This is a genomic window from Ruegeria sp. EL01, from assembly GCF_900313035.1.
Taxonomy (GTDB): domain Bacteria; phylum Pseudomonadota; class Alphaproteobacteria; order Rhodobacterales; family Rhodobacteraceae; genus Ruegeria.
On sequence record NZ_OMPS01000048.1, the window covers coordinates 339,192 to 438,175 of the forward strand.

The following is a 98,984-nucleotide window of genomic DNA, read 5'->3' on the forward strand; positions in this document are numbered from 1 at the left end:
GAAACAGGCGGGCGTATCGTTCAAGCTCCGGCACTTCGGTATGACGACGTACCGGAGCTGGCGCAGGCGTCAATCGCGGTTGAAGATGTCCCTAATATTGCAGGCGACATGGAGCAGCAAAAAGCACTGTTTCACCTGCACAATCTGGTTCTGGCCGAAGGGCGCGCCTTGTTGATGACCGGGCGTTTGGCGCCAAATCTGTGGCAATTGCCTCTGGCAGATTTGCAAAGCCGGGTCGAAGGTGCCCATCATGTCGCACTGGACCCGCCCGATGACGCCTTGTTGGGGGCGGTGCTGGCGAAACTGTTCCTGGACAGACAGTTGAACCCCGCCCCAGACGTGATCTCTTATTTGGTCAAACACATGGATCGGCGCTTTGAAACTGCCGCTGATATGGTGGCGCAGTTGGATCAGCTGGCGCTGTCCGAGAAACGCGACATCACCCGCGCGCTGGCGGTTCGGGTTCTGAATTCAAATATTAATTCGGTTGATCCCGATGATTGACCCGCAGGCGTCGATTTCGCATCCTGCGCCCGCAACACTTGGAAAAGACATGGATCAGACTGTCGATACCGACATCCCGGATTGGGGACCTTTCGGAAAACCTTTGTTCGATGACCCGGGAACCCGAGCCTTGTCGAGGGTTGGGGTTGTCGATGTGGGGTCGAACTCGGTCCGTATGGTGATCTTTGACGGCGCGGCGCGATCGCCCGCCTATTTCTACAATGAAAAAGTGATGTGCGAACTGGGCGCGGGCCTGTCGGAAACCGGCTGTCTCAACCCGCGCGGACGAGAACGCGCACTGGCTGCATTGCGGCGGTTTCAGCAGCTTGCACAGGATCTGGATCTGCCGGGTTTGCATGTCGTAGCCACTGCCGCCGTACGCGAAGCCAAAGATGGCCCAGATTTCTGCGAACAGGTTCAGGGCGAAACCGGGCTGCATGTTGGTGTCATCGATGGTCAGGAAGAGGCGCGCCTGTCAGCACAAGGCGTGCTTTTGGGCTGGCCCGGCGCATATGGCCTGATTTGCGATATTGGCGGTTCTTCGATGGAACTGGCTGAAATCGGCGATGGTCAGGTTGGTCGGCGGGTAACTTCTGCCCTTGGTCCGCTGAAGTTGCGCGATATCAAGGGCGGACGACGCGCGCGCAAGGCGCATATCAAAAGCACGATGGAAGAGCTGCGCGACCAGATGGGTCCACAGCGAGATAGGCTGTTTCTCGTTGGCGGCAGTTGGCGGGCCTTTGCCCGACTGGACATGTTGCGGCGAGGATACCCGCTGAACGTTCTTCATGAATACCGCATGACCACCAAACAAGTGCGTGAAACGATCAAATTCATCGAAAAGAATGACCGTGACAAGCTGCGCAGCCAGGCCGGTGTTTCCAGCTCGCGCATGGCGCTGATCCCCTATGCGATGGATGTGCTGGCCCGGCTGATAAGGACGTTCAAACCCAAAGATATCGCAATCTCAAGCTACGGAATTCGCGAAGGACTGTTGTACGAGCAGATGTCGCAAGAACAGCGCGATCGTGATCCCTTGATCGAAGCCAGCCGGTTTTCCGAATCCAAAGACGCCCGCCTGCCCGGATTTGGCCGTCATCTGTATGATTTCGTAACACCCCTGTTCAAATCCGCCCCGCCGACACGCATTCGGTTGATCAAGGCGGCCTGCCTACTGCATGACGTCAGCTGGCGTGCGCATCCGGACTATCGCGCCGAGGTCTGTTTCGACAATGTCACCCGCGCAAATCTGGGCGGTCTGAAACATTCGGAACGGGTTTTCATTGGTCTCGCCCTGCAACACAGGTATCGCAACAAGCGCGAAGGCAACCGGTTTGCCCCGCTGTACGAGCTTTTGGACGAGAAGGACCAGAAACAGGCCGAGATATTGGGCAAAGCGATGCGTTTTGGGGCAATGCTTTGGATGCATAGCGACGCCAATATGGGCCGCTTGCGGTTCTACCCGAAGAAGCGAGAGCTTGAGCTGTTTCTGCCCAAAGCCGCCGAACCGCTGTTCAATGAGGTTGCCGAGGCACGGCTGAACTCTCTGGCGAACGCGCTGAAATCCGATGCGCGTGTCATCGTAAAGGGCTGACCCGGACGACAATCAGATGTCGGTTGCACCTTCGGATTCTTCTTCCGGTTCAACATCTTCCGGTGGGTCCAGCGTCGGTTTCTTTCGGATGATGATATCGCCATTCGGCAATACCTCAGGCGTTTCATAAACGCTCCAGTCCTGGATCTCACCAGCCAACTCGGCCAAAGCCGGGCCCATTTCTTCAAAGAATGACTGCATTGCGGGGCCGAAGTCGTCAGCCAGCCCCAGTAACTCATCCAGCGCCGGTTCCATTTCCTTGCGCAGACCTTCAAAAAACAGCTCGGCCCCCTGTTCCATCAGGGATTTGCCATTATCCTCTTGCGCAACAGCCGGCGCACCCAAGGCACCAACTATCGAACTAATCATCAGAATCCGTTTCATGAGTTAAATATAGGCGACCCAATGCATGCTTGAAAGGTCACAGCTCGATATCCAGCGTGACGGGGAAATGATCCGAGGCGGTCAGCAAGGAATCGCGCAGGTCGGGCGAGGTCCAGCAGGCCGTATCGCGAAACGGGTGCCAGATGCGCCAAGCGGGTCGGCGGGCCCGCAGATCTTCGCTGATCATGATGTAGTCCAGCAAGGCTTCGAGGAATGTGCCCTCGTTTGGGCGGGCAAACCGGGCCGTGGACAGGACAGAACCGGGCCGTGGTCCATGGGCAGTGGCCGCATGCGGATCATACAAACCGGCCTGCAACAGTATTTCCACCGAGGAGCGCCCGAACAAATGCTCAAACTCATCCAGGCCGGGCCCGTCATTCAGATCGCCCAGTAATATCACCGGCTCGTCCGCGCCGATGTGCGTTTCGACCCGCCGGGACAGCCAGATCGCCTGCGCCAACTGCTTGCGGCGGTTGGCAATCGAGATGCGGATCGCTTCATCTCGCGAGTCCGCCCCGTGCGGCGCTTTGGATTTCAGATGTGCACCGATCAGCCGAAACTCGGCACCTGCATGCGTCCGCACCGCCAGTTCCATTGGTGGCTTTGAGAACTGAATCACGTCCTCGGTCGCGTCAATGTCCAAATCGATCCGAAAATCGCCATCAAATCGCGGCGCGCGCGTCGACGCCACATCCCCTTTTGGATCATGGCGTGCGGTCAATACATCGCGATCATAGAGCAACGCCAATTCCTGATGGGTGTCATTGGCAAACCCCATAAGCGCATTGGACGTCCTCAGGCCAAACGCCTCGGCAAATTGCTGCAGAGCGCGAACTGTATTCTGGGTCTTGCCGGTGTTCGGCGCTTCGACGATCAGGATGGCATCGGCATCAATTGCCGTCAGGACTTTGGCGATGGCCTCAACCTGTTGCGCCTTGGTAACGTCGTGGCGGCCCGACCAGCTGTCATCGACAATCAGATTGTCTTTTCGGTCAAACAGGTTGGCAAACCACTCGATATTATAGGTCGCCAGTCGCATGTGATCAGGCCCGCACGCCTTTGATTTCGTCCCAGGCGCGGTTGATATCGATCATCTTCTTTTCGGCCAGGCGAATGGCTTCTTCTGGAACACCCCGCGCCATCATCGCGTCGGGATGCGTTTCGCGAACCAACTGGCGCCAGATTTTGCGAATATCAGACACCGGCATGTCGCGCGGCACGCCAAGGACCGTGTAAGGATCATTCGGCGCGTCAGGCACGAATCGAGCCCGCAGAGCCATGAACTGGGCGTCGGTCTGACCAAAGATGTGGCTGACGTCTTCCAAGAACTCATTCTCGTTGGGGTGGTAGAACCCATCGGCCATGGCGATGTGAAACAGGCCCTCCATCAAGTCACACAAAGCGGTGCTGTCCTCAGAGAACATCCGTGCAATTCTTTGAGCGTAATCCTGATACCCGGCGACATCCGTGCGCGCCATATTGAAGACGCGCGCTGCGCCCTCTTCGTCCTCCCGCGCGATCTGGAAGACGTCGCGAAAAGCGGTCACCTCGTCCCGAGTCACTTGCCCGTCTGCCTTGGCCATCTTGGCGCCCAAAGCGATTACGGCAATCGTGAAGGCCACGGACCGTTCGGGCGGCGTACGCAGCTTCTCAAAAACAGCGGTCAGACTTTCGCCCTGAGCAAGCGCGCTGAGCGCATCGGATATTCTGAGCCAGATCGACATGGTCGTACCCTAGCGCCACAAAACCGGACTGTCAGGTGCGACAGATCACTCAGGTAAAAGAATTTTCTGCATCAACACAAGATCCAGCCGGTGTCCCCATTTAAACCCCACTTCGGGCATATGACCAACTTCGGCAAAACCCAATGCGGCGTGAAAGGCCACAGCCGCAGGGTTCGCTGCAGATATCGCGGCAATCAACACATGCACGCCTTCTGTCTGTGCTGCCTTCTGCAATTTTGCCATCAACAGACGACCCAGCCCGCTGCCGCGCCCGCCGGGCGCAAGCTGTATCGAGTGTTCGCGGCATTGCGTGTATCCCGGACCGGAACGGAACGGGCCATAGGTGGCAAAGCCAACCACTTCACCCTCATGCTCGGCCACAAGGAAACCGGGGCCGCGGGCCTTGATATCGGCGACGATACTTTCAGCACAGCGTTCATTCGTTGTGAACGTCACCAGCGTGTCGCGAATAATCGCGTTGGTGATCGTGGCTATAGCGGCAGCATCCTTTACCCGTGCCCGACGGATGTTCATTCCAACACACGCATCCCATGTGGTGTCTCGATTTCGGCATGCAAGGCGGCTGGGCCGGGTTCGAAAACCACATCTGTTAACTCACCCAAATGTTGAGCCAACGTCAGCGCATCGGGATGACTGACCACCAACCGGTTCAATCGGCAGCCGCTTTCGTTCAACATTTGGGCTGGATGCAGATCGCCTTGCCATTGGATAAGCGCGGGAAACAGATTGTTATACGGCAAACGGCCATCGGGTGGCACGGCCATCCGCCAGCGTAATGCCCCGCGGGTCAAATCAATCGGCTGACCAACACCCTCTGGAAACGCGGACAAGGCGGCCTCAATGTCTGGTACGCGGCAAATCCAGTTGGTCAGGCGGGGCGGACCTGCAAACCGGTCCAGATCGAACCATCTTGTGCGTTGCGGGTGGCGCGCATTTGGATCAATGGCGATCGCCTCGAGGTAAAGCCCGTCCTTCAGACCCAAAAGCTGGTTATGCGTTCCAAACTTCTCGTGCTTGCCGCCTGCTTGCAGTTTGACCCCAAGGGCATCCTCGACATGGGCTGTCGCCTCTTCCAGAGTGGCCCCGGCCACCGCGATATGATCCAGTTTCATAGCACCTCCCAAACACGTTCAGCCTACCTTTGAACCAAATGGGCGCAAGCCAAAGCTGCGCCCATTTTTTTCACTATTGAATGCGAGGTTCGAAGTTCGCAGAACCCTCTCACAGCGAGGGCGTCCCCTGTCCCTTCCTTAGTCGCATGCCTCAGCAATCAGGCGCAGTATGTCCTGCGCAGCCTCTGGGATATTGGTGCCTGGGCCAAAGATTGCCTTGACTCCATGGTCATAGAGAAACTGGTAATCCTGCTGTGGGATAACGCCGCCACAGATCACGATAATATCGCCTGCTCCGGCTTTCTTGAGCTCTTCCACCAGCTGTGGCGCCAAGGTTTTGTGCCCCGCCGCCTGTGAAGAAATGCCAACAACATGCACATCATTGTCGACAGCATCTTGTGCTGCTTCGGCTGGCGTTTGGAACAGCGGCCCCACATCGACGTCAAAACCGATATCGGCAAAGGCCGTGGCGATCACTTTCGCGCCACGATCATGCCCGTCCTGCCCCATCTTGACGACCAGAAGGCGGGGACGACGACCTTCCGTTTCCGCAAATTCCTCGATGGATTTCTGGATCGCGGCAAAACCTTCGTCGCCTTCATACGCAGCCCCGTAGACCCCGGCCAGTGTCTTGACCTCGGCGCGGTGGCGGCCGAATTCCTTTTCCATTGCCATGCTGATCTCTCCTACGGATGCGCGGGCGCGGGCGGCTTCAACCGCTGCGGCCAGAAGGTTACCGCCCTCGCGGGCAGTGGTGGTCAGGGCGTCCAATGCTGACTGGCACGCGACTTCGTCCCGCGTCGCGCGGATGCGTTCCAGCCGTGCAATCTGCGCTTGGCGCACGGCGACGTTGTCGACATCCAGAATGTCGATCGGGTCTTCCTGTTTCTTGCGGTACTTGTTGACGCCAACAACCACCTCTTCCCCGCGATCGATCATCGCTTGACGGCGCGCGGCGCTTTCCTCAATCCGCAGTTTGGGCATGCCACTGGCGACGGCTTTGGTCATGCCGCCCATCTCCTCGACCTCTTGCATCAGCGCCCATGCCTTCTCGACCAACTCATTGGTCAAGCTTTCGATGTAGTAAGAGCCCGCCAATGGATCGACCACATCCGTCACCCCTGTTTCTTCCTGCAGCACCAGTTGCGTGTTGCGCGCGATGCGGGCCGAGAAATCGGTGGGCAGGGCAATCGCTTCGTCCAGAGCGTTTGTATGCAGTGACTGCGTGCCACCCAAAACCGCGCTCATCGCCTCATAAGCGGTGCGGATGACGTTGTTATAAGGGTCTTGTTCCTGCAGAGACACGCCCGAGGTCTGGCAATGAGTCCGCAGCATTTTGGACCGCTCGGACTTCGCGCCGAATTCGGTCATCACCCGGTGCCACAACGTCCGAGCTGCGCGCAGCTTGGCAATCTCCATGAAAAAATTCATGCCAATGGCAAAGAAAAACGACAGCCGACCCGCGAATTTGTCGACATCCATCCCGGCCTCAGTCGCGGCGCGGACGTATTCGCGCCCGTCGGCCAGCGTATAGGCCAGCTCCTGCACCAGGTTCGCCCCGGCCTCCTGCATGTGATAGCCAGAGATTGAGATCGAATTGAACTTGGGCATATCGTTCGAGGTGTATTCGATAATGTCCGAGATGATCCTCATCGAGGGTTCAGGCGGGTAGATATATGTGTTGCGCACCATGAACTCTTTCAGAATGTCATTCTGAATGGTGCCCGCCAGCAGCGACTTGTCATGCCCCTGCTCCTCACCTGCAACGATGAAGCTGGCCAGAATCGGGACCACCGCACCGTTCATCGTCATCGAGACCGAGACCTTGTCCAGCGGGATGCCGTCGAACAGGATTTTCATATCCTCAACCGAGTCGATGGCCACGCCTGCTTTACCGACATCACCAACAACGCGCGGGTGATCGCTGTCATAGCCCCGGTGGGTGGCCAGATCGAAGGCTACAGAGACCCCCTGCTGACCGGCCGCAAGGTTGCGGCGGTAGAACGCGTTTGATTCCTCGGCCGTTGAAAATCCGGCATATTGCCGGATGGTCCACGGACGGCCCGCATACATCGTCGCCTTCACGCCACGCGTGAACGGCCCGAACCCGGGCATGGACCCCATATGTGGCAGATCAGCGGTGTCTTCCTGCGTGTAGAGCGGCTTGACCTCGATACCTTCCAGAGTTTCCTTGGTCAGGTCGTCCAACGGTCGTCCGCGCAGTTCTTTCTCGGCCAGCGCGCGCCAGTCGTTTGTGTCAGTCATTGAGTTATCCTCTCGTCATTTCGGATCGCGCAGGACTAAACCTGTGCGTAAATGTGTTAGGGGCCGCCGGTTCGGATGCGGCCAAGCGCGACATTTTGAATGTTCGGTGCATTTCGCCGGTCGCATTCGGGCGCACAGGGGCTATATTCAACAGAACAGGAGGCCCTATGACTCGAACGCTTGTCCTTGTTTTTTCGGCACTATTCCCTTTGGTCGCACTGGCCGCTGACGGCGCCGCGCCAGTTGATGATGCGTTTGTCCGCCCGGTTGGCGACAGCGAGTTGGACGATTTTCTTTGGACCCATCGTCCGATCATCGTTTTTGCTGACACCCCGGCAGACCCAAGGTTCCAACAGCAAATCGACATGCTGACAGAGGGCGAAGATGTGATGCGGGACCGTGATGTCGTGGTTCTGACCGATACCGACCCGTCGGCCCGTTCCGCAATCCGGTCCAAGCTGCGCCCGCGTGGGTTCCAGATGGTTTTCGTCGACAAGGATGGTGTCGTGAAACTGCGCAAGCCCGCACCGTGGAGCGTGCGGGAAATCGGGCGTTCCATCGATAAAACGCCCCTGCGCGAACGGGAAATCCGTGACCGGCGTGGCGGGAATTGAGCCGCGCCGCGCTTGTAAAACCTGTTGGATTCACCTATATTTAGAACACGCAGGGCATTGTGTCCTGCGAGCAAACAAGGAAAGGACAACTGGATGGAAAAAGATCCCAACATTCCGTTTACTCCGATCCCTGTGACAGGTCGGACCGGACCCCGGCCGGGTTACTGAGTTTTTTGGCCAGCCTTTCGGCTGCTGGCTGACCTTTATCCGCATATTCCTTGATCAGACGAAGCGCGAATTGCCCCATGGCAAATGCGCTTTTTCGCGTTTCAAAATAGTCGCGATACATCAGGATGCGCCGTTCCTGTGCCATGTCAGGACTGCGAAATACATCGCCGCGCATATCTTCGGCCTGCGCCGCTATTGATTTGATCAGACTGTAGTAGGCAACCACCGCATCAATGGTGATGCGCGGCAGAACCTCGATTTCATCAACAAGAGAATCATAGACAAAATCGTGATGCTCACGCGGGATCAGGGGAATGAAATCCAGGTCCGCGGTCATCCGTGCGACCATCGCCTCGGCCTCGTCTTCAGCCTTACCGCGATCCCACAGAACCTGTAGCGTGTTCCCGATCTCGGCATAGAGCGCTTTGTGATAGTCCCGCAGCTTTTCCGCCTTATCCCGGGATTTCCCCAGTTCGCCGAAAATCGCAGTTGTTAACCAACCTGTGGTGATCACAAAGCCTGCAATGATCGCTGCCCAGATGCGTTCATCAAAATCAGTTCGCACGGCCATAATCGCCAGCCCGCTGCCGAAGATAACCAGCAGTGGAAGGGCAATATTCAGGATGAATTGCACAAATACGCGGCGTGCCACATGGGCATCCTCGGACACCCAAAAGGCAATCACGAGGACGGTGCAGGCGGCTACTGCCAGCAAAAGCCAGTTATTTGTGAGAAACTCGGTCATCAGCCGATTATTCGAACTCCATAATCACATCATCAACAGCCAGACTGTCACCCGAACCTGCGTTGATCTTGGTCACAACGCCTTTCTTTTCGGCACGCAGGATGTTTTCCATCTTCATCGCCTCGACCGTGCACAGCGCCTGACCTTCCTGAATTTCCTCGCCAACCTCGACGTTGATCTTCACGATCAGGCCGGGCATCGGGCAAAGCAGCATTTTTGACGTATCGGGCGGTAGTTTATCGGGCATCATGCGGGCCAGTTCCGCCTGACGTGGGGTGCGCACATGCACCTTAAGATCAGCGCCGCGATTGCGAATGCGAAATCCACCGGACACTTTGCCAACCTTCAGAATCAATGGGCTGTCGTCGACGTCCAGAACCGCCAACTGGTTCCCCGGCGTCCAGTCTGATGCCACTCGCAGCACGCCACCATCCGAGAATGCCACAGTCGAACCGTTTTGATCAGCCTCGATGGTGACCTCGAATTCCCGATCTTGCAACGTGACGACCCAATCAGTGCCAACCTTGCGCTCGTGGTTGTCCATTCGGCCCGAGACGCGGGCACGTCGAATTTCTGCAACGCGATGCATCGCTGCACAGGAGGCTGCGATACGGCGCAGGTCAGCTTCGGGCAGTTCAACACCCTCGAATCCATCAGGGTATTCTTCGGCGATGAAAGCAGTTGTCATGTCGCCACTGATGAAAATGGGGTGATCCATGACTGCCGAAAGGAACGGCAAGTTGTGCCCAATGCCTTCAACTTCGAAACTGTCCAGCGCCACGCGCATGGCCTCGATCGCCTGATCCCGGGTCGGCGCCCAGGTACACAGTTTGGCGATCATCGGGTCGTAGTACATGCTGATCTCGCCGCCTTCATAGACGCCGGTGTCATTGCGCACGGCGGCCGCGCCTTCCGGTGCTTCCCCCTGCCACTTACCATTGATCAACATCGGACCAGCGGCAGTTTCCTGCGGCGGGCGATAACGGGTCAGACGACCGATTGATGGCAGGAAACCACGATACGGATCTTCGGCATACAGCCGGTTTTCGATGGCCCAGCCCGTCAGGGTGACATCATCCTGTGTGATCGACAAAGGCTCACCAGCAGCGACGCGGATCATCTGTTCAACCAGATCGACCCCGGTGATCAGCTCGGTTACGGGGTGTTCCACCTGCAGGCGGGTGTTCATTTCGAGGAAATAGAAATTCTTGTCGCCATCGACGATGAATTCGACCGTGCCCGCGCTGGCATAGCCCACCGCCTTGGCCAGGGCGACCGATTGCTCGCCCATGGCGCGACGGGTCGCTTCATCCAGGAAGGGGGATGGTGCTTCTTCCACCACTTTCTGATTCCGGCGCTGGATCGAACATTCGCGCTCGCCCAAATAGACACCGTTGCCATGACTGTCGCAGAGAACCTGAATTTCGATGTGGCGCGGCTGCGTCACGAATTTCTCGATGAAAATCCGGTCGTCGCCAAAAGAGTTCGCGGCCTCATTCTTCGACGACTGGAACCCTTCGCGCGCCTCTTCGTCGTTCCAGGCAATCCGCATGCCCTTACCGCCACCTCCGGCACTGGCTTTGATCATCACCGGATAACCGACTTCATTGGAGATCTTCACGGCGTCATCCGCATCTTCGATCAGCCCCATATACCCGGGCACGGTCGAGACGTCGGCTTCCTGCGCGATTTTTTTTGACGTGATCTTGTCGCCCATCGCCTCGATTGCGCCTTTCGGGGGGCCCACAAAGGCAACACCTTCGGCCTCAAGCGCTTCGGCGAATTTGGCGTTTTCCGACAGGAAACCGTAGCCCGGGTGGACCGCCTGCGCACCGCTTTGACGGATCGCATCCATGACCTTGTCGATCACAATGTAGGATTGGTTGGCCGGGGCCGGACCTATATGCACAGCCTCATCCGCCATCTCAACATGCAGAGCCTGACGGTCCGCATCCGAATAGATGGCGATCGTGCCGATGCCCATCTTACGCGCGGTCTTGATAACGCGGCAGGCGATCTCGCCCCGGTTGGCGATCAGGATCTTGTTGAACATGTTACGTCCTTTGTCTTGAAGGTCTGAAAACGCAAAAACGCCGCCACAGGGCTTTGACCCCGTAGCGGCGTGTTGCGCGTTATGTGTTGGGGCGCTGCAGGCCCCAAAGAATGTGTTTTAGTTACAGTAGTTCTGTGTCTTGCAATACAGCACGTTGCCGGCTGCACCGACCGCAGCGCCGAATAGCGGGTCGGCGCTAAGGACTGCGGCCCCAACTGCGCCAGCGCCGCCGCCCAGCAACGCCTGTTCGCCAGTGGTGTCGCCGCAGGCCGCAAGGCCCGCACAGGTCGCCAATGCAAAGAAAATCTGTGGGATTCGCATGTTGTCTGCCCTTCTGATGTTTTTAACTGCTTTGGGTGCAGTTGCCGGGACAAGGGCCTCACAGGCAATAAACGATGCTGTTGATTGAAGTTTTGCGCAGATTTTTGCCGCTTTTTGCCCAAACCATGAGCAAAGAAAAACGCGGGCAGGATGATGTGGAAACCACAAGCCTGCCCGCGGAAGGAAGGGGTACGGAATAGTAGGTGCATGTGCGGCGCAGGCAAAATAGAGCCACACGGCTGCATCAGAATGCACGGCACAATCAGGGCCGCAAGCAAAGTATTGTTTCCTGTCAGGATTCCGGCTGGTTTCTGCCCATTCGGCGAAACACCGCGCAAATTCGTGCCGAGCGGAGGCACACGATAATCTGAACACGGGACATCAAGATACCTTTCTGTGCCGCAGCAAAACCTGTAGCTTGACTGGTCCCAGCGTGCCTGCAGTTGCAACGCCATACCCCGATCCCGCCCCTCAAGGGGCGGAATTTCGTCCTTATGGGCCGGAAGATCTGGCGTCGGGGCGCACATACTCAGGACACCTCGCCAAAGAGGTCGGGAAAAGACGCTCGGGCGACATTCAGATCGATCATCAGCAACGCATCATAGCTTGCCGGATCAAACGGATCTTCTGCCGGGATAACCTCGCGTTCGAACAGCCAACTGATCCGACCCGCGTCCAGATTTCCGCGTTCAAAGGGCTGATCCCCGAAATGCGCCCATAGCGCTTCCATGAAAGCAGCATCCGCACGCCGATCCGCCGGTTTACGGTCGCGGAATCTCTCACGCTTGGTCAGCGGAGTGACACCTTTTGGGTTGGCCCGGCGAATGGTGAACTGAAAGTCCGTACCCGTCAGGCGGCCAGGAAATCCGCGATGTTTCAGCATTTCGGCCCCTCGATCGCGTTGGTCTTCATCAGGTTGGAAATTTTGCATCCGTAAAAGGATGGAATCATGTTGCGCACCTCCAAAGCCGCACGGTTGGTCTGAGACGTTCTGAGATCATGAAAACAATGGTTCATGGTCAGAGTCCCTCCCAGATACACTGGGACTGCTCCAGCCGGTAGGCTTCGAAAAACTGCGTTGCATCCGGGGCGGCATCCCCGAATTCAATTGGGCGGTCAGATAGCGAAACAACGACCCGGGCAGGGTCCAACTGGTGCTGGGCCACATAGGCGATAGCTAATGTCTGACACAGGTGTTCCATGTCTTTTGTAGCCACATCATAGCCGATCCGCCCCACAGAGGATCCGATCTTTGGCGCAATAAAACGGAACCGCACCCACAACTCGCCGGGGTTATTGTCCAGAAGAACATCGCTCAGGTGAACTGGCTGACCCGAGGGCACCGGCAACAATGCCTCTGTCTCGGCAAAAACCGGGGTGCCAAAAATGAAAATTATCAGACCAATGGCGCGATCCCGGGCCCGCCAGCGGCAGGCTCCTCCTTCCGGGATCGCGCGCGCAGTGCTGTTGGCCTGCGCGGTTCTATGTCTGATGAGCTGGATCATTCAACTATTTGGCGGTTTTTGTCAAACACGCCTGATTTCAGGCACCTTCCATGCATTTCGCCACACCTTTCCGAGGGTTAAAGCGGAATATTGTCGTGCTTTTTCCACGGGTTTTTCAACTGTTTGCCTCGCAAACTCGCAAACGCCTTGGAAACGCGGCGGCGGGTCGAATGCGGCATGATCACCTCATCAATAAAGCCACGCTCGGCCGCGACAAACGGGTTGGCAAACCTGTCTTCGTAGTCCTGCGTATGCTGGGCGATCTTGTCCGCGTCACTAAGGTCTGCGCGGTGAATGATCTCGGTTGCGCCTTTGGCGCCCATCACCGCGATCTCGGCCGTGGGCCACGCGTAGTTGAAATCGCCGCGCAGATGTTTGGACGCCATAACGTCATAGGCCCCACCGTATGCTTTGCGAGTGATCACAGTCACCTTTGGTACCGTTGCTTCACCATAGGCAAACAGCAACTTGGCGCCATGTTTGATGACCCCGCCGTACTCCTGACTTGTGCCGGGCAGGAACCCGGGAACATCGACTAAGGTCAGGATCGGAATCTCGAAGCAATCACAGAAACGAACGAACCGTGCCGCCTTGCGTGAACTGTCGATGTCCAGACACCCGGCCAGAACCATCGGCTGGTTGGCAACAACACCCACGGTTTGACCCTCCAGACGGATGAAACCGGTGATGATATTCTTGGCAAAATCTTCCTGAATTTCGTAGAAATCACCCTCATCCGCCACTTTGGTGATCAGTTCCTTCATGTCGTACGGCGTGTTGGCGTTGTCAGGGATCAACGTGTCCAGAGAGCTTTCGATCCGACCCGGTTCGTCAAAGAACGGGCGAACGGGCGGCTTCTCGCGATTGTTAAGCGGCAGGAAATCGACAAGGCGTCGTACTTCTGCCAACGCCTCGACATCGTTTTCAAACGCGCCATCCGCGACTGAAGATTTCTTGGTGTGGGTCGACGCGCCCCCCAGTTCCTCGGCCGTGACAACTTCGTTCGTGACGGTTTTCACGACCTCCGGGCCAGTCACAAACATGTAGGACGTATCTTTGACCATGAAGATAAAGTCTGTCATCGCCGGGCTGTAGACAGCACCACCGGCACAGGGGCCCATGATCACGCTGATCTGCGGCACCACGCCCGAGGCCATGATATTACGCTGGAACACTTCGGCGTAGCCCGCCAAAGACGCCACCCCTTCCTGGATTCGCGCCCCGCCCGAGTCGTTAATGCCGATCACTGGTGCGCCATTTTGCACCGCCATATCCATGATCTTGCAAATCTTCTGCGCGTGGGTTTCCGACAGCGATCCGCCGAAAACAGTGAAATCCTGGCTGAACACATAAACCATCCGACCGTTGATCGTGCCCCAACCTGTGACGACCCCGTCACCCGCAGGTTTTTGTTTTTCCATTCCGAAATCGGTGCAACGGTGGCTAACGAACATGTCGAGCTCTTCAAAGCTGCCTTCGTCCAGCAGCAATTCGACACGCTCACGCGCTGTCAATTTTCCGCGCGCATGCTGCGCATCAATCCGCCGTTGTCCGCCACCCAGCCGGGCTTCGTTGCGGCGGTCTTCAAGCTCGGAAAGGATGTCTTTCATGGCGATAATCCCCTGTAAAATCTGAGCGGACCCTATATGTTTCGACGCCTCTGCCAAAGAGGTTTTCGGCAAATTTGCAAAGTTTTGGCAACCATAAATTGCCAAAGTGTAAATTTGCTAAGTTTCGAATTGAAGCGGGCAGACGTCTGGCAATCCGGATTTCCGTGACTATACATGTGAACCATGCAGTTCAGTTCGTCTGCGGTTCGCCGCACGCCGCCTTCAATTACAACGCTTGTCTTACTCTCGGGGCTGTCAGCCCTGAGTATGAATCTGTTTCTGCCAAGCCTGCCCAACATGGCTCTGCATTTCGAAACCGATTACAAGGTCATGCAGCTGTCCATTGCCTTGTACCTGTTGGTTAATGCTGTTCTGCAAATCCTGATCGGTCCGATCGCCGACAAAGCCGGGCGCAGACCAGTGTTGCTGTGGGGGCTGAGCTTGTTTCTGCTGGCAACCCTTGGCTGCATCTATGCGCCAAGCGCCGAGGTCTTTCTGGCGTTCCGAATGTGCCAGGCGGTGGTAGTGGTCGGAATGGTCCTGAGCCGTGCGGCCGTTCGCGACCTTTATGATCAAGACCAAGCCGCATCCATGATCGGTTATGTCACAATGGGAATGGCCGTGGTTCCGATGATCGGCCCTGCCATTGGAGGATTGCTTGAAGAAAGCTTTGGTTGGAGGGCCAACTTCTGGCTGCCCTTTGCGGTTGGCGCCCTGACCCTGGCCCTGACCTACACGGATTTCGGCGAAACCTCGGCCAAAAGCGGCAAGACGCTGCTACAGCAATTCCGGGAATATCCCGAGCTGCTGACGTCTCCGCGGTTCTGGGGTTATTCATTGTCATCGGCGTTTTCATCAGGTGCGTTTTTTGCCTATCTCGGCGGGGCACCCTTCATTGGCACCGAACTGTTCGGGATGAGCGCTGCCGAAGTCGGCATTTATTTTGGCGCGCCGGCGGTCGGCTATTTTATCGGCAATTTCATAAGCGGGCGATACTCTGTACGCTTTGGCGTGAATCGCATGGTTCTCTGGGGATGCTGGCTCAACGCCTTAGGCGTGGCACTTTCCGCCGTTTTATTTCTGGCCGGATTGGGAACCGCGCTTAGCTTCTTTGGCTTTATGACATTCGTCGGCGTTGGCAACGGGATGACCATCCCAAATGCAACCTCAGGCGCGTTGTCAGTGCGCCCACATCTGGCAGCAACAGCCTCAGGCCTCAGTGGCGCAATCATGCTGGGTGGCGGCGCAGGTCTAAGCGCACTTGCCGGTGCCGTTTTGACAAAAGAAACCGGAGCGATGCCACTATTGTGGCTCATGCTTACGACGGCCGTTCTGGCCATTGCAGCCATCAGTGTTGTTATCTGGCGCGAACGGCAATTGGGGCTCTAACGCAGCTTGCCCTCAGGGGTTTGCAAAGTTAGCTTGCAATTTAAGGAAAGTTGCAAAGGCACCTCATGGGCACCCAGAAACTCTATGCTGGCGCGAAACTACGCGAAATGCGCACACGCCTGACCCTCACACAACGTGAGTTTGCGTCAAAACTTGGCGTCTCACTGCCCTACCTGAACCAGATGGAAAACAACAACCGACCGATATCAACCACGGTTGTTCTGGCACTGGCGCAGGAATTCGGGATGGACGTCACCGAACTCAGCACAGGTGACAGCGAGCGTCTGGTCTCGGATATGCGCGAAGCGCTGGCGGACCCGGTTTTTGCGGATGCCCTTCCCCCATTGGCGGATCTGCGTTTGACCGCCTCAAATGCTCCGGCACTTGCGCGGGCCTTTATCGAATTGCACAGAACATATCGCCAGACCCATGAACGCCTTGCATCACTGGACGAGGCATTGGGTCGGGAAGATGCCCGTATTCAGGCCAGCCCATGGGAGGAGGTGCGCGATTTCTTCCACTATTGCGACAACTACATCGATGCGATGGATCGCGCTGCTGAGCTGTTTGCAAACCGTGCCGATGGTCCCGGTGGCATCCGTCAGGCTGCACTGAACAGCCTGTCCGAACGTGGAATACAGGTCATCTTTTCAGACATTGGGTCCTTGCGTAGCTACGACACCGAAAGCAGGATTTTGCGCCTGTCGTCCCGCGCCGAGCCACAAACCCAAGTGTTTCAACTGCTGCTTCAGGTCGCTTTGATCAGTCAGGACAAGCTGCTTGAGGCAACATTGGACTTTGCCAAGTTTCAAAGTGAAGAGGCACGATCTATCGCCAAGATCGGTTTGGCGAACTACTTTGCAGGGGCGTCCCTGATGCCCTACGCCGCCTTTCTGGCCGCAGCCCAAGAAGACCGTCACGATCTGGAATTGCTCAGCAATCGGTTCGGCGCTTCAATCGAACAAGTGGCCCATCGCCTGTCCACCTTGCAAAGACCGGGCGCCAAAGGCATTCCGTTCTTCTTCGTTCGGGTCGATCAGGCGGGAACCATCACCAAACGACACTCGGCCACGCGTCTGCAATTTGCACGTTTTGGCGGGGCTTGCCCATTGTGGAACGTACATCGCGCTTTCGAAACACCCGGTCACTTCCTGCTGCAACTTGCGGAAACCCCGGACGGGGTGCGCTATATCTCCCTGGCACGAGACGTGTCAAAATCGGGTGGGTCTTTCGGTGCGCCTGTGCGCCGATATGCCATCGCCTTGGGATGCGAAGTACGGCACGCCCAGGCGTTGGTCTATGCCGACAACCTCGATATCAACAAAGCCAGCGCCTATGAACCAATTGGCATTTCCTGCCGTATTTGCGAGCGGCAGAACTGTCACCAGCGCTCGGTTCCACCGCTCGAACGACGCTTGACGATCGACATGCATACCCGCGGCACACTTCCCTACGAAGTCACCTGATCTTCATCTGGCCCTACATATCCAGAGGGAGGCGCGGTTTGCCACGACGGGGGCAGAGCCCCCGCCCCTTTTGTCAGGCTCTCGCCAAGATCCCCCAAATCTCGTCCTTGAGGGCCGCCCGCTTTTTGCGCAACTCGACCTCTGCCAGCTCCTCCATCGGCTCGACATGTGTTTCAGCCCTGTGCACGACGCGGTTGACCTCGTGATACTCGTCTGCCAGCCGGGCAAAATGTGCGTCCGACTGCTTGAGTTGGCTCATCAGTTCTGTCTTGTCGGGAAATTCTTCGGCCAGTTCATGCGGGGTGTGAGACATACCTGAGCGCTCCTTGATCTATCGTTGCAATCCACTGCTAAAGGTGTTGTCGACATACCTCTTTGACCCCGATCAAGTTGCGTAGAAAAACCGGTGACATTTAGCGGGCTGCCTTGCGCCACCCTGCTGCTGCGGCTTCGGCCTCAGAGCAAAACCATCGCTCTTCTCTGCTCAAGCTGATCCGGGTTTTCGAATAGTGTTTCTGCCCCGGCGCGTGATAGATACGTTCGCCAGCAGATGAGATGTTGCCCTTGATCCGGCAAGGCCCGGACAATTGCGCAGTACCAGACGCCCGGTGCACCCACGGCTGAACATGCGCGCTGTGCAATCCTGCACGCTCTGACGCCGCAAGGGCCTCCTCTGGCGCATAATCCGTCGAGTACTTACGATAAGCAAAGGCTAACCCGTGGCGCACAAGCTCACGCCCAACGTCCCGTCCTATGACCCGACACCGCGCAACCACGCGGCCATATCGATCCCGATCCAGTGGAGTGCACTGAGCAGATTTTCCATGAAACCGTCGACGCACTTCTTGGGTCACCAAATTCCCACAGACCCAGGCTGTGTCGTCGTTCGTTTCGCAGTTCTGACCCAGCTCCGGCGCGTCTATGCCATGCAATCGTACTCGAACATCGCCCACATACCATGTGTCGGCATCGATAACATTCACAGGCCCTTCAACCAGATCAGCCGCGATAGCCAGAGACGGGGCGAACAAAACGAAAGCCAAACAAAACCTTAACATGCCCCCGATATGCGCCCGGATACCGGCACGTTCAACAGGGGCTGTTCACAAGGGTTAACGCTGTGCGGCCGCCCACCCCGGATGGATCCAGGGACGATCATTGGCTTTGGGCAAAGGACCCTTGCCCAACAGAGAATCGGACATTTTCTCACCAACCATGATGGACGGTGCATTCAGGTTGCCATTGGTGATCTGAGGGAAAATCGAACTGTCCGCGACCCGCAGACCCTCCACACCAACAACACGGCCTTGCGGATCGACAACAGTGTTCTTGTCATCTGCGCGCCCCATCCGGCAGGTGCCACAAGGGTGATAAGCGCTTTCGGCGTGCTCGGCGATAAAGTCATTCAACTCTTTATCCGTCTGTACACCAACGCCCGGTTGAATTTCCTTGCCAGCATAAGGCTTGAAAGCCTCCTGCCCAAAGATCTCGCGGGTCAGGCGGATACAGTTTCGGAAATCTTCCCAGTCTTCCTCGTGGCTCATGTAGTTAAACCGGATGACCGGGGCATCTTCGGGCCGCGCTGAACGCAACGTGACCGCACCGCGCGAAGGTGAGCGCATCGGGCCGACATGGGCCTGGAACCCATGCCCTTCTGCGGCAACCTGGCCATCATAGCGCACTGCGATAGGCAGAAAGTGATACTGGATGTCAGGATATTCTACGCCCGGCTTCGATCGGATGAACGCCGCGCTTTCGAACTGGTTCGACGCGCCAAGCCCCGTCTTGGTGAACAACCATTGCGCCCCGATCAGTCCTTTGCTGAACAGGTTCCAATGCTTATAGAGCGTGATTGGCTGCAACGAGGCCTGCTGGATGTAAAGCTCCAAATGGTCTTGAAGATTGGCACCAACGCCCGGGCGATCCGCAACAACATCGATCCCGTGCTCGGCCAGATGCGCTGCCGGGCCAATCCCGGACAACATCAACAGCTTCGGGGAGTTGATTGAAGAGGATGCAAGAACCACCTCGCGGCGCGCGCGGATGATTTCCTTTTGGCCACCACGGATCAGTTCGACCCCGGTTGCGCGCCCGTCGTCCAGGACCACGCGCGTTGCCAACCCCCGCACCAGATCGCAGTTCTCGCGCTTGAGCGCCGGTTTCAGATAGGCATTTGCCGCAGACCAGCGCCGTCCCTTCCAGACGGTCTGCTCCATCGGGCCAAAGCCCTCCTGCTTTTCACCGTTGTAGTCACCGGTGACCTCGTATCCCGCCTGCTGCCCTGCATCGACAAAGGCCTGAAACAACGGGTTTTGCCGGGGACCGCGCGACACATGCAGCGGGCCATCGGTTCCGCGCCAAGTCGGGTCCCCTCCATGGCCACCGTCGTGCCATGTCTCCATACGTTTGTAGTAGGGCAAGACGTCAGCATAAGACCACCCGTCGGCCCCCATCTCCGCCCATGTGTCGAAATCTCGGGCATGGCCGCGCACATAGACCATCCCGTTGATCGACGATGACCCACCGATCACCTTTCCCCGCGGGCACGCCAGCCGACGGTTGTTCAGATGCGGTTCCGGCTCGGAATGGTAGCCCCAGTCATAGCGTGACATGTTCATTGGATAGCTCAAGGCTGCAGGCATCTGAATGAATGGTCCGATATCCGAGCCTCCATGCTCGATAACCAAAACCGACGCGCCTGCTTCGCTTAGGCGATAAGCCATCGCGCAACCCGCGGACCCGGCGCCCACGATGACGAAATCTGCTTCCATTCTTACGACTCCTTGTACCGCCGAAACATGTCGGAACGCCTTCGGCGAGAGTATTTTTGAAAAGATGAAGAGGTTACTCCCCGCGCGGGAAGCGGGCATTTTCCTCGACGATATTCAGGTCCATGTGATTGCGCATGTAGCGTTCGGACGCTTTTTGCAGTGGCTGGTAATCCCACGGGTAATAGCCGCCCTGCCGCAGCGCCCCGTACACGACCCAGCGGCGGGCCTGGCTGGCGCGTACGTCAGCGTCAAACCGATCCAGATCCCATCGGGCCTCGGACTTCGCGCGCAAGGTGGTCAAAGTGCCCGAATGTTCCGGACTGTCAGCGAGATTTATCATTTCGTTCGGGTCTTCGTCCAAATCGAACAGCTGGTCGGGGTCCAGATCGCACCGATTGTACTTCCATTTTCCGTAACGCAAGGACACCAAGGGGGCGTACGAAGCTTCGGCCGCATATTCCATGGCAACAGGGGCGGCGCGTTCAATCCCCTTTACCAACGGGACCAGGTCTTCGCCATCCGTCCAAGGCGCGATTTCCGCCATGTCGACACCGGCAAGTGAACCCAACGTAGGGGTGACATCGATGGTTGATACCGGGGTATCGATCCGACCAGGCGGCAGGTCCGGCGCAGAGATCATCAACGGCACCCTTGCCGAGCCCTCATAGAAGGTCATTTTGAACCACAAGCCCCGCTCGCCCAGCATGTCGCCGTGATCGGAAACAAACAGAATGGTTGCGTCTTGCCGGGTCGTTTCCAACACGTCCAGGATCTCGCCAATCTTGTCATCGAGATAGGAAATATTGGCAAAATAAGCGCGACGAGACTTCCGGATGTCTTCTTCGGTGATGTCGAAGCTTCGCCAATCGTTGGCGTCGAAAATCCGCTGCGAATGAGCATCCTGATTATCATAGCCAAGATCCGCGACCTCGGGCAGTAGGTGCTCGCAGTCTTCGTACAGGTCCCAGTACTTCCGCCGCGCCACATAAGGATCATGCGGGTGCGTGAAACTGACGGTAAGGCACCAGGGTCGGTCATCCTTGCCGCGTGCCAGATCGTAAAGCTTGGCCTTCGCGTTGTAGGCGACCTCGTCATCGTATTCCATTTGGTTCGAGATTTCGGCGACACCTGCGCCGGTCACCGAGCCCATATTGTGATACCACCAATCGATCCGCTCGCCGGGTTTGCGATAGTCCGGGGTCCAGCCGAAATCGGCCGGGTAGATATCGGTCGTCAGGCGGTCTTCGAACCCATGCATCTGGTCCGGCCCGACGAAATGCATCTTGCCCGACAGGCAGGTGTAATAGCCTGCGCGACGCAAATGGTGGGCATAGGTTGGAATGTCACTGCGGAACTCGGCCGCATTGTCATAAACCCCTGTGCGCGACGGCAACTGACCCGACATAAAACTGGCCCGCCCCGGCGCGCACAGCGGCGATGCGGTGTACGCATTGGTAAAGCGGGTCGATCGCTGCGCCAGTTTCTTCAGGTTCGGTGCATGCAGCCAGTCTGCGGGACCGTCCGGAAAGAGGGTACCGTTCAACTGATCCACCATCAGGATCAGAATGTTTGGCTTTGTCATTTTTCGGCCTCGAGCAAAGTGTTGAGGACACGCAGCGCGTGGTTTACCGCCAGTTGCGGTTCTTTCGGAGCGCTAAGGGCGGCGCGAATGTACAAGCCATCAATCAACGCGATCATGTTCTCGGCCGCCTCGACGGGATCCTCCATGAGGGGGCGCAAAGCATAGATCAGGTTGGATCTGATACGCGCCTGATAGATCTGCCACAGGCGCAATGCATCGTCATTGGTTTGCGCCAGAACATAGAAGGTCATCCAGGCTGCAATCGCATCGGGGGTGAAACAAGATGGTGCGAAACAAGCCCGGATGATGGCTTGGGCCCTTTGATCCGGCGCGGCCTCTTTTAACTCGCTGCGGGCTTCCTGGGCAAAATCTGCCAGAATCTGTCGCATCGCCGCCAGAAATATCTGATCTTTTCCGCCGAAGTAGTGATGTGCCAGCGCGCTTGACATACCGGCGCGTTTGGCAATCTGACTGACAGTTACATCAAGGGATTTTTTCACGCCCAGTTCAGCGATCGTCGCACGAACGATCGCGTTACGGCGAATTGGCTCCATTCCGACTTTTGGCATCGCTACCCCCTGAACACGCGCTATAGGGGCGAACGCTATGCGGTTTTTATTGACTCGTCAATCAATAACGACCTGCACTATGCCACGCTATAGCTTTGGCGCAATAGTTGGGGGCGTCAAGTCTTGTCGGTTCAGTACCGCCTCGCGCCAGGAAATAAAGCTGACCGCAGCAAGGATCAGTGTTCCGCCGGAAATCACCCAGATATCGACACCTTCGTGAAACACTGCAGCGCCCAGCGCCGTCGCCCAGATAAGCTGAAGAAACGTAACGGGTTGCGTGACGGCCACAGGGGCTGCCTGCAGGGCAAGTGTCATGAAGTAGTGACCGGCTGTTGCAAAACTGGCGACCAAAAACAGCACTCCCAGATCGCGCAGGCTGGGCGGGCTCCAAACGGCGATGGCAAACGGGATCAAAGCGATGGTCACCCAAATCGACAAATGTGCCACAACAACAGAAGGTGGGATGTCCCGCACCAGTAACTTGGCCAACAGATATGATCCACCCAAAGCCAGCGCTGTTCCCAGCATGGCAAGGTGACCTGCCGACACCTCTCGGAAACCGGGGCGCAGGACGATCAGAACCCCGACCAAAGCGACCACAATCGCGGCGATGCGACGGATGGCCAGTTTCTCTCCCAAAAACAGCGCCGCGCCAAGGGTGACATAGACGGGCGTCATGTAGTTCATGGCCGTGACCTCGGCCAATGGGATTTTGGTCATGGCAAAAAACCATAACATCACGGCCGCCGCGTGGATAACGCCGCGAAGTCCGAACAGTGTTAGATGTCGGGTCGTCAGATGCGTTTTCATGATCAGGCGCAGCGCAGGCAACACGAAAACCAGCCCCAGGACATAGCGCAGAAAGGCCGCCTGAATGGGATCCATTGTGGTTCCAAGGGATTTCACAAGCGCTGTCATTACGACAAAAGACAGTCCGGCGGTGAACATCCAGAACATCGCCGCAATCGGGCGCGATGAGGCAGCAAGTGTTGTCATGGCCATGGTTGAACACGGAAATCTGCGCAGGAACAACCCTTCACATGACAACAAGTTTCAAAGCGATACCCAGCATGACGACGCCGATCACGACATCCAGAACCTGCCAGGCACGCGGCCGCGCGAAAACAGGTGTCAAAACAGCCGCTCCGTAGCCCAGAGAGAAGAAGAAGACAAAGCTGGACAGCACCGCGCCAATTGCGAACCCCAGCCGGTCGTCGTACTGCGCCGAAATCGACCCAATCAGGACAACTGTATCCAGATAAACATGTGGATTCAGCCAGGTGAAGGCCAAGACGGTCAGCAATACGGTGCGAAGACTGGTACGGTGACCTTCGCCAACCTTCATGACCGACCCGCCCTGCCAGGCGGACCAGAAGCTGCGCAAGCCGTACCATAGCAAGAAAGTTGCGCCGCCATAGCGCATCACGGTTTCAAACCAGGGTACCGTCTGTGACAGAGTGCCAAAACCAGCCACGCCAGCGCCGATCAGGATCGAGTCAGACACAGCGCAGGTCAGACACAGCACGAATACATGCTCACGCCGCAGACCTTGTCGCAGGACAAATGCGTTTTGCGCACCAATGGCAAGGATCAAGCTGAAGCCAAGTGCAAACCCGGCGACCAGAGATGTGGACATGAAACCTCCTGTGTTCGAGGCATTTGACTAAAGCCTGCCCAACGATCTATCAAATTAAAGATGCTTACCTGAAATAAGTTTGGCTAATGTTACTCGACCCACACCATCTTTCTGCTCTGTCCGCGATTTTGCGCTACGGCAGTTTTGACGCGGCAGCGTCGGAACTGGCTGTCACTCCTTCGGCGATTTCCCAACGGATCAAAGCTTTGGAAGATCGTGTCGGCGCATCACTGATCAACCGAGGATTGCCCTGCACCGGAACACCGGCAGGGTTGCGCATCGCAGGATACGCCGAAGATATTGGCCTGCTCGAAGCGCAGTTATCGCGTGAATTGGCCCTGGAGCAGGGGGCAGGCCCCGCCCGCGTCAGGATCGCTGTGCCAGCTGACAGTCTGGCGACGTGGTTCATTGACGCGATGTCCCAAACCCGGGATATGATGTTTGACCTGATTGTCGACGATCAGGACCATTCTGCAGATTGGTTGCGACGTGGTGAAGTGAGCGCGGCCGTCACTGTCGGTGGCCAGACCGTTTCCGGTTGCGACGCTGTGGCGCTTGGCGCAATGCGATATCTGCCCACGGCCAGCCCCGGTTTTGTAAACACATGGTTCAGAAACGGCGTCACTGCCAAAACGCTAAATCAGGCACCAAGCCTGACATTCAATCGCAAGGATGGCCTTCAAAATGCATGGATTAAGGCTCAGACAGGTACTCGCCTCTCGCCTCCGACACATTTCATGCCGTCCTCGCACGCATTTGTCGAAGCCGGCATCGCCGGGCTGGGATGGGGCATGAACCCAGAAGAGCTGGTTCGCGCGCCGATCAAAGACGGACAATTGCGCTCGATCACCCCGAATGCACATCTGGATGTTATGTTGACATGGCAGGTTGGCCGCATTCTCGCTCCTGCGCTTATGCCACTTACGTGTGCCGTCCAGAATGCCGCGGCAAAAGTCCTGATCCCTCCGGTCAAGGCCGAACGATTCCGCTAAGAATGCTCCGGTTCTTTGGTTTCGGGAACAACAATGCGATAACATGCAACACTGGCCACCAAACTGGCCAAGACGATAAGATCAATCGCCAACGCAACTTCGTGTAGATGCGCGATACCGGCCAGTGCGGCCGAGATAACAACACCGGTCACGCGAACGATACTTTTGACTGCCGCTGCCCCCTGAACACGTTGGGCTTTGGGTGCGACATCCAGAAAATACAACTTGCGAGCACTGGTAATGCCCGTCACGGCGACCGTGACGACAAACAAAGCTATCGCATGCAAGTGCACGTCGTGGTCCAAGTGAAAATAGTGAAAGCCCAGCAAAATCGCACCCGTGACGGCCACCATGAGCGTTCCGGTCACCATGACCGCGCGATGAGATTTCATGTTCACGAGCTGCCACAACGGTGCGGAAACAAGGTATCCCGATGCTGAGGAGACGATTAACGCCGTCAGGCCCCGGGTTGACTCATGATGGGCTTCGGCGGCGATCAGAGCAAAAAACGGCACCGACAGAGAAACAAAGACCAGAGGTAAGCGCATAACCATGTATCGCCTGAACCAGGCGTGATCGAACATCCCCACGATGCCTTTGATGTTTGCAGAAAGGGACAGTTTCGGTGCCGGTTTTGACACTTGAGATTGCTGATCGCGTTGCCCAACCTCGGACATCGCCAGGATGGAAAGCGCCGACAGCATGAAAAAGGCGAAAGATACCGCGATAACAGTGGAATGTCGGGAAAACGGGGGATTTCCCTTGGTGATCTCATGGACCAACAAGGCAAGCCCGATGGCCCCCAAACCACCAACCCCCAGTTGCACATAACGCATGATCATCCGGGATTTCGACTGCACATGATCCCCAAGCAGGTCCGCATACATCAGGCCCTGACTCTCGTCAAACAGGCCAATCAGGAAAAACATCGATACAAAAGCCACGGCGATCAAAGGCACAACACCAGTCGCGGCAACGGCAATCGCCAGTATCAGACACACGCCAACCGCAACTTCGGTCAGCGCAATTCCGCGTTTCTTTTGCTGTTTTGCGGCAAGCATCTGGGCCAGAAAGACATCGGCTATCATACTGCCAACCATGCGCACAGACACCAACGCCCCGGCTATGAACATTGGAAGTTCGAACGACACCGCAAGAAACGGCAGCACGACCGAAGGGCTGCCCAAGGTCCAAGCAACCTGAGACAGGATACTCTGGCCAGTCAGAACCGGAACATTGCGTTTTGCGAGACTCGGGGGAACTTCTACCATCGGTATGACTTCAAGATCCGGCACGGCAGTTCTTTGGCCGCGTGCTCCTCTTCTCCGTTAGGTGCTGAACGTCAGACTATAGGGTTCTGTAGGTCCGGCCAATCATCGATCAGACCCAGTCACAAAAAAACCCGGCCATTCAGGCCGGGTTCTTATCATACCAAAAGTGACCGGGTCAGAGCTGTGCCATGACTTCGTCTGTTGCCTCAAAGTTAGTGGTGACGCGCTGAACGTCGTCATCATCTTCCAAGGCATCAACCAGCTTCATCAGGCGCTGCATGTCTTCCAGGCCCAGCTCGGTCGTGGTCATGGGTTTCCAGACCAGCTTGGTCGATTCCGTTTCGCCCAGCGCGGTCTCAAGCACGCTCGAGACGTCGTTCAGATCAGTATCTGCACACCAGATGATGTGACCATCATCCGAGCTTTCGACATCTTCGGCGCCCGCTTCGATTGCCGCCTCGAAAATCGTATCGGCATCCCCCGCTGACAGCGGATAGACGACCTCTCCCTTACGTTCGAACATGAAACCGACAGATCCGGTCTCACCCAGGTTGCCGCCGTTTTTGGAGAAGGTTGACCGTACCGTTGATGCGGTCCGGTTGCGATTGTCCGTCATCGTTTCGACAATCACGGCCACAGCGTTGGGGCCGTAACCTTCGTACCGGATTTCTTCGTACTCGTCGCCTTCGCCCGCAACCGATTTCTTGATCGCGCGGTCGATTACGTCCTTGGGGACTGAATTTGACTTGGCTTCTTTCACCGCCAAACGAAGACGCGGATTCTTTTCGGGATCGGGATCGCCCATCTTGGCGGCGACGGTGATCTCTTTCGACAGTTTGGAAAACAGCTTGGACCGCGCGGCGTCCTGACGCCCCTTGCGGTGCTGGATGTTGGCCCATTTGGAATGGCCGGCCATGGCATACTCCTGTCGCGTTCTGTAGTCCCGGGTCTATTACGCAAGGATGGGTGCGATTTCAATAGGAGCCGCACCCATTGCCAGCATGCACAATGCCCGCCGTAGCGGGTTTACATGTGTTCCGATCATCTACAGCGCGGGAATTAGGATCGTTTCGAACGCGACAACAAACGCAGGCCGCGTCGCAGCCGTGGGAAAATTCCCCTTCGCTTTGGCCAGTTTGTGCGGATAAGGTCCGCTCATGACGACAGATCAGATCATCCTTTTCGCGCTTTTCTTCACCGTCTTCGGCATGCTTCTTTGGGGCCGCTTTCGATACGACCTTGTTGCATTCTCGGCGTTGATGGTCGGCGTGGTGCTGGGCGTTGTGCCTGTCGATGATGCATTTGCAGGGTTCGGGCACCCGGCCACGATCATCGTTGCACTTGTCCTGGTGGTTTCAGCCGGGCTGGTCAGATCCGGTGCAGTGTTCCTGATCACCCGCACGCTGGTTGATGCCTCTCGTGGGCTTGGAGCACATATTGCCCTTATGGGTGGAATCGGAGCGGTGCTGTCGGCATTCATGAACAACGTGGCTGCGCTGGCCCTATTGATGCCCGTCGACATCCAGACCGCGCGCAAAGCAGGGCGGTCAGTGGGCCTGACGCTGATGCCGTTAAGCTTTGCCACCATTCTGGGCGGCATGGCGACACTGATCGGAACCCCGCCCAACATCATCATTGCCTCGATCCGAGCAGAGACGCTGGGTGAGCCGTTTCGCATGTTCGACTTCGCACCGGTCGGTGGCATAGCTGCAATCGCCGGGCTGGCCTTTGTCTCTCTGATCGGCTGGCGGCTGATCCCAAACCGGGGCCCGCAAACGGAAACCTCCGAAGTTCTGGCTGAATACATCGCGGAATTGACCCTGCCGCCAGACTCTCAGCATATCGGTAAGCGTGTCAGCGAACTTTATGAGACGGCTGAGAAATCTGACGTGGCGATCATCGGGCTGATCCGGGATGGTAAACGCCGCTATGGGCGGTCGACCCACGCAACGCTGAAAGAAGGCGACGCGCTTGTTCTTGAGGCGCGCCCCGAAGCGCTGGATGAATTTCGTGCGGCATTGAATCTGGACTTTTCAGATACGCGCCGACAGGAGTTGCTGACCGCCGATGGAGATGGGCTTGAGGTGATCGAGGTGGTGGTGCCGGAAAACGCCCGCATCGCTGGGCGCACGGCGCAGGGTCTGGGCCTTGCCTGGCGTCAGAGCACCGTGCTTATGGGCATGTCGCGACAGGGCCTTCGCATCACCGAGCAAGTCCGCAAGACCGAGGTTGAAGCCGGCGACATCCTGCTGTTGCTCTGCCCCCGTGATCGTGGCGCTGACGTTACAGATTGGCTGGGCTGTCTGCCGTTGGCGCAGCGCGGCCTGAACGTCACGGCCAACAACAAGGCTTGGCTTGCCATTGGGCTGTTCGCCGCCGCGGTGCTGGCGGCAAGCATCGGACTGATCTATCTGCCAGTTGCGTTGGGGCTGGTTGTGGTGGCCTATGTTCTGACCAAGATCATGCCCATCGCCGATCTATACAATCATATCGAATGGCCGGTCGTGGTTTTGCTGGGGTCCATGATCCCATTGGGCAGTGCGCTGGAGACATCCGGCGGGACCGAGCTTATTGCAAATGCTCTGATCCAGTTGACCGATGGTCTGCCGGCCTGGGCCATATTGACCGTGCTGATGGTTGTCACCATGACACTGTCAGATGTTTTGAATAATACGGCCACAGCAATCGTGGCAGCACCGGTGGGGATTCAAATGGCACGGGCTTTGGACGTGTCACCTGATCCGTTCCTGATGACGGTCGCAGTGGCGGCCTCGGCAGCGTTCCTGACACCCATCGGGCATAAGAATAACACGCTCGTGCTGGGTCCTGGCGGATATCGGTTCGGGGATTATTGGCGTATGGGACTGCCCTTGGAAATTCTGATCATCTCGGTGTCGGTCCCTGCCATCCTTGTGTTCTGGCCGCTCTGAAGGATAAAGGCAGCGCATGAAACGCTTTTTGATCTTACAACTGCGCCCGGAAACAGATGCCTCGGATGCCGAGTATGCCGCGATCCTGGATAAAACCGGATTGCTGCCAGACCAAACCCATCGCATTCGTCTGGATTGCGAGGATCTGCCCGATGGGTTGGATGTCACTGACTATGCGGGCGTCATTGTCGGCGGCGGTCCCGGATGCGTCAGCGATGATCTGGCGACAAAATCGCATTTGGATGCAAAGATCGAAAACACCATCATGAACTTGATGCCGCAGATCACACGGCACGATCATCCTTTCATGGGCTGCTGCTATGGGCTGGGTATTCTGGCAGCGCATTTGGGCGGAGAGGTCAGCAAGGATCAATTCGGTGAACCTGTCGGCCCGTCGACTTGCCGACTGACCGATGACGGAACGGCTGATCCGTTGACCGCAGGGCTGGCACCGGAATTCGACGCCTTTGTGGGCCATAAAGAGGCTGTTCAGGGCCTACCCGACGGATGCGTACATCTGTTGGCGTCAGATCCCTGCCCTATACAAATGATCCGCTGGGGGCAGAACGTTTATGCCACCCAATTCCACCCCGAAGCAGACGCTGGAGACTTTGAACAGCGCATCAATATCTACAAACATCATGGCTACTTCCCACCCGAGGATGCTCAACTTCTGATCGATACCTGCAAGGCGGCGGATGTCACCCAACCCGGCGAAATCCTGCGTCGCTTTGCCGAGCGTTACGCCTGACCCAACGGAGCGGTTGCCGGTTGGGTCCCTGCTCGACTAGGTTGATCTGACACGACTTTGGGAGGGGTTGTTCTTGGATCTACTTATAAGCGTCGGCCTGCCGATTTCCCTGGCCATCATCATGTTGTCGCTGGGCATCGGACTAGAGATCGCGGATTTCCGGCGGGTCATCAGCCGTCGTTACCCCTTTGCAATCGGTGCGCTGTGTCAGGTCGTACTGCTGCCCGTCGTTGCATTTGCGACCGTCAAACTGTTTGGCCTTCCGCCCGAAATCGCAGTGGGGTTTATGCTACTCAGCTTTTGTCCCGGCGGTGTGACCAGCAACATCCTGTCCAAACTTGCCAAGGCGGATGTGGCTTTGTCAGTCAGCCTGACAGCCGTGATCAGCCTGCTTTCGATCCTGACGGTTCCCATTCTTGCTGCGTGGTCCATCAGCCACTTCATGGGCGAAGACGCACCAGACGTCTCGATCAGCGGGCTAGCGATTGCGATGTTCCTGATCACCACCCTGCCTGTGGCCGTCGGTGTGAGCGTTCGTCATTTTGCAACGGCCTTCGCCCAGAGGATCGATGCCCCACTGTCAAAACTGGCCGCCGCGCTGTTCGTTTTGATCGTCCTTGCTGCGCTGGCTGGGAACTGGCGGCTTTTTGTCGATAACCTCGGCATCATGGGCGCTGGATTGATTTCACTGAATGTCGCCCTGCTGTTGATCGGATTGGGACTGGCACGTGCCGCAAATCTGTCGTGGAACGAAAGCAAGACGATCTCAATCGAAACGGGCATTCAGAACTCGACTTTGGGCATTACGCTGGCTGCATTGATCACCGGAACAGAAAGCGGATTCAGCCCGCTGGCCCTTCCCTCGGCTGTGTACGGGATAACAATGTACGCCGTGGCGATTCCGTTCCTCGCCTGGTTCCGCAACCGCTGAAAGGACATTTGATGAGCAATAATACGGCAGATGCAATTGTCGTCGGCGGAGGCTTGGCCGGGTTGGCGGCCGCAGCAGAATTGGGTGATCGGGGCAAAAAGGTGATCATCGTCGATCAGGAACCCGCACATTTCCTGGGCGGTCAAGCATTCTGGAGCCTGGGCGGGCTGTTCATGGTCGACACGCCCGAACAACGCAGAATGGGCATCAAGGACAGTCACAGCCTTGCCCTTCGGGATTGGATGGGCAGCGCACAGTTTGATCGGGATGAGGACAACTGGCCCCGTCGGTGGGCCGAAGCCTATGTTGAATTTGCAGCCGGCGAGATGCGGCCTTGGCTGCACGAGATGGGAATACGCTGGTTTCCGGTTGTTGGTTGGGCTGAACGTGGCGGATCGTACGCGACCGGCCATGGAAACTCGGTCCCGCGTTTCCACATCACCTGGGGCACCGGACCGGGAATTCTGGAGCATTTCATTCGCCGGGTGCAGGAACATGTCAGCGCGGGTTTGATCCAGCTGAAGTTCCGCCATCAGGTCAGCCACCTCATTATGCAGAACGGCACCGCCAAAGGGGTCTCGGGCGAAATACTTGCTGATGATGCCGCTGTGCGCGGGAAAAAGACCAACCGAGACGAAGTCGGAGAGTTCGAAGTGTACGCACCGTCCATCATCGTCACGTCAGGTGGGATTGGTGGCAATTTTGAAATGGTGCGCAAAAACTGGCCACGAAACCGTTTGGGCGCGCCACCCAAAGACATGGTGGCGGGCGTCCCCTTCCATGTGGATGGCCGAATGATCGCGATCAGTGAAAAAGCGGGCGGCCATGTGATCAATGGCGATCGCATGTGGCACTATACCGAAGGCGTGAAGAACTGGGATCCGATCTGGCCCGACCACGGCATCCGTATCTTGCCCGGGCCAAGTTCGATGTGGTTTGACGCAACCGGCAACCGGCTGGAACCGCCCTGCCTGCCGGGGTTTGATACACTCGGGACGCTACGGGAAATTCTCAAAACGGGCTATGAATACAGCTGGTTTGTCCTGACTCAGAAAGTGATCAGGAAAGAGTTCGCTTTGTCCGGATCGGAACAGAATCCAGACTTTACTTCGGGCAGTTGGAAAGAGGTCATCCGCCAGCGCATCCTTTCAGGCTCCAAAGCGACGGCCCCGGTCGAAGCCTTCAAGGAGAAGGGCGAAGACTTCGTGGTGGCAAACACGCTGACTGAGCTGGTCAGTAGCATGAACCAACTTGGCGGTGGCCTGATCGACGAAAGCCACTTGCGCGCCCAGATCGAGGCCAGGGATTCTCAGGTCGATAATCCCTTTTCCAAAGATGCGCAGATGATGGCGATCCTTGCGGCGCGAAACTACCGCGGGGACAAGCTGATCCGCACGGCAAAACCCCACAAGTTCCTGGATCCGTCCAACGGCCCTCTGATCGCGGTGAAACTGCATGTTCTGACGCGCAAGACGCTGGGCGGGCTGCAAACCAACCTCGATAGTCAGATGATCGGGGCTGACGGGAAGGTCGTGCCCGGCTTGTTCGCAGCGGGCGAAGTGGCCGGCTTCGGCGGAGGCGGGTATCATGGGTACAACGCGCTGGAGGGGACATTCCTGGGCGGCTGCATCTTCTCAGGCCGCAATGCTGGACGATCCCGGGCTGTTGCCTGACGACGTGCGATCACTGTTTGCGTGAAAACTTGACGACCGCTTCGCCATTGGCATCCAGCAGAGCCAGCGCATTTCCCTGAACCGCATACGTGGTGACACGTTGCAACCCTTTTAGAAACTGCCGTTCGACCGCATCCAGTGGCGGTGGGCAGGCCATGAGTGTCGCGGCCATGTTATCCGGGAACTCGATTCGATTGCCAGAAACCTCGGCCTGCCCGTTGAAACGATTGCACCCTCCGAAACCGGAAAACGCGCCGCCCGTCGTAAATGAAAGCTCGGGGTGGCGATCGGTTTCAATCGGTGCACCATTCAACACCACAGCGGTCCATTGCGTGTCCTCAAGCATCACTTCCCCCTGCGCCTGGACCTGCACCATGGTTAGATCGACCGAGCGTTCAGCCCCGTTTGTCAGCACGGGATAAGCGGTATCCGTAGTGAACAGAAGTTTTTCACCCTGTGTGATCGAAGCCCTCAGGACGTAACTGTGATTGTCCTGAACAAGCGCGTCATCATAGCTCAGCTCAAACCCAGCGGGCACGCCGCTCAGCGCATATCGTTGTGCGGCGAGAGTGACGGCAGGTGCGTCGGCCAGCGAAACGTCTTGAAGTTCAACAAACAAGGTCGCGTCTGGAGGAACGGCGATCCGCTCGCGGTAGGTGGCCGACCCTTCGACCGTTCCTGTAAAGGCCGCGCTGGCGAGCGTGGCCAAAATCGCGGCACTGCCCAGTATTGAATGACGGGTTCCGAGCATGTTCAAATCTCCTTAGGCAATCACATCCAAAAGATCGTGCCTGATTGAACATATACAAGACGTCCACCTGCCCAACGGCAGGTCTGCGCCGAACTTATAAAGGCCAGATCAGCGGGATCAGCAACGAAGCCAGCAACCCGACACTCAGGTTCAGCGGAATTCCAACCTTCATGAAATCGGTGAACCTATAGCCACCGGGCCCATAGACCATCATGTTGGTCTGGTATCCAATGGGCGTGGCGAACGAGGCGGACGCGGCCACCATGACCGCCACCACCAATGGTCGCGGATCAATGCCGACAGCCTGTGCCAAGCCGATTGCAATTGGCGTAAGCACGACGGCAACTGCATTATTGGAAACCAGTTCCGTCAAGACTGACGTCAGTATGTAAACGGCCCAGATGATCAGGAACGGCGGCAAGGTGCTCAGACCTGGTGCGATGGTTTCAACGATCAGCGACACAGCACCGGAACTGTCCAAGGCCGCACCAATTGCCAGCATCGAAAAGATGAGAGCAAGCAGGCGCCCCTCGACAAACGAAAAGGCCTCATCCGCGTCGATGCAACGGGTCAATAGAACCACGGCAACGGCCAATATCGACAGCAACAGGATCGGTGCAATGCCAAGTGCTGCCAAAGCGACAATCCCAAAAAGCGCGGCGATGGCAATGGGGGCATGGCTGCGCCGGAACGCCCGTGCCGAAGGCTGGGTCACGTCGACCATGTCCATATCGGCGGCCAGCTTTTGAATATCCGCAGGCGATCCTTCCAGCAGCAAAGTGTCCCCAACCCGGACAACCAGATCATCCAACTGACGACCAATGTTCTGATTGCGCCGATGAACGGCCAATACATAGACACCATATCGGCGTCGCAGTCGCATTGCGCCCAAAGTGCGCCCCACCATACGGCACCCGGGCGTTATCAGAACTTCGACTGTTTTGGTTTCCACCGCAGAAACCTGATCAACACGCTTCAGTTCCTTGTTGCTCTGAAGGCTTAGCAACTCGGTCATCTGGGTGCGCAACACCACCCGATCCCCCAATTGCAATGCAACACCTTTGAGGTTGCGCCGCAGGGATTCATCCCCCCGGATTACGTCGATCAGGCGCACGCCGGGGCGTTTGAACAGCTGCACGCCTGAGACCTCTCGGCCGATCAGGTTGCTTTCGGGTGGGATGACAGCCTCGGTGAAGAATTTCATCTTTGACCGGTCGCTGAGCATCGATGCCATGCTGTCACGCTCGGGCAGCAAGCGCGGCGCGATGAACCGCAGGTAAAACATGCCGTAAATCACCAAGGCGATGCCCAGCGGCGTGACCTCGAAGATCGTGAACGGCGTCATACCCTGTGACCGGGCGACACCGTCCACCAGCAGGTTGGTTGATGTGCCGATCAGTGTCAGGGTTCCCCCCAGAATGGCAGCATAGCTGAGCGGGATCAGCAGTTTTGAGGCCGGAACATTCAATGTGCGCGCGATTTGAATGAACACAGGGATCATCACAACCACAACCGGCGTGTTCGACACCACGGCCGAGGCCAGAATCACAAAGCCCATCAGCAAAGCGATGGCAATCTTTGGGGAAACCTGCGCCTGTCTCTGGGCCACCGATGTAAAAGCATCCAGCGCGCCAGTCCTCACCAATGCACCCATGATGATGAACATCGCGGCAATCGTCCAAGGGGCCGGATTGGAAAGAACGATCAACGCGTTTTGGTAGGGCAGGATCCCGGTCACCAGCATCAGGGCAACGCCACCGATGGCCACAACTTCGGTCGGATAGACCTCGCGCAGGAACATGATGAACATGCCCGCAACAATCGCAAGCGCCAGAATTGCGCTGCCTGTGTCTGTCAGTGAAAGGAATTGCATTCGTGGTATTCTATCTGAATCCTGGCCCAAGCGCCTGATCGACAGTTTCACGCATTGCGTGCAACAGGGCAAGTCCGACGTCGTTTTTAAGGGCCTGCCTGTTCCAGACGTCCACCTACACGCACCATGCGCACCGATTTGGCCTGGCCGGTGCGGTCATCTGTGTCTACGAACACTCCGCTTAGCGTTGCCTCGCCATTGGCCGGGGTAAACCGCGTCTTGGGCATGCCGGTGATAAACCGACGCAGGGGTTCCTGTTTGTCCATGCCGATCACTGAATCGTAGTCCCCGCACATACCGGCATCGGTCAGATACGCCGTTCCCTGGGGCAAAACCTGAGAGTCCGCCGTTGGGATATGCGTGTGGGTTCCCACCACAAGGCTGGCACGGCCGTCGCAATAATGGCCCATCGCCATTTTTTCCGAGGTCGCCTCGCAGTGCATATCAACGATTATCGCCTGCGCCTGCCCACCGCGCGGGTGGGACTTCAGGATCGGTTCAATGGCTGAAAACGGGTCATCGAAGGGCCGTTTCATGAACACCTGCCCCAGCACCTGTACCACCAACACCTTTCGGCCGCCGGGCGCAGTGAACAACCGATGCCCCCGTCCAGGCGCACCTTTGGCAAAGTTCACCGGGCGCACGATGCGTTGTTCTTTCTCGATGAATTGCAGCATGTCTTTTTGATCGAAGGCATGATCGCCCAGCGTCACGCAATCGGCCCCGGCATCCAGCAGCAACTTGGCGTGATCCCCGGTCAAGCCCATCCCGTTCGAGGCATTTTCACCGTTGACCACAACAAAATCCAAACGCCACTCGTCGCGAAGGCGCGGCAAGTGCGCTTGAATGGCCGCGCGCCCTGCGCGACCCATGACATCACCTAGAAACAAAATTCTCATATCCCGGGTCGTAGGTGCTGTGCGCGGCAATAACAAGGCGGAACCGTGCAATTTGCGAGCCTCGGCACGGTCTTGCAATCACATGCAAAGATGCCAACCTGAAACGCAGCAATTTCGTTCAAGGAGAATTTGATGAAACCCTTTGCCGTCGCCGCCATTGCCACCTTAGCTGCCTCGGGCGTCTGGGCTCAGACCAAGACCACGATGGCCAACCCGGCCGCCACGTTTTGCGTTGAAAACGATGGAGAGTATCAGATTCGAAAGAATTCAGATGGCAGCGAGTATGGCATCTGCATTCTGAAAGACGGCACCGAGGTCGATGCCTGGGACTACCTGCGCAGCCATTTCGAGAACCAATAAATTCAGAAAGTCAGCACGCGGCTTTCTGTGACGACCATGTTCAGCGGTTGGTCAGTTGGCTCAAGCGGTAGATTCTCGGCTTCTTGGTCATCAAAGGCAAAGCCAATGGCCAACGTGGGTCGCTTGGCGCGTAGGCCTTCCAGTGTGCGATCATAGAAACCGCCGCCATAACCTAACCTGCCACCCTGCGCATCAAAGGCAACCAGCGGTACGATCAGAATCTCCGGGTCGAAATAGTCATCAGTTTCAGGTACTTTCGCCCCGAACGGACCGTCCTTCAGAGCACCTTCGGGCGACCAGCGGGAAAACTTCAGCGGCTGTCCCGCCGCCTGGATTACCGGCACGCCAACCGAACCATAAGCTGACGCCTCGGCCATCGCAGCCAGCGGATCAATCTCAGTACGGATTGGCATGTATCCTGACAACGGCACGCCCCTGTATCCGGCCAGAACTTCGGACAGCCGTCCAGCTGCGCCCGCCGGGCGTGCGTCAAAAGCGCCTTTGCGACGGGCAAAGGCCGCCTTGCGCGCCGCGGCCTTGATTTCGGTCAGATCGGTCACAAAAGCACCATGCTGGCAAGTCCCAAAAAGATGAAGAATCCCATGACATCGGTGGTCGTGGTCACGAACGTTCCAGACGCGAGCGCCGGGTCGACACCCAAACGGTCCAGCACGACAGGTACTACCGTACCGGCAAAGCCTGCGATAATCATGTTCACGACCAAAGCCGATCCAATCACGACCCCCAGCAACGGAGAGCCGAACCAAAACATCCCGACGGTTCCCAAAACGATAGCAAAGCACAACCCGTTCAGCATACCAACCAACAACTCGCGTCGGATTACTCGCATGACGTTGGCACCAGTCAAGTCGCGCGTGGCCAAGGCGCGCACAGCAACTGTCAGGGATTGGGTGCCTGCATTCCCGCCCATTGACGCCACGATCGGCATCAAAATGGCGAGCGCGACCAGTTGATCAATCGCTGCCTCGAATTGCGAGATCACCAGCGACGCACAAATCGATGTACACAGGTTCACCGCCAGCCATGGCAAACGTCGCCGGCTCGTGGCCGCAACACTGTCAGACAGAGAGCTGTCGTTGCTGACACCAGCCAGGCGCAGGATGTCTTCCTCGTGCTCTTCATCCAAAACAACCATCGCGTCATCGATCGTGATAACACCGACGAGGCGGCCATCCGCATCCACCACCGGGGCCGAGATCAGATGGTACTGGTTGAAGGCATAGGCCACATCCTCTTCGTCCTGATCGACGGGGATGGTGTGGAATTCTTCTTCAGCGATATCATGTAGGGACACTTCGCGCCGTGTGGCCATCAGCATGCCCAAAGTCACCTGAGCGACAGGTTTTAGTCGCGGATCCACCAGAACGACATGATAAAACTGATCAGGCAAGTCGTCATTGGCACGCATGAAGTCGATGGCTTGCCCGACGGACCAATGCTCGGGTGCCATAACCACTTCGCGCTGCATAAGACGCCCGGCAGAGTTTTCGGGATAGGCCAGCGCCTGTTCTGCAGCAACCCGTTCGGAATCCTCAAGCGCATCCAGAATCGTCTCTTGCTGTGGTTCTTCAAGATCCTCCAGCAGGTCAACGACATCGTCGCTTTCCATATCTCGCACGGCTTCGGCCAGAACGTCCGGGTTCAGGACATTGATGATTTCTTCGCGAACGGCTTCATCCAGTTCTGACAGGATGTCCCCGTCAAATTCCTTGTCGTACAAACGGATCAATCGGGCCCGGTCGTATGGGTTGATCTGTTCAAGAAGGTCGGCGATGTCGGCCGGGTGCAACGGCTCCATCAGCTCGATCAGCTTGTCGCGGTCCTCCACGTCCAACGTGTACAGAATGGTCGCCACGGTCTTGCGATCCAGCGCATAGACGTCTTCGTCCCGGGGCTGATCAGATTTGGCCTCGTCAATGCCTGTCGTCATGCGCTGCCCCTCTTTCACGGCGATTGGCCCCTAAATAGAAGAAGCAGCTACCGGAAAACAATGACAATGCTCAGATTTACCCGCATCTTTCCCCTGCTTATGCTGCAGAGCGGTCCAAAACACGTGGAGATTAGGGCAAATGGCGCAAAAGATGCTTTTGAAAGGACGGGTTGTTAGTTTTCGCGGATCACCTTTTGATGGTGAGCCGACCGATGCAGCACGGCTTGACGAAGCGGTATTGATTAAGGACGGGCATATTGCGGAGATCGGGGCAGCTGACAGCCTGATCCGGGCGCACCCCGAGGCCGAGGTCAAAGACCATGGTGATCATCTCATCATGGCCGGTTTCGTCGATCCCCATGTGCACTTTCCGCAAACCGCCATGATCGCCAGTTGGGGCAAACGCCTGATCGACTGGCTGAACACATATACCTTTCCCGAAGAGATGAAATTCGGCGATATCGACTATGCTACCGAAGTTGCCAACCGCTACCTGGACCTGACGACGGCGCATGGCACGACGACGATGTGTAGCTTTTGCACAATTCATCCCGAAAGCGTTGATGCGTTCTTCAGTGCTGCACAACAGCGGGGACAACGCGTTGTAGCTGGCAAAACCTGCATGGATCGCAATGCACCTGACGGGCTGTGCGATACCGCGCAAACGGCCTATGACCAGTCTGCGGCACTGCTGGAGAAATGGCACGGCATTGACCGCCTGTCCTACGCGATCACGCCGCGTTTTTCGCCGACCTCCACTCCAGAACAGCTGGAAGCCATGGGTGCCCTTTGGGCAGAGCATCCGCATTGCCTGATGCAAACCCATCTGAGCGAACAGACCGATGAGATTGAATGGGTCAAGTCCTTGTTCCCCGATGCGCGCGATTACCTGGACACCTATGAGAAGTTCGGTCTTTTAGGTCAGAACGGCGTTTACGGCCACGTTATCCATTTGGAGGACCGCGAACGCCATCGACTGCGCGAGATGGACGCCGCGCTGGTCCATTGTCCGACATCGAACACGTTCATCGGTTCTGGCCTCTTTGACATGAACGGGCTGATGTCCGAGGGTCACAGGATTGGTCTGGCCACTGACACCGGCGGCGGATCGAGCTTTTCGATGTTACGTACAATGGCGTCTGCCTACGAAATCGGTCAGCTGCGAGGGCATCCGCTGCATCCGGCCCAACTGCTTTGGTTGGGAACAGTCGGTTCAGCCCGGGTTTTGCGGATGGACGCGCGTATCGGCAATATCGCTCCGGGGATGGAGGCCGATCTGGTCGTGCTGGACCTCGCCTCGACCCCCGCCATTGCACAACGCGAAGCGCACGCCAATGACATTTGGGAAGCTGTTTTCCCGACCATCATGATGGGGGATGACCGGGCGATCTCCGAGGTTTGGATCGGTGGGCACAAGGCGGTTTAGCCGCGCAGCGCCTGCGCAAGGGCGTTTTGACGCTCGATGACCCTTGGCAGATCGACGGTTGTCAGATGTCCATCGCGAACAATCTGGCGCCCTTCGACAAACAAGTGCCGAACCTGCGTCGGCCCCGCCAAAAGTAAAGCGGCAGGATCCCAACTGCCGGAACTTTCGACGCAGCGCGTATCCCAAACGGCGATATCTGCACGTTTGCCGGGCATCAGGCGGCCGCAATCGGGGCGACCGAGCACATCTGCGCCACCTCGCGTCGCGATCTCAAGGGCTTCGCGGGCGGACATGGCATCCGCCCCGTTCGCGACGCGCTGCAACAGCATGGCCTGTCGCGCCTCAGCCATCAGGTTGCCGATGTCGTTGCTGGCAGATCCATCCACACCAAGACCGACCTGAACACCGTGATCCCGCATGACCCGCACCGGCGCGATACCTGACCCCAGGCGACAATTCGAACAAGGGCAGTGCGCCACACCAGTTCTGGTTCTGGCAAACAGATCAATTTCGGCTCCGTCCAGCTTGACGCAATGCGCGTGCCAGACATCCGAACCAGTCCACCCCAAATCTTCGGCATATTGGCCCGGGCGACATCCAAATTGAGCCTCAGAATAGGCGATGTCTTCATCATTCTCCGCCAGATGCGTGTGCAACATCACGCCTTTGTCCCGCGCCAGCAACGCCGTGTCGCGCATTAGATCGCGGCTGACCGAGAATGGCGAACAGGGTGCCAGCCCCACGCGGCACATGGACCCTTCACGAGGATCGTGAAACGCGTCCACGACACGGATCATATCCTCCAGAATATCACTTTCGGCTTCGACCAGACTGTCCGGTGGCAGGCCACCGTCGCTTTCCCCAATGCTCATCGCGCCGCGTGTGGGATGAAATCTAATGCCCAGCTCAGACGCGGCCGCAATGGTGTCCTCTAGCCGAGCCCCGTTTGGGTACAAATACAAATGATCCGAGCTGAGTGTGCAGCCGGACAGGGCCAGTTCCGCCAAACCAATCTGGGCCGACGTAAACATCTCATCCGGGCCGAACCGCGCCCAGATTGGATAGAGCGTCTGCAGCCAACCAAACAGAAGCGCATCCTGTCCCCCCGGAACGGCTCGCGTCAGCGTTTGATAAAGATGGTGGTGTGTATTCACCAGACCGGGTGTCACGACACAGCCCGACACATCGTGGGTCTCGCCACTGCTCGCCAGCCCGTGGCCGATCTGAGCGATCTGGCCTTGCTTTACCAAGATATCTGCACCGGACAGTTCGCGCCGCGTGTCATCCATCGTCACAATGGAATCGGCGTTTTTGATCAGAAACTCGGTCATATGGGCCCTCCTGCATATGCCCGTCTCATGCAAGGAGTGCGAAAGCTGGTGGAAAACGGGCGTAAGAACCAGCTTGGACTGATGTACCTGCCTGCGTGCGCTACGGCAACAAAATTCAATAGTGGCGCAAGATCTCCAGAGCGGCGGCGTGAATATCTGGATTGGCCGCCGCCAATGCCCGACCGCCATCATGTGCAGGGCCACCTTGCCAGTCCGTCACGATCCCGCCCGCCGCCTGAATGACCGCAATCGGCGCCTGGATGTCGTAGGCGTTCAAACCGGCCTCGATCACCAGATCTGCTTGACCCGCTGCAACCAGCGCATAGGCGTAACAATCCATTCCATATCGCGTTAGTTGAACCTGTTCGGCGACGGCGCGAAAGCCGGCCCTGTCTTGCGATGTGCCAACTTCCGGGAAAGTCGTAAACAACGTTGCTTGATCCAAAGCCCTGGTCGCACGCGTTTTCAGGGCGTTTGTGCCCAACGGACCAGTGACCTGCGCAACCTCTGACGTGCCAATAAAACGCTCGCCAATATAGGGCTGATCGATCACACCCAAAACAGGCCCGTCCTGAGCGCTAAGCGCGATCAACACACCCCAAGTCGGTGTGCCGCTGATAAACCCGCGCGTTCCATCAATCGGATCCAACACCCAGGTGCGTCCGCTGTTGCCTTCGGTATGGCCGAATTCTTCGCCCAGAACTCCGTCATTGGGGCAATGGCGGGACAGCACGCCTCGCATCGCCTTCTCTGCCGCCCGATCCGCAATTGTAACCGGATCAAAACCCTCGGCCAGTTTGTTGGATGTTTCGAGATTTCCTTGTCGAAAATACGGAAGGATGGCCGCGCGCGCTGCGTCGGCCATTTCCTCGGCAATTTCTATATCACTTAGCGGGGTCGTTCGCATGCAGCAGAGGTGCGATTAACGCCCCACATAGTCAAGAAGGATTTATCAGGCGACGTCGCTTAGGACGCGGGCCAGCTCGAACAGACGGCGACGCTGGTTTTCCGGGATCGCATAGTAAGAGCGCACCAAATCCAGAGCTTCTTTGTCACCCATCAGGTCCGCAGGAACAGATTTTTTGTCTGCCTCGTCCTTCTGGGCTTCTTCCAGGCCTTCGAAAAAGAAGCTGACCGGTACATCCAATGTCTCGGCAATGTCCCAAAGGCGAGACGCGCTGATTCGGTTGGCACCCGTTTCATATTTCTGAATTTGTTGAAACTTAATACCAACCTGCTGCGCCAACTGCTGTTGGGTCATCCCAATCAGCCAGCGGCGGTGCCGAACGCGCTTGCCCACATGGACATCGACGTGATGAGTCATTGGTATTCTCCTCTACTACACAAACATCTGAACGGGATTGCGCGACGTCCGTGATCGCATCATTAGCGTGCCGGTCTTAAGCACTCACTAATCCGGATCGTGCCTTCCCCCGAAAACAGCACTAGAGGTCTTTATTGCTGCTTTTTGATCTTTTTTCAAGCTGGTTGAGTCATCATCACGGTATAGTGGTTTATGGTTGTATCGTTTTGAGACACAATCACTTCAAATTGAGCTTGTCGTTGCCGACTCAGCTCGCCTATGCGTTCACTTTGCCGCAAGGGTTAACTTATTGACAATATTGACCCGGCGCGAGCGTATATGCGCAAAGCAACGAAAGGCTCTCTATGCTGGCATATCGCATTCAATCCAATGGGTCTGCGGCCCAACTGTGCCATGTGGACATTCCGGTCCCAAAGGCAGATCAGGTCAGGATTGCGATTAAGGCCTGCGGATTGAATTTTGCCGACCTGTTGATGCAAAAAGGCACATATCAGGATACGCCCCAGACTCCGTTCACGCTGGGTATGGAAATTGCCGGAGTGGTGGACGCTGTTGGTGCCGGGGTCTCACACCTGAAACGCGGCGACCGGGTCGCCATATACTCCGGTCAGGACGGGCTGGCAGAATACGGTTGCTTCGGTGCCGATCGTGCAATTCCGCTGCCCACTTCCACCAGTTTTGAGGCTGCCGCTGCCATTCAGATCGCTTATGGCACCAGCCATATCGCGCTGGATCACCGGGCCAGGTTGCAAGCGGGCGAGACGCTGCTTGTTACGGGCGCCGCCGGTGGTGTCGGCCTGACGGCCGTGGAAATCGGAAAACTCATGGGCGCCACGGTGATTGCGCAGGCACGCGGCGAAGACAAGCTGGCCGTTGCGCGCGCCGCCGGGGCAGATCACCTTATCGACGCCTCCGAAGACCTGCGCGACAGGGTCAGGGCTTTAGGTGGGGCGGATGTGGTTTATGACGCCATCGGTGGTGACGTGTTCAAAGCCGCCTTTCGCGCCACAAATCCCGAAGGACGTTTGCTGCCGATCGGATTTGCGGGCGGCGATGTCCCGCAAATCCCGGCCAATCACCTACTGGTCAAGAACCTGACGGTGATCGGTTTCTATATTGGTGGATATCTGAATTTTCGCCCTGAAATCGTGCGCGATAGCTTCGAAACCCTTTTCCGTTGGCACACCGAGGGCAGGATCAAGCCGCACATCAGCCACGTTCTGCCGTTGCAGGACGTAGCAGACGGAATGCTGCTGCTGAAAGAGCGCAAGTCCACGGGAAAGATTGTCGTCAAACCCTGAACGCGTCTATCCGACAACGGCCCTCAGAGGGCTGCCGCCCAGCATGCGGAAGTTTTGCCGAACCAAAGCGGCCAGCGCCTCGACCACTGGATCCCGACCGGCTTCACCCCCGTACAAGTTGATCATATGTGCGGGCAGTTCAGGCAAGACACCTCCTGTGTCTATCTGCTCCAGATGCGCGGTCTCGGTGCCATCCAGCATGGCATGAACCGCCAGATCCGCGCTGACCGTCGCTTCGATCGTTCGGTCGTTTTCAGTCTCGACGGAAAGTTCCCAAGGGATTCCGGCTGCATCCAGTGCGGAAATCACCTGCGGTCTGAACAGGCAGCGTCGCCCCAACGCCAATGGCAGCGGCCGTTTGCGCCAGGCTGACCCGCCCGGAGCACCGATCCAGCGCAGCGGCAATTCAGCAATCGTCTCAGCCCCGTCGGCAATCGAAGGTTCGGTCGTCAGGATCACGTCACATTCTCCGCGCTTGTACATATCCTTCAACTGCAGCGAATAAGACGACACCAGCTGCACCCTGACCCGTGGAAAATCCGCATTAAATCGCTGCAGAACACGCGGAATAGCCGGGTATACGATGTCATGCGGCACGCCGAGGACAACCTCACCTTCAAACGCCTGATCGGTCAACTTGGAAATCACCTCATCATTCAACGCAGTCATCCGACGGGCATAAGCCAACAACTGCTCTCCTGACGCGGTCAGGGCAATTGTTCGACCGCTACGATCCAACAATTCAAGGCCCAGCAGCTCCTCAAGACGTTTGAGTTGCATCGAAACCGCTGATTGCGTCAGGTGCAGGAACCCGGCTGCCCGGGTGACCCCGCCTTGGTCCGCGACGGCCACGAAAGATCGCAGCGTGGTTATGTCCAGATTTCGCATCTTCACGATTCCTTATGGGTTCCATCATAAATATTCGTTTTAAAAATATGTCATACTCCACCATATCAATCAAGGAAGTTGATGGAACCTGACAAACCCATCGCAAATCGCAGAAAGGACAATAACCATGACCCAAGTTGCAATTCATCGCCCGTGCAAGCCCACCACGCGATCTGTTCTTGGCATGATCACAAACGCAATGTCCCTGAAGCGCCAGCGACGCAGCTTAGCCGAGCTGGATGATCGCGCCCTGAAAGATATCGGAGTGACTCGGAGCGAAGCCGATATCGAAGTCGGCCGTTACATATGGGACGCACCGGAATTCTGGCGGAAATGACGAAAAATCAGCCTTGTAGTGCAATAATGGCGGTCCGCTGCGGTGGATTGCCATTTTTGTTGTGCGTTTTAGTCGGTTTTGTGCGGTAAACTCTTGAAACACAGCCTGTAGTTGCCGATATTTGCAGGGAAAGCGCTCTGCTTCGGCAGGGCGAACAAGATATATGTTTAGGGAGACCCTTTGATGGCACAATTCGACACGATCCGGACGGCATCCGGCGCGCGCGCCGCCGAGATCGACGAGGGCCTGCGCGCCCATATGAACAAAGTCTACGGCACAATGTCCGTAGGTATGCTGATCACGTTTGCTGTGGCCTGGGCCGTTGGATCCAGCCCGCAACTGCTGTCCGTGTTCCGCGACCCGGTCACGCTGAGCCCCAATATCTTGGGCTGGATCGTGATGTTTGCTCCGTTGGCAATGGTGTTCGGCTTTGGTGCCGCAATCAACCGCCTGTCGGCTGCCGGTGCGCAGTTGTTCTTCTATGTCTTCGCTGGGGTCATGGGCCTGTCGCTGAGCTGGATTTTCGTCGCCTTCACCGGGGTCTCGATCGCTCAGGTATTTCTGGTGACCTCCATCGCCTTCGCTGGCTTGTCTCTGTACGGCTATGTCACCAAGAAAGACCTGTCAGGTATGGGTACGTTCTTGATGATGGGCGTGATCGGTCTGGTCGTTGCCATGGTGATCAACATGTTCCTGCAATCGCCTGCGATCATGTTTGCAGTGTCCATTCTGGGTGTGCTGATCTTTGCCGCGCTGACCGCGTATGACACGCAAAAGATCAAGACCACATACCTGCAGATGGCCCATTCCGGTGATCAGGAATGGTTGGGCAAGGCCGCCATCATGGGCGCGCTGAACCTGTATCTGGACTTTATCAACATGTTCATGTTCCTGCTGCAGTTGTTCGGCAGCCGCGAGTAACGAACCGAAAAATACAATTGGCAAAGGGCGGGTCCGAACGACCCGCCCTTTTTCTTTTGCCTTGATAACGGTGCGCGGCTCCGACGTAACTCGACATCGATCGATGTCGAGGTTCTCCCAAAAAACAAAACCCCCACCGTCAAGGCGAGGGCTTCATTGGCCTTAGTTGGTTAAGGTTCAGCTACAGTTCAGAGGAACTGCAAAGCCTGAACTCCGCTCGGACGAGCCTTTGCGGAACACGTCACCAGCTGGCAGGCATCCTGTGAAACGCTCGGTCTGACTTCCAAAGGTGGCGCCGATCGAGTTGTCCACGGTTGTGGTATTGGTTGGCGTACGCAACACGCCGAATAGTGTGCCGTTTACGTTGACGGTGCTCAGGAACAGGTTGGTATCGCTGCCTGACAATTGAACTGCAGTGGTATCCGTGCGCCCGCCATTGTCGATAGCAACACCGGCCACTTTCGACGCATCAACCTGATCGGACAAAACAGACACGGTACGAAGTTCTGCCAATTCCGCAGGAATATTTGTTGCTGGCGGAACAAACGCCACTGCGCCCTGAACATCCGAGACCGTGCGCGGCTCGCCATCAATTCCAGTAAACCCAACACCTTCACGGTTGAAGAGATCTTCACAGCCTGAAAGTGACAGGACGGCTATTGTGGATAACAAGATTTTTTTCATGGCGGTCAACATTTTGTGGCGGTTTGCTCAACCGTATGTGCAGGCAGGTGCAAATTGCAAGCCACAGCGGAAACGATTGAGCCCGGCCCTGATGCGTCGCTGCAACGGCCCGATCCGTAAGATGCCCAGAAACCTGGGCACCAACCATTGCAAAACATGCAATGAAAAAGGGCCCTGCCAACGCAGAACCCCTTCAGATGTCCAATCGGAACGGCAGATTACTTAATCTTGCCTTCCTTGTACTCGACATGCTTGCGAACGACCGGATCGTATTTACGAACGGTCATTTTCTCAGTCATGGTGCGCGCGTTCTTCTTGGTCACGTAGAAGTGGCCCGTGCCCGCGGTCGAGTTCAGACGGATCTTGATTGTCGTCGGCTTCGCCATGGTTATCTCCTGCGTCCGAAAAGGCAGGGGCCTTTCGGTTGAATTCCTATGAGCGTGCGCTTTTACGCCCTGCACAGCGCATGTCAAGGCCAATCAGACCCGCTGCAGCCAGGATTCCTTGGCCCGCTTAGGTAGACAGGTTTGGTGCGCCCATATAGCTGTGAATCTGGTCCCGCTCGTTATCCGAGAGGCCCAGTGCGGTGGATAGCTGGTGCAGGTAAGAAGCCTCACTCTCGTTGTCCAATCGAATCGCTGCCAGTGAGGTCGCATATATCTGTGTCTTGAGCGGCGCCCCTGAATCCGCAGCCAGCCCCATGACATCAATTGGTGCGCTTAGCTGTTCCTGTACAAATGCGCGTTCTTCATCGCTGATATCGTCGCCCAACTCGCCCAGGATGGTTTCTTTTTCCTGTTCATCCAGTTCACCATCCGCCTTAGCGGCCTGAATCATAGCGCGGAGCATCAGCTTGGCCTGTTCCTCCATCGCCGCACCTGCCGGTGTACCTTGGAGAACCGTCTCCATCATGTTTGTTGTTTGCTGGCTTCCGGTTCTGGCCGCGCCCTGCATGGCGTTCAGCAGACCTCCCAGACCGGCTGCGCCTGCAGCGCCACCGCCCATTCCCATTTTGCCCATCATGTCCTGCAGACCAGAGGCGCCGCCCGGCATACCAAACTGTTCGGCCATTTTGCCCAACTGGTCCATTCCGAACCCGCCGCCTGACCCTTTCATCATATCCTGCAGGCCAGCCATGCCCCCCATCTGCTTGTACTTGTCCAACCCTTTGGCCGCAGCAAATCCTACGGCAACCGAGGCCAATGCTTTCATGAAACTCATAACTTTCCTCCCAGGCTCCACTTCCAATCTGTTGTCGAACTGTATCAGCGGATTGAACAATAGAATACTATGCAGGGAATTTGGCGATTGCCTCGGCGATGTCAGATGTGCGGCCGGGACTACTTTTGAAAGCAATTCGACAGCAATGTGTTGGTCGCTGCCGTCCTGCTTTTGTGGAAAATGAAGCCAAACATACGACAGCTTTATGTCGGGTTCTTGAGAGAACATGCGCGGAGGGCCTGTAAGCCGGATCTTGTTCCAGGGTTGCCCCCTTCGATGACCATTCCTCTAGGCCGCGCATTACTGCGTGGCTCAAGCTGCCAACCCGGTCCCTCTCGGCCAAGACGCGCTTAGCGGCGGTATCGGCTGACGCCGACCGGCCCGCGTGGGGACCCTATTTGGCATTGCTCCCGGTGGGGCTTGCCGTGCCACCGCTGTTGCCAGCGGCGCGGTGGGCTCTTACCCCACCGTTTCACCCTTACCTCGGACCGAAATCCGCGGCGGTCTGATTTCTGTGGCGCTTTCCGTCGGGTTTCCCCGCCCGGGCGTTACCCGGCACCGTTGCCTTGTGGAGTCCGGACTTTCCTCTCGGGCCCTCAAGCCCCAGCGGCCATCCGGCCCTCCGCGCGAGGGTTCAGGTATGACGAGACAGGACGCAGGTCAAGGGCAGATAGGGTGGGAAGGGGCCAGCCCCTTCTTGGCCTTTGGCCAATTCATCCCCGGGATATTTTGGGCCAGATGAAGGGTGGATCAGGTCGAGAGGGTCGTGTGACCGAGCGGCGAGAAATCTTCAGGTGTCAAAGGGCCATTGGACCATGGCCTGTATCTGAGTCGAACCGCAGCAAGCAGGGTGGCATCGTCCGCATCAGAGGTGAAACCTGCATCCCGGGCGCGCGCGCGGAACTCATCCATCGACGCAATCTCAGGGCTCTTGGCGTATCCGCGTCGTTGTGCCAGTCGTTGGTTTTCCAACCTTGGCCAATCGAATTTGGCACCAGGATCCGATTTGCGCCCGGGGGCCATATCGGAATGGCCGATTACGCCATCCGGGGCGATAGCCCATCGGTCCATGATCCTGGGCAGCAGACGCTCGAGCGCATCCATTTGAGGCTGTGCAAATGGGTGATCGCCTTTGTTATCCAGCTCGACCCCGATGGAACGCGAGTTTATGTCGTCCTTGCCGCGCCATTCGCCGGCACCTGCGTGCCAGGCACGATCTTCTTCGCGTACCATCTGCCAAACGGTTCCACATACGCCGATCAGATAATGTGCTGAAACCTGTGCTTCTGGATCACATAAACGATCCAGAGCCACCTCAGCGTTGTCCATAGCGGTGTAGTGGATGACGATGAGAGACGGCTGCAACCCATCCCGGCGCGGGCCGAAATTGGGTGATGGGTGCCAGATCGGCGTCTGCGGGTCAGTTGTTGACGGCACTGCGAAACGGGCTTGGGTCCCAGCTGCAGGCAAATCCATCACCATCCGGGTCCAGACCCTTGCGATCTCGCTGAGGGCCCCCGTTAGACAAAAATTCTATCTGAGCCTGATCGGATGACGGAAACTGCGCACAATTTCGCTGGGCTTTGGCCTGTAGATTGAACCCGGCCCGGCTGTACAGCTGGGCACCAACCGGGTTCGTCGTGCTAAGCGCGTATTGTACGATATTGGGCTGGCCACCGGTGCTGCGTTCAGGAACGGCTGTTGGCGCCACGACCTCATAGGTTTGGCGGTTCTGGTCGATTCGAGCGGCATCGGATTCGATACTGCGGCGCTCGGAAACTGCAGCAAAATCCTGTTCGTCGGAAATCCCGGTGTTGTTGGGTGCCGTGGTTACAACGGCGGTTGCGCCTCCTCCGCCAGACGTGTTGGCCAAAGCAGCCGCTGTCTGGTTGGCAATATCGGCATTGGAACCCGACGCTGCAGGAAAGGTTGAACCCGTACCTTGCGCGCCCAGGGTCTCCTGCGAGACATCCGCCGGGGCCAACAGAGGGTCGCCGACAGTCCCCTGCCCGGCCAGCTGAGCCTCACGCTGAGCCTGATACTGTGGCGTGTTGAAACCCGCACCGGTAACCGGTGCAACCGTGTTGCACGCAGCGATAAGTGCGATGGCGGGAATCAAGGGCAAAAAGCGCATGCAATGGCTCCGTATCTGTTGTCCTGGCGGCCCGAGGCTTACCACCATTTCCCGGGCTTGGCCACAAAACCAGCCGCGTTTTCCAGCGCATAGGCGGTGTTGAGCAGATCACCTTCATCCCAGGGACGTCCGATCAGTTGCAACCCCAATGGCAGGCCTTGCGAATCCAGGCCAGCCGGTACCGAAATACCCGGCAGCCCCGCCAGGTTAACCGTGACGGTGAAGACATCGTTCAAATACATTTGCACCGGATCAGCCTCGGTCATCTCACCCAAGCCGAATGAGGCTGATGGCGTCGCAGGCGTCAGGATGGCGTCGATGCCCTTGGCAAACACATCCTCAAAGTCTTTCTTGATCAGGTTCCGCACCTTCCGTGCGCGATTGTAGTAGGCATCATAGAATCCTGCCGACAGCACATAGGTTCCGATCATCACCCGGCGCTGAACTTCGTGGCCAAACCCTTCGGCGCGGGTCTTTTCATACATCTCGGTGATGCCGTCACCCTGCGCCAATTGTGCCCGGCGGCCATAGCGCACACCGTCATAGCGGGCGAGGTTCGAGGAGGCCTCGGCCGGGGCAATCACGTAATAGGCCGGCAGTGCGTATTTCGTGTGCGGCAGCGAGATATCGACCATCTCAGCGCCTGCATCTTTCAACATCGCAGCGCCATCGGCCCACAGCTTTTCGATCTCGGACGGCATTCCGTCCATACGGTATTCCTTGGGGATACCGATTTTCTTACCGCGGATGTCGCCGGTCAGCATCGCCTCGAAATTGGGGACGGCCAGTTCGGCACTGGTCGAATCCTTCGGATCGTGCCCGCACATGGTTTCAAGCATGATCGCCGCGTCGCGCACGTTTTTGGTCATTGGTCCGGCCTGATCCAGCGAGGAGGCAAACGCCACGATGCCCCAGCGCGAACAGCGGCCATAGGTCGGCTTGATGCCGGTGATGCCCACAAATGCTGCCGGTTGGCGGATTGATCCGCCAGTATCGGTGCCGGTCGCAGCCAGGCACAGATCTGCGGAAACGGCCGAGGCGGAACCGCCCGACGAGCCGCCCGGTGTTAGCTGCGCGTCATCGTTGCCACGCCGCCACGGGCTGACCGCGTTGCCATAGGCAGAGGTTTCGTTGGACGATCCCATGGCAAACTCATCCATGTTCAGCTTGCCCAGCATCACCGCACCGGCGTCAACCAGTTGCTGTGACACAGTGGATTCGTATTCCGGTTTGAACCCTTCCAGAATCTTTGAAGCGGCCTGAGACGGCACGCCCTTGGTGCAGAACAGATCCTTGACGCCGATCGGAAGGCCACACATCGACGGCGCGTCGCCGCCTTTGATACGGTCATCCGCCGCCTTGGCGCGTTCCAGCGCGATCTCGGGCGTCTTGTGGACAAAGGCGTTCAGCGCGTCGGCCTCATCAATCGCCTTCAGACAGGATTCGGTCAGCTCGACCGAGGTCACGTCGCCAGCGCGCAGCGCATCGCGGGCTTCGGCCAGACCCAGTTTATTCAGATCGCTCATGTCTTACTCCACCACTTTGGGGACTGCGAAAAATCCCTCGCGCGCGTCGGGGGCGTTGGCCAGAACCTTGTCCTGCTGGCCGCCGTCGGTGACCACATCTTCACGTCGTTTCAGGCGCATGGGCTCGACCGAGACCATCGGTTCAACCCCATCGACATCGACTTCGTTCAGTTGCTCGATGAACCCCAGGATCGTGTTGAATTCCGAGGCCAGCGCCGGCAGCGCGTCATCCTCGACCTTGATCCGGGCCAGTTTGGCCACCTTGGCGGCGGTGCTTTGGTCAATCGACATCGGCTTCCCTCATATACGTTAGGGGGCATTTACCCGTCTGGCGCACCAGTCGCAAGACCGCTGAGGGCCGCGTTTGCCCATGTGTCAGGCCACCTGTGGTTTCCTGCCATTCAATCCTGAATACCCGGTATGCAAAAAAGTAAACTAAATAGTTCACTTTATGTCTTGAAAACTGAACTGGACTGTTCATTTTCTATCATGTGACACAGCACAACAACGGAGACAGAAATGAAAACCTTCATCACAGCCGCCATCTTGTCTACCACCGTTCTTGCCGCACCGGCCATGGCCATGGGTGTCGACATGACCAACCTAACACGCAACCTGAGCTTCCCCACACCGTTGTCGGAGCCAGTCACCCAGGACAAAGTTAAGCCGGGCAACTAAGCTGCCCGTACCGGCCGGGTCAGTTCCCCCTTGTCTGACCCGGCATAGGTGCAATTGAGTGATGCACTTGCCGTATCTAGCCGCTACCATAGCTCCGAAAACCCTTATGAACTGCCCGCACAACGTGCAGTTCCAGCAAGCCAACGGAGCGATGAATGAGCGCGCGAAAGCAAGCGGTTCTGGACGCAATAGATGCGGCCAATGCAAAAGACCCCAACATCGACAACGACCAGCCCGAAGCTTTGCTTTATGGGTCAAGGATGAGCGCAGAACTGGATCGCTTGTTTCCGGACGCGTCTGATGAATTGCAGATCGCCGCACGTGGTCAGCATATCGAACGCTGGAAACTTGCCCGCAGCGAATACCCCGAAGGGCGTACGGGATATCTGGCTTGGCGCAAAGCCCAAGGGGTGCATCATGCCGATGTCGTCATATCGCTGATGATCCAAAACGGATACAGTGAGAGTCAGGCAGAAACAGCCGGACGGATGCTGCGCAAACAGGGCATCAAGCGCGACGCCGAGGTACAAGCGCTTGAGGATGTGATTTGCTTCGTCTTTCTCAAATGGTACTTCCAGCCCTTCGCCGCGAAACACTCGGCCGAGAAGATTCAGAGCATCGTTGAAAAGACGGCGCGCAAGATGTCAGCTGATGGTCGCACAAGGGTATTGAGTGAATTTGAACTGCCGCTCCAACTGGCTGCCGCATTTCAGGACTGACGGAAGCTGAGACAGAATTCATAATTTTATTAATGGACCGTTTACCAATCTCGTCTCCTATTGAGACTATCAAAATCATCGAATATTAGGTCTTACATGCCAAAAAAGCTCATTCACCTTGTCGGGTTGCTTAGCTGCCTGCTTGGGTGCCAAGAGGCGCCGTCCAGTCAGCCAAATGCAAAAATAATCGCCGTCGGCGATTCTTTGATGGCGTGGAATTCAACCTCGGGCTCCTCCATCCCGGATGTGGTTGAGAAGAACATCGGGTCAGCAGTCATCGACAGAACGGTGTCTGCTGCGTGGCTGCAAACGCAGTTCGACACCGATGGCCACCCCGAAACCGGCGTTCAGGCGCAATTTGTCGAAGGTGATTGGAAATGGGCAATCGTCAACGGTGGCGGCAATGATCTGATGCTGGGATGCGGCTGCGCACGATGCGACGCAGTTTTGGACAGAATGATATCAGCTGACGGGCAGTCCGGTCAGATTCCACAATTCCTGCGCCGGATTAGGGACGGTGGCACTCAGGTCATCTATGTCGGGTATCTGCGCAGCCCCAAACTGCTGACACCCATCGAGCATTGCAAAGCCGAAGGTGATGAGTTTGAGGCCCGTATTGCCCGGCTCGCACAACAAGAACAGGGTATTACGTTTGTCTCCAACCACGACGTCGCCCGCGCGGGCGATGCGTCGTACTTCTCATTTGACCTGATCCACCCCTCCCGAAAGTCCAGCCGCATCATTGGCGAGCGGGTCGCAAAAGTTATCAAAACCAAAGGTCTATGATCACGTATTCGATCCACGCGCGGGATATGCACCGCGAACATGCCGCCACATGACCCAGGCCGCGATTAAAAAGTCCGCATTTGCAACAGCGTTGATCGCTTCAGCCCGATAACCGACCGACAGGCGTTCACAATAGCCGTCGATTTCCTGCATCCAGCCCATGAATTTTTACATGGCGGATGATAGGCTGCTGCCAAAAGCAGGTATGGGAGGATTTTTTAATGAAAATTATTTGGTTGGGTCATGGCAGTTTCCGCATCGAAACCCAAGGCCAGGTGTTATTGATTGACCCGTGGCTGACTGGAAACCCAGTCCTGGACGAGGCGCAGCATGACGCCGTCACCGAAGGTGCTACTCATATCCTGCTGACACACACTCATTTCGACCATGTCGCCGACGTTTTGTCATTGGCCAAGCATCTTAGTGTGCCTGTTGTCGGGCAATACGACCTGATGGGGTACTGGAGCGAGGCCGAAGGGGTTGAAACGATTGGCTTCAACAAAGGTGGCACGGTAAACCTGAATGGCATCAAGGTGACAATGGTGCCTGCATCTCACAGTTCGACCTTCTCGACACCCGACGGGCTGCGCACAGGAGGCAGTGAGGTCGGGTTCATGATCGCGACCGAAGGACATATGATTTATGTTTCAGGCGATACCGACATCATGGCCGACATGGATTGGATGGGTGACTACTACAAACCCGATATCGGCATCTTGTCAGCCGGAGGTCACTTTACCATGGACATGAAAGCAACAGCTTACGCAGCCAAGCGGTATTTCAACTTCAAGACGCTCATTCCCTGCCATTACAAGACTTTTCCCATCCTCGAACAGTCAGCTCAGGACCTGATCGAGGGATTGCCGGGGGTGGACGTGATCGAGCCTCAGTTGATGCAGCCCATCACCCTTTGATTCAAGGAACTTGCCGGATCAATCCGGAAAGTCCTGCCTGCGCGCAGCAAAAAAGGCTTTCAAAAGTGCTGCAGCTTCCTCATCGGCGATGCCGTCATAAACCTCGGGAATATGGTGGGCTTGTTTGTGGGAAAAGACCCGTGCCCCGTGGGCAACGCCACCGGATTTCGGATCCGCTGCACCGTAATAGATACGCCGAATGCGCGCGGCGGCCAGCGCGGCGGCGCACATCGCGCAGGGCTCCAAAGTGACGTATAGGTCATGGTCAGGCAAGCGCTCGGACCCTGCCGCAGCGCATGCGGTGCGCAGCGCCAGAATCTCGGCATGCGCCGTTGGATCGTTCAATTCGCGCGTGCGATTTCCAGCCGCAGACACGATTTGACCATCTGGCGCCACGATGACCGCGCCGACAGGCACCTCACCACGATCAGCGGCGGCGCGTGCCTCTGCCAGTGCCTGGGTCATATGTGTTCGGAACATCATACCCCTGACTGCAACAGAAACCTGTCTTTCGCAAGCAGACCAGATGCGCTATGGCCCTCGCATGAGCAACACCCCTCCTCCCGGCGACCGGATCGCCAAAGTGCTGGCACGCGCTGGCGTCGCCTCGCGTCGTGAAGCCGAACGCATGATCGAAGCTGGCCGCGTCGCCGTCAATGGCAAGGCGATCGACAGCCCTGCCCTGAATGTCACTGCCAAGGATAAGATCACCGTTGATGGCAAACCGGTGTCAGAACCAGAACCCTCACGCCTTTGGCTGTATCACAAGCCCTCGGGGCTGGTGACCACAACGCGCGACGAAAAGGGCCGCGCAACGATCTTTGACAAGCTGCCCGAAGACATGCCGCGTGTCATGAGTGTCGGAAGGTTGGATTTGAACTCGGAAGGGTTATTGCTGCTGACCAATGATGGCGGCATCAAGCGCAAGCTGGAACTGCCGGCAACCGGATGGCTGCGCAAATACCGTGTCAGGGTGAATGGCCGCCCGAAGGACGAGGATTTTGCGCCTTTAAGAAAAGGCCTTGTCATCGAAGGAGAGCGATTTCAGCCGATGACTGTCACGCTGGATCGTCAACAAGGTGCCAACGCCTGGCTGACGATTGGGCTACGCGAAGGCAAGAACCGCGAGATCCGCCGCGCGATCGAAGATATCGGACTTACCGTAAACCGACTGCTGCGCGTCTCATACGGCCCATTTCAGTTGGGCGATCTGAAACCTGGCGCAGTTGAAGAAATCCGTCGCCGCGTGATGCGCGACCAGTTGGGTCTGGATGCCGAAGCCGAACCTGAGGGAACAGCCAAAAAAGCGCCTCGTCCACAAAGAAAACGGGCACCCGTCGGCAAGAAACTTCGCAAGTGATGCGGGTTTAGCAACCTTCCCCCTAGCGCCAAGCCCTCGCATCTACTAAATTTTCTGCGAATGCTGCTATTGGGGGGCGACATGTCCGGAACCGGAGTGCAAAAACTGGCCTATGCGGCCCTACTGGTGCTTTTGTTCGGCGTCTGTACCGGCGTCCTCGGAGGCTTGTAGCGCATGGCAAAACGGTACGGCGGAAAATTCAGCCCACAAGATGAGCCTTCGTCTGACGAGTCGCATCAGCGCGGGCAGTTCGACGGCGCGCAGGTTGAACCTGCGGGTGCGCGCGCAAATGCGCTGTTTGTTCCGGCAATACCCTTGGTGTTTTTGTCTCTGAACGACGGCGCCATTGGCATGACGATAGGGCTTGTGGCAGCAGGCTTGCTGACGGCCGCCGCGTTCTTGCTGCGCGAGGGGTTGCGGGCCGAGGCCGCCTTTAAGGCGCGCCGCACTGCAAGGCGACCCGCCTTCCCGCGCAAGATATTCTCCAGCGTTTTGACCGGGCTTGGCGCAGCGCTCGCATCCTACCGAAACGAGTTTCTGGATGCTGAGGCTGCATCGCAAGTCAGCCTTCTGGCCCCGATCCTGTTTGGTGCAGTCGCAACCGTTCTGCATTCGGTATCCTTTGGCCTGGACCCTATGAAAGACAAGGGGATGGAGGGTATTGATACCTTTCAACAGGACCGAGTGGCGCGTGTTGTTGAAGGCGCCGAAGCCCATCTGACCGAGATGACGGATGCGATCAAACGCGCTGGTGATCGTCGGATCGAAGCGCGGGTCGAACGGTTTCAGGACACCGCACGCGATCTGTTCCGCACAGTCGAGGAAGATCCCCGTGATCTGGCAGGTGCCCGCAAATATCTAACCGTCTACTTGCAAGGGGCTCGCGACGCGACAGTGAAATTTGCGGATGTCTTTGCCCGCACCCGGGATAAACAAGCACTGGAAGATTATTCAGCGTTATTGGACGATCTGGAACAGAATTTCACTGCGCGCACGCGCAAGATGCTATTGGATGACCGCAGTGATCTGACGGTTGAAATCGATGTGTTGCGCGAAAGGCTGCAGCGCGAAGGCGTCCGGTTGGACTGACCGGCCATTATCTGAGTAAGGAACATCCCCATGTCCGACGAGATCAAAAACAAGGCGGTTCAGGCAGAAACGCTGGTACAGGAAGTCACCGCAGTTGCGTTGCCCGAACCACAAGCCGAAATCATCTCGCTTGAAGATGCCGACGCGCCCGTCAGCGCTGAGATTCGCAGGCGGATGGACGAAATCGATATGGGGAACACCAACTCGATCGTCGCATTCGGCTCATCCGCGCAGTCCGAGCTGCAAGAGATCAGCCAGGCCATGCTCGCAGATGTGCGCAACAAGGACGTTGGGCCCGCAGGGGACAGCCTGCGCAACATCGTCACGACAATTCGCGGGTTTTCGGTCAGTGAGTTGGACGTGCGTCGCGAGCGCAGTTGGTGGGAGAGGTTGCTTGGCAAGGCTGCACCGTTTGCCAAATTCACCGCACAGTTCGAAGATGTTCAGGGTCAGATCGACCGGATCACGGATGACCTGCTGGGACACGAGCACACGCTGCTTAAAGACATCAAGTCGCTGGACCTGCTATACGGAAAAACCTTGGGGTTTTACGACGAGCTGGCCTTGTATATCGCGGCGGGTGAGGAAAAGCTGACCGAGCTGGACAGCCAGGACATCCCGGAAAAAGAAGCAGCAGTTCAGGCTGCGCCGGAAGAAGAGCAGGTGATGAAAGCGCAAGAGCTGCGCGACATGCGCGCCGCGCGCGACGATCTTGAGCGTCGGGTCCATGACCTGAAACTGACACGGCAGGTGACAATGCAATCGCTGCCCTCGATCCGTTTGGTGCAGGAGAACGACAAGTCGTTGGTGACCAAGATCAACTCGACCCTGGTCAACACCGTGCCGCTATGGGAAACGCAACTGGCGCAAGCGGTTACGATCCAGCGCAGCGCGGAAGCGGCGGCAGCTGTGCGTGATGCCAATGACCTGACCAATGAATTGCTGACCTCAAACGCCGCAAATCTGCGCGAATCCAACAAGATGATCCGCGAAGAAATGGAACGGGGCGTCTTCGACATCGAGGCCGTCAAACAAGCCAATGCGGACTTGATAGGAACCATCAACGAAAGTTTGGCGATCGCGGACGAGGGCAAAGCCAAGCGCGCCGCCGCCGAAGAGGAACTGCAGAAAATGGAAACCGAACTGCGCGATACCCTGGCATCCGCCAAGGCACGCAAGGACGGTACGGGTGACAACGCTGGAACGGCAGTTCCGGGCTAAAGGTGGACGCGGCGTGCAGCCAATAAGATCTCTCAGGTTGGGGCTTGGCGCGGCCTCGCTTTTGGCGCTGGCCAATTGCGAGGAAGCACTGACAACATCCGTTGTTCCTGAACCCCGCCCGGCTGCGCCCGCCGCTGTTCCGGTTGCTTATGTACCGCCATCAGCGGCCAGTCAGGATTTGGCCCGGTTCTACAAACGTGTTGAACGAGACCTGCTAACACGCGGTTTACTGCGCACCGATGGTGGTGGCCCGGACACGCCCTATGACGCCGATGATCTTGCGCGAAATTTCGAGGCGATCGCGTTTTACAGCGAGTATCCCAATCACAGCATATCAATTGGCTCGCGCCAAACAGATGGCCAGCTTAGCCGCTGGTCCGGGCCTGTGCGCATCAAAACCGAATTTGGCCCGTCGGTCTTGCCAGCGACGCGTGAGCAAGACGCCGCACAGGTCAAGTCGTTTGCCGGTCGCCTGGCCAAACTTACCCGTCACCAGGTTTCGACCGTCAATCGCAATGCAAACTTCCATGTCTTTTTTGCAGGGAAGGACGACAGCGCATATGTCGTCAAGCGGCTGAAACAGCTGATTCCTGGAATAAGTCAGGCCTCGTTGGAACTGGTGGCCAACCCGCGGGCCAATTTTGACTGTTTTGTCTTCGCTTCGGCCACCAACGCGTCACCGTTCAAATACGTGCGCGCGGTGACTTTGATCCGCTCGGAATTGCCTGATCTGGTGCGGCGCAGCTGCATTCACGAAGAAATTGCTCAGGGTCTGGGATTGTCCAACGACAGCCCGGCTGCGCGACCATCTATCTTTAATGATGATGATGAATTTGCGTTGCTGACCAGCCATGACGAGAAACTGCTGACAATGTTGTATGATCCGCGTCTGGAGCCGGGCGTCTCGGTCGATCAGGCCCGACCGGTGGTACGGATCATTGCACGCGAATTGATGGGGCAGCCGCTCTGACCCCAAGGACAGGAGAACCCAAATGGGAATTTTCGATTTTCTGACCGGAGAATTCATTGATGTCATCCACTGGGTGGATGACAGCCGTGACACAATGGTCTGGCGGTTCGAACGAGAAGGGCACGAAATCAAATACGGTGCCAAGCTGACTGTGCGCGAAGGTCAGGCTGCCGTTTTTGTCCATGAGGGCCAATTGGCGGACGTGTTCACGCCGGGTCTTTATATGCTTGAAACCAACAACATGCCGATCCTGACGACCCTTCAACATTGGGATCACGGGTTCCAGTCTCCGTTCAAATCCGAGATTTATTTCGTCAACACGACACGGTTCAACAACCTGAAATGGGGCACCAAGAACCCGATCATGCTGCGCGATCCAGAGTTCGGCCCGACGCGCATCCGCGCCTTTGGCACCTATACAGTTCGTGTGAAGGACGCAGCCAAATTCCTGGTCGAAATCGTCGGCACCGATGGTGAATTCACCATGGACGAAATCAGCTTTCAAATCCGCAACATCATCGTTCAAGAATTCAGCCGCGTGATCGCGGGTTCGGGTATCCCGGTTCTGGACATGGCGGCCAATACTGCCGATCTGGGCAAGTTGATTGCGGCCGAAGTCTCGCCCGTCCTTGACGGTTACGGGCTGGATATGCCTGAGTTTTATATCGAGAACATCTCACTGCCGCCGGCTGTCGAGGCTGCGCTGGACAAGCGGACCTCGATGGGTCTTGCTGGAGATTTGGGCAAGTTCACCCAGTATTCAGCGGCCGAGGCAATGACAGCGGCTGCGAACAACCCCGGGCAAGGCGGCGGCATGGGGGCTGGTCTTGGCATGGGCATGGGAATGGCCATGGCGCAGCAACTGTCGAACATGGCAGCGGGCCAACCCAGCGGCCCATGGGGATCGTCCGCCCCCGCTGCCCAGCAACCACCAGTACATGCGGCACCGCCACCCCCGCCTCCGGTTGAGCATGTGTGGCATATCGCGGTGGATGGTCAGACGAGCGGGCCGTTTTCGAAAGCCAAGATGGGCCGCATGGCAACCGACGGTGATATCACGCGCGACACGCATGTTTGGACAGCGGGTCAGGACGGTTGGAAAAAAGCAGGTGATGTTCAGGAATTGGCGCAGTTGTTTACGATATTGCCACCTCCACCTCCGGGGACTTGATGCCAACCAACTAGTCAAATGACGGCAAACAAGGCGGACAAATGACCGAAGAACACCGCTTTCCCTGCGACCAATGTGGGGCGGATTACCGCTTCAATCCAGGCGATGGCACCCTGACATGCGACCATTGCGGTCATTCCGAGCCGATCAGCACCGGCCCCTGGGGCGGTGCCAGTCTGCGCGAACTGGATTTTGACGCGGCCATCGCGGATCGCTTGCCCGAAAGTGAGATTGAAGAAACCCGCGTCCTGTCCTGTCCGAACTGTGCCGCTCAGGTCGAGTTCGATCCGGATACGCATGCAGCCGAATGTCCGTTCTGCGCCACGCCTGTGGTGACAGATACCGGGGTCAGCAGGCATATCAAACCGAAAGGTGTATTGCCTTTCGCATTGGACGAACGCGCCGCCCATAAGGGCATGAGCGACTGGTTGGGCGGTCTGTGGTTCGCCCCCAATGGACTGAAGGACTATGCCCGCAAAGGGCGCAGGATGCAGGGTATTTATGTGCCCTACTGGACTTTCGATGCTGACACAAAGTCCAGTTATCGCGGTGAACGTGGCGTGGTTTACTATGAAACCCGCACGGTGATACGCGACGGAAAACGTGTGCAGCAGCAAGTGCCAAAGGTCCGCTGGACGCCCAAATCAGGACGTGTCGCGCGGTTTTTTGATGATGTTTTGGTATTGGCGTCACGCTCACTTCCCAAGAAGTACACGGATGCGCTTGAACCATGGGACCTACCCGCATTAGAGCCCTATCAACCTGAGTACCTGGCGGGCTTTCGGGCCGAGGCCTACACCGTGGAGTTACAAGAGGGTCATGCCGAGGCGCGCGCCTATATGGCGCGGGTGATCGAGCGCGATGTGCGTTTCGATATCGGCGGAGACCGGCAGCGCATCCACGCCGTGGACACAGATGTTCGGAATGTCACGTTTAAACACATCCTGTTGCCGGTTTGGATGGCCGCCTATAAGTACCGCGGACAAACCTATCGTTTCGTAGTGAACGGGCGCACCGGGCGCGTACAGGGAGAGCGCCCCTGGTCCGCGATCAAGATCACCATCGCTGTGGTTCTGGGCCTGCTGATCGCTGCCGGTGTCGGTTATCTGGTGGCGACGGGGCAACAATAGCGCTTGCTCGCCGGACACCCAGCCCTCTTGAATATCCTTTGATCCAAAGCCATCCTCCGCATCGCGAAGTCAGAGGGAAGCTGCTGTGTCGATATCCATTCTGAATACCCTGCTTGAGGATCGGCATTCCTGTCGTGCATTTCGTCCCGACCCGGTTTCCAGGGATCAAATCGAACAAATCCTGATCAGTGCCTCGCGTGTTCCAAGCTGGTGCAATGCGCAGCCATGGAGCGTGGTGATCGCCAGCGGCAAGGAAACGGACATGTTCCGCCGCGCCATGCGCGCCGAGGCCGAGACTGGGCCGCCTGTGCCTGACCTGCCTTTTCCGACGTCGTACTCCGGTGTCTATCAGGATCGCCGCCGCGCCTGCGGCTGGGCATTGTACGAAGCAACTGGGGTGGAACGCGGCGATCGAGCGGCGTCTGCGCGTCAAATGATGGAAAACTTCACTTTGTTTGGTGCGCCGCATTGCGCCATTGTCTCCAGCCCGGTCGAACTGGGCGCTTATGGCGCATTGGATTGCGGTGGGTTTGTCACGGCATTTACATTGGCCGCGCAAGCCCTCGGAATTGCGTCAATTCCGCAGGCAGCACTTGCAAGCTATAGCCCGTTTCTGCATCGCTATTTCGATATCCCCGATGACCGGTTGATCTTATGCGCGATTTCATTTGGCTATTCAGACACGACCCACCCGGCGAACGCCTTTCGAACGGATCGCGCGGCATTGGGTGACATTGTCGACTGGCGCGGCTAAACCTTCCGATCAGACAGACCGGCACATAACCAGAGGTTCATTTTGCGCGCGCTATTACAACGTATTTCCCACGCCAAAGTCTCGGTTGACGATATGGTTGTCGGGCAATCAGGCCCGGGATTGCTGATCTTTGTGTGCGCCATGCAAGCCGATGATGAACAGCAGGCCGAGAAGCTAGCTGCCAAGATTTCGAAGCTACGCATTTTCAAGGATGACGCTGGGAAGATGAACCGCTCGATCCTGGACTGCGGCGGATCTGCTTTGGTCGTCAGCCAGTTCACCTTGGCTGCCAACACGACAAGCGGCAACCGCCCGGGATTTTCGGAAGCCGCAGCCCCGGACACCGGCAAACAGTTGTACGACGTATTTGCCCAAAACCTATCATCACAAGGGATTGCCGTTGAAAAAGGGCAGTTCGGCGCGGACATGGCCGTTGAGTTGATCAATGATGGACCCGTAACAATCTGGATGGACAGCCAATGACCCAAGCAGAACAAGCAATCAAACTGTGGCGGGCCGGGGTCGCGGCGGTTGACGGCTACACCGCAACACAGACCGCTTTGTCGGGCGTCTCGAAACCCGACCGAATTCTGGCCGTTGGCAAGCCTGCCGCAGCGATGGCGCGCGCCGCGTTGGACCATTTCGGAACGGTTCCGACCCTGGTGGTCACCAAGGATGATCATGGCCGCGATCTGCCTGACGGCGTTGAGGTCATCGAAGCCTCTCATCCCGTGCCTGATGAGAGAAGCCTTGCAGGTGGGCGGGCGTTGCGTCTTGCTGTCGGGGCAATGCAGCCGGGCTCCCATCTGCTGCTTCTGGTCTCAGGTGGGGCGTCGTCGTTGGCCGAGGATCTGTTGCCGGGAAATTCGCTTGAGGATCTCGAGGCCCTGAACAGGAAACTACTGTCCGAAGGTCTGGATATCACGGCAATGAACGCAAAACGACGCGCGCTGTCTCGGGTCAAAGGCGGTGGGTTGCTATCGCATTTTGCGGGCGAGAAGGTAACGGTGCTGGCGATATCTGATGTGCCCGGTGATGATCTTCACGTTATCGGTTCGGGGATCGGTGCTTTGCCTGAAACTTACGCGTTCGAAGCCACCGCCCGCATCATTGCATCAAATGCACACGCACGGACCGCAGCGACAGAGGCCGCCCACGCCGCCGGACTTCCCGTGCATGCAGATGAAGAGGCCCTGCACGATGACTACCTTTCCGTTTCCGCCAAGCTGGGACAGCGATTGCGACAAATGGAACCCGGTGTGATGGTGTTTGGTGGTGAGCCAACAGTCGTCCTGCCCGAGAACCCGGGTCAAGGCGGTCGAAATCAGGCGCTTGCACTTGCCTTGGGTCGCGAGATCTCTGGTCTGTCGGGCATCACGGTTGTTGTTGGTGGCACAGACGGCACGGACGGCCCGACAAATGCAGCAGGAGGTATCGTTGACGGCTCAACCTGGACCAAGGAGGCTGAGATCGCTTTGGAAAACGCCGACAGCGGCAGCTATCTGGACAAGGCCGACGCTTTGCTTGTGACCGGCCCGACGGGCACAAATGTCATGGATCTGGTTGTCGCAATAAGAAGGTAGTTTGACGTTTTTACCCTGTCCCATGACCAACAGGACCCGGAGACTGCCACCATGACGTCTGCACCCAACTCGCTAAGTGAGATCGAAGACATCGCCGACTTGGGCATCCATTTATCTGATGGATGTCGTCTGTCTGCGCGGGTGTGGCGGCCAACGGATGCGGCGAAATCTCCGGTTCCGGCGATTCTGGAATTTCTCCCCTATCGCAAGCGCGATGGTACCGCAGCGCGGGATGAGTTGACCCACCCCTGGTTCGCCAAACGCGGCTATGCCTGTATTCGCGTTGATATGCGTGGCAACGGCGATAGCGAAGGTTTGATGGCTGATGAGTATACTCAGCAAGAGTTGGACGATGCTGTTGAGGTTATTCGGTGGCTGGCAGATCAAACCTGGTGCAGTGGCTCGGTCGGGATGATGGGAATAAGTTGGGGCGGTTTTAATGCCTTGCAGGTTGCAGCAATGCGACCTACCCCGCTCAAAGCCATAATCACACTATGTTCAACGGCGGATCGGTATGCAGATGATATCCACTACAAGGGTGGATGTCTGTTAAACGAAAACCTCGGTTGGGGCGCGACGATGTGGTCCTATTCTTCGCGCGCGCCAGACCCTGAATTGCGCCCGAACTGGCGTGAGTTATGGTTGAAGCGGTTGGAGAATGAGCCGTTTCTACCGTCGATCTGGCTGCGTCACCAAACCCGTGATGACTACTGGCGACATGGCTCGGTGTGCGAAGATTTTGGGGCGATCCGTGCAGCAACGCTTGCTGTTGGTGGCTGGGGGGACGCATACAAGAACACTGTTCCGTTGCTGGTTGAACAGCTGAACGCGCCGGTGAAGGGCATTGTTGGCCCATGGGTTCATAAGTACCCACATTTCGCCGTGCCTGAACCCCGGATTGGCTTCCTTCAGGTAGCGCTGCGGTGGTGGGACCATTGGCTGAAAGGTTTGGACACCAGCGTGGAAGACGATCCGGATTACCGGGCCTATGTGATGGACGGTGTGCGCCCTGAACGCTGGTATGCCGAGCGGGCTGGCCTTTGGATTGCCGAAGCTGACGGCGCGACATCTCAGTTGCCTAAGATGACCATGCGGATATCGGATACCGGGCTTGGCTGCACCGATCCCTTGAATAGACGCATCCGCTCACCTCAACATTGTGGCATGGAGGGGGGCGAGTATTGCGCCATCTGGTTGGGCCCTGACATGCCCGGCGACCAGCGGGCAGATGATGCATTGTCGGCCTGTTTTGACAGCCCGCCTCTGGACGAAATCATGGATATCGTGGGCGCCCCACGTGTTCGGCTGACGATCAGCGCTGACAAACCGCAGGCCCAGCTTGCGATACGTTTGAACCATATCCATCCAGACGGCGCTTCGACCAGAATCACGTATGGGGTTCTAAACCTGGCGCACCGGGACAGCCATGCAGAACCGACACCGCTGACGCCCGGACAACCTTATCAGATTGAACTTGACCTGGATCACATCGCCTATCGTGTTCCCAAAGGTCATCGGTTGCGCCTGTCCGTCTCCAGCGCCTACTGGCCGTTGGTTTGGCCATCCCCAGAGATGGCCGAACTGCATTTGACAGCAGGAGAGATCACGATCCCGCAGCGGGAACCTGCAACGTCTGACGAGTGCGCGTTTCCGCCGCCCGAGTCCGAAGAGCCACGGAAAGTCAAAACCTTGCGGGAAGCATCTAACTCCCGCCGCGTCGAAACGGACATGAATACAGGAGAAATTCGCCTGATCATCGAAGATGATTTTGGTCTCGCCGAAGATTGCACGCATGGTTTGATAAGTGGCGGCTCAGCGCATGAGGCTTGGTCGATACATCCAGATGACCCACTTTCCGCACGGGGAACTTGTGACTGGACTCAGGAGCAAAAACGCGGCGACCTAGACCTGAAAACTGAAACAAGTTGCGAGATGTGGTCTGACGCCGAAAATTTTTATCTCCGCGCCGCTATAAGTGCTTACGAAAATGAAGTGCTATTGTTTTCAACACTCAAGGAAGACACGATAGCGCGGAACCAACTATAGATCCGACCTCAAAGGGCAGGACTTTAAACTTGCCCGACCGGGTGAAATGCGCCAACGTTGACTCAAGCGTCAATAAAAAGTCCGCAAAGGGCTAATACAAACCAAAGGGAGATCTTTGTATGAACGACCAACTCACTCACATGACCGGACAAGTGACGGCAGGAAAACTGACACGCCGCGAATTCATAGGGAAAGCGGCGGCCCTTGGGGTTACTGCGGCCATGGCCAGCACAATGTTCGCAGATGCAGCGCGCGCTGCAGGCGCCAAAAAAGGCGGCGATCTGAAATTCGGCCTGCAAGGCGGCGAATCGACAAACTCGCTCGATCCGGCAACCTATGCCAGCTCGGTTCCGTTCCAGAACGGCAAACAGTTTGGTGACCAGCTGGTCGAAGTGGCACCAGACGGGACAATCGAACCACGCCTGGCGGAAAGCGTCGAAGGCAGCGCTGACGCCAAGGTCTGGACCTTCAAGCTGCGTCAGGGTGTCGAATTCCACAACGGCAAGACCATGACCAGCGAAGACGTTCTGAAGACGATGGAGCGCCATTCGAACGAAGACTCCAAGTCCGGTGCCCTTGGCATCATGAAGGGCATCGAGTCGATGAAGGCCGATGGCGACAACTTTCAGGTCACCCTGACCGAGCCGAACGCTGATCTGCCCTATCTGATGGCCGACTATCACCTGATCATTCAGCCCGATGGCGGCATGGACAACCCCGCAGCGGGTATTGGTACCGGCCCCTATAAGCTGGAAGTCGATGAACCGGGCGTGCGCCACCTGTTTACGAAGAACGAAAATCACTGGAACAGCGATTTCGGTAACTTCGACAGCGTCGAAGTCGTCGTTATCAACGACGCAACTGCCCGTACTGCCGCACTACAATCCGGTCAGGTACACGCGATCAACCGGGTTGAACCCAAGGTTGCCGATCTGCTGGGTCGCGCGCCCAATCTGACGGTGAATTCGACCGCTGGTCGTGGGCATTATGTGTTCATCATGCATTGCGACACGGCACCTTTCGACAACAATGAACTGCGACTGGCACTGAAATACGCCATCAACCGCACGGATCTGGTCGACAAGGTGCTGCGCGGTTACGGCTCGATCGGGAACGACATGCCAATCAATGCGGCGTATCCGTTGTTTGACGAGACCATTGAACAGCGCGAATTCAGCGTTGAAAAAGCGGCCGAGCACTATAAGAAATCCGGTCATGACGGATCTCCGATCATCTTGCGTGTTGCGGATGGGGCGTTCCCTGGTGCTGTGGATGCGGCAGCCTTGTTCCAGCAGACCGCTGCTCAGGCTGGTATCCCGCTGGAGATCAAGCGTGAACCCAACGATGGTTACTGGTCCGAAGTCTGGAATGTTCAGCCGTTCTGCGCCTCGTACTGGGGTGGCCGTCCGGTGCAGGATCAGATGTATGCAACCGCTTATCTGTCGACTGCCGACTGGAACGACACTCGGTTCAAGGTACCGGCGTTTGACGACATGCTCTACGCTGCACGCGCGGAACTGGATACGGAAAAACGCAAGGGCATCTACGGCCAGATGGGCCGCATGGTCCGCGACGAGGGCGGCATAATCTGCCCGATGTTCAACGACTTTGTCGAAGGCATCAGCAACCAGCTGGATGGCTGGGAGACCGACCCGACGCAGGAAATGATGAACGGCAACGTTTCCCGCAAAATGTGGTTCGTCTGATACGGGCAACGGATCATGCATCCTATCATCAAACTGGTTTCCCAGCGCCTCGCGCTGGGAATCCTTTTGCTGTTCGGCGCTTCGGCCCTGATTTTTGGCCTGACCGAAGCCCTTCCCGGAGACGCCGCGCAAGCCGTCCTGGGGCAGTCCGCAACCCCAGAGGCCCTTGCAAACCTGCGCGAAGAGATGGGTTTGGACCGTCCCGCATTGACCCGCTATGCTGAATGGCTGACAGGCATTCTACAGGGTGATCTCGGTCGGTCGCTCACCAACAAGCTCGACATCGCTGAAAGTATCGGAAAGCGGCTGGGGAATACGCTGTTTCTCGCTTGTGTTGCCGCGATCGTCTCGGTCCCACTTGCGATTTTTCTTGGCCTGTTGGCCGTCCGCTACCGCAACCGTTGGCCCGATAAACTGATTTCAGCGGTCACACTGACAACGGTTTCAATCCCCGAGTTTCTTATCGGCTATGTGCTGGTTTACTTCATATCGGTGAAGCTGGGATGGTTTTCATCCCTCGCGATGATCAATGACTCCATGTCATTGGGGCAAAAACTATACGCGATTGCGTTGCCGGCTTTTGTTCTGACTCTTGTGGTTCTCGCACAGATGATGCGGATGACCCGGGCCGCAATTTTGAACCTTATGCAATCTGCGTATATCGAAACTGCAGAGCTGAAGGGCCTCTCTACCTTTCAGGTTATTGCCAGACATGCCTTTCCAAATGCCATTTCACCAATCGTGAATGTCGTCATGTTGAACCTCGCTTATCTGGTGGTCGGTGTTGTCGTGGTTGAGGTTGTGTTCGTCTATCCCGGCATGGGGCAATACCTTGTTGACGCCGTGACCAAACGCGATGTGCCGGTTGTTCTGGCCTGCGGCGTAGTCTTCGCGGCCGTCTACATTGGCCTGAACATGGTCGCAGACATTGTGTCTATCCTTGCGAACCCAAGATTGAGGCACCCGAAATGATGAAGAATATTCCTATTTCGGCAGCCATCGGACTGTTTTTCACCGGCACCTACTTTTTGGTGGCCATCGCCGCGCCTTTGATCGCGCCCTATGGAATGGCAGAAGTGGTTGGGGACGTCTGGGAACCGGCAAGTGCCAAACATTTGCTTGGAACCGACAATATTGGACGCGATCTGCTGACCCGTATGATCTATGGTGGCCGTACCACGATCTTTATCGCAGCGGCTGCGACACTTCTTAGCTTTTTGACTGGTACGTCACTTGGCCTGCTTGCAGCAGTTATGGGCGGCTGGGCTGATCAGGTTCTAAGCCGAGCGGTCGATCTGATCATGTCGATCCCCACGCTGATCCTGGCGCTGGTCATTCTGGCGATTGTCCCTGTGACCGTCCCGATCCTGATCCTTGTGATGGGCCTCTTGGACGCCACGCGCCCGTATCGCCTGTCACGATCTGTCGCGGTGGATATCAACGTGATGGATTATGTCGAAGCCGCCAAATTGCGCGGTGAAGGCCGAATCTGGATAATCTTCCGGGAAATCCTGCCCAACGCGCTGTCACCATTGGTGGCAGAGTTTGGTCTGCGGTTCATCTTTATGGTTCTGTTCATCTCGACCCTGTCGTTCCTGGGTCTGGGCGTGCAGCCGCCGCTGGCGGACTGGGGCGGCATCGTGAAGGAAAACAAAGACGGCATCGTCTATGGCATTGGCGCAGCGCTATACCCGGCCGTCGCAATCGCGACGCTCGCAATCTCGGTCAACCTGGTGGCTGACTGGGTGCTGAACCGTACAACTTCGCTGAAAGGAGGCCGGGGATGAGTGATATCCTTCTCAAGGTCCGCGACCTCAAAATCGGCGCGACAGTATATCCGCCGGACGAAAAGCCACATGATATTGAAATCGTGCACGGGGTCAGCTTTGACCTCGCGCCCGGCAAGGTCTTGGGGCTAATTGGCGAATCCGGGGCCGGAAAATCCACTATCGGTCTGGCGTCCATGGCCTATGGCCGGGGTGGCGTCGAAATCACTGGCGGCGAAGTCTGGGTCAACGGCCGAGATATCCTGAAATCCCCGCATGGCGACATCCGCAAGTTGCGCGGGGGCGAAGTGACTTATGTTTCGCAATCCGCGGCGGCATCCTTCAACCCTGCCAAAAAGATCATGGATCAGGTCGTCGAGGCTGCGGTCGAGCAGAAAAAATTCTCGCGCAAAGAAGCCGAAAGGCGCGCGCGCGAGCTGTTTGCCAAACTTGGGTTGCCTGATCCGGACAATATAGGGGATCGGTACCCGCACCAGGTTTCCGGTGGGCAGTTGCAACGTTGCATGACCGCGCTCGCCTTGTGTCCTGAACCGGACCTTGTGGTGTTTGACGAACCCACAACTGCTTTGGATGTGACCACCCAGATCGACGTTCTGATGGCAATCAAAGAAGCCATTCGCGACACTGGTGTTGCCGCACTCTATATCACACACGACCTTGCCGTCGTGGCACAGGTAAGTGACGACATCATGGTCCTGAAAATGGGCGATATGGTCGAATACGGCAGCACGGATCAGATCATCAACAAACCGCAGGAAGAGTACACACAGGCGTTGGTCTCGGTCCGCTCGATCGAGCATGAAGAAAAACAGCCCACGCCGGACCCGGTGCTGAGCGTCGACGGGATCACCGCACGCTACAAGGGGCTGAATTTCGACGTGTTGCATAACGTCAATGTCGAACTTCATCCGGGACAGACACTAGCCGTTGTGGGCGAATCCGGCTCGGGTAAATCCACGCTGGCGCGGGTGATCACAGGTCTGTTGCCGCCGAGCGGAGGTGAGATCACATTTGCAGGGCGCAAACTCTCGGCGGATCTGGCCGGGCGCTCGCGCGAGGATTTGCGTGAGTTGCAGATGATCTACCAGATGGCGGATGTGGCGATGAACCCACGGCAGACCGTCGGGACAATCATCGGGCGACCGTTGGAGTTCTACTTTGGCATGCGCGGCGCGGAAAAGCGCAAGCGGATCATCGAACTGCTGGATGAGATCGAACTGGGTGAAAAGTTCATGGATCGCTACCCAGCAGAGCTGTCGGGCGGTCAGAAACAGCGTGTCTGTATTGCGCGATCACTGGCGGCCAAGCCAAAGATGATCATCTGTGATGAGGTGACATCAGCGCTGGATCCGCTGGTGGCCGATGGCATCCTGAAACTGTTGCTGGACCTGCAAAAGATCGAAGACGTGGCGTATCTGTTCATCACCCACGATCTGGCGACTGTGCGCGCGATCAGCGACAGTATCGCGGTGATGTATCAGGGTCGTGTGGTTCGCTATGGCCCCAAAAGTGAGGTTCTTAGCCCGCCGTTTGACGACTATACTGACCTCTTGCTCAGCTCGGTGCCGGAAATGCACCTGGGTTGGCTGGAAGAGGTCGTTGCGCATCGTAAGATGGAAAGCGCCGGGAACTGATCCCGGCCCTTTCAATACAAATCTGGTGAATCACCTAATCCCGGCGTCTTGTTCAGCAACAGGCGGCGGGGTTTTGTCAAAGAGGCTGTGTCATGGACCGGAAACTGCTTTTGATCATTCTGGACGGGGTTCCTTATCGCAACTTTCGCCGCCTTTTTGGCAACCTGGAAGGCTGGGTTCAAAACGGTGAGGCGCGCGTCTGGAAACATCGCGCAGTACTGCCGTCGATTTCTGCCAGCTGTTATGCCTCGATCCATACCGGCGTGACGCCGCAGGAACATGGCTGTACCGGCAATGGCAACGTCTTCCGGTTGCGCCACAAGGACGTGTTCAGCCAGGTGCGAGAGGCCGGGGGTAAGACCGGCGCCGTAACGCACAGCTTTTGGTCACAGTTTTTCAACCGACATCCGTTCGACTATGTGCGCGACGTCGAGTATGACGAACCAGACAGCGAGACCATCAACCATGGTCGCTTCCACTCTATGACCGGCTATGGCAAGGACAATCAGATGACACCGTCGGACGTGGATCTTTTTGCCACGCTGACCAATCTGTGCCTGCGACATGGGCTGGATTACGGCATTCTGCACACCTGCACACTGGATAGCATGGGACACCGCTATTTTCACGACTGTCAGGAAATGGACCACGCATGCTTTGTGATGGATGAGATGTTGGCCCCTTTCATCCCCCGTTGGAGGCAACTGGGATACGAGGTGATCGTGACCGCTGACCACGGACAGGACGAGCGCGGACATCACGGCGGGCGCGGTACGTTGCAGCAGGAAACTGCGCTGTATTATTTCGGAGACGCCGAAGGCCCTGATCAAGACACGGTCATTGACCAGTTACAACTGGCACCAACCATATTGAATCGCATAGGCGCTCCGGTTGCAGAGACAATGAAGGCCGAGCCGTTTCTGAAATGATCTCGCAGAGCGTCAGTCGTAGGACCAGATGCCCTGCCCCAACGCCTCGATCGCGACCGAGATTCTTTCAAAACTGTCAGCGGCCCGTGTGACTGTTGTCCGCGCGCGAAGATACCCATGGACAAGGCCCGGTTCATTGATCCAATGCGCGTTACCGCCTGCTGCGATAATTCTATCGCAATAGGTCGGCCCATCATCACGCAATGGGTCACAGTCAGCTGTGACGACCACCGTTGGTGGAAGGCCTGAGAAATCGCTGTCGTGCAAGGGCGCGTAAGTCGGGTCATGTTCGGGTTTTTCACCGGCGAACCGCATCTTTTCATAGAATAGAATATCGTCCAGGGTCAAAAGCGGTGCATGAGCGTGCTCAGTATACGATCCCTGCGTCCTGTCACCGCCCAAGCCGGGATAGATCAGAACCTGTCCTAATACATGTTCCAACCGCCCGCGACCATGATGAGCAACGGACGCCGCCAGATTGCCACCGGCGCTGTCGCCTGCAAGAATGATCGGATCACCAAATTCGCGGGCAGCCCATTCGACGGCTGTCCAACTGTCGTCGAATTGTGCCGGATGCACATGTTCCGGGCACAGCCGATAATCCACAGCCACAACGCGATATCCAGTCTGCACGCAAATCTCGGCACACACGTCATCATGGCTGTCGAGACCGCCCAGTATGAAACCGCCGCCATGGAAATAGACGACAGTTCGGGTCGGATCTCCGGCTTTATAAACGCGAACCGGCACGCCATCGGCGGGCCGGTCCTGCGTTTTTACGTCATCCGGACGGGGTTGGCGAAAATCCTGACACATCGTGTCATAAACCCTGCGCTGATCGGCTATGGACAGGTCAACCGCATCGTCAGGATAGCTTTCAGCCGTTCGTCTTATGAACGCCCAGGTTTCTTCATCGATCAGACGTTCATAATCCATAGCCCCTCCGTGATCAGGCTGCCCACTCCCATGGCCGGGTGAACGCCCCCAGCACTGTGCTAACATCGTCTTCGGAGGAGCCCTTCGCGTCAAGCTGTGCAACAAGCCCACGCTTTTTGTCATCGATGACCAAGACAACCCGCGCATCGACACCGGCTTTTTCAAGCGCACCGTTGTAGATACGGGTGATCGCGTGTTTGCGCAGGTCCGGTTTGAACACCTTGCCCACAGCCGTTTTCGGCAGTTCTGTCAGAACGGTCATGTGTTTGGGTTGTGCGGCCCGTTCGTGGACGTGGACCTTGCAATACTCCAGCAACTCTTCTTCGGTTGCGCTGGCACCGTCGACGAGTTCGACAAAGGCACAAGGCACTTCACCTGAATGGGCATCCGGTTGGCCGATCGCGCCCGCGAAGGCAACCGCCTCATGGCCCAACAACGCCTCTTCAATCTCAGCCGGGTCAATATTGTGACCGCCACGGATAATCAGATCCTTGGCGCGCCCGGTGATCCACAGATACCCGTCTTCGTCAAACCGGCCCAGATCGCCCGTGCGCAGATATTTGTCGAAGTGGTAGAGGTTCGCGTTCTTTTCCGCCTCGGTATAGGTGTTGCCCGCATAAACCCCCGGGTTCGAAATACAGATTTCTCCGATCTCGTCCGCACCACATTCCTTGGGCCCATCTGGTCCATCCTGCAGGATTTTGACGTCCGTATAGGGAAACGGAATACCAATTGAGCCGATCTTTTTCTCACCATCCACCGGGTTACAGGACACAAGGCAGGTGGCTTCGGTCAGGCCATAGCCTTCGACGATCGTGACACCGGTTGCTTCTTCAAAGCGGCGGAACAATTCAACCGGCAAAGGTGCCGAGCCCGAAAACGCGGTTTTCACGGATGAGATATCCGCATCCACAGGGCGCTGCATTTTAGCCGAAATCGCTGTCGGAACCGTAATGATAAATGACACTTTCCAGCGCTCGATCAGCTTCCAGAAATTGTCAAACACGCCATCGCCGCGATACCCTGCTGGCGTCGGGAAGATGACATGTGCGCCGGATGACACCGCAGCCATCATGATCACATGCACCGCGAAGACGTGGAACATCGGCAACGGGCACATGATCACATCATTCTCGTCAAACAGCAGCGTATGTCCCAGCCAACCGTTATAGACCAGCCCGGAATACTTGTGCTGAGCGACTTTGGGCATGCCCGTCGTCCCACCGGTGTGGAAATAGCAGGCCACACGATCTTCTTTGCTGTCTTCAAATGTCAGGCTCGTCGGCTGTTTGGCCAGTTCCTGATTGAAACTTCTGTAATCCGCATGGGCCAGATGCTCTTTGTCCCCCATCTTGGGGCGCAGGAAGGGCACCAACCACGATTTTGGCGGCGTAAGATAGCGATTCAGGTCAATTTCCAGAATGGTCTTAACGTTGGGCGCATGGCGGACCGCTTCTTCGACCTTTTGCGCCACATCCGTTTTCGGGAACGACTTCAGCGTCACAACAACCTTGGCGTTGGTCTCCCGCAAAATGGCGGCAATCTGTTCTGGTTCCAGCAACGGGTTGATTGGGTTAACGATCCCAGCCACAGCGCCGCCCATCATGGTGACAAGCGTTTCGTTGCAATTGGGCAGAACATACGCCACCACGTCCTTTTCGCCCACACCGAGCGAGCGGAACAGATTGGCAGCCTGATTGACCTTGCCTAGCAAGTCGGACCAGGTCAGCGTTTCGGCCTTGTCATTTGGGCCCGAGAACAGCTGGAAACTGATCGCCTTGTGGTTTGGAAACTTGCCTGCTGTTCGCGATAGCAACTGATGGAACGTGACTGGCAGGTCACGATCCTCCCAGGACATTTCCTGCTCCATCCGTGCTTTGTCTTCTAGACCCACAAAGGCCATGTTGCTCCTCCCCTTATTTTTCTCCCATGCGCGGCACAGGTTTTTGATCCATCACAGGATGGGACCATATCCTTGTCGGCGCAAGCAAGGGCTTAGCGTTGGATTTCTGGAAAATGTAGGATGACGCTACGGCGGATCGCCGTTTGTCTGCACGTCACTTTATTCTGCGGCGACGCCATCCGTGAATTGTAGACGGGCCAGACGCGCATATAGCCCATCCTGAGCGACAAGATCTTGGTGGGTGCCCTGCGCAACAATCTGCCCGGCCTCCAGCACCACGATCCGGTCGGCCTTTTTGACTGTCGCCAAACGGTGCGCAACAATTAGCGTCGTGCGCCCGGCACGCATCTGATCCACAGCACCCTGAACAGCACGCTCGCTTTCAGCATCAAGGGCCGACGTCGCCTCATCCAGCAACAGGACCGGCGCATCGCGCAGAATGGCACGGGCGATCGCAATTCGTTGTTTCTGGCCACCGGACAGCATCACGCCACGTTCTCCGACAAAACTGTCATAACCTTCTGGCAGCGCCGCAATGAAGTCATGCGCCGCGGCGGCGCGCGCAGCCGCCTCGACTTCGGCATCCGTGGCATCCAGTCGGCCAAAGCGGATGTTTTCGCGGGCCGAAGCAGCAAAGATCACCGGGTCCTGCGGAACCAACGCCATTTGAGCGCGGAAATCTGCTCGATCCAGGTCTCGCAGGTCTTGGCCATCCAATGTGACGCGACCAGAGTTCGGGTCATAGAACCGCTGGATCATCTGGATCACGGTCGTCTTGCCTGCCCCTGACGGGCCGACAAAGGCAACCGTTTCACCCGGGTTCACTTGCAGCGACAGGTGGTCGAGTGCGATCACATCAGGTCGCGCCGGATAACGGAAGGTAACGTCTTCAAACCCGATTTCACCGCGCACGGGTTGCGAGAGTGATCCGGCTTGCGTCGGGTCGGACACCGTATCCTCGGCGTTCAGCAACTCAATCAGCCGTTCCGTGGCACCAGCGGCGCGCTGAAGCTCGCTCCAAATCTCGGACAAGGCTGCTACCGAGCCGGCCATGATGATCGAATAGATCACGAACTGGATAAGAACGCCCTCGGTCATGACACCGTTGCGCACGTCATTGGCCCCCATCCACAGCACGCCTACGATGCCGGAAAAGACCAGGAAAATCACGATGACTGTCAGCACGGCCCGCGTCCTGATGCGCCGCAGCGACACGACATAAGATGTCTCGGTCATATCGCCGAACTGTTTGCGACTGGCCTGTTCATGGGTGAACGCCTGCACTGTCTGGACAGCCCCAAGTGCCTCGCCCGCATTGCCGGAAGACGCCGCGATCCAGTCCTGGTTTTCACGGCTGATAACACGCAAACGACGACCCAGAACCAGAATCGGGACGACAACGATTGGGATCAACAACAGGACAAGAGCCGTCAACTTGGCAGAGGTCAGCAGCATCAGGACCAGCCCGCCGATGAACATCAGCATATTCCTAAGTGCTATTGATACAGAGGACCCCAACACCGACTGAATCAATGTGGTGTCCGTCGTGATCCGGCTGAGCACTTCGCCCGTCATAATGCGTTCGTAGAACTCCGGGCTCATACCGATCACACGGTCGAACACAGCTTTGCGAATATCGGCCACAACACGCTCACCCAGCCGGGTGACCAGTGTATAGCGGATCCCTGTGCCGACAGCGAGAACGGCGGCAATGCCCAGCGCGGCCAGAAAGTACCAATCCAGCAGTTCCCCGTCCTGAATGCGGAAATTGTCCACCACACGACGTACAGCCAGTGGCAGGGTCAACGTCATGCCCGCTGTCAGTATCAAAGCCAGCGTGGCGCCGATCATCAGCCATTTGTAAGGCATCATGAAAGGCCAGAGAGACGCCAGCATACCCAGTTTTTTCGACCCGGGTCGCTCCTCGCTAGCGCCGGGGGCCGGAGCTTTTGCTGGATTGGCGGTGGTCTTTCTTGCCATATCGGGCCCTTACGTTCCAAACGGTCCTGAGTGAAATCTTCTTGGCCCTAGCAGCACCTGCGGTCAAGCAGCACAACACCTATTGGCAGCCAGCACGGGCCATTTGACGCAGAGATTGAGGGGATATTCTGGAGCGGGTAGACGGAATCGAACCGACATAATCTGCTTGGAAGGCAGGGGCTTTACCATTAAGCTATACCCGCTCGTGGTTTGGGCTGGTTAAGTCATGTGCCCGGGCGCGTCAAGCAGGAAGTCGGAAAAATCCGTCTTCAAAACGACGTCCCAAGAACCGTTTCAATTTGGATTTTGTTGGCAGCGATCCTTGCCTGACATGCGCGGTTGCAGGGCTCATTCATGGCTGCGGAAAATTCGCGTCGAAGAGAAAAAGCGCTCCAACTCTTCGATCCTCTCTTTGCTTTCCTCCCAACGCGCCTCTTGCACTTCGGCGATCAGAGTTTCTGAGATCAATTGCAGCGCAATGGTCGAATCCCAGCTGGAAGGTGCTTCGACCAAGGCATGAAACGTATAGTCCGCAGTCTTGCCGATTGGCGAACCCCATTGATCTGTAAACAATACAACCGTCACGCCACGGCTGGAGGCGACCTGCGCCAGCTTTTCCAGATGCGCCTCGTACCGGCGAATGTCGAATATCACCAGGACCGAGGTTTCCCCCATGTCCAGCAGGTACTGCGGCCAGACGTTTGCGGAATTGCCCAACATCGTCACATTGGGGCGAATGATTTGCATGTGGTTGTACAGATAATCCGCGTTTGACCGGGTGATCCGGCCACCCACGACATATAATGGGCGTTCCGTGTCGGCCAACAACTGTGCGACGGCATCGAACATCTCTTTATCAAGACGTTCCAGCGTATGACGCATATTGGTCCAGACCGCCTGCGCAAATCGCGTTATCGGATGTTCTGCTTCGCCGTCATCTGCCCAGTCATCGCGCTTGGAAATCGGCTTCTTGATCTGGGCCGCAACCTCTTCGCGCAGCGCGTCCTGCATGTCAGGGAAGCCGTCAAACCCAAGCTTGCGCGCTGTTCGGATGACCGTCGGGGTCGACACCTGTGCGGCCGCTGCCAGCTTGGTGATCGATTGCAGCCCCGCCATGGGATAGTCCTGCAAAAGGATCGAAGCCAATTGACGTTCTGATCGCGTCAGACCGTCCAGTTCATCCTGTATCCGCTGTTTGACAATTTTGGCGACGGTTGCCATCGGCACCCTCTTTTTTTCTATTCGTTACAGAATATTTGAGATTGTAATTTTGTCTACAGTAATTTTCTTGACAGCCGAGTTTCTACTGTAGCAAATGCTACGTATGCATGAAGATACCGAGTCACCTTTGCTTCACCCGACCGAGGCGCCCGCTGCGCGCGTGTTGAATGCACGTGGGCACGCGCCAGCTGTTTTGGTATGCGAGCATGCAAGCCGGTTTATCCCGGCGGCACTTGGTGGACTGGGGCTGGACGAGGCTGCTGCGCGATCTCATGCCGCTTGGGACATTGGCGCGCTGGAGCTTTCGGTCGAGTTGATGGGGGCGTTGGATGCGCCGCTGGTTCATTCCCGCGTCAGTCGCCTTGCCTATGACTGCAATCGACCGCCGAGCCGCGACGACGCCATGCCCAAAACCAGTGAAGTCTTTGCAGTACCGGGCAACATGGGTCTGACCGAAGACCAGCGTTCCCAGAGAATCCGCGAGGTCTATTATCCGTTTCGGCATTTGCTTGCCTCGACTTTAGATGCGCGCCCAATCCCACCTGTGCTGATCACGATCCACAGCTTCACACCGGTCTATCAGGGCCAATCACGGTCGGTCGAGTTGGGCATCTTGCATGATGATGATGACAGAGCGGCCGAGGTCATGCTGCGACATGCGCAAGGGTCAGGTCTGAAAGTGGCGCGGAACGAGCCCTATTCTGCTGCCGACGGCGTCACCCACACGTTGCGCGAACATGCGATAAAACGCGGGCTTCCGAATGTCATGATCGAGGTTCGAAACGACCTGATCAATACGCCAACAGGCATCAACGACATTTCAGGGCGACTGACACCGATACTGCAAGCCGTGGTCAGCGAATTTTCGAACGTTGAGGCGAAGCTATGAAATTTGGGGGATCGGAATGAATTTCATGCGGGGATATGTGGCGGTCATTGACCGCATGAACCGCTGGATCGGCCGGATCGTCATGTATGGCATTTTCGCCATGATGGGCATCCTGCTTTGGTCGTCGATCTCAAAGACGTTCTTCCTTCCCTCTCTCTGGACGCTAGAAGTGGCACAATTCGCCATGGTGGCTTACTACATCCTTGGCGGCCCCTACTCGATCCAGATGGGATCCAACGTCCGCATGGACCTGCTTTACAGTGAATGGTCCGACCGGCGCAGGGCGTGGACCGATGCTATCACAGTGTTCTTTCTGATCGTCTACCTCGGCGTGATGATCTATGGCGGGTACGATTCACTTAGCTATTCGCTGCAATATGGCGAACGCAGCCCAACTGCATGGCGCCCATATCTTTGGCCGATAAAGGTGATCATGGTGTTTGGTCTGTTCCTGATGCTGTTGCAGGCAATTTCCGAACTTTTCAAAGATATTCTGCGCCTTCGCGGCGAAGACATCCCGCGTGAGGTGATCTGATGTCCTATGAGCTGATCGCCATCCTGATGTTTTCGACGATGATGCTGATGCTGCTGACCGGGCAGCGGGTCTTTGGGGCAATCGGGTTTGTTGCCGTCATCGCCGCCCTTTTTCTTTGGGGTGACCGGGGCGGGTATGACCTAGGTTTTGCGGCGGCGATGAAGTTGATGAAATGGTATCCGCTGCTGACACTGCCGATGTTCATTTTCATGGGCTATGTCCTGGCCGAGTCCAAAATCGCGGATGATTTGTACAAGATGTTCCACGTCTGGATGGGCGGGCTGAACGGTGGCTTGGCCATCGGCACGATCGGGCTGATGGTACTCATTTCAGCCATGAACGGGCTAAGCGTTGCGGGCATGGCGATTGGAGCGACCATCGCCTTGCCGGAACTTCTCAAACGCGGATACGACAAAAGAATGGTGACTGGGGTTATACAAGCCGGGTCCTCATTAGGTATTCTTGTGCCGCCCTCTGTGGTTTTGGTTCTCTACGCGATGATCGCGCGCCAACCGGTCGGGCAGCTGTGGTTGGCTGGCATCCTGCCTGGCCTAATGATGGCAACGATGTTCATTCTGTATATCGTGATCCGCTGTCGCATTAACCCGGCACTTGGCCCCGCCCTTCCGAAGGAAGAACGCGACGTGCCCATGGCAGAAAAACTGCACCTGTTGCAGGCAGGCCTTCTGCCCCTTGGGATTTTTGCGGCAATGATGGTGCCGTTCGTCAACGGCTGGACGTCACTGGTGGAAAGCTCGGCCATAGGCGCGCTGACCGCATTTGCCGCGGCCGTTCTCAAAGGACGTATGACCCGCGAAGTGTTCGAAACCTCTGTGCGGTCGACCTTGGGCATTACCTGTATGTTCATGTGGATCATTCTGGCGGCACTGGCCTTTGGGGCAGTGTTCGATGGGTTGGGCGCTGTGCGCGCCATCGAAGACCTGTTTACAAACCGTCTGGGCCTGAACCCATGGGTGATCCTGATCCTGATGCAGCTGAGCTTTATCCTGATGGGCACGTTTCTGGACGATACGGCCATGCTGGTCATCGTCGCCCCACTTTATGTACCCCTTGTGGGCGAGCTGGGGTTCGATCTGATTTGGTACGGTGTGCTGTACACGATCACCACTCAGATCGCGTATATGACACCGCCGTTTGGCTATAACCTGTTCCTGATGCGCGCCATGGCGCCACCAGAGATTTCGCTGCGCGACATCTATGGCTCCATCCTGCCCTTTGTTCTGGTGATGACGCTGGCACTGGCCATTATCATGACCTTCCCGCAGATCGCACTGTGGCTGCCGGATTACATTTACAACAAATGACCCCGGACCAAACCGGGGCAACGTGAGGGGTTACGCCTTCGCAAACTGAAACTGACCAATGGAGAGAGAGAATGACGAACAGACGTACATTTTTGAAAGGTGCCGCGGCGGCGCCTGCGGCTGCCTTGGCAACGCCCGCTTTGGCACAATCGAAGATCACGTGGCGGATGCAGACCTATGCCGGACCAGCGCTGGCCGAACACGTTATCGACCCTGCAATCAAGATGTTCAACGACATCGCCGGTGACCGGATGCAGATCGAGCTGTTCTATGCGGACCAACTGGTTCCCACCGGCGAGCTGTTCCGCGCAATGCAGCGTGGCACGATTGATGCAGTGCAATCCGACGACGACTCGATGGCGTCACCCACCGAAGTCACGGTGTTTGGCGGATACTTCCCCTTTGCGTCCCGCTATTCGTTGGACGTGCCCGTTCTGTTCAACCAGTATGGCTTGAATGAAATCTGGGACGAGCAATATTCGGCGGTCGGTGTAAAACACATCTCGGCCGGCGCGTGGGACCCGTGCCACTTTGCGACCAAAGACCCGATCAACTCGCTTGCCGATTTGCAGGGTAAACGCATCTTTACCTTCCCGACTGCCGGTCGCTTCCTGACACAGTTCGGCGTTGTGCCGGTCAGCCTGCCCTGGGAGGATATCGAAGTCGCGGTGCAAACTGGCGAGCTGGACGGCATCGCATGGTCGGGCATCACCGAAGACTACACTGTCGGCTGGGCAGATGTGACCAACTACTTCCTGACCAACAACGTGTCGGGCGCTTGGGCAGGTCACTTCTTTGCCAATATGGATCGTTGGAATGAACTGCCGGAAGACTTGAAGACTCTGTTCAAGGTTTGCACCGACCAGTCCCACTATTATCGCCAGTGGTGGTATTGGGGCGGCGAGGCCTCGTTGCGCGTGAATGGTGACAAGATGAAGCTGACCACAATCCCGGATGAAGAATGGGCGACGGTCGAAGGCGCTGCTGTCAAATTCTGGGACGAGATCGCAGCCGAGTCTGAGACCAAAGCGAAAGTTGTCGAGATCTTCAAGCAATACAACGCCGATATGCAAAAGGCCGGTCGGCCTTATCGCTACGGTTAGAATATCGCCAATACGACCCGCCCTTTTTCGGGGCGGGTCAAACGGAACGAACAGCCGACAGGTTGACATCGGCAAGGATAAAGGTGGCACATGCTCACGTTCGAACATCTCAAGACTCAGGTTTCTGAGGGAACTGTAGACACAGTTCTGGTCTGCATGGTTGATATGCAGGGGCGCTTGATGGGTAAGCGGTTTCACGCCGGTCATTTTGTGGCAGGCGCATGGGAAGAGACCCATTGCTGCAACTACCTTCTGGCCACCGATCTGGAGATGGGAACGCCTGACGGCTATGCCTCGACCAGTTGGGAGCGGGGGTATGGCGACTATGTCATGAAACCCGATCTAGACACGCTGCGCCCTGTGCCATGGCTTGAGGGCACGGTCATGGTGATGTGCGATGTATTGGACCATCACACGCATGAAGAGGTCCCGCATGCGCCTCGGTCGATCCTGAAACGCCAAGTCAATCGTTTGAAGGCCATGGGCTATGATGCGATGACAGCAACCGAGTTGGAGTTTTTCCTGTTCGAGAAAAGCTTTGATCAGATCCGCAAGGAAGGCTTCCGCGATCTGGAGCCTATCTCGGGCTACAACGAGGACTATCACATCCTCCAGACCACCAAAGAAGAGCATGTGATGCGACCGATCCGCAACCATCTGTGGAATGCGGGGCTGCCAGTTGAAAACTCCAAGGGCGAGGCCGAGACCGGGCAGGAAGAGCTGAACATCAAATACGCGCCTGCTATGGATACCGCCGAATATCACTCGATCGCCAAAAACGCGGTGAAGGAGATTGCATGGCAGCATGGCCATGCGGCGACTTTCCTGCCGAAATGGCATCACGACAAGGTGGGAAGCTCGTCCCACGTGCATCAGTCGCTGTGGGCGGGTGGGAAGCCTGCGTTCTACGACTCGTCGGATGATCTGGGCATGTCGGCACTGATGAAAAACTACATGGCCGGTTTGCTGAAGTATGCACCCGACTATACCGCGTTCATGGCGCCTTACATCAACAGCTATAAGCGCTTCATGAAAGGCAGTTTTGCGCCAACCCGGATCATTTGGTCGGTGGACAATCGGACGGCAGGCTTCCGTCTGTGCGGTGACGGGACAAAGGCGGTTCGGGTAGAGTGTCGAATTCCGGGGTCCGATATGAACCCTTATCTGGCGATGGCGGGAATGCTGGCCGCCGGTATTGCGGGCATCGAAGAAGGGCTGGAGCTGCAGGAGCCCACCAAGGGCGATGCCTATCAGGGCGAGACCGGGATGATCCCGGGCAGCCTGCGCGCCGCACGGGATGCGCTGCATGGCTCGGCCATGCTACGTGCGGCCATGGGGGACGACGTGGTCGAGCACTATGCCCGCGCGGCCGAAGTCGAGATCGAGGAATTCGAGCGTGTGGTGACGGATTGGGAAATTGCCCGCGGGTTTGAGCGGGCCTGAGGCCGGGAGCGAGGGTCGCAATTGTTGCGCCATTGATCCGAGCGACAATGGCGATGCCTCTCGCGCACCCCGGGTTGTTTAAGGCCAGATGAAGCAGGGGTCCTGTTTCAGTTTGAATATGGAGAGACCATGGGTCAGATGTTGAAGTGCATCTCGCCGATTGATGGATCGGTTTTTGCAGAGCGTGAAATCTTGTCGCGAGATGCAGCGTTTGAGGTTGTGGCGCGTTCAAGGGCGGCCCAGCGAAACTGGATGGCGCGACCGCTGCAGGAACGCATTGATCTTGTGATGGCGGGTGTCGCTGCTGTTGGGGCAGTGAATGACGAGATCGTGCCGGAACTGGCCCATATGATGGGACGTCCCGTGCGCTACGGTGGTGAGTTCGGCGGCTTCAATGAGCGTGCCAGCCACATGGCAGAGATTGCTGAGACTTCGCTGGCGGATATCGCGGTGGGCGAGGACGAGAGTTTCAAGCGCTATATCAAACGCATCCCGCATGGCGTGGTGTTCGTCGTGGCACCATGGAACTACCCTTACATGACGGCGATCAACACCGTGGCGCCTGCGCTGATTGCCGGGAACGCAGTTGTTCTGAAACATGCCACGCAGACGCTGTTGGTGGGAGAGCGTATGGCGCAAGCCTTCCATTCGGCGGGTGTGCCAGAGGATGTGTTTCAGAACGTGTTTCTGTCTCATGACGTGACCAATGACCTGATCGCAGGCAATGCGTTCGATTTTGTGAACTTCACCGGATCAGTTGGTGGTGGTCAGGCGATGGAGCGCGCCGCTGCGGGCACATTCACCGGGGTTGGAACCGAATTGGGTGGCAAAGACCCCGGCTATGTCATGGAGGATGCCGATCTGGATGCGGCAGTCGACACGCTGATCGACGGGGCCATGTTCAACTCGGGCCAGTGCTGTTGTGGGATCGAACGGATCTACGTGCATGAGAGCCTGTTCGATGACTTCGTCGCCAAGGCTGTTGCGATCGTGAAGGGGTACAAGCTGGGCAATCCGTTGGACAGCGAGACAACGATCGGCCCAATGGCCAATGTGCGCTTCGCCGATGAGGTGCGCGCGCAGATTTCTGAGGCCATAGCAGCTGGGGCCGTGACCCATATCGAAACCTTCCCCGAGGATGACGGCGGTGCCTATCTGACACCGCAAATCCTGACCAATGTGACCCACGACATGCGCGTGATGCGGGACGAGAGTTTTGGTCCTGTCGTGGGCATCATGAAGGTCGCGTCGGACGATGAGGCCATCGGGCTGATGAATGATAGTGAATTTGGCCTAACGGCATCTCTCTGGACCAGCGATGTGGATCGTGCTGCGCACGTGGGCGATGCCATCGAAACGGGTACTGTTTTCATGAACCGCGCCGACTATCTGGACCCGGGCCTGTGCTGGACCGGCTGCAAGAACACCGGGCGCGGCGGCGGATTGTCCGTCATTGGCTATCACAACCTGACCCGTCCCAAATCCTATCACTTGAAAAAGTAGCGGGCTAAGGACGACTTGCCTGCCCTTGCCTCCTCGCCGGGGCAGGCCTTAACGACAAAGGAAATCTGACATGAGTCTTGTTGGAAACTGGTCCTATCCCACCGCGATTAAATTCGGTGCAGGGCGTATCAAGGAACTGCCCGAGGCTTGTGCGGCGGCAGGAATGAAGAAGCCGCTGCTGGTCACTGACAAGGGGCTGGCCGATCTGCCAATCACGTTGGCGACGCTGGATATCCTCGACGCTGCGGGTTTAGCCCGGGGCTTGTTCAGCGATGTGGACCCTAACCCCAATGAAATGAACCTGGAAGCTGGTGTTGCGGCTTACAATGCAGGTGGCCATGACGGCGTAATTGCATTTGGTGGCGGCTCTGGATTGGACCTGGGCAAGATGGTCGCTTTTATGGCGGGTCAGACCCGACCAGTCTGGGACTTTGAAGATGTCGGGGATTGGTGGACCCGTGCAGATGCAGACGTGATCGCGCCGATCATTGCAGTGCCAACCACTGCAGGAACGGGATCTGAAGTTGGTCGCGCCAGCGTCATTACCAATTCCGAGACCCATGCCAAGAAAATCATCTTTCATCCGAAAGTTCTGCCGACAGTCGTGATCTGTGACCCCGAGCTGACTGTGGGTATGCCGAAGTTCATCACCGCAGGCACCGGGCTGGACGCATTTGCCCATTGCGTCGAAGCCTTCTCGAGCCCACATTACCACCCGATGAGTCAGGGTATTGCGCTGGAAGGCATGCGGTTGGTCAAAGAATACCTGCCGCGCGCTTACGCCGATGGCACCGATATCGAGGCGCGCGCGCAGATGATGAGTGCGGCAGCCATGGGCGCCACCGCCTTTCAGAAGGGTCTTGGTGCGATCCATGCGATGAGCCATCCGATTGGGGCTGTGTTCAACACCCATCATGGCACAACCAATGCCGTCTGCATGCCATCCGTGTTGGAATTCAACGCCGGCCACATCGCGGACAGGTTCGACACCGCCGCCGCCTATCTAGGAGTAGAGGGCGGCTTTGATGGTTTCCGCGCCTTTGCTCAGGATCTCAATGACAAGCTGGGCATCCCCCGTCGGTTGTCAGAGCTTGGCGTCACTGAAGCGTCCATCCCTGAGCTTGTCCAAGGCGCATTGATAGATCCGTCTTGCGGCGGCAATCCGATCGAACTGAGCGAAGACAACCTCACTGCGCTGTTCAAGGCAGCGTTGTAGAGGCGTAAGTTACAAAGAACACGGCAACTCAAAACCGACTCCAGCCTCAAAGCTGGGGTCGGATTGCGTTAGTGCCCAGTCAACACAAGCGTGTTCACTGGCATAAGGATCAAACGCAGGCGCAAGCCCGCCGCATGTACGACGCCAATTGTGTCGACCACATGCAGGAAGGCCGCTTCCCAGAAGCCGAGGTCCTCGTGTTCAAGCCGTTCATGGTTGTCGGTATAGACATTCGCCAAGCAATTGCTGCCGGGTGGAATGTCATCAGCCATACCCTTGTACAAAGGCTCCATGTACACGAGGATCGATCCTGGCACCTTGTTGGACTGCACATCGCGCAGTTCATCCGAAGGCCGGATCTGGCCTGACGGGATCACATCCTGCACCTCGACCACGACCACCGGAATCACGGTGAAAGGCTTGGTCATACACCCCAATTCGCCGATCATACCGGGTTTGATGACCTGTGCGGACAGCTGATTGAACGCAGCCTGAAACCTGTTATGCCCAGAGGATGACGGTACCAGAATACCCGCAGGACGCAGCAACGGGCTGACGTAATCCCCCACTTGCAACCCGAACTGTTCGATCCGCCCTGTAACACCAGCGTTGATCACAGTCTTGTCGAGCTCGGTCAGGGCTGCATCCAGCTGCGCGTTTGCGCTCGCCAGTTGCGCCGGGATCAGTTCTTCGATCTGCTGAACCACAGCAGCCCGCTTTGATTCAGAGGCTACGACCTGCGCCTCACGTTCAGCCACGAGGTTTTCAAGCCGGTCGATTTCAGCCAAACGCACCGCGCTCGATCCCTCATCACGCAGCGTGGTGTTGCGCTCCAGATCCTCAAGCGATTGCGCCAGCGCGGCGCGCGCCCCGGCGATCCCGGCATCAGCCTCAGCCAGATCTGTTTCGGCCACTTTCAATGATGCCTGAACCTGCGCGATCTGAGCATGTGCAGATTCGACCTGAGCGATTTGGGTGAAATCCTCGATCCGGAAAATCGGCTGTCCAGCCGTCACCAACTCGTTGTTGCGAACATAGACCTCGGACACCCGCCCCCCCAGCTGCGGCAGGATCGTGACGGTGCGGAAATACGACGCCGCGGTTTTAGATGCGGGATGAAAGTAAAACAGCGTGGTGATCACAGTCAGCGCCAGAATGGCACAGGTGGTCAGCCCCCAACGCAATTCATACCACATGGTGAACAGAGTGATTTCATGCCCGATCCGTTTGCCCTGTACATAGCGGCGGAACAGATAGTCTGGCAGCACGGTAATCAGCGCGCACATCATTGTTTCAAGCATATCTTACTGCTCCTGCGGCGCGGTGGGTTCGGGGTGTTCTGTCGCAGTATCCTCGACCACCGGGTCGGGTGTACGTTGCGGTGCCAAGGATCGGATGGCATCGGCAATCGATCGCAACGGCGCGGCAAAATCGGGAAACTGAAAACCGGCCACAAGAATGGCGGCCACCCAGAACAGCCCGTTATGGGTAAATAGCGCCAAAAGCGCAAGAATGCCCACCAATTGGAATTGTGGGTGGTTGGATTCATGCGCGATTTTTTCCGGAATCGAATGCAGCGTAAAATACGCAACCCCAATCAAAACAATCAAAGCTACAGTGAATACGACCATGAATGTGAATAGAAAATCACTTCCATCCGCCTGGACCACGTAGGACGGAATGTGTCCTGTGGCCATCGGGTGCAGTTCTACGGTGCTCACCCTGTCCTCCTGCTAATGCTTTCCCCTTGTTTGGATGGGTTGATAGTCAAATTCAAGCCTGCTTATAGTTTCCAAGGCCCTTTGCAGGTCCCATCAAACCTATACAAAGTTCAAATGTCCATCTCACCTACCCCTTGGAACACCGGGGCAAAACCGGTTGATATTGAAGTAAAACATGATTGATTTTTTGGTTATTGGCGGCGGCATCGCCGGGCTTAGCGCTGGTGCACGGCTGTCCGAGCATGGGTCTGTAACAGTTCTAGAAGCTGAAGACGCCCTTGGCTATCACGCCTCGGGCCGGTCTGCGGCCCTGTTTGAAGAAAGCTATGGCCCATCCTCGGTTGTTGCGTTGAACAAGGCTGGTGCCCAGTATTTGCGATCGGAAAACGGGGGGTACCTGACGCCACGCGGGTTGATGCTGATCGGCGCAAACGATCAGGCCGAAATCTTTAAGGCCGATTGTGCGGACCTGAACATGCAACCCCTATCAGTGGATCAAGCCGTGTCCCGGGTGCCGATCCTGAACACCGATATCGTCGGCTTTGCCGCTGTCAGCGAGGGCGCTTTCGACATTGATACAGACCGTCTACTGCAGGACTTTGCCCGGATCATACGCCGAAACGGCGGCACTGTTCTGACCAAATGCCAAGTGACGCGGATACACAAAGACGCTCATTGGACGGTCGAAGCCGGACAGGTGTTTGATGCCCAAAATCTTGTCAACGCAGCTGGGGCCTGGGCGGATGAAGTCGCGACTTTGGCCGGTGTGCCACCCATCGGCATAACACCGCGACGCCGATCAATGGCCCGCATTCCCGCGCCGGGCGGGCACGACGTATCGGGCTGGCCGATGATGCTGGGCGCTGGTGAAACTTGGTATGCAAAGCCGGATGCTGGCAAACTGCTGGTGTCACCATCCGAGGCTGATCCGGTTGCTCCACATGACGCCTTTGCCGACGATATGGTGCTGGCGGAAGGTCTTGCCAGATACGAAGAGCTCATGACCGAACCTGTGACACGTGTGGAAACCAACTGGGCCGGGCTGCGCAGTTTCGCCCCCGATGGAACTCTGGTGCTTGGCCCTGATCCGGCAGAGCCCTCGTTTGTCTGGTCGGCAGGGCAAGGGGGGTACGGATTTCAAACCGCGCCTGCGGCGTCCCAGCTTCTGGCAGATCTGGTCACAGGAAACCAACCACAGATTGATCAACGTTTCATCTCGCTGCTGACCCCGGGCCGATTGACCAGATGATCAAACGCAACCTTCCCCCTTCGGCAAGTGTCGCGACAGCGGCGGATGACGGCAAAATGGTTGCTCCCGCCGCGACCCGGAATACAGATGCTTTGTGTGAGCTTGTAAGCGCGCATGCCCCACAGCGTGGTAAAGCGCTTGAGATCGCAAGCGGCACAGGCCAGCACATCTGTGCTTTTGCTAAGCATCTTCCTGATTTGACTTGGCAACCCACAGAAATCGATCCTGATCGCCGCGCCAGCATCGACGCTTATGCAAGCGTCCTGCCAAACGTCGCTGCAGCAGCCGATCTGAACGCCACTTCAGCGGGATGGCATTCTCGGGTTTCGCAGAAAGATCTAATCATATTGGTTAACTTGCTGCATCTTGTGAGTTGGCAAGAAACAAAAACCCTTGTCACGGAAGTCGCAAAGGCGCTGACACCGGGTGGTCGTTTCATCTTGTACGGCCCTTTCCAGCGCGCAGGGCAGCTGACCAGCGATGGCGACAAACGATTTCATAACGCTCTGATCCAGCAAGACCCTGAGATCGGGTACAAGAATGACGACGACATAGCCGAGTTGTTCTTGGCTTGCAGTCTGGAACTGCTCGAAATCGTCGAGATGCCTGCCAACAACTTGGCCTTTATCGCAAAAAAGCCCGCCTAAGCGGGCTTTGATTGATTTGCATCAGTTACATGTCGAGGCAAACTAGCCGTCCTTGCGGATGACCTCATTTTTTGGGTCGTAGGGGCTATCGCAGGTCACGACCGCGTCCCACAGCTTATCCTGCATCTTAACCTTCAACTTAGTGCCTTCTACGGCCAGATCAGGCGTGATGTAGCCCATACCAATAGATTTCTCGAAAGCCACCGAATAGCCGCCCGATGTCAAACGACCCACCCTCACGCCTTCGGGTGTGTAGAGCACCTCGCGACCCCATGGGTCAGCATCGTCCGGCCCGTCAATCAGCAAAGTGCAGCATTTCACGCGCACGCCGGTTTCGACCATCTTGTCCTTGCCGTGGAATTCTTTGTTCAGATCGACAAAACGCGGCAGGTCGGCTTCCAGCGGGTTCGCGTCACGGCCCAGTTCGTTACCAAAGGCGCGATAGGATTTCTCCTGGCGCAACCAGTTCTGGGCGCGGGCGCCCACCAGTTTCATACCGTGTTTTTCGCCCGCCTTTTCCAGCAGATCGAACAGGTAGTTCTGCATCTCCATCGGGTGGTGCAGTTCCCATCCGAGCTCACCGGTATAAGCCACGCGGATCGCGTTGACCGGGCACATACCCAGTTCGATTTGACGGGCAGACAGCCACGGAAAGCGTTTATTGGACAGTGCGGTGTCCGGATCTGCGTCGTTGATGACCTCTTTCAGAACCTCACGCGACTTGGGTCCGGCTATGGCAAAGACGCCCCACTGCGTGGTCACATCCTGGATTTCGATATAGCCGAACTCCTCCATCTTGTCCTCTGCCGCCTTGCGCAGGAAGTCGGCGTCGTACTCTGTCCAGGCTCCGGCTGAGACGATGTAGTAATTGTTCTCGCCGTTGCGCACGATGGTATATTCGGTGCGGGTGGTACCGTGCGACGTCAGCGCGTAGGTCAGGTTGATGCGACCAACCTTGGGCAGCTTGTTGCAGGTGAACCAATCCAGGAATTGGGTCGCACCGGGGCCTTTGACGACATGCTTGGTAAACGCAGTTGCGTCGATCAGGCCAGCACCTTCGCGGATCGCTTTGGCTTCATCTACGGCGTGCTGCCACCAGCCACCCCGGCGGAAAGACCGCGCATCGTGGTCAAAATTCTCTGGCGCACCCAGCGGGCCAAAATAGTTGGGACGTTCCCAGCCATTGACCCATCCGAACTGAGCGCCGCGTGCTTTCTGGCGGTCATAGGCTGGCGCGGTCCGCAGCGGGCGGGCTGCCGGGCGCTCTTCGTCCGGGTGGTGCAGGATGTAGACGTGGTCGTAGCATTCTTCGTTCTTGCGTGCCGCAAACTCGGTGGTCATCCAGTTGCTGCTGTAGCGCTTGGGGTCCAGCGAAGCCATGTCGATCTCGGCTTCGCCATCAACCATCATCTGCGCCAGATAATAGCCGGTGCCACCTGCGGCGGTGATGCCGAACGAGAAGCCTTCTGCCAGCCACATGTTACGCAGACCCGGTGCAGGCCCAACCAGCGGGTTACCGTCCGGCGTGTAGCAGATTGGACCGTTGAAATCGTCCTTTAGTCCGCTTTCTTCGCAAGACGGGACGCGGTGGATCATCGCCATGTACTGCCTTTCGATCCGTTCCAGATCCAGCGGGAACAGGTCGGCGCGGAAGCTGTCGGGCACACCATGCTCAAAGCAGGCTGGCGCGTTCTTTTCATAAACGCCCAGGATCCAGCCGCCGCGTTCTTCGCGGACATAGGACTGCGCATCAGCGTCACGGATGACGGGATGCTCATCGCCGCCACCCGCGCGGTATTCGACCAGCGCCGGGTCTTTGTCCATCACGATGAACTGATGCTCGACCGGAATCGCAGGCATTTTGATGCCCAACATTTTGGCGGTGCGCTGCGCGTGGTTGCCGGATGCGGTCACGACATGTTCGGCGGTGATGACGACCTGCTCGTCGCCGGGCACAAGGTTGCCGCCCTGCTCGACCATCTTGGTGCAGGTGACTTCCCAATGGGTGCCATTCCAGTGGAATGCATCAGCCTGCATCTTGCGCACGATATCCGCGCCGTGCTGACGCGCGCCCTTGGCCATCGCCTGTGTCACGTCTGCCGGGTTAATGTAACCGTCGGTGTTGTGATAAATGGCACCCTTCAGGTCTTCGGTGTTGATCAGGGGCCAGCGGGCCTTGATTTCATCCGGGGTCAACCATTCGTAGGGCACGCCGCAGGTCTCAGCCGTTGAAGCGTAGAGCATATACTCATCCATACGCTCTTGCGTCTGCGCCATGCGCAGGTTGCCGACGACAGCGAAACCGGCGTTCAGTCCGGTTTCATCCTCAAGCTGCTTGTAAAAATCAACCGAGTATTTGTGAATGTGGGTCGTCGCGTAAGACATGTTGAACAGCGGCAGCAGTCCAGCCGCGTGCCAGGTCGAGCCAGAGGTCAACTCGTCCCGTTCGATCAGCATCACATCATCCCAGCCAGCCTTGGCCAGATGATAGGCAATCGAGGTTCCGATGGCGCCACCGCCAACGACCAGTGCTTTGACTTGGGTTTTCATAACCGGGCGTCTCCCCTTGAATTCAGCTGACACCATATGGCGCACTTGCGAAGGCAACCGCGACATTCATCCGACCAGTGATATGAAAAAAACGACCCACATATCAAATGCGGGCCGCAAATCAGCTCCAGTTAGGGTTTATCAGTCGTCGGAACGGCAGAGCTTTCTTGTTCCAACTGTCTTGCAGGTCAGCTTGCCGCCTTCTGTTGCAGGGGCCTTTTGTACCCTGTCGTTCTCCATGATCAGAAGTAACGCGTTCCGATACGTCGTCTGGATCAGGGCGTCATAGTCGGGCACATCGTCACCAGTGGCGTCCAGCGTTGCACCCGGGGCGATGTTTTCGACAAACGAGTTGATAAGCTGCGCCGCCTCATCCGAGTTCAAGTTGTGTTCCTTCGCGGATTCGGCCCGCAATTGAACCATCGCCCTGCGCAGCTCCATCATCTGCGCCGCCAGCGCGACCTCATTTTCCGGTTGAACCTGAACATCAGTCCCAACCGTTGGGACCGGTGTATTCAATATCCCATTCAAGCCGTCATAGTTGATCGCGCCCAGCAACGCCCGCACCGAGTCGTCCGAGGCGACCGCCCGTACCCTGATCTGGATTTCATCGTCAAAACCGATCCAACCATCAAACACCCTGAAGGCTGACGCCTCTTGCCAGGACGGAAATTCCACCTCTGCGAACCCAACGCCACCCGAAACGGCAAAACCCTCATAGTCCGGCTGATACGCTATTTCACTCGCGGAAATCTCGGCCATACCACTCAAAACACCTTTGGATTTCAGCAGGTCATTTCGAAAGACTTCAATCCAGATGATCTCATCATCCTTGGCGTAGATCCATCCCCGCGCCGCTGCTTGTGTCGCATCCGGTCCCGAAGCTCCCGTCCACAGCGGCGCATTGTTCCCCTCGGCCAGGGCACGGCGGAACCAGCCATCCGGGGCATCAGGCAAGAATGCTCTGGTCTCTGCAGCGGTCACCTCAACTCCGAACATTCGGGAGGAAACAGAGTTGACATAGCTTTCTAAGCTAAGCCCCCCATCAGACGTCTTGTATTGCTGGTTATAATCCAGCCCTGCGATGACAAGGCCACAAATGGCCGCCAGTCCAGCAAGATACTTAGCGCTCATAGATTCCCATCCGTAATGGTTTGGACTGAAATCACCTCAGAAAACAGTCGTTTTAAAGGCGCAAAACGGACAGGAGTTGGAAACCGGCTGACAATCAGTCGGACAGGATTTTTCCGGGATTCATGATGTTGTCGGGATCCAGTGCCGCCTTGATCGCCGCCATGTACTGTGTGGCTGCCCCAAGTTCCTTGATCAGGTAGGGGCGTTTGCCCTGCCCGATGCCGTGTTCGCCTGTGCATGTGCCTTCCATCGAAATGGCCAGATCATTCAGCCACCCAACAAACTCATCGGCCTTGGCTAATTCATCCGCATTTCCCATGTCGATAAGTGGCAGTGAGTGGAAGTTGCCATCACCCACATGCCCTACAATCGGAGCAATCAGCCCCAGTTCCGCCGCCTTGTCCTGCGCGGCCCCGACCGCTTCGGCCAGCCGAGAAATCGGCACGCAAACATCGGTAGATATCCCCTGCGCGCCTGGGCGCAATTGCAGACAGGCCCAATACATGTCGTGGCGCGCCTGCCAGAGCTTGTTTCGTTCTTCTGTCGAGGAGGTGGTCGCAAAATCGCTGCCCCCAAATTCCTGCGCTATCTGGCCAAAAGTCTCTGCTTGTTCCACGGCGCCGGACTCGGACCCGTGAAATTCAAGCAGTAACAGAGGTGTTTCGGGCAATGTCAGAGTGGAGTAGGCATTGGCCGCCTTGACCGACATTTCATCCAACAATTCGATACGCGCCACGGGAATCCCATACTGGATGGTCATCATCACGGCCTGACAAGCGGCATCAACTGTCGGGAAAGAACATCGTGCGGAACTGATCGCCTCGGGGATACCGTGAAGGCGCAAGGTCAACTCGGTGATTATGCCCAGCGTCCCTTCAGCGCCGATCATCAACCGGGCCAGATCGTATCCGGCCGAGGATTTTCTGGCACGGCGCCCTGTTCGGATAATCTGCCCATCCGGCATGACCGCTTCCAGGCTGAGTACATTGTCCTTCATGGTTCCATAGCGCACTGCGTTGGTGCCGGAGGCGCGGGTCGCTGCCATGCCACCCAACGACGCATTGGCGCCGGGATCGATGGGAAAGAACAGACCCTGATCGCGCAGGTGCGTGTTCAGATCCTCGCGCGTGACGCCGGGCTGCACCACACAATCCAGATCTTCCGAATGCACTGCCAGAACCTGATTCATTTCGGTCAGATCAACCGATATTCCACCCGCTGGCGCATTTACATGTCCTTCAAGCGAGGTGCCCGTGCCAAAGGCGATAACCGGCACCTTATGGGCAGCGCAGGCTTTGATGATGTCCGAAACTTCTTCGGTCGTGTGCGGGAAAACCACTGCGTCGGGGCTTTGGTTTTCTATCCAGGTGGTGGTGTGGCCATGCTGTTCCCGGATTGCAGCCCCGGTCTGCAACCGGTCACCGAACCGTTGCTTCAGAACACCAATTGCAGTTTCGATCCCGGCCTCGTTTCGCGGCAAAGCGGTTGCTTGCACCATGGTGATCCTCCCCTGCCCGCATGGATGGCGGGCCTGTCAATGCATGACTAAAAGGCCCGCCGCGCAGGGGCAATACCCACAAATTCGGATGCCTTACTCGCCCAGCGCGATCCCTTCACGCCTTGGGTCCGCGCCACCACTGAGACCGCCCCCGATTTCAATGGCGTGTAAACCCGAGGTCAGGTCACGCGGATTCACTTCGAACCCGATCTCGATCAGGGCGTCCGCATATCCTTCAGCTGCTGTATCGAGTTCCACATCATATGTGCCGAACCGGTTCACCAGATGTGGCAGCGATACGGCTTGTTGCACGTCCATATCCCAATCGGCCCAAGCGATGATCGACTTGGCGACATAGCCGATGATGCGGCTGCCACCCGGCGAGCCAATAGCCAGAACCGGCGCTCCGTCTTGCATGACAATGGTCGGGCTCATAGACGACCGGGGGCGCTTGCCGGGTTCAAGCCGATTGGCAATGGGCACACCATCGCGGTGCGTCCTGAACGAGAAATCCGTCATCTCGTTGTTCAGTAGGAACCCGTTGGTCATCAGGCGCGAACCGAACCCGTTTTCGATGGTCGTCGTCATCGACAACACATTGCCATAGGCATCCACGATCGAGATATGCGAGGTCGAGGGCAGCTCCAGCGAAACATCATCTGCCCAGTTCAGCGCATGATCGAATTCAGGATTGCCGGGGGCCACCTCAGCCAGCGCGCCTTCGGCATTGAGTAACTCGGCCCGCCCGGACAGGTAATCCGGATCAACCAGACCCGAGGTTGGCATGGGGACAAAGTCGCTGTCGGCCATGTAGCGCCCCCGATCCGCAAAGGCGAGGCGAGATGCTTCACCTATCAGCCGCCATGTTTCGGCATTTTCAGGATCCATCGCGGCCAGATCATAGCTGTTCAGCATGCCAAGTATCTGTCCAACTGTCAGCGCACCCGACGACGGCGGACCCATGCCACAGACTTCGTACGCTCGGTAAGCAGCACAGACGGGCTCACGCTCGATGACCTGATACAGCGCCAGATCAGTCCCGGACAGAACGCCGGGATTGCCCGGTGCTGTTCGAACCGTGCTGACAATTCCGGACGCAATCTCTCCGCCATAGAACCCCGCCGATCCGTCGGCAGCCAGTGCGCGTAGCGTTTCCGCGTACTCCGGATTCACCAATCGCTGGCCTTGTTGTAGCGGCGCACCTCCGGGCAGAAAATACGCGGCAGTTGCAGGGAAGCGCGACAGCTTCTCCGCGTCGTTCTCCACAAGGCTGGCCAAGCGGGGCGAAACCAGAAAGCCTTCGTCCGCCAGCTGGATGCCATCGGTGAACAGACCTGGCCAAGGGGACCGGCCCCAACGGCGATGCGCCTCTTCCAACAGCGCGGGTGTCCCCGGCGTACCAACGGACAATCCTCCGACAACGGCATCAAAGAACCCCAGCGGTTCGCCATTTTCGTCCTGAAACAAGGTAGGCGTTGCAGCCAAAGGCGCGGTTTCCCGTCCGTCCAAGGTGGTCAATTGCCCGCTGGCCGCGTCGTACCAGACAAGGAACGCCCCACCGCCCAAGCCTGAAGACTGCGGTTCGACCAACCCAAGCACAACCTGGACAGCAACCATTGCATCCGCGGCCGAACCACCTGCCCGCAAAACCCTTGCCCCAGCTTCGACTGCCAGCGGATTGGCGGCCGCCACCATCCAATTCTCGGATTTTACGGGAACACCTGCCGCCTTTGCCTCGAGCGCTGCAATGACTTCTTCCGTTTCCGCCTGCACCTGCCCTTCTGACGCCCCTTCAGGTGAGACTGCATCGGCAGTTTCCTGTCCAAAAACGGGTGTCGCAAAAGCAATTGCAGAAAGTAAGAGTCCTGAAATTCGACCAGTATGCATCCTAATCCTCCGATTCAATCTTTAGGTTCAACGTTGTACGTGAACCGACTGCTGGCAACCGCAACCAGGTGACGAACAGCTCCACGGCGAAATTTCGCCACACACAAAGCGTTACAACTGTTCCTCTTCGTTTCGCCCGGTCGCATCGCGTCCCCAGTCATAGTGTTTCATACCTATGAACTCGGGCAACCAAGACTCTCGTCTGACAGTCCAACTTTCATAACTCGGCCTCAGTTGATTGGGCGTATCAAGGCACCCAAGATGTATTTCGATTTCGTCCCCGGTTCGGGCAAACACGGGCGATCCGCATGTTGGGCAAAAATACCGCTCAGCATAACTGTGCGAGGTTCCGGTGATTTCCACAGAGTCCTCCGGAAACACCGCAGCCGCATAGAACAGGGCACCATGATGCTTGCGACAATCAAGGCAGTGACAGAGCCCAACCCGGTACGGTTGACCCCTCGCTTTGATCCGCAGTTTGCCACAGCGGCATCCACCTTCGAACGTATCCAATTGATGGCTCCTTATTATGAACCTTCGAATGTCCGCGATGAGCCCATTCTTACGGATGCTGCGACGCGTTTGAACGTCGGCTCATTCCGCGTTGGGTGTAGTGCACCGCTGCATCGGCTTCGGTTTGAACGTAGCAGTGTCTAACGTTGACGAACTGACGACAACCCGTCACACGTCGACCCAACACGGGATTCTCTTTTGACGCCACGTTGTTCCCAAATGGAGGCAGGCTTGGAAAATTTTGACTTCCTCACGAAGTTTTTTGATAGTGTTTTAGGGTTCTTGCTTGGCGCAGTATTGGGTTTCTTCAGCCGAACGTTCTTCTTGCGTCTTCCTCGGTTTTTTCGTTACGTGAAACGAAAATCCCACATCAAATGGAGGGAGAGTTATTTCCCAAATGATGTCGACATAATCACCTTGGATTTGGCGGGTACGACTGAAGACGAAGACGTCGAAGGCGGTTTTGTATATGATCACAAGTCTGTTCGAGACTCTGCACAGGTCTTTCTTTTGAAATTTCCGGAGGCGGCGATTGCTCAAGAGGACCACTCAACTGTTTCATTCTCTCTGGAAAACTACAACACAGACTTTCACGAAGTTTTTGGCAAAACATCACTGCGTCATTTGGACGAAATAACTGGAATTAGGGGCCTCTCAGAACGAGTAACGGAGGCCTCGATTTTGGAGGCAAAGCTCTTGTTTTCACAAAAAGAAGGCAGGCACTTCAATGGTAGGACTTTTGGATTGAGGTCAATCAAGTTCAATAGGTCCGGAAACCTTGAGCGGCCAAAACTGGATATATCACTCTATAGAACAGACTATTTTACACAATGCGTTATGCATCGGGTTGCACTCGGCTTGTTATCTGAGGGAATGCTGTCCGCTGACAAAATCGCTTCTAACCGCGAAAGTGGCTTTGATGTGATCAACACTACATATTTTCCGTTCATCGTCGGATTGGCGATCAATGCGTTTGTCCTAACTGACGAAGGCAGGGAATTAGTTCTAGTTCGGCGCTCAGCGAATGCGAAAGTAGTTTAGATCATGCGAGAAAATATAACACTTCCATCGATGAAGCCTTTTCTCAATTTGACACCACGCACTCCGAGTTTGGCCAAGGAAACGTGACCATTAATCGCTGTTTCAGGCGCGGCGCAAAGGAAGAACTTGGCATTAATGTGGACGACCCGATATTGAGCCCAATGAATGTATTTCAGGTGTTTTTCGTGAAGAGTCTGTTTCAAGTTGCGTTAGCAGGATACAGCAAATTTGAAGGGACGTTTGAGGAGCTACGCGCGCTACCTGCTCAGGATAAGCCGCTTGAACATGAGAGTATGGAAAGTTTCGAGTTTGGCTCGAAGGCTATGTCTAAGCTCCTAATTGGTGGTGAACTCATACCTTTCGTGCGCGATATTCTGATAGATTTTTGCAAAGTTAAGAATATCGACGTCGATATGACTGAGAACGGCGGTGAGAAAGTCGACCACGGAAGCGGCGGGATGACCCTGCTGCGGGCGGCGTAAAAGTCGTCCATCTTTGCCCTTCTTTTCGTAACGGAGGGGGGCGGGAGGATCTTTTCCGTGGATTTGTATCGTAAAGTTCGTCTGGCCTGTGCCGAGGGCATGAGCCAGCGAGAAGCGGCCCGGCATTTCGGGATATCTCGTGACAGCGTTCGCAAGATTTTGGCGTTTTCGGTCCCGCCCGGCTACCGGCGGTCAGCACCGATCCGGCGGCCCAAGCTGGATG

Annotated in this window: 98 protein-coding genes, 1 tRNA gene and 1 other RNA gene (1 of these 100 only partly in view); 48 read left to right on the plus strand and 52 right to left on the minus strand. The window is 56.9% G+C overall.

The window, feature by feature from the left end:
* Together D9K61_RS25940 and D9K61_RS25945 are read left to right on the plus strand one after the other, a co-directional pair.
* Positions 1–504, plus strand: partial view of a DnaA ATPase domain-containing protein gene (locus D9K61_RS25940; RefSeq protein ID WP_120636083.1) — the 3' portion only. The gene continues 186 nt to the left of window position 1, outside the view; 504 of the gene's 690 nt are visible here — the last part of the coding sequence; the start codon falls outside the window, past its left edge; its stop codon occupies positions 502–504.
* Between the two features lie 49 nt (positions 505–553).
* Positions 554–2,098: a Ppx/GppA family phosphatase gene (locus D9K61_RS25945; protein WP_120636209.1), complete on the plus strand. Its 1,545-nt coding sequence runs from the start codon at positions 554–556 to the stop codon at positions 2,096–2,098.
* A gap of 12 nt (positions 2,099–2,110) precedes the next feature.
* On the opposite strand, the gene D9K61_RS25950 is transcribed toward D9K61_RS25945, so the two are convergent.
* From D9K61_RS25950 to scpA, 6 genes are all read right to left on the minus strand, one after another.
* Complete coding sequence (locus D9K61_RS25950) at positions 2,111–2,467, minus strand: hypothetical protein (protein WP_254055875.1); 357 nt, start codon at positions 2,465–2,467, stop codon at positions 2,111–2,113.
* Between the two features lie 52 nt (positions 2,468–2,519).
* Positions 2,520–3,521, minus strand: coding sequence for an endonuclease/exonuclease/phosphatase family protein (locus D9K61_RS25955; RefSeq protein WP_120636085.1), 1,002 nt, complete (start codon positions 3,519–3,521; stop codon positions 2,520–2,522).
* 4 nt (positions 3,522–3,525) lie between these two features.
* Positions 3,526–4,206 (minus strand): molecular chaperone DjiA, encoded by a 681-nt coding sequence (locus D9K61_RS25960; protein WP_120636086.1) that lies wholly within the window; start codon positions 4,204–4,206, stop codon positions 3,526–3,528.
* Between the two features lie 45 nt (positions 4,207–4,251).
* Positions 4,252–4,740, minus strand: coding sequence for a GNAT family N-acetyltransferase (locus tag D9K61_RS25965; RefSeq protein ID WP_120636087.1), 489 nt, complete (start codon positions 4,738–4,740; stop codon positions 4,252–4,254).
* Positions 4,737–5,339 carry a VOC family protein gene (locus tag D9K61_RS25970; protein ID WP_120636088.1) on the minus strand — a complete coding sequence of 201 codons (603 nt, stop codon included), beginning with the start codon at positions 5,337–5,339 and terminating at the stop codon, positions 4,737–4,739. The genes D9K61_RS25965 and D9K61_RS25970 overlap by 4 nt, the downstream gene beginning before the upstream one ends.
* Before the next feature lie 138 nt (positions 5,340–5,477).
* A complete protein-coding gene (scpA, locus tag D9K61_RS25975) occupies positions 5,478–7,604 on the minus strand; it encodes a methylmalonyl-CoA mutase (protein ID WP_120636089.1) in 2,127 nt (708 codons plus the stop codon).
* Positions 7,605–7,771: 167 nt separating this feature from the next.
* Between scpA and D9K61_RS25980 the strand changes: the two genes are divergently transcribed.
* Positions 7,772–8,218 carry a DUF4174 domain-containing protein gene (locus D9K61_RS25980; RefSeq protein WP_120636090.1) on the plus strand — a complete coding sequence of 149 codons (447 nt, stop codon included), beginning with the start codon at positions 7,772–7,774 and terminating at the stop codon, positions 8,216–8,218.
* A 118-nt stretch (positions 8,219–8,336) separates the two neighbouring features.
* On the opposite strand, the gene D9K61_RS25985 is transcribed toward D9K61_RS25980, so the two are convergent.
* The 3 genes from D9K61_RS25985 to D9K61_RS25995 form a co-directional block, all read right to left on the minus strand.
* Positions 8,337–9,131, minus strand: a complete 795-nt coding sequence (locus D9K61_RS25985) for a hypothetical protein (RefSeq protein WP_120636091.1) — start codon at positions 9,129–9,131, stop codon at positions 8,337–8,339.
* A gap of 7 nt (positions 9,132–9,138) precedes the next feature.
* On the minus strand, positions 9,139–11,184 hold the full coding sequence (locus D9K61_RS25990) for an acetyl/propionyl/methylcrotonyl-CoA carboxylase subunit alpha (protein WP_120636092.1): 2,046 nt from the start codon (positions 11,182–11,184) through the stop codon (positions 9,139–9,141).
* A 117-nt stretch (positions 11,185–11,301) separates the two neighbouring features.
* Entirely contained in the window at positions 11,302–11,505 is a 204-nt protein-coding gene (locus D9K61_RS25995) for a hypothetical protein (protein ID WP_120636093.1), read from the minus strand.
* A 74-nt stretch (positions 11,506–11,579) separates the two neighbouring features.
* On the opposite strand from D9K61_RS25995, the gene D9K61_RS27735 reads away from it, so the two are divergent.
* Positions 11,580–11,705: a hypothetical protein gene (locus tag D9K61_RS27735; RefSeq protein WP_256386780.1), complete on the plus strand. Its 126-nt coding sequence runs from the start codon at positions 11,580–11,582 to the stop codon at positions 11,703–11,705.
* A gap of 329 nt (positions 11,706–12,034) precedes the next feature.
* On the opposite strand, the gene D9K61_RS26000 is transcribed toward D9K61_RS27735, so the two are convergent.
* The 3 genes from D9K61_RS26000 to D9K61_RS26010 all read right to left on the minus strand — a co-directional run bounded on the left by D9K61_RS26000 (position 12,035) and on the right by D9K61_RS26010 (position 14,620).
* On the minus strand, positions 12,035–12,388 hold the full coding sequence (locus tag D9K61_RS26000) for a hypothetical protein (RefSeq protein ID WP_120636210.1): 354 nt from the start codon (positions 12,386–12,388) through the stop codon (positions 12,035–12,037).
* Between the two features lie 136 nt (positions 12,389–12,524).
* Entirely contained in the window at positions 12,525–13,010 is a 486-nt protein-coding gene (locus D9K61_RS26005) for a DUF6497 family protein (RefSeq protein WP_120636094.1), read from the minus strand.
* A gap of 77 nt (positions 13,011–13,087) precedes the next feature.
* The gene (locus D9K61_RS26010) at positions 13,088–14,620 is read right to left on the minus strand and encodes an acyl-CoA carboxylase subunit beta (RefSeq protein ID WP_120636095.1); all 1,533 of its coding nucleotides are present in this window, start codon (positions 14,618–14,620) and stop codon (positions 13,088–13,090) included.
* A gap of 183 nt (positions 14,621–14,803) precedes the next feature.
* Between D9K61_RS26010 and D9K61_RS26015 the strand changes: the two genes are divergently transcribed.
* Positions 14,804–16,009 carry a multidrug effflux MFS transporter gene (locus D9K61_RS26015; protein ID WP_120636096.1) on the plus strand — a complete coding sequence of 402 codons (1,206 nt, stop codon included), beginning with the start codon at positions 14,804–14,806 and terminating at the stop codon, positions 16,007–16,009.
* 65 nt (positions 16,010–16,074) lie between these two features.
* Entirely contained in the window at positions 16,075–17,475 is a 1,401-nt protein-coding gene (locus D9K61_RS26020) for a short-chain fatty acyl-CoA regulator family protein (protein ID WP_120636097.1), read from the plus strand.
* Between the two features lie 73 nt (positions 17,476–17,548).
* Here D9K61_RS26020 and D9K61_RS26025 read toward each other — a convergent pair whose 3' ends face one another.
* The 7 genes from D9K61_RS26025 to D9K61_RS26055 all read right to left on the minus strand — a co-directional run bounded on the left by D9K61_RS26025 (position 17,549) and on the right by D9K61_RS26055 (position 24,033).
* Positions 17,549–17,788: a YdcH family protein gene (locus D9K61_RS26025; protein WP_120636098.1), complete on the minus strand. Its 240-nt coding sequence runs from the start codon at positions 17,786–17,788 to the stop codon at positions 17,549–17,551.
* Between the two features lie 100 nt (positions 17,789–17,888).
* Positions 17,889–18,533, minus strand: coding sequence for a thermonuclease family protein (locus D9K61_RS26030; RefSeq protein WP_120636099.1), 645 nt, complete (start codon positions 18,531–18,533; stop codon positions 17,889–17,891).
* Between the two features lie 54 nt (positions 18,534–18,587).
* Positions 18,588–20,246, minus strand: coding sequence for a choline dehydrogenase (gene betA, locus D9K61_RS26035; protein WP_120636100.1), 1,659 nt, complete (start codon positions 20,244–20,246; stop codon positions 18,588–18,590).
* Positions 20,247–20,319: 73 nt separating this feature from the next.
* The gene (gene betC, locus D9K61_RS26040) at positions 20,320–21,828 is read right to left on the minus strand and encodes a choline-sulfatase (protein WP_120636101.1); all 1,509 of its coding nucleotides are present in this window, start codon (positions 21,826–21,828) and stop codon (positions 20,320–20,322) included.
* Complete coding sequence (gene betI, locus D9K61_RS26045; RefSeq protein ID WP_120636102.1) at positions 21,825–22,397, minus strand: transcriptional regulator BetI; 573 nt, start codon at positions 22,395–22,397, stop codon at positions 21,825–21,827. The genes betC and betI overlap by 4 nt, the downstream gene beginning before the upstream one ends.
* Before the next feature lie 87 nt (positions 22,398–22,484).
* Positions 22,485–23,393 carry a DMT family transporter gene (locus D9K61_RS26050; RefSeq protein WP_120636211.1) on the minus strand — a complete coding sequence of 303 codons (909 nt, stop codon included), beginning with the start codon at positions 23,391–23,393 and terminating at the stop codon, positions 22,485–22,487.
* A 40-nt stretch (positions 23,394–23,433) separates the two neighbouring features.
* The gene (locus D9K61_RS26055) at positions 23,434–24,033 is read right to left on the minus strand and encodes a LysE/ArgO family amino acid transporter (protein ID WP_120636103.1); all 600 of its coding nucleotides are present in this window, start codon (positions 24,031–24,033) and stop codon (positions 23,434–23,436) included.
* A gap of 86 nt (positions 24,034–24,119) precedes the next feature.
* Between D9K61_RS26055 and D9K61_RS26060 the strand changes: the two genes are divergently transcribed.
* Positions 24,120–25,025: a LysR family transcriptional regulator ArgP gene (locus tag D9K61_RS26060; protein WP_120636104.1), complete on the plus strand. Its 906-nt coding sequence runs from the start codon at positions 24,120–24,122 to the stop codon at positions 25,023–25,025.
* Here D9K61_RS26060 and D9K61_RS26065 read toward each other — a convergent pair.
* Positions 25,022–26,296, minus strand: a complete 1,275-nt coding sequence (locus D9K61_RS26065) for a permease (protein ID WP_120636105.1) — start codon at positions 26,294–26,296, stop codon at positions 25,022–25,024. The genes D9K61_RS26060 and D9K61_RS26065 overlap by 4 nt on opposite strands.
* 175 nt (positions 26,297–26,471) lie before the next feature.
* Positions 26,472–27,212 carry a YebC/PmpR family DNA-binding transcriptional regulator gene (locus D9K61_RS26070; protein WP_120636106.1) on the minus strand — a complete coding sequence of 247 codons (741 nt, stop codon included), beginning with the start codon at positions 27,210–27,212 and terminating at the stop codon, positions 26,472–26,474.
* A 241-nt stretch (positions 27,213–27,453) separates the two neighbouring features.
* Between D9K61_RS26070 and D9K61_RS26075 the strand changes: the two genes are divergently transcribed.
* From D9K61_RS26075 to D9K61_RS26090, 4 genes are all read left to right on the plus strand, one after another.
* The gene (locus D9K61_RS26075; protein ID WP_120636107.1) at positions 27,454–29,226 is read left to right on the plus strand and encodes an SLC13 family permease; all 1,773 of its coding nucleotides are present in this window, start codon (positions 27,454–27,456) and stop codon (positions 29,224–29,226) included.
* 16 nt (positions 29,227–29,242) lie between these two features.
* Positions 29,243–29,977, plus strand: a complete 735-nt coding sequence (locus tag D9K61_RS26080; RefSeq protein ID WP_120636108.1) for a glutamine amidotransferase — start codon at positions 29,243–29,245, stop codon at positions 29,975–29,977.
* 73 nt (positions 29,978–30,050) lie between these two features.
* Positions 30,051–30,908 (plus strand): bile acid:sodium symporter family protein, encoded by an 858-nt coding sequence (locus D9K61_RS26085; RefSeq protein ID WP_120636212.1) that lies wholly within the window; start codon positions 30,051–30,053, stop codon positions 30,906–30,908.
* 11 nt (positions 30,909–30,919) lie between these two features.
* Positions 30,920–32,581: an FAD-binding dehydrogenase gene (locus tag D9K61_RS26090; protein ID WP_120636109.1), complete on the plus strand. Its 1,662-nt coding sequence runs from the start codon at positions 30,920–30,922 to the stop codon at positions 32,579–32,581.
* Positions 32,582–32,591: 10 nt separating this feature from the next.
* On the opposite strand, the gene D9K61_RS26095 is transcribed toward D9K61_RS26090, so the two are convergent.
* The 3 genes from D9K61_RS26095 to D9K61_RS26105 form a co-directional block, all read right to left on the minus strand.
* Positions 32,592–33,332 carry a YbaY family lipoprotein gene (locus D9K61_RS26095; protein WP_120636110.1) on the minus strand — a complete coding sequence of 247 codons (741 nt, stop codon included), beginning with the start codon at positions 33,330–33,332 and terminating at the stop codon, positions 32,592–32,594.
* Between the two features lie 94 nt (positions 33,333–33,426).
* The gene (locus D9K61_RS26100) at positions 33,427–35,205 is read right to left on the minus strand and encodes an SLC13 family permease (RefSeq protein ID WP_120636111.1); all 1,779 of its coding nucleotides are present in this window, start codon (positions 35,203–35,205) and stop codon (positions 33,427–33,429) included.
* An 86-nt stretch (positions 35,206–35,291) separates the two neighbouring features.
* On the minus strand, positions 35,292–36,104 hold the full coding sequence (locus D9K61_RS26105) for a TIGR00282 family metallophosphoesterase (protein WP_120636112.1): 813 nt from the start codon (positions 36,102–36,104) through the stop codon (positions 35,292–35,294).
* A 132-nt stretch (positions 36,105–36,236) separates the two neighbouring features.
* Here D9K61_RS26105 and D9K61_RS26110 point away from each other — a divergent pair, with 132 nt between their 5' ends.
* Positions 36,237–36,464, plus strand: a complete 228-nt coding sequence (locus D9K61_RS26110; protein WP_120636113.1) for a DUF333 domain-containing protein — start codon at positions 36,237–36,239, stop codon at positions 36,462–36,464.
* Positions 36,465–36,466: 2 nt separating this feature from the next.
* On the opposite strand, the gene D9K61_RS26115 is transcribed toward D9K61_RS26110, so the two are convergent.
* Positions 36,467–37,024: a 5-formyltetrahydrofolate cyclo-ligase gene (locus tag D9K61_RS26115; protein ID WP_120636114.1), complete on the minus strand. Its 558-nt coding sequence runs from the start codon at positions 37,022–37,024 to the stop codon at positions 36,467–36,469.
* The gene (mgtE, locus tag D9K61_RS26120; protein WP_120636115.1) at positions 37,021–38,415 is read right to left on the minus strand and encodes a magnesium transporter; all 1,395 of its coding nucleotides are present in this window, start codon (positions 38,413–38,415) and stop codon (positions 37,021–37,023) included. Before mgtE ends, D9K61_RS26115 begins: the two co-directional genes overlap by 4 nt.
* Positions 38,416–38,554: 139 nt before the next feature.
* Here mgtE and guaD point away from each other — a divergent pair, with 139 nt between their 5' ends.
* Positions 38,555–39,841 (plus strand): guanine deaminase, encoded by a 1,287-nt coding sequence (guaD, locus tag D9K61_RS26125; protein ID WP_120636116.1) that lies wholly within the window; start codon positions 38,555–38,557, stop codon positions 39,839–39,841.
* On the opposite strand, the gene D9K61_RS26130 is transcribed toward guaD, so the two are convergent.
* From D9K61_RS26130 to D9K61_RS26140, 3 genes are all read right to left on the minus strand, one after another.
* Positions 39,838–41,172, minus strand: coding sequence for an 8-oxoguanine deaminase (locus tag D9K61_RS26130; protein WP_120636117.1), 1,335 nt, complete (start codon positions 41,170–41,172; stop codon positions 39,838–39,840). The genes guaD and D9K61_RS26130 overlap by 4 nt on opposite strands.
* 115 nt (positions 41,173–41,287) lie before the next feature.
* Positions 41,288–42,079 (minus strand): histidinol-phosphatase, encoded by a 792-nt coding sequence (gene hisN / locus D9K61_RS26135; RefSeq protein ID WP_120636118.1) that lies wholly within the window; start codon positions 42,077–42,079, stop codon positions 41,288–41,290.
* 45 nt (positions 42,080–42,124) lie between these two features.
* Complete coding sequence (locus D9K61_RS26140) at positions 42,125–42,496, minus strand: helix-turn-helix domain-containing protein (RefSeq protein WP_120636119.1); 372 nt, start codon at positions 42,494–42,496, stop codon at positions 42,125–42,127.
* A gap of 344 nt (positions 42,497–42,840) precedes the next feature.
* Here D9K61_RS26140 and D9K61_RS26145 point away from each other — a divergent pair, with 344 nt between their 5' ends.
* A complete protein-coding gene (locus D9K61_RS26145; protein WP_120636120.1) occupies positions 42,841–43,797 on the plus strand; it encodes an NADPH:quinone oxidoreductase family protein in 957 nt (318 codons plus the stop codon).
* A gap of 6 nt (positions 43,798–43,803) precedes the next feature.
* Here D9K61_RS26145 and D9K61_RS26150 read toward each other — a convergent pair whose 3' ends face one another.
* Positions 43,804–44,685 (minus strand): LysR family transcriptional regulator, encoded by an 882-nt coding sequence (locus tag D9K61_RS26150; protein WP_120636121.1) that lies wholly within the window; start codon positions 44,683–44,685, stop codon positions 43,804–43,806.
* A gap of 127 nt (positions 44,686–44,812) precedes the next feature.
* Here D9K61_RS26150 and D9K61_RS26155 point away from each other — a divergent pair, with 127 nt between their 5' ends.
* On the plus strand, positions 44,813–45,022 hold the full coding sequence (locus D9K61_RS26155) for a DUF1127 domain-containing protein (RefSeq protein ID WP_120636122.1): 210 nt from the start codon (positions 44,813–44,815) through the stop codon (positions 45,020–45,022).
* A 183-nt stretch (positions 45,023–45,205) separates the two neighbouring features.
* Positions 45,206–45,943: a Bax inhibitor-1/YccA family protein gene (locus tag D9K61_RS26160; RefSeq protein WP_120636123.1), complete on the plus strand. Its 738-nt coding sequence runs from the start codon at positions 45,206–45,208 to the stop codon at positions 45,941–45,943.
* A gap of 177 nt (positions 45,944–46,120) precedes the next feature.
* Here the strand turns inward: D9K61_RS26160 and D9K61_RS26165 are convergent, their stop codons facing one another.
* The 8 genes from D9K61_RS26165 to gatC form a co-directional block, all read right to left on the minus strand.
* On the minus strand, positions 46,121–46,627 hold the full coding sequence (locus D9K61_RS26165) for a hypothetical protein (RefSeq protein ID WP_162947043.1): 507 nt from the start codon (positions 46,625–46,627) through the stop codon (positions 46,121–46,123).
* Positions 46,628–46,845: 218 nt separating this feature from the next.
* The gene (gene rpmG, locus D9K61_RS26170; RefSeq protein ID WP_007799108.1) at positions 46,846–47,013 is read right to left on the minus strand and encodes a 50S ribosomal protein L33; all 168 of its coding nucleotides are present in this window, start codon (positions 47,011–47,013) and stop codon (positions 46,846–46,848) included.
* 127 nt (positions 47,014–47,140) lie between these two features.
* Positions 47,141–47,848: a DUF533 domain-containing protein gene (locus D9K61_RS26175; protein ID WP_120636213.1), complete on the minus strand. Its 708-nt coding sequence runs from the start codon at positions 47,846–47,848 to the stop codon at positions 47,141–47,143.
* A gap of 226 nt (positions 47,849–48,074) precedes the next feature.
* Positions 48,075–48,474, minus strand: an RNA gene (rnpB, locus tag D9K61_RS26180) — RNase P RNA component class A.
* Positions 48,475–48,598: 124 nt separating this feature from the next.
* Positions 48,599–49,285, minus strand: coding sequence for an N-acetylmuramoyl-L-alanine amidase (locus tag D9K61_RS26185; protein WP_254055876.1), 687 nt, complete (start codon positions 49,283–49,285; stop codon positions 48,599–48,601).
* Entirely contained in the window at positions 49,269–49,982 is a 714-nt protein-coding gene (locus tag D9K61_RS26190; RefSeq protein WP_120636126.1) for a hypothetical protein, read from the minus strand. The genes D9K61_RS26185 and D9K61_RS26190 overlap by 17 nt, the downstream gene beginning before the upstream one ends.
* Before the next feature lie 38 nt (positions 49,983–50,020).
* Positions 50,021–51,508 carry an Asp-tRNA(Asn)/Glu-tRNA(Gln) amidotransferase subunit GatA gene (gene gatA, locus D9K61_RS26195; RefSeq protein WP_120636127.1) on the minus strand — a complete coding sequence of 496 codons (1,488 nt, stop codon included), beginning with the start codon at positions 51,506–51,508 and terminating at the stop codon, positions 50,021–50,023.
* 3 nt (positions 51,509–51,511) lie between these two features.
* Positions 51,512–51,799, minus strand: coding sequence for an Asp-tRNA(Asn)/Glu-tRNA(Gln) amidotransferase subunit GatC (gene gatC, locus D9K61_RS26200; RefSeq protein WP_120636128.1), 288 nt, complete (start codon positions 51,797–51,799; stop codon positions 51,512–51,514).
* Between the two features lie 228 nt (positions 51,800–52,027).
* Between gatC and D9K61_RS27150 the strand changes: the two genes are divergently transcribed.
* The 3 genes from D9K61_RS27150 to D9K61_RS26210 all read left to right on the plus strand — a co-directional run bounded on the left by D9K61_RS27150 (position 52,028) and on the right by D9K61_RS26210 (position 53,691).
* Positions 52,028–52,186, plus strand: coding sequence for a hypothetical protein (locus D9K61_RS27150; RefSeq protein ID WP_162947044.1), 159 nt, complete (start codon positions 52,028–52,030; stop codon positions 52,184–52,186).
* A gap of 155 nt (positions 52,187–52,341) precedes the next feature.
* A complete protein-coding gene (locus tag D9K61_RS26205) occupies positions 52,342–52,905 on the plus strand; it encodes a DUF4202 domain-containing protein (RefSeq protein WP_120636129.1) in 564 nt (187 codons plus the stop codon).
* A gap of 96 nt (positions 52,906–53,001) precedes the next feature.
* Positions 53,002–53,691 (plus strand): SGNH/GDSL hydrolase family protein, encoded by a 690-nt coding sequence (locus D9K61_RS26210; protein WP_120636130.1) that lies wholly within the window; start codon positions 53,002–53,004, stop codon positions 53,689–53,691.
* Here D9K61_RS26210 and D9K61_RS27155 read toward each other — a convergent pair whose 3' ends face one another.
* Entirely contained in the window at positions 53,692–53,853 is a 162-nt protein-coding gene (locus tag D9K61_RS27155; protein WP_162947012.1) for a hypothetical protein, read from the minus strand.
* 59 nt (positions 53,854–53,912) lie between these two features.
* Here D9K61_RS27155 and D9K61_RS26215 point away from each other — a divergent pair, with 59 nt between their 5' ends.
* On the plus strand, positions 53,913–54,605 hold the full coding sequence (locus D9K61_RS26215) for a metal-dependent hydrolase (RefSeq protein ID WP_120636131.1): 693 nt from the start codon (positions 53,913–53,915) through the stop codon (positions 54,603–54,605).
* Between the two features lie 18 nt (positions 54,606–54,623).
* Here the strand turns inward: D9K61_RS26215 and D9K61_RS26220 are convergent, their stop codons facing one another.
* Complete coding sequence (locus tag D9K61_RS26220; protein ID WP_120636132.1) at positions 54,624–55,088, minus strand: nucleoside deaminase; 465 nt, start codon at positions 55,086–55,088, stop codon at positions 54,624–54,626.
* Positions 55,089–55,149: 61 nt separating this feature from the next.
* On the opposite strand from D9K61_RS26220, the gene D9K61_RS26225 reads away from it, so the two are divergent.
* From D9K61_RS26225 to D9K61_RS26295, 15 genes are all read left to right on the plus strand, one after another.
* Positions 55,150–55,965 carry a pseudouridine synthase gene (locus D9K61_RS26225; RefSeq protein WP_254055877.1) on the plus strand — a complete coding sequence of 272 codons (816 nt, stop codon included), beginning with the start codon at positions 55,150–55,152 and terminating at the stop codon, positions 55,963–55,965.
* Positions 55,966–56,139: 174 nt separating this feature from the next.
* Positions 56,140–57,054 carry a 5-bromo-4-chloroindolyl phosphate hydrolysis family protein gene (locus tag D9K61_RS26230; protein ID WP_120636134.1) on the plus strand — a complete coding sequence of 305 codons (915 nt, stop codon included), beginning with the start codon at positions 56,140–56,142 and terminating at the stop codon, positions 57,052–57,054.
* Between the two features lie 30 nt (positions 57,055–57,084).
* Entirely contained in the window at positions 57,085–58,275 is a 1,191-nt protein-coding gene (locus D9K61_RS26235; RefSeq protein WP_120636135.1) for a toxic anion resistance protein, read from the plus strand.
* Complete coding sequence (locus D9K61_RS26240) at positions 58,253–59,245, plus strand: DUF2927 domain-containing protein (protein WP_371688499.1); 993 nt, start codon at positions 58,253–58,255, stop codon at positions 59,243–59,245. Before D9K61_RS26235 ends, D9K61_RS26240 begins: the two co-directional genes overlap by 23 nt.
* A gap of 22 nt (positions 59,246–59,267) precedes the next feature.
* Positions 59,268–60,416, plus strand: coding sequence for an SPFH domain-containing protein (locus D9K61_RS26245; RefSeq protein WP_120636136.1), 1,149 nt, complete (start codon positions 59,268–59,270; stop codon positions 60,414–60,416).
* 41 nt (positions 60,417–60,457) lie between these two features.
* The gene (locus tag D9K61_RS26250; protein WP_120636137.1) at positions 60,458–61,546 is read left to right on the plus strand and encodes a TFIIB-type zinc finger domain-containing protein; all 1,089 of its coding nucleotides are present in this window, start codon (positions 60,458–60,460) and stop codon (positions 61,544–61,546) included.
* 85 nt (positions 61,547–61,631) lie between these two features.
* A complete protein-coding gene (locus D9K61_RS26255; RefSeq protein WP_120636138.1) occupies positions 61,632–62,300 on the plus strand; it encodes a nitroreductase in 669 nt (222 codons plus the stop codon).
* Between the two features lie 42 nt (positions 62,301–62,342).
* Positions 62,343–62,783 (plus strand): D-aminoacyl-tRNA deacylase, encoded by a 441-nt coding sequence (gene dtd, locus D9K61_RS26260; protein ID WP_120636139.1) that lies wholly within the window; start codon positions 62,343–62,345, stop codon positions 62,781–62,783.
* Positions 62,780–63,883: a glycerate kinase gene (locus tag D9K61_RS26265; RefSeq protein WP_120636140.1), complete on the plus strand. Its 1,104-nt coding sequence runs from the start codon at positions 62,780–62,782 to the stop codon at positions 63,881–63,883. The genes dtd and D9K61_RS26265 overlap by 4 nt, the downstream gene beginning before the upstream one ends.
* A gap of 51 nt (positions 63,884–63,934) precedes the next feature.
* A complete protein-coding gene (locus tag D9K61_RS26270; RefSeq protein WP_120636141.1) occupies positions 63,935–65,929 on the plus strand; it encodes a CocE/NonD family hydrolase in 1,995 nt (664 codons plus the stop codon).
* Between the two features lie 119 nt (positions 65,930–66,048).
* Positions 66,049–67,635: an ABC transporter substrate-binding protein gene (locus D9K61_RS26275; RefSeq protein WP_120636142.1), complete on the plus strand. Its 1,587-nt coding sequence runs from the start codon at positions 66,049–66,051 to the stop codon at positions 67,633–67,635.
* A 15-nt stretch (positions 67,636–67,650) separates the two neighbouring features.
* Entirely contained in the window at positions 67,651–68,607 is a 957-nt protein-coding gene (locus D9K61_RS26280) for an ABC transporter permease (RefSeq protein ID WP_120636143.1), read from the plus strand.
* Positions 68,607–69,422, plus strand: a complete 816-nt coding sequence (locus D9K61_RS26285) for an ABC transporter permease (RefSeq protein WP_120636144.1) — start codon at positions 68,607–68,609, stop codon at positions 69,420–69,422. The genes D9K61_RS26280 and D9K61_RS26285 overlap by 1 nt, the downstream gene beginning before the upstream one ends.
* Positions 69,419–71,056 carry an ABC transporter ATP-binding protein gene (locus tag D9K61_RS26290; RefSeq protein WP_120636145.1) on the plus strand — a complete coding sequence of 546 codons (1,638 nt, stop codon included), beginning with the start codon at positions 69,419–69,421 and terminating at the stop codon, positions 71,054–71,056. The genes D9K61_RS26285 and D9K61_RS26290 overlap by 4 nt, the downstream gene beginning before the upstream one ends.
* A gap of 92 nt (positions 71,057–71,148) precedes the next feature.
* Entirely contained in the window at positions 71,149–71,985 is an 837-nt protein-coding gene (locus D9K61_RS26295; RefSeq protein WP_120636146.1) for an alkaline phosphatase family protein, read from the plus strand.
* A gap of 12 nt (positions 71,986–71,997) precedes the next feature.
* Here the strand turns inward: D9K61_RS26295 and D9K61_RS26300 are convergent, their stop codons facing one another.
* From D9K61_RS26300 to D9K61_RS26320, 5 genes are all read right to left on the minus strand, one after another.
* On the minus strand, positions 71,998–72,921 hold the full coding sequence (locus D9K61_RS26300; RefSeq protein WP_120636147.1) for an alpha/beta hydrolase: 924 nt from the start codon (positions 72,919–72,921) through the stop codon (positions 71,998–72,000).
* Positions 72,922–72,934: 13 nt separating this feature from the next.
* Positions 72,935–74,824: an acyl-CoA synthetase gene (locus D9K61_RS26305; protein ID WP_120636148.1), complete on the minus strand. Its 1,890-nt coding sequence runs from the start codon at positions 74,822–74,824 to the stop codon at positions 72,935–72,937.
* Positions 74,825–74,983: 159 nt separating this feature from the next.
* Positions 74,984–76,804 (minus strand): ABC transporter transmembrane domain-containing protein, encoded by a 1,821-nt coding sequence (locus D9K61_RS26310; RefSeq protein ID WP_120636149.1) that lies wholly within the window; start codon positions 76,802–76,804, stop codon positions 74,984–74,986.
* A 129-nt stretch (positions 76,805–76,933) separates the two neighbouring features.
* Positions 76,934–77,007, minus strand: a tRNA-Gly gene (locus tag D9K61_RS26315).
* 145 nt (positions 77,008–77,152) lie between these two features.
* Entirely contained in the window at positions 77,153–78,025 is an 873-nt protein-coding gene (locus D9K61_RS26320; protein ID WP_120636150.1) for a MurR/RpiR family transcriptional regulator, read from the minus strand.
* Positions 78,026–78,128: 103 nt separating this feature from the next.
* On the opposite strand from D9K61_RS26320, the gene D9K61_RS26325 reads away from it, so the two are divergent.
* The 7 genes from D9K61_RS26325 to D9K61_RS26355 all read left to right on the plus strand — a co-directional run bounded on the left by D9K61_RS26325 (position 78,129) and on the right by D9K61_RS26355 (position 86,039).
* Positions 78,129–78,914 (plus strand): N-formylglutamate amidohydrolase, encoded by a 786-nt coding sequence (locus tag D9K61_RS26325; RefSeq protein ID WP_120636151.1) that lies wholly within the window; start codon positions 78,129–78,131, stop codon positions 78,912–78,914.
* Between the two features lie 16 nt (positions 78,915–78,930).
* Complete coding sequence (locus tag D9K61_RS26330; RefSeq protein ID WP_120636152.1) at positions 78,931–79,449, plus strand: TRAP transporter small permease subunit; 519 nt, start codon at positions 78,931–78,933, stop codon at positions 79,447–79,449.
* A complete protein-coding gene (locus D9K61_RS26335; protein ID WP_120636153.1) occupies positions 79,449–80,774 on the plus strand; it encodes a TRAP transporter large permease subunit in 1,326 nt (441 codons plus the stop codon). Before D9K61_RS26330 ends, D9K61_RS26335 begins: the two co-directional genes overlap by 1 nt.
* A 71-nt stretch (positions 80,775–80,845) precedes the next feature.
* Complete coding sequence (locus D9K61_RS26340; protein WP_120636154.1) at positions 80,846–81,877, plus strand: TRAP transporter substrate-binding protein; 1,032 nt, start codon at positions 80,846–80,848, stop codon at positions 81,875–81,877.
* A gap of 90 nt (positions 81,878–81,967) precedes the next feature.
* Positions 81,968–83,320: a glutamine synthetase family protein gene (locus D9K61_RS26345; protein WP_120636155.1), complete on the plus strand. Its 1,353-nt coding sequence runs from the start codon at positions 81,968–81,970 to the stop codon at positions 83,318–83,320.
* A 129-nt stretch (positions 83,321–83,449) separates the two neighbouring features.
* Positions 83,450–84,823: an aldehyde dehydrogenase family protein gene (locus tag D9K61_RS26350; protein ID WP_120636156.1), complete on the plus strand. Its 1,374-nt coding sequence runs from the start codon at positions 83,450–83,452 to the stop codon at positions 84,821–84,823.
* Between the two features lie 70 nt (positions 84,824–84,893).
* Positions 84,894–86,039: an iron-containing alcohol dehydrogenase gene (locus D9K61_RS26355; RefSeq protein ID WP_120636157.1), complete on the plus strand. Its 1,146-nt coding sequence runs from the start codon at positions 84,894–84,896 to the stop codon at positions 86,037–86,039.
* Between the two features lie 68 nt (positions 86,040–86,107).
* Here the strand turns inward: D9K61_RS26355 and D9K61_RS26360 are convergent, their stop codons facing one another.
* Positions 86,108–87,340, minus strand: a complete 1,233-nt coding sequence (locus D9K61_RS26360; RefSeq protein ID WP_120636158.1) for an HlyD family secretion protein — start codon at positions 87,338–87,340, stop codon at positions 86,108–86,110.
* A gap of 3 nt (positions 87,341–87,343) precedes the next feature.
* On the minus strand, positions 87,344–87,736 hold the full coding sequence (locus D9K61_RS26365; protein ID WP_120636159.1) for a hypothetical protein: 393 nt from the start codon (positions 87,734–87,736) through the stop codon (positions 87,344–87,346).
* Positions 87,737–87,935: 199 nt separating this feature from the next.
* On the opposite strand from D9K61_RS26365, the gene D9K61_RS26370 reads away from it, so the two are divergent.
* Together D9K61_RS26370 and D9K61_RS26375 are read left to right on the plus strand one after the other, a co-directional pair.
* Positions 87,936–89,009, plus strand: coding sequence for an FAD-binding oxidoreductase (locus D9K61_RS26370; protein WP_120636160.1), 1,074 nt, complete (start codon positions 87,936–87,938; stop codon positions 89,007–89,009).
* A complete protein-coding gene (locus D9K61_RS26375; RefSeq protein ID WP_174235128.1) occupies positions 89,006–89,656 on the plus strand; it encodes a DUF938 domain-containing protein in 651 nt (216 codons plus the stop codon). The genes D9K61_RS26370 and D9K61_RS26375 overlap by 4 nt, the downstream gene beginning before the upstream one ends.
* A gap of 42 nt (positions 89,657–89,698) precedes the next feature.
* On the opposite strand, the gene D9K61_RS26380 is transcribed toward D9K61_RS26375, so the two are convergent.
* The 5 genes from D9K61_RS26380 to D9K61_RS26400 all read right to left on the minus strand — a co-directional run bounded on the left by D9K61_RS26380 (position 89,699) and on the right by D9K61_RS26400 (position 97,238).
* On the minus strand, positions 89,699–92,206 hold the full coding sequence (locus D9K61_RS26380) for an FAD-dependent oxidoreductase (RefSeq protein WP_120636161.1): 2,508 nt from the start codon (positions 92,204–92,206) through the stop codon (positions 89,699–89,701).
* 141 nt (positions 92,207–92,347) lie between these two features.
* A complete protein-coding gene (locus D9K61_RS26385) occupies positions 92,348–93,340 on the minus strand; it encodes a hypothetical protein (protein WP_120636162.1) in 993 nt (330 codons plus the stop codon).
* A gap of 94 nt (positions 93,341–93,434) precedes the next feature.
* Positions 93,435–94,838, minus strand: coding sequence for an FAD-binding oxidoreductase (locus tag D9K61_RS26390; RefSeq protein ID WP_120636163.1), 1,404 nt, complete (start codon positions 94,836–94,838; stop codon positions 93,435–93,437).
* A gap of 93 nt (positions 94,839–94,931) precedes the next feature.
* A complete protein-coding gene (gene ggt / locus D9K61_RS26395; protein ID WP_120636164.1) occupies positions 94,932–96,725 on the minus strand; it encodes a gamma-glutamyltransferase in 1,794 nt (597 codons plus the stop codon).
* 111 nt (positions 96,726–96,836) lie between these two features.
* Complete coding sequence (locus D9K61_RS26400; protein ID WP_120636165.1) at positions 96,837–97,238, minus strand: GFA family protein; 402 nt, start codon at positions 97,236–97,238, stop codon at positions 96,837–96,839.
* Here D9K61_RS26400 and D9K61_RS27160 point away from each other — a divergent pair.
* From D9K61_RS27160 to D9K61_RS26415, 4 genes are all read left to right on the plus strand, one after another.
* Positions 97,131–97,382 (plus strand): hypothetical protein, encoded by a 252-nt coding sequence (locus D9K61_RS27160; RefSeq protein WP_162947013.1) that lies wholly within the window; start codon positions 97,131–97,133, stop codon positions 97,380–97,382. The two genes, D9K61_RS26400 and D9K61_RS27160, sit on opposite strands and share 108 nt — an antisense overlap.
* 87 nt (positions 97,383–97,469) lie before the next feature.
* Positions 97,470–98,279 carry a hypothetical protein gene (locus tag D9K61_RS26405; RefSeq protein WP_162947045.1) on the plus strand — a complete coding sequence of 270 codons (810 nt, stop codon included), beginning with the start codon at positions 97,470–97,472 and terminating at the stop codon, positions 98,277–98,279.
* An 83-nt stretch (positions 98,280–98,362) separates the two neighbouring features.
* The gene (locus D9K61_RS26410; RefSeq protein ID WP_120636167.1) at positions 98,363–98,761 is read left to right on the plus strand and encodes a hypothetical protein; all 399 of its coding nucleotides are present in this window, start codon (positions 98,363–98,365) and stop codon (positions 98,759–98,761) included.
* 57 nt (positions 98,762–98,818) lie between these two features.
* On the plus strand, positions 98,819–98,984 hold a 166-nt coding region (locus D9K61_RS26415; RefSeq protein WP_162947046.1), incomplete at its 3' end, for a helix-turn-helix domain-containing protein.

Excerpts from the sequence above, each read along its gene's own strand:
- D9K61_RS26380 (WP_120636161.1), bottom strand. The coding sequence starts at position 92,206 with ATGAAAACCCAAGTCAAAGCACTGGTCGTTGGCGGTGGCGCCATCGGA.
- D9K61_RS25955 (WP_120636085.1), bottom strand. The coding sequence starts at position 3,521 with ATGCGACTGGCGACCTATAATATCGAGTGGTTTGCCAACCTGTTTGAC.
- D9K61_RS26140 (WP_120636119.1), bottom strand. The coding sequence starts at position 42,496 with ATGACTCATCACGTCGATGTCCATGTGGGCAAGCGCGTTCGGCACCGC.
- D9K61_RS26110 (WP_120636113.1), top strand. The coding sequence starts at position 36,237 with ATGAAACCCTTTGCCGTCGCCGCCATTGCCACCTTAGCTGCCTCGGGC.
- D9K61_RS26355 (WP_120636157.1), top strand. The coding sequence starts at position 84,894 with ATGAGTCTTGTTGGAAACTGGTCCTATCCCACCGCGATTAAATTCGGT.
- D9K61_RS26390 (WP_120636163.1), bottom strand. The coding sequence starts at position 94,838 with ATGGTGCAAGCAACCGCTTTGCCGCGAAACGAGGCCGGGATCGAAACT.
- scpA (WP_120636089.1), bottom strand. The coding sequence starts at position 7,604 with ATGACTGACACAAACGACTGGCGCGCGCTGGCCGAGAAAGAACTGCGC.
- D9K61_RS26065 (WP_120636105.1), bottom strand. The coding sequence starts at position 26,296 with ATGGTAGAAGTTCCCCCGAGTCTCGCAAAACGCAATGTTCCGGTTCTG.
- gatA (WP_120636127.1), bottom strand. The coding sequence starts at position 51,508 with ATGAGCGATCTGAATAAACTGGGTCTGGCCGAAGCCCGCGATGCGCTG.
- D9K61_RS26320 (WP_120636150.1), bottom strand. The coding sequence starts at position 78,025 with ATGGCAACCGTCGCCAAAATTGTCAAACAGCGGATACAGGATGAACTG.
- D9K61_RS26310 (WP_120636149.1), bottom strand. The coding sequence starts at position 76,804 with ATGGCAAGAAAGACCACCGCCAATCCAGCAAAAGCTCCGGCCCCCGGC.
- D9K61_RS26235 (WP_120636135.1), top strand. The coding sequence starts at position 57,085 with ATGTCCGACGAGATCAAAAACAAGGCGGTTCAGGCAGAAACGCTGGTA.
- mgtE (WP_120636115.1), bottom strand. The coding sequence starts at position 38,415 with ATGACGACAGGCATTGACGAGGCCAAATCTGATCAGCCCCGGGACGAA.
- D9K61_RS26010 (WP_120636095.1), bottom strand. The coding sequence starts at position 14,620 with ATGAAAGACATCCTTTCCGAGCTTGAAGACCGCCGCAACGAAGCCCGG.
- D9K61_RS26055 (WP_120636103.1), bottom strand. The coding sequence starts at position 24,033 with ATGTCCACATCTCTGGTCGCCGGGTTTGCACTTGGCTTCAGCTTGATC.
- D9K61_RS26230 (WP_120636134.1), top strand. The coding sequence starts at position 56,140 with ATGGCAAAACGGTACGGCGGAAAATTCAGCCCACAAGATGAGCCTTCG.
- D9K61_RS26105 (WP_120636112.1), bottom strand. The coding sequence starts at position 36,104 with ATGAGAATTTTGTTTCTAGGTGATGTCATGGGTCGCGCAGGGCGCGCG.
- D9K61_RS26030 (WP_120636099.1), bottom strand. The coding sequence starts at position 18,533 with ATGTTAAGGTTTTGTTTGGCTTTCGTTTTGTTCGCCCCGTCTCTGGCT.
- D9K61_RS26305 (WP_120636148.1), bottom strand. The coding sequence starts at position 74,824 with ATGGCCTTTGTGGGTCTAGAAGACAAAGCACGGATGGAGCAGGAAATG.
- D9K61_RS26225 (WP_254055877.1), top strand. The coding sequence starts at position 55,150 with ATGAGCAACACCCCTCCTCCCGGCGACCGGATCGCCAAAGTGCTGGCA.
- D9K61_RS26070 (WP_120636106.1), bottom strand. The coding sequence starts at position 27,212 with ATGGCCGGCCATTCCAAATGGGCCAACATCCAGCACCGCAAGGGGCGT.
- gatC (WP_120636128.1), bottom strand. The coding sequence starts at position 51,799 with ATGTCGATTGACCAAAGCACCGCCGCCAAGGTGGCCAAACTGGCCCGG.
- D9K61_RS25950 (WP_254055875.1), bottom strand. The coding sequence starts at position 2,467 with ATGATTAGTTCGATAGTTGGTGCCTTGGGTGCGCCGGCTGTTGCGCAA.
- D9K61_RS26335 (WP_120636153.1), top strand. The coding sequence starts at position 79,449 with ATGTCCTATGAGCTGATCGCCATCCTGATGTTTTCGACGATGATGCTG.
- rpmG (WP_007799108.1), bottom strand. The coding sequence starts at position 47,013 with ATGGCGAAGCCGACGACAATCAAGATCCGTCTGAACTCGACCGCGGGC.
- D9K61_RS26250 (WP_120636137.1), top strand. The coding sequence starts at position 60,458 with ATGACCGAAGAACACCGCTTTCCCTGCGACCAATGTGGGGCGGATTAC.
- D9K61_RS26350 (WP_120636156.1), top strand. The coding sequence starts at position 83,450 with ATGGGTCAGATGTTGAAGTGCATCTCGCCGATTGATGGATCGGTTTTT.
- D9K61_RS26300 (WP_120636147.1), bottom strand. The coding sequence starts at position 72,921 with ATGGATTATGAACGTCTGATCGATGAAGAAACCTGGGCGTTCATAAGA.
- D9K61_RS27735 (WP_256386780.1), top strand. The coding sequence starts at position 11,580 with ATGCTGTTGATTGAAGTTTTGCGCAGATTTTTGCCGCTTTTTGCCCAA.
- D9K61_RS25990 (WP_120636092.1), bottom strand. The coding sequence starts at position 11,184 with ATGTTCAACAAGATCCTGATCGCCAACCGGGGCGAGATCGCCTGCCGC.
- D9K61_RS25970 (WP_120636088.1), bottom strand. The coding sequence starts at position 5,339 with ATGAAACTGGATCATATCGCGGTGGCCGGGGCCACTCTGGAAGAGGCG.
- ggt (WP_120636164.1), bottom strand. The coding sequence starts at position 96,725 with ATGCATACTGGTCGAATTTCAGGACTCTTACTTTCTGCAATTGCTTTT.
- D9K61_RS26375 (WP_174235128.1), top strand. The coding sequence starts at position 89,006 with ATGATCAAACGCAACCTTCCCCCTTCGGCAAGTGTCGCGACAGCGGCG.
- D9K61_RS26210 (WP_120636130.1), top strand. The coding sequence starts at position 53,002 with ATGCCAAAAAAGCTCATTCACCTTGTCGGGTTGCTTAGCTGCCTGCTT.
- D9K61_RS27155 (WP_162947012.1), bottom strand. The coding sequence starts at position 53,853 with ATGGGCTGGATGCAGGAAATCGACGGCTATTGTGAACGCCTGTCGGTC.
- D9K61_RS27160 (WP_162947013.1), top strand. The coding sequence starts at position 97,131 with ATGATGCTTGCGACAATCAAGGCAGTGACAGAGCCCAACCCGGTACGG.
- D9K61_RS26095 (WP_120636110.1), bottom strand. The coding sequence starts at position 33,332 with ATGCTCGGAACCCGTCATTCAATACTGGGCAGTGCCGCGATTTTGGCC.
- D9K61_RS26060 (WP_120636104.1), top strand. The coding sequence starts at position 24,120 with ATGTTACTCGACCCACACCATCTTTCTGCTCTGTCCGCGATTTTGCGC.
- D9K61_RS25965 (WP_120636087.1), bottom strand. The coding sequence starts at position 4,740 with ATGAACATCCGTCGGGCACGGGTAAAGGATGCTGCCGCTATAGCCACG.
- betA (WP_120636100.1), bottom strand. The coding sequence starts at position 20,246 with ATGGAAGCAGATTTCGTCATCGTGGGCGCCGGGTCCGCGGGTTGCGCG.
- betI (WP_120636102.1), bottom strand. The coding sequence starts at position 22,397 with ATGCCAAAAGTCGGAATGGAGCCAATTCGCCGTAACGCGATCGTTCGT.
- guaD (WP_120636116.1), top strand. The coding sequence starts at position 38,555 with ATGGCGCAAAAGATGCTTTTGAAAGGACGGGTTGTTAGTTTTCGCGGA.
- D9K61_RS26345 (WP_120636155.1), top strand. The coding sequence starts at position 81,968 with ATGCTCACGTTCGAACATCTCAAGACTCAGGTTTCTGAGGGAACTGTA.
- D9K61_RS26265 (WP_120636140.1), top strand. The coding sequence starts at position 62,780 with ATGACCCAAGCAGAACAAGCAATCAAACTGTGGCGGGCCGGGGTCGCG.
- D9K61_RS25985 (WP_120636091.1), bottom strand. The coding sequence starts at position 9,131 with ATGACCGAGTTTCTCACAAATAACTGGCTTTTGCTGGCAGTAGCCGCC.
- D9K61_RS26360 (WP_120636158.1), bottom strand. The coding sequence starts at position 87,340 with ATGCTTGAAACAATGATGTGCGCGCTGATTACCGTGCTGCCAGACTAT.
- D9K61_RS26325 (WP_120636151.1), top strand. The coding sequence starts at position 78,129 with ATGCATGAAGATACCGAGTCACCTTTGCTTCACCCGACCGAGGCGCCC.
- D9K61_RS26295 (WP_120636146.1), top strand. The coding sequence starts at position 71,149 with ATGGACCGGAAACTGCTTTTGATCATTCTGGACGGGGTTCCTTATCGC.
- D9K61_RS26205 (WP_120636129.1), top strand. The coding sequence starts at position 52,342 with ATGAGCGCGCGAAAGCAAGCGGTTCTGGACGCAATAGATGCGGCCAAT.
- D9K61_RS25945 (WP_120636209.1), top strand. The coding sequence starts at position 554 with ATGGATCAGACTGTCGATACCGACATCCCGGATTGGGGACCTTTCGGA.
- D9K61_RS26155 (WP_120636122.1), top strand. The coding sequence starts at position 44,813 with ATGACCCAAGTTGCAATTCATCGCCCGTGCAAGCCCACCACGCGATCT.
- D9K61_RS26165 (WP_162947043.1), bottom strand. The coding sequence starts at position 46,627 with ATGAAAAAAATCTTGTTATCCACAATAGCCGTCCTGTCACTTTCAGGC.
- D9K61_RS26100 (WP_120636111.1), bottom strand. The coding sequence starts at position 35,205 with ATGCAATTCCTTTCACTGACAGACACAGGCAGCGCAATTCTGGCGCTT.
- D9K61_RS25960 (WP_120636086.1), bottom strand. The coding sequence starts at position 4,206 with ATGTCGATCTGGCTCAGAATATCCGATGCGCTCAGCGCGCTTGCTCAG.
- D9K61_RS26145 (WP_120636120.1), top strand. The coding sequence starts at position 42,841 with ATGCTGGCATATCGCATTCAATCCAATGGGTCTGCGGCCCAACTGTGC.
- D9K61_RS25980 (WP_120636090.1), top strand. The coding sequence starts at position 7,772 with ATGACTCGAACGCTTGTCCTTGTTTTTTCGGCACTATTCCCTTTGGTC.
- D9K61_RS26025 (WP_120636098.1), bottom strand. The coding sequence starts at position 17,788 with ATGTCTCACACCCCGCATGAACTGGCCGAAGAATTTCCCGACAAGACA.
- hisN (WP_120636118.1), bottom strand. The coding sequence starts at position 42,079 with ATGCGAACGACCCCGCTAAGTGATATAGAAATTGCCGAGGAAATGGCC.
- D9K61_RS26175 (WP_120636213.1), bottom strand. The coding sequence starts at position 47,848 with ATGAGTTTCATGAAAGCATTGGCCTCGGTTGCCGTAGGATTTGCTGCG.
- D9K61_RS26000 (WP_120636210.1), bottom strand. The coding sequence starts at position 12,388 with ATGCTGAAACATCGCGGATTTCCTGGCCGCCTGACGGGTACGGACTTT.
- D9K61_RS26020 (WP_120636097.1), top strand. The coding sequence starts at position 16,075 with ATGGGCACCCAGAAACTCTATGCTGGCGCGAAACTACGCGAAATGCGC.
- D9K61_RS26370 (WP_120636160.1), top strand. The coding sequence starts at position 87,936 with ATGATTGATTTTTTGGTTATTGGCGGCGGCATCGCCGGGCTTAGCGCT.
- D9K61_RS26340 (WP_120636154.1), top strand. The coding sequence starts at position 80,846 with ATGACGAACAGACGTACATTTTTGAAAGGTGCCGCGGCGGCGCCTGCG.
- D9K61_RS26160 (WP_120636123.1), top strand. The coding sequence starts at position 45,206 with ATGGCACAATTCGACACGATCCGGACGGCATCCGGCGCGCGCGCCGCC.
- D9K61_RS26385 (WP_120636162.1), bottom strand. The coding sequence starts at position 93,340 with ATGAGCGCTAAGTATCTTGCTGGACTGGCGGCCATTTGTGGCCTTGTC.
- D9K61_RS26015 (WP_120636096.1), top strand. The coding sequence starts at position 14,804 with ATGCAGTTCAGTTCGTCTGCGGTTCGCCGCACGCCGCCTTCAATTACA.
- D9K61_RS27150 (WP_162947044.1), top strand. The coding sequence starts at position 52,028 with ATGAAAACCTTCATCACAGCCGCCATCTTGTCTACCACCGTTCTTGCC.
- D9K61_RS26090 (WP_120636109.1), top strand. The coding sequence starts at position 30,920 with ATGAGCAATAATACGGCAGATGCAATTGTCGTCGGCGGAGGCTTGGCC.
- D9K61_RS26190 (WP_120636126.1), bottom strand. The coding sequence starts at position 49,982 with ATGCGCTTTTTGCCCTTGATTCCCGCCATCGCACTTATCGCTGCGTGC.
- D9K61_RS26150 (WP_120636121.1), bottom strand. The coding sequence starts at position 44,685 with ATGCGAAATCTGGACATAACCACGCTGCGATCTTTCGTGGCCGTCGCG.
- D9K61_RS26220 (WP_120636132.1), bottom strand. The coding sequence starts at position 55,088 with ATGATGTTCCGAACACATATGACCCAGGCACTGGCAGAGGCACGCGCC.
- D9K61_RS26365 (WP_120636159.1), bottom strand. The coding sequence starts at position 87,736 with ATGGCCACAGGACACATTCCGTCCTACGTGGTCCAGGCGGATGGAAGT.
- D9K61_RS25995 (WP_120636093.1), bottom strand. The coding sequence starts at position 11,505 with ATGCGAATCCCACAGATTTTCTTTGCATTGGCGACCTGTGCGGGCCTT.
- D9K61_RS26290 (WP_120636145.1), top strand. The coding sequence starts at position 69,419 with ATGAGTGATATCCTTCTCAAGGTCCGCGACCTCAAAATCGGCGCGACA.
- D9K61_RS26215 (WP_120636131.1), top strand. The coding sequence starts at position 53,913 with ATGAAAATTATTTGGTTGGGTCATGGCAGTTTCCGCATCGAAACCCAA.
- D9K61_RS26285 (WP_120636144.1), top strand. The coding sequence starts at position 68,607 with ATGAAGAATATTCCTATTTCGGCAGCCATCGGACTGTTTTTCACCGGC.
- betC (WP_120636101.1), bottom strand. The coding sequence starts at position 21,828 with ATGACAAAGCCAAACATTCTGATCCTGATGGTGGATCAGTTGAACGGT.
- D9K61_RS26005 (WP_120636094.1), bottom strand. The coding sequence starts at position 13,010 with ATGATCCAGCTCATCAGACATAGAACCGCGCAGGCCAACAGCACTGCG.
- D9K61_RS26080 (WP_120636108.1), top strand. The coding sequence starts at position 29,243 with ATGAAACGCTTTTTGATCTTACAACTGCGCCCGGAAACAGATGCCTCG.
- D9K61_RS26130 (WP_120636117.1), bottom strand. The coding sequence starts at position 41,172 with ATGACCGAGTTTCTGATCAAAAACGCCGATTCCATTGTGACGATGGAT.
- D9K61_RS26330 (WP_120636152.1), top strand. The coding sequence starts at position 78,931 with ATGAATTTCATGCGGGGATATGTGGCGGTCATTGACCGCATGAACCGC.
- D9K61_RS26270 (WP_120636141.1), top strand. The coding sequence starts at position 63,935 with ATGACGTCTGCACCCAACTCGCTAAGTGAGATCGAAGACATCGCCGAC.
- D9K61_RS26275 (WP_120636142.1), top strand. The coding sequence starts at position 66,049 with ATGAACGACCAACTCACTCACATGACCGGACAAGTGACGGCAGGAAAA.
- D9K61_RS26075 (WP_120636107.1), top strand. The coding sequence starts at position 27,454 with ATGACGACAGATCAGATCATCCTTTTCGCGCTTTTCTTCACCGTCTTC.
- D9K61_RS26050 (WP_120636211.1), bottom strand. The coding sequence starts at position 23,393 with ATGACAACACTTGCTGCCTCATCGCGCCCGATTGCGGCGATGTTCTGG.
- D9K61_RS26280 (WP_120636143.1), top strand. The coding sequence starts at position 67,651 with ATGCATCCTATCATCAAACTGGTTTCCCAGCGCCTCGCGCTGGGAATC.
- D9K61_RS26245 (WP_120636136.1), top strand. The coding sequence starts at position 59,268 with ATGGGAATTTTCGATTTTCTGACCGGAGAATTCATTGATGTCATCCAC.